General features: G+C 57.1%; 114 protein-coding genes, 2 tRNA genes, 1 other RNA gene and 1 pseudogene (1 of these 118 cut by a window edge). 47 read left to right on the top strand and 71 right to left on the bottom strand.

Features of this window, described 5'->3' with window-relative positions; translation table 11 throughout:
• A protein-coding gene (locus AC2FFE_RS00590; RefSeq protein ID WP_496845582.1) for a histidine phosphotransferase family protein crosses the window boundary here: on the top strand, nucleotides 1-552 show its 3' portion. Its footprint begins 45 nt before the window's first position; only the last 552 of its 597 coding nucleotides appear in the window; its start codon lies off the left edge, out of view; the stop codon is at nucleotides 550-552.
• Here AC2FFE_RS00590 and AC2FFE_RS00585 read toward each other — a convergent pair.
• From AC2FFE_RS00585 to AC2FFE_RS00545, 9 genes are all read right to left on the bottom strand, one after another.
• Nucleotides 549-1811, bottom strand: a complete 1263-nt coding sequence (locus AC2FFE_RS00585) for a glutamate-5-semialdehyde dehydrogenase (RefSeq protein WP_480549233.1) — start codon at nucleotides 1809-1811, stop codon at nucleotides 549-551. The two genes, AC2FFE_RS00590 and AC2FFE_RS00585, sit on opposite strands and share 4 nt — an antisense overlap.
• A 21-nt stretch (nucleotides 1812-1832) precedes the next feature.
• Complete coding sequence (gene proB, locus AC2FFE_RS00580) at nucleotides 1833-2939, bottom strand: glutamate 5-kinase (protein WP_496818411.1); 1107 nt, start codon at nucleotides 2937-2939, stop codon at nucleotides 1833-1835.
• On the bottom strand, nucleotides 2927-3961 hold the full coding sequence (obgE, locus tag AC2FFE_RS00575; protein WP_496845581.1) for a GTPase ObgE: 1035 nt from the start codon (nucleotides 3959-3961) through the stop codon (nucleotides 2927-2929). The genes proB and obgE overlap by 13 nt, the downstream gene beginning before the upstream one ends.
• Before the next feature lie 37 nt (nucleotides 3962-3998).
• Nucleotides 3999-4535: a GNAT family N-acetyltransferase gene (locus AC2FFE_RS00570; RefSeq protein ID WP_496818409.1), complete on the bottom strand. Its 537-nt coding sequence runs from the start codon at nucleotides 4533-4535 to the stop codon at nucleotides 3999-4001.
• Nucleotides 4532-5140, bottom strand: a complete 609-nt coding sequence (locus AC2FFE_RS00565; RefSeq protein ID WP_496818408.1) for a LysE family translocator — start codon at nucleotides 5138-5140, stop codon at nucleotides 4532-4534. The genes AC2FFE_RS00570 and AC2FFE_RS00565 overlap by 4 nt, the downstream gene beginning before the upstream one ends.
• Nucleotides 5141-5233: 93 nt before the next feature.
• Nucleotides 5234-5503: a 50S ribosomal protein L27 gene (rpmA, locus tag AC2FFE_RS00560; protein ID WP_039535512.1), complete on the bottom strand. Its 270-nt coding sequence runs from the start codon at nucleotides 5501-5503 to the stop codon at nucleotides 5234-5236.
• 11 nt (nucleotides 5504-5514) lie between these two features.
• Nucleotides 5515-6159, bottom strand: a complete 645-nt coding sequence (locus AC2FFE_RS00555) for a 50S ribosomal protein L21 (RefSeq protein ID WP_496818407.1) — start codon at nucleotides 6157-6159, stop codon at nucleotides 5515-5517.
• A gap of 206 nt (nucleotides 6160-6365) precedes the next feature.
• The gene (locus AC2FFE_RS00550) at nucleotides 6366-7166 is read right to left on the bottom strand and encodes a DUF2059 domain-containing protein (protein WP_496845580.1); all 801 of its coding nucleotides are present in this window, start codon (nucleotides 7164-7166) and stop codon (nucleotides 6366-6368) included.
• Nucleotides 7166-8008: a DUF2059 domain-containing protein gene (locus tag AC2FFE_RS00545; protein WP_496845579.1), complete on the bottom strand. Its 843-nt coding sequence runs from the start codon at nucleotides 8006-8008 to the stop codon at nucleotides 7166-7168. Before AC2FFE_RS00545 ends, AC2FFE_RS00550 begins: the two co-directional genes overlap by 1 nt.
• Before the next feature lie 123 nt (nucleotides 8009-8131).
• Between AC2FFE_RS00545 and AC2FFE_RS00540 the strand changes: the two genes are divergently transcribed.
• The 9 genes from AC2FFE_RS00540 (at nucleotide 8132) to AC2FFE_RS00500 (ending at nucleotide 16835) form a co-directional block, all read left to right on the top strand.
• Nucleotides 8132-8221 (top strand) — tRNA-Ser (locus AC2FFE_RS00540).
• Nucleotides 8222-8438: 217 nt separating this feature from the next.
• A complete protein-coding gene (locus AC2FFE_RS00535; protein WP_496818404.1) occupies nucleotides 8439-8984 on the top strand; it encodes a hypothetical protein in 546 nt (181 codons plus the stop codon).
• A gap of 197 nt (nucleotides 8985-9181) precedes the next feature.
• Entirely contained in the window at nucleotides 9182-10210 is a 1029-nt protein-coding gene (locus tag AC2FFE_RS00530) for an alcohol dehydrogenase catalytic domain-containing protein (protein ID WP_496845578.1), read from the top strand.
• Between the two features lie 38 nt (nucleotides 10211-10248).
• A complete protein-coding gene (locus tag AC2FFE_RS00525) occupies nucleotides 10249-11124 on the top strand; it encodes a branched-chain amino acid ABC transporter permease (RefSeq protein ID WP_480549248.1) in 876 nt (291 codons plus the stop codon).
• Between the two features lie 3 nt (nucleotides 11125-11127).
• Nucleotides 11128-12225, top strand: coding sequence for a branched-chain amino acid ABC transporter permease (locus tag AC2FFE_RS00520; RefSeq protein ID WP_496818401.1), 1098 nt, complete (start codon nucleotides 11128-11130; stop codon nucleotides 12223-12225).
• Entirely contained in the window at nucleotides 12222-12986 is a 765-nt protein-coding gene (locus tag AC2FFE_RS00515) for an ABC transporter ATP-binding protein (RefSeq protein ID WP_496845577.1), read from the top strand. Before AC2FFE_RS00520 ends, AC2FFE_RS00515 begins: the two co-directional genes overlap by 4 nt.
• The gene (locus tag AC2FFE_RS00510; RefSeq protein ID WP_496818399.1) at nucleotides 12983-13756 is read left to right on the top strand and encodes an ABC transporter ATP-binding protein; all 774 of its coding nucleotides are present in this window, start codon (nucleotides 12983-12985) and stop codon (nucleotides 13754-13756) included. Before AC2FFE_RS00515 ends, AC2FFE_RS00510 begins: the two co-directional genes overlap by 4 nt.
• 5 nt (nucleotides 13757-13761) lie before the next feature.
• Complete coding sequence (locus AC2FFE_RS00505; protein ID WP_496818398.1) at nucleotides 13762-15648, top strand: AMP-dependent synthetase/ligase; 1887 nt, start codon at nucleotides 13762-13764, stop codon at nucleotides 15646-15648.
• Nucleotides 15649-15674: 26 nt separating this feature from the next.
• Complete coding sequence (locus AC2FFE_RS00500) at nucleotides 15675-16835, top strand: ABC transporter substrate-binding protein (RefSeq protein ID WP_496845576.1); 1161 nt, start codon at nucleotides 15675-15677, stop codon at nucleotides 16833-16835.
• 69 nt (nucleotides 16836-16904) lie between these two features.
• On the opposite strand, the gene rpsI is transcribed toward AC2FFE_RS00500, so the two are convergent.
• The 3 genes from rpsI to AC2FFE_RS00485 all read right to left on the bottom strand — a co-directional run bounded on the left by rpsI (nucleotide 16905) and on the right by AC2FFE_RS00485 (nucleotide 19421).
• Nucleotides 16905-17390 carry a 30S ribosomal protein S9 gene (gene rpsI / locus AC2FFE_RS00495; protein ID WP_496845575.1) on the bottom strand — a complete coding sequence of 162 codons (486 nt, stop codon included), beginning with the start codon at nucleotides 17388-17390 and terminating at the stop codon, nucleotides 16905-16907.
• Nucleotides 17391-17396: 6 nt separating this feature from the next.
• Nucleotides 17397-17855: a 50S ribosomal protein L13 gene (gene rplM, locus AC2FFE_RS00490; RefSeq protein WP_039536983.1), complete on the bottom strand. Its 459-nt coding sequence runs from the start codon at nucleotides 17853-17855 to the stop codon at nucleotides 17397-17399.
• Between the two features lie 162 nt (nucleotides 17856-18017).
• Entirely contained in the window at nucleotides 18018-19421 is a 1404-nt protein-coding gene (locus AC2FFE_RS00485; RefSeq protein WP_496845574.1) for an aminotransferase-like domain-containing protein, read from the bottom strand.
• Nucleotides 19422-19520: 99 nt separating this feature from the next.
• Between AC2FFE_RS00485 and AC2FFE_RS00480 the strand changes: the two genes are divergently transcribed.
• Nucleotides 19521-19748: a DUF1127 domain-containing protein gene (locus AC2FFE_RS00480; RefSeq protein ID WP_496845573.1), complete on the top strand. Its 228-nt coding sequence runs from the start codon at nucleotides 19521-19523 to the stop codon at nucleotides 19746-19748.
• Between the two features lie 62 nt (nucleotides 19749-19810).
• Here AC2FFE_RS00480 and AC2FFE_RS00475 read toward each other — a convergent pair whose 3' ends face one another.
• On the bottom strand, nucleotides 19811-20254 hold the full coding sequence (locus AC2FFE_RS00475; RefSeq protein WP_496818394.1) for a PaaI family thioesterase: 444 nt from the start codon (nucleotides 20252-20254) through the stop codon (nucleotides 19811-19813).
• A gap of 49 nt (nucleotides 20255-20303) precedes the next feature.
• Between AC2FFE_RS00475 and AC2FFE_RS00470 the strand changes: the two are divergent.
• From AC2FFE_RS00470 to gluQRS, 4 genes and pseudogenes are all read left to right on the top strand, one after another.
• Nucleotides 20304-21098: pseudogene (locus AC2FFE_RS00470) on the top strand (enoyl-CoA hydratase); the annotation flags it as partial.
• A 258-nt stretch (nucleotides 21099-21356) separates the two neighbouring features.
• On the top strand, nucleotides 21357-22697 hold the full coding sequence (gene trmFO, locus AC2FFE_RS00465) for a methylenetetrahydrofolate--tRNA-(uracil(54)-C(5))-methyltransferase (FADH(2)-oxidizing) TrmFO (RefSeq protein WP_496845572.1): 1341 nt from the start codon (nucleotides 21357-21359) through the stop codon (nucleotides 22695-22697).
• Between the two features lie 37 nt (nucleotides 22698-22734).
• Nucleotides 22735-23349, top strand: a complete 615-nt coding sequence (locus tag AC2FFE_RS00460) for a class I SAM-dependent DNA methyltransferase (RefSeq protein ID WP_496845571.1) — start codon at nucleotides 22735-22737, stop codon at nucleotides 23347-23349.
• Complete coding sequence (gene gluQRS, locus AC2FFE_RS00455; protein WP_496845570.1) at nucleotides 23346-24227, top strand: tRNA glutamyl-Q(34) synthetase GluQRS; 882 nt, start codon at nucleotides 23346-23348, stop codon at nucleotides 24225-24227. The genes AC2FFE_RS00460 and gluQRS overlap by 4 nt, the downstream gene beginning before the upstream one ends.
• Nucleotides 24228-24282: 55 nt before the next feature.
• Here the strand turns inward: gluQRS and hisI are convergent, their stop codons facing one another.
• Nucleotides 24283-24672, bottom strand: coding sequence for a phosphoribosyl-AMP cyclohydrolase (gene hisI, locus AC2FFE_RS00450; RefSeq protein WP_496845569.1), 390 nt, complete (start codon nucleotides 24670-24672; stop codon nucleotides 24283-24285).
• A gap of 48 nt (nucleotides 24673-24720) precedes the next feature.
• Between hisI and AC2FFE_RS00445 the strand changes: the two genes are divergently transcribed.
• Nucleotides 24721-25173 carry an iron-sulfur cluster assembly scaffold protein gene (locus AC2FFE_RS00445; RefSeq protein ID WP_496818389.1) on the top strand — a complete coding sequence of 151 codons (453 nt, stop codon included), beginning with the start codon at nucleotides 24721-24723 and terminating at the stop codon, nucleotides 25171-25173.
• Nucleotides 25174-25232: 59 nt separating this feature from the next.
• Nucleotides 25233-25871, top strand: coding sequence for a MarC family protein (locus tag AC2FFE_RS00440; RefSeq protein WP_496845568.1), 639 nt, complete (start codon nucleotides 25233-25235; stop codon nucleotides 25869-25871).
• A 186-nt stretch (nucleotides 25872-26057) separates the two neighbouring features.
• Here the strand turns inward: AC2FFE_RS00440 and AC2FFE_RS00435 are convergent, their stop codons facing one another.
• The 5 genes from AC2FFE_RS00435 to sciP form a co-directional block, all read right to left on the bottom strand.
• A complete protein-coding gene (locus AC2FFE_RS00435) occupies nucleotides 26058-26180 on the bottom strand; it encodes a hypothetical protein (RefSeq protein ID WP_353007504.1) in 123 nt (40 codons plus the stop codon).
• A 112-nt stretch (nucleotides 26181-26292) separates the two neighbouring features.
• A complete protein-coding gene (recG, locus tag AC2FFE_RS00430; RefSeq protein WP_496845567.1) occupies nucleotides 26293-28383 on the bottom strand; it encodes an ATP-dependent DNA helicase RecG in 2091 nt (696 codons plus the stop codon).
• Entirely contained in the window at nucleotides 28380-30506 is a 2127-nt protein-coding gene (gene ligA, locus AC2FFE_RS00425) for an NAD-dependent DNA ligase LigA (RefSeq protein ID WP_496845566.1), read from the bottom strand. Before ligA ends, recG begins: the two co-directional genes overlap by 4 nt.
• 123 nt (nucleotides 30507-30629) lie before the next feature.
• Complete coding sequence (ctrA, locus tag AC2FFE_RS00420; protein WP_496818383.1) at nucleotides 30630-31346, bottom strand: response regulator transcription factor CtrA; 717 nt, start codon at nucleotides 31344-31346, stop codon at nucleotides 30630-30632.
• Between the two features lie 85 nt (nucleotides 31347-31431).
• Nucleotides 31432-31725, bottom strand: a complete 294-nt coding sequence (gene sciP / locus AC2FFE_RS00415; RefSeq protein WP_170536838.1) for a CtrA inhibitor SciP — start codon at nucleotides 31723-31725, stop codon at nucleotides 31432-31434.
• 129 nt (nucleotides 31726-31854) lie between these two features.
• Here sciP and mnmA point away from each other — a divergent pair, with 129 nt between their 5' ends.
• Nucleotides 31855-33000: a tRNA 2-thiouridine(34) synthase MnmA gene (mnmA, locus tag AC2FFE_RS00410; RefSeq protein WP_496845565.1), complete on the top strand. Its 1146-nt coding sequence runs from the start codon at nucleotides 31855-31857 to the stop codon at nucleotides 32998-33000.
• Here the strand turns inward: mnmA and AC2FFE_RS00405 are convergent.
• The 18 genes from AC2FFE_RS00405 to AC2FFE_RS00320 form a co-directional block, all read right to left on the bottom strand.
• Nucleotides 32997-33578, bottom strand: a complete 582-nt coding sequence (locus tag AC2FFE_RS00405; RefSeq protein WP_496845564.1) for a cadmium resistance transporter — start codon at nucleotides 33576-33578, stop codon at nucleotides 32997-32999. The two genes, mnmA and AC2FFE_RS00405, sit on opposite strands and share 4 nt — an antisense overlap.
• On the bottom strand, nucleotides 33578-34735 hold the full coding sequence (gene lpxB / locus AC2FFE_RS00400; protein WP_496845563.1) for a lipid-A-disaccharide synthase: 1158 nt from the start codon (nucleotides 34733-34735) through the stop codon (nucleotides 33578-33580). Before lpxB ends, AC2FFE_RS00405 begins: the two co-directional genes overlap by 1 nt.
• A complete protein-coding gene (locus tag AC2FFE_RS00395) occupies nucleotides 34735-35529 on the bottom strand; it encodes an LpxI family protein (protein WP_496818379.1) in 795 nt (264 codons plus the stop codon). The genes lpxB and AC2FFE_RS00395 overlap by 1 nt, the downstream gene beginning before the upstream one ends.
• A gap of 4 nt (nucleotides 35530-35533) precedes the next feature.
• A complete protein-coding gene (gene lpxA / locus AC2FFE_RS00390; protein WP_496818378.1) occupies nucleotides 35534-36319 on the bottom strand; it encodes an acyl-ACP--UDP-N-acetylglucosamine O-acyltransferase in 786 nt (261 codons plus the stop codon).
• Nucleotides 36316-36789, bottom strand: a complete 474-nt coding sequence (gene fabZ / locus AC2FFE_RS00385; RefSeq protein ID WP_496818377.1) for a 3-hydroxyacyl-ACP dehydratase FabZ — start codon at nucleotides 36787-36789, stop codon at nucleotides 36316-36318. Before fabZ ends, lpxA begins: the two co-directional genes overlap by 4 nt.
• Before the next feature lie 77 nt (nucleotides 36790-36866).
• Nucleotides 36867-37451: an OmpH/Skp family outer membrane protein gene (locus tag AC2FFE_RS00380; protein WP_496834382.1), complete on the bottom strand. Its 585-nt coding sequence runs from the start codon at nucleotides 37449-37451 to the stop codon at nucleotides 36867-36869.
• A gap of 6 nt (nucleotides 37452-37457) precedes the next feature.
• On the bottom strand, nucleotides 37458-39818 hold the full coding sequence (bamA, locus tag AC2FFE_RS00375) for an outer membrane protein assembly factor BamA (protein ID WP_496818375.1): 2361 nt from the start codon (nucleotides 39816-39818) through the stop codon (nucleotides 37458-37460).
• A gap of 127 nt (nucleotides 39819-39945) precedes the next feature.
• Nucleotides 39946-40074, bottom strand: a complete 129-nt coding sequence (locus AC2FFE_RS00370) for a hypothetical protein (protein WP_496845562.1) — start codon at nucleotides 40072-40074, stop codon at nucleotides 39946-39948.
• Between the two features lie 79 nt (nucleotides 40075-40153).
• Nucleotides 40154-41506: an RIP metalloprotease RseP gene (gene rseP / locus AC2FFE_RS00365; protein ID WP_496818373.1), complete on the bottom strand. Its 1353-nt coding sequence runs from the start codon at nucleotides 41504-41506 to the stop codon at nucleotides 40154-40156.
• A gap of 4 nt (nucleotides 41507-41510) precedes the next feature.
• Nucleotides 41511-42683 (bottom strand): 1-deoxy-D-xylulose-5-phosphate reductoisomerase, encoded by a 1173-nt coding sequence (gene dxr, locus AC2FFE_RS00360; RefSeq protein WP_496845561.1) that lies wholly within the window; start codon nucleotides 42681-42683, stop codon nucleotides 41511-41513.
• A complete protein-coding gene (locus AC2FFE_RS00355; protein ID WP_496845560.1) occupies nucleotides 42683-43480 on the bottom strand; it encodes a phosphatidate cytidylyltransferase in 798 nt (265 codons plus the stop codon). The genes dxr and AC2FFE_RS00355 overlap by 1 nt, the downstream gene beginning before the upstream one ends.
• Entirely contained in the window at nucleotides 43477-44208 is a 732-nt protein-coding gene (gene uppS, locus AC2FFE_RS00350; RefSeq protein WP_496818368.1) for an undecaprenyl pyrophosphate synthase, read from the bottom strand. Before uppS ends, AC2FFE_RS00355 begins: the two co-directional genes overlap by 4 nt.
• Nucleotides 44209-44217: 9 nt before the next feature.
• Nucleotides 44218-44781 (bottom strand): ribosome recycling factor, encoded by a 564-nt coding sequence (gene frr, locus AC2FFE_RS00345; RefSeq protein WP_496818366.1) that lies wholly within the window; start codon nucleotides 44779-44781, stop codon nucleotides 44218-44220.
• A gap of 179 nt (nucleotides 44782-44960) precedes the next feature.
• Nucleotides 44961-45956 carry an acryloyl-CoA reductase gene (acuI, locus tag AC2FFE_RS00340; RefSeq protein ID WP_496845559.1) on the bottom strand — a complete coding sequence of 332 codons (996 nt, stop codon included), beginning with the start codon at nucleotides 45954-45956 and terminating at the stop codon, nucleotides 44961-44963.
• Between the two features lie 105 nt (nucleotides 45957-46061).
• Nucleotides 46062-47165 carry a dimethylsulfoniopropionate demethylase gene (locus tag AC2FFE_RS00335; RefSeq protein ID WP_496818364.1) on the bottom strand — a complete coding sequence of 368 codons (1104 nt, stop codon included), beginning with the start codon at nucleotides 47163-47165 and terminating at the stop codon, nucleotides 46062-46064.
• The gene (locus tag AC2FFE_RS00330) at nucleotides 47166-47693 is read right to left on the bottom strand and encodes a DinB family protein (RefSeq protein ID WP_496845558.1); all 528 of its coding nucleotides are present in this window, start codon (nucleotides 47691-47693) and stop codon (nucleotides 47166-47168) included.
• Entirely contained in the window at nucleotides 47693-48397 is a 705-nt protein-coding gene (locus tag AC2FFE_RS00325; RefSeq protein ID WP_496818362.1) for a DUF1326 domain-containing protein, read from the bottom strand. The genes AC2FFE_RS00330 and AC2FFE_RS00325 overlap by 1 nt, the downstream gene beginning before the upstream one ends.
• Before the next feature lie 4 nt (nucleotides 48398-48401).
• Nucleotides 48402-49193, bottom strand: a complete 792-nt coding sequence (locus tag AC2FFE_RS00320) for a DUF2182 domain-containing protein (protein WP_496818361.1) — start codon at nucleotides 49191-49193, stop codon at nucleotides 48402-48404.
• Between the two features lie 86 nt (nucleotides 49194-49279).
• Between AC2FFE_RS00320 and AC2FFE_RS00315 the strand changes: the two genes are divergently transcribed.
• From AC2FFE_RS00315 to AC2FFE_RS00285, 7 genes are all read left to right on the top strand, one after another.
• Nucleotides 49280-50011 (top strand): FadR/GntR family transcriptional regulator, encoded by a 732-nt coding sequence (locus tag AC2FFE_RS00315; RefSeq protein WP_496818359.1) that lies wholly within the window; start codon nucleotides 49280-49282, stop codon nucleotides 50009-50011.
• A gap of 80 nt (nucleotides 50012-50091) precedes the next feature.
• On the top strand, nucleotides 50092-50454 hold the full coding sequence (locus AC2FFE_RS00310; protein ID WP_496818358.1) for a DUF4345 family protein: 363 nt from the start codon (nucleotides 50092-50094) through the stop codon (nucleotides 50452-50454).
• A gap of 36 nt (nucleotides 50455-50490) precedes the next feature.
• Nucleotides 50491-50838, top strand: a transfer-messenger RNA (tmRNA) gene (ssrA, locus tag AC2FFE_RS00305).
• A gap of 102 nt (nucleotides 50839-50940) precedes the next feature.
• The gene (locus AC2FFE_RS00300) at nucleotides 50941-51372 is read left to right on the top strand and encodes an ester cyclase (RefSeq protein WP_496845557.1); all 432 of its coding nucleotides are present in this window, start codon (nucleotides 50941-50943) and stop codon (nucleotides 51370-51372) included.
• Nucleotides 51373-51501: 129 nt separating this feature from the next.
• Complete coding sequence (locus AC2FFE_RS00295; RefSeq protein ID WP_496818356.1) at nucleotides 51502-52317, top strand: chromate resistance protein ChrB domain-containing protein; 816 nt, start codon at nucleotides 51502-51504, stop codon at nucleotides 52315-52317.
• The gene (gene chrA / locus AC2FFE_RS00290) at nucleotides 52314-53567 is read left to right on the top strand and encodes a chromate efflux transporter (RefSeq protein ID WP_496845556.1); all 1254 of its coding nucleotides are present in this window, start codon (nucleotides 52314-52316) and stop codon (nucleotides 53565-53567) included. The genes AC2FFE_RS00295 and chrA overlap by 4 nt, the downstream gene beginning before the upstream one ends.
• 76 nt (nucleotides 53568-53643) lie before the next feature.
• Nucleotides 53644-54102 carry an SspB family protein gene (locus AC2FFE_RS00285; protein WP_496845555.1) on the top strand — a complete coding sequence of 153 codons (459 nt, stop codon included), beginning with the start codon at nucleotides 53644-53646 and terminating at the stop codon, nucleotides 54100-54102.
• Between the two features lie 28 nt (nucleotides 54103-54130).
• On the opposite strand, the gene AC2FFE_RS00280 is transcribed toward AC2FFE_RS00285, so the two are convergent.
• Entirely contained in the window at nucleotides 54131-54694 is a 564-nt protein-coding gene (locus tag AC2FFE_RS00280; RefSeq protein WP_496818352.1) for a hypothetical protein, read from the bottom strand.
• Nucleotides 54695-54899: 205 nt separating this feature from the next.
• On the opposite strand from AC2FFE_RS00280, the gene fumC reads away from it, so the two are divergent.
• Genes fumC through AC2FFE_RS00260 form a run of 4 tightly spaced genes read left to right on the top strand, consistent with a single transcriptional unit; the run spans nucleotide 54900 to nucleotide 57350 of the window.
• Complete coding sequence (fumC, locus tag AC2FFE_RS00275) at nucleotides 54900-56294, top strand: class II fumarate hydratase (RefSeq protein ID WP_496818351.1); 1395 nt, start codon at nucleotides 54900-54902, stop codon at nucleotides 56292-56294.
• A complete protein-coding gene (locus AC2FFE_RS00270; RefSeq protein ID WP_496818350.1) occupies nucleotides 56294-56470 on the top strand; it encodes a DUF4169 family protein in 177 nt (58 codons plus the stop codon). The genes fumC and AC2FFE_RS00270 overlap by 1 nt, the downstream gene beginning before the upstream one ends.
• Nucleotides 56467-56688, top strand: coding sequence for a ribbon-helix-helix domain-containing protein (locus AC2FFE_RS00265; protein WP_496818348.1), 222 nt, complete (start codon nucleotides 56467-56469; stop codon nucleotides 56686-56688). The genes AC2FFE_RS00270 and AC2FFE_RS00265 overlap by 4 nt, the downstream gene beginning before the upstream one ends.
• 59 nt (nucleotides 56689-56747) lie before the next feature.
• On the top strand, nucleotides 56748-57350 hold the full coding sequence (locus tag AC2FFE_RS00260; protein WP_496818347.1) for a DNA-3-methyladenine glycosylase I: 603 nt from the start codon (nucleotides 56748-56750) through the stop codon (nucleotides 57348-57350).
• A gap of 3 nt (nucleotides 57351-57353) precedes the next feature.
• On the opposite strand, the gene AC2FFE_RS00255 is transcribed toward AC2FFE_RS00260, so the two are convergent.
• The 4 genes from AC2FFE_RS00255 to AC2FFE_RS00240 all read right to left on the bottom strand — a co-directional run bounded on the left by AC2FFE_RS00255 (nucleotide 57354) and on the right by AC2FFE_RS00240 (nucleotide 61674).
• The gene (locus AC2FFE_RS00255) at nucleotides 57354-58235 is read right to left on the bottom strand and encodes a fructose bisphosphate aldolase (protein WP_496818346.1); all 882 of its coding nucleotides are present in this window, start codon (nucleotides 58233-58235) and stop codon (nucleotides 57354-57356) included.
• 70 nt (nucleotides 58236-58305) lie between these two features.
• Complete coding sequence (locus AC2FFE_RS00250) at nucleotides 58306-59655, bottom strand: cytochrome P450 (RefSeq protein ID WP_496845554.1); 1350 nt, start codon at nucleotides 59653-59655, stop codon at nucleotides 58306-58308.
• Nucleotides 59652-60866, bottom strand: a complete 1215-nt coding sequence (locus tag AC2FFE_RS00245; protein WP_496845553.1) for a hypothetical protein — start codon at nucleotides 60864-60866, stop codon at nucleotides 59652-59654. The genes AC2FFE_RS00250 and AC2FFE_RS00245 overlap by 4 nt, the downstream gene beginning before the upstream one ends.
• Before the next feature lie 55 nt (nucleotides 60867-60921).
• Nucleotides 60922-61674, bottom strand: coding sequence for a cytochrome c biogenesis CcdA family protein (locus AC2FFE_RS00240; protein WP_496818343.1), 753 nt, complete (start codon nucleotides 61672-61674; stop codon nucleotides 60922-60924).
• A gap of 105 nt (nucleotides 61675-61779) precedes the next feature.
• Here AC2FFE_RS00240 and AC2FFE_RS00235 point away from each other — a divergent pair, with 105 nt between their 5' ends.
• A complete protein-coding gene (locus AC2FFE_RS00235) occupies nucleotides 61780-62013 on the top strand; it encodes a sulfurtransferase TusA family protein (RefSeq protein ID WP_496818770.1) in 234 nt (77 codons plus the stop codon).
• A 59-nt stretch (nucleotides 62014-62072) separates the two neighbouring features.
• Here AC2FFE_RS00235 and AC2FFE_RS00230 read toward each other — a convergent pair whose 3' ends face one another.
• The 7 genes from AC2FFE_RS00230 to purC all read right to left on the bottom strand — a co-directional run bounded on the left by AC2FFE_RS00230 (nucleotide 62073) and on the right by purC (nucleotide 71077).
• A complete protein-coding gene (locus AC2FFE_RS00230; RefSeq protein WP_496818769.1) occupies nucleotides 62073-64802 on the bottom strand; it encodes an Rne/Rng family ribonuclease in 2730 nt (909 codons plus the stop codon).
• 512 nt (nucleotides 64803-65314) lie between these two features.
• Nucleotides 65315-66649 (bottom strand): sigma-54-dependent transcriptional regulator, encoded by a 1335-nt coding sequence (locus AC2FFE_RS00225; RefSeq protein WP_496818342.1) that lies wholly within the window; start codon nucleotides 66647-66649, stop codon nucleotides 65315-65317.
• A gap of 11 nt (nucleotides 66650-66660) precedes the next feature.
• Entirely contained in the window at nucleotides 66661-68439 is a 1779-nt protein-coding gene (locus AC2FFE_RS00220) for a sensor histidine kinase (RefSeq protein WP_496818341.1), read from the bottom strand.
• A gap of 36 nt (nucleotides 68440-68475) precedes the next feature.
• On the bottom strand, nucleotides 68476-69144 hold the full coding sequence (gene purQ / locus AC2FFE_RS00215) for a phosphoribosylformylglycinamidine synthase subunit PurQ (protein WP_353007408.1): 669 nt from the start codon (nucleotides 69142-69144) through the stop codon (nucleotides 68476-68478).
• A 25-nt stretch (nucleotides 69145-69169) separates the two neighbouring features.
• Nucleotides 69170-69400: a phosphoribosylformylglycinamidine synthase subunit PurS gene (gene purS / locus AC2FFE_RS00210; RefSeq protein ID WP_170374301.1), complete on the bottom strand. Its 231-nt coding sequence runs from the start codon at nucleotides 69398-69400 to the stop codon at nucleotides 69170-69172.
• A 114-nt stretch (nucleotides 69401-69514) separates the two neighbouring features.
• Nucleotides 69515-70180 (bottom strand): MarC family protein, encoded by a 666-nt coding sequence (locus AC2FFE_RS00205; RefSeq protein WP_496818340.1) that lies wholly within the window; start codon nucleotides 70178-70180, stop codon nucleotides 69515-69517.
• Between the two features lie 141 nt (nucleotides 70181-70321).
• A complete protein-coding gene (purC, locus tag AC2FFE_RS00200; protein WP_480498424.1) occupies nucleotides 70322-71077 on the bottom strand; it encodes a phosphoribosylaminoimidazolesuccinocarboxamide synthase in 756 nt (251 codons plus the stop codon).
• Between the two features lie 186 nt (nucleotides 71078-71263).
• On the opposite strand from purC, the gene AC2FFE_RS00195 reads away from it, so the two are divergent.
• On the top strand, nucleotides 71264-71584 hold the full coding sequence (locus AC2FFE_RS00195; RefSeq protein ID WP_480549341.1) for a DUF1476 domain-containing protein: 321 nt from the start codon (nucleotides 71264-71266) through the stop codon (nucleotides 71582-71584).
• Nucleotides 71585-71708: 124 nt separating this feature from the next.
• Complete coding sequence (bmt, locus tag AC2FFE_RS00190; RefSeq protein WP_496845552.1) at nucleotides 71709-72722, top strand: betaine--homocysteine S-methyltransferase; 1014 nt, start codon at nucleotides 71709-71711, stop codon at nucleotides 72720-72722.
• 6 nt (nucleotides 72723-72728) lie between these two features.
• Here the strand turns inward: bmt and AC2FFE_RS00185 are convergent, their stop codons facing one another.
• The 10 genes from AC2FFE_RS00185 to AC2FFE_RS00140 all read right to left on the bottom strand — a co-directional run bounded on the left by AC2FFE_RS00185 (nucleotide 72729) and on the right by AC2FFE_RS00140 (nucleotide 84174).
• Nucleotides 72729-73505: an enoyl-CoA hydratase-related protein gene (locus AC2FFE_RS00185; protein ID WP_496845551.1), complete on the bottom strand. Its 777-nt coding sequence runs from the start codon at nucleotides 73503-73505 to the stop codon at nucleotides 72729-72731.
• 73 nt (nucleotides 73506-73578) lie between these two features.
• Nucleotides 73579-74034, bottom strand: a complete 456-nt coding sequence (locus AC2FFE_RS00180) for a cytochrome c-type biogenesis protein (protein WP_496818337.1) — start codon at nucleotides 74032-74034, stop codon at nucleotides 73579-73581.
• Complete coding sequence (locus tag AC2FFE_RS00175; protein WP_496818336.1) at nucleotides 74031-75995, bottom strand: heme lyase CcmF/NrfE family subunit; 1965 nt, start codon at nucleotides 75993-75995, stop codon at nucleotides 74031-74033. Before AC2FFE_RS00175 ends, AC2FFE_RS00180 begins: the two co-directional genes overlap by 4 nt.
• Before the next feature lie 75 nt (nucleotides 75996-76070).
• A complete protein-coding gene (locus AC2FFE_RS00170; RefSeq protein WP_496845550.1) occupies nucleotides 76071-76649 on the bottom strand; it encodes a holin family protein in 579 nt (192 codons plus the stop codon).
• Nucleotides 76640-77251, bottom strand: a complete 612-nt coding sequence (locus tag AC2FFE_RS00165; protein ID WP_496845549.1) for a holin-associated N-acetylmuramidase — start codon at nucleotides 77249-77251, stop codon at nucleotides 76640-76642. Before AC2FFE_RS00165 ends, AC2FFE_RS00170 begins: the two co-directional genes overlap by 10 nt.
• Before the next feature lie 151 nt (nucleotides 77252-77402).
• Complete coding sequence (gene ccmE / locus AC2FFE_RS00160) at nucleotides 77403-77849, bottom strand: cytochrome c maturation protein CcmE (RefSeq protein ID WP_496845548.1); 447 nt, start codon at nucleotides 77847-77849, stop codon at nucleotides 77403-77405.
• A 7-nt stretch (nucleotides 77850-77856) separates the two neighbouring features.
• The gene (gene argC / locus AC2FFE_RS00155) at nucleotides 77857-78885 is read right to left on the bottom strand and encodes an N-acetyl-gamma-glutamyl-phosphate reductase (protein ID WP_496845547.1); all 1029 of its coding nucleotides are present in this window, start codon (nucleotides 78883-78885) and stop codon (nucleotides 77857-77859) included.
• A gap of 94 nt (nucleotides 78886-78979) precedes the next feature.
• Nucleotides 78980-79789, bottom strand: a complete 810-nt coding sequence (locus AC2FFE_RS00150; RefSeq protein ID WP_496818331.1) for a glutamate racemase — start codon at nucleotides 79787-79789, stop codon at nucleotides 78980-78982.
• A gap of 8 nt (nucleotides 79790-79797) precedes the next feature.
• On the bottom strand, nucleotides 79798-80676 hold the full coding sequence (locus tag AC2FFE_RS00145) for a lysophospholipid acyltransferase family protein (RefSeq protein ID WP_496845546.1): 879 nt from the start codon (nucleotides 80674-80676) through the stop codon (nucleotides 79798-79800).
• 78 nt (nucleotides 80677-80754) lie between these two features.
• A complete protein-coding gene (locus tag AC2FFE_RS00140) occupies nucleotides 80755-84174 on the bottom strand; it encodes an indolepyruvate ferredoxin oxidoreductase family protein (RefSeq protein WP_496845545.1) in 3420 nt (1139 codons plus the stop codon).
• A gap of 169 nt (nucleotides 84175-84343) precedes the next feature.
• On the opposite strand from AC2FFE_RS00140, the gene AC2FFE_RS00135 reads away from it, so the two are divergent.
• The 5 genes from AC2FFE_RS00135 to grxD all read left to right on the top strand — a co-directional run bounded on the left by AC2FFE_RS00135 (nucleotide 84344) and on the right by grxD (nucleotide 90980).
• Complete coding sequence (locus AC2FFE_RS00135) at nucleotides 84344-85252, top strand: LysR family transcriptional regulator (protein WP_496818328.1); 909 nt, start codon at nucleotides 84344-84346, stop codon at nucleotides 85250-85252.
• A 278-nt stretch (nucleotides 85253-85530) separates the two neighbouring features.
• A complete protein-coding gene (locus tag AC2FFE_RS00130; protein ID WP_496818327.1) occupies nucleotides 85531-87786 on the top strand; it encodes a mechanosensitive ion channel family protein in 2256 nt (751 codons plus the stop codon).
• 179 nt (nucleotides 87787-87965) lie between these two features.
• On the top strand, nucleotides 87966-90125 hold the full coding sequence (purL, locus tag AC2FFE_RS00125; protein ID WP_496818326.1) for a phosphoribosylformylglycinamidine synthase subunit PurL: 2160 nt from the start codon (nucleotides 87966-87968) through the stop codon (nucleotides 90123-90125).
• A gap of 73 nt (nucleotides 90126-90198) precedes the next feature.
• Complete coding sequence (locus tag AC2FFE_RS00120; RefSeq protein ID WP_480827379.1) at nucleotides 90199-90435, top strand: BolA/IbaG family iron-sulfur metabolism protein; 237 nt, start codon at nucleotides 90199-90201, stop codon at nucleotides 90433-90435.
• A 182-nt stretch (nucleotides 90436-90617) separates the two neighbouring features.
• A complete protein-coding gene (gene grxD / locus AC2FFE_RS00115; protein WP_496818325.1) occupies nucleotides 90618-90980 on the top strand; it encodes a Grx4 family monothiol glutaredoxin in 363 nt (120 codons plus the stop codon).
• Between the two features lie 7 nt (nucleotides 90981-90987).
• Here grxD and AC2FFE_RS00110 read toward each other — a convergent pair whose 3' ends face one another.
• The 3 genes from AC2FFE_RS00110 to AC2FFE_RS00100 are packed head-to-tail and all read right to left on the bottom strand — an operon-like array spanning nucleotide 90988 to nucleotide 92587.
• The gene (locus AC2FFE_RS00110) at nucleotides 90988-91338 is read right to left on the bottom strand and encodes an MliC family protein (protein WP_496818324.1); all 351 of its coding nucleotides are present in this window, start codon (nucleotides 91336-91338) and stop codon (nucleotides 90988-90990) included.
• Complete coding sequence (locus tag AC2FFE_RS00105) at nucleotides 91335-91730, bottom strand: cell division protein ZapA (protein ID WP_496818323.1); 396 nt, start codon at nucleotides 91728-91730, stop codon at nucleotides 91335-91337. Before AC2FFE_RS00105 ends, AC2FFE_RS00110 begins: the two co-directional genes overlap by 4 nt.
• Nucleotides 91730-92587, bottom strand: coding sequence for a hypothetical protein (locus tag AC2FFE_RS00100; protein WP_496845544.1), 858 nt, complete (start codon nucleotides 92585-92587; stop codon nucleotides 91730-91732). Before AC2FFE_RS00100 ends, AC2FFE_RS00105 begins: the two co-directional genes overlap by 1 nt.
• 235 nt (nucleotides 92588-92822) lie before the next feature.
• On the opposite strand from AC2FFE_RS00100, the gene tkt reads away from it, so the two are divergent.
• Nucleotides 92823-94844: a transketolase gene (gene tkt / locus AC2FFE_RS00095; protein ID WP_496845543.1), complete on the top strand. Its 2022-nt coding sequence runs from the start codon at nucleotides 92823-92825 to the stop codon at nucleotides 94842-94844.
• Nucleotides 94845-94893: 49 nt separating this feature from the next.
• On the opposite strand, the gene AC2FFE_RS00090 is transcribed toward tkt, so the two are convergent.
• Together AC2FFE_RS00090 and AC2FFE_RS00085 are read right to left on the bottom strand one after the other, a co-directional pair.
• Nucleotides 94894-95694, bottom strand: a complete 801-nt coding sequence (locus AC2FFE_RS00090; RefSeq protein WP_496845542.1) for a thioesterase family protein — start codon at nucleotides 95692-95694, stop codon at nucleotides 94894-94896.
• A gap of 86 nt (nucleotides 95695-95780) precedes the next feature.
• Nucleotides 95781-96752, bottom strand: coding sequence for a DUF808 domain-containing protein (locus AC2FFE_RS00085; RefSeq protein WP_496818320.1), 972 nt, complete (start codon nucleotides 96750-96752; stop codon nucleotides 95781-95783).
• Between the two features lie 183 nt (nucleotides 96753-96935).
• On the opposite strand from AC2FFE_RS00085, the gene gap (AC2FFE_RS00080) reads away from it, so the two are divergent.
• From gap (AC2FFE_RS00080) to gap (AC2FFE_RS00070), 3 genes are all read left to right on the top strand, one after another.
• On the top strand, nucleotides 96936-97937 hold the full coding sequence (gene gap, locus AC2FFE_RS00080; protein WP_496818319.1) for a type I glyceraldehyde-3-phosphate dehydrogenase: 1002 nt from the start codon (nucleotides 96936-96938) through the stop codon (nucleotides 97935-97937).
• A 72-nt stretch (nucleotides 97938-98009) separates the two neighbouring features.
• Nucleotides 98010-98153, top strand: a complete 144-nt coding sequence (locus AC2FFE_RS00075) for a hypothetical protein (RefSeq protein WP_496818318.1) — start codon at nucleotides 98010-98012, stop codon at nucleotides 98151-98153.
• Nucleotides 98154-98242: 89 nt separating this feature from the next.
• On the top strand, nucleotides 98243-99247 hold the full coding sequence (gene gap / locus AC2FFE_RS00070) for a type I glyceraldehyde-3-phosphate dehydrogenase (RefSeq protein ID WP_496818317.1): 1005 nt from the start codon (nucleotides 98243-98245) through the stop codon (nucleotides 99245-99247).
• On the opposite strand, the gene coaD is transcribed toward gap (AC2FFE_RS00070), so the two are convergent.
• From coaD to AC2FFE_RS00055, 3 genes are all read right to left on the bottom strand, one after another.
• Nucleotides 99239-99730: a pantetheine-phosphate adenylyltransferase gene (gene coaD / locus AC2FFE_RS00065; protein ID WP_480549388.1), complete on the bottom strand. Its 492-nt coding sequence runs from the start codon at nucleotides 99728-99730 to the stop codon at nucleotides 99239-99241. The genes gap (AC2FFE_RS00070) and coaD overlap by 9 nt on opposite strands.
• Before the next feature lie 83 nt (nucleotides 99731-99813).
• Nucleotides 99814-100251, bottom strand: coding sequence for a CBS domain-containing protein (locus AC2FFE_RS00060; RefSeq protein ID WP_496845541.1), 438 nt, complete (start codon nucleotides 100249-100251; stop codon nucleotides 99814-99816).
• A 58-nt stretch (nucleotides 100252-100309) separates the two neighbouring features.
• Complete coding sequence (locus AC2FFE_RS00055; RefSeq protein ID WP_496845540.1) at nucleotides 100310-101212, bottom strand: LysR family transcriptional regulator; 903 nt, start codon at nucleotides 101210-101212, stop codon at nucleotides 100310-100312.
• Nucleotides 101213-101315: 103 nt separating this feature from the next.
• Here AC2FFE_RS00055 and AC2FFE_RS00050 point away from each other — a divergent pair, with 103 nt between their 5' ends.
• Nucleotides 101316-102815 carry a CoA-acylating methylmalonate-semialdehyde dehydrogenase gene (locus AC2FFE_RS00050; RefSeq protein ID WP_496818315.1) on the top strand — a complete coding sequence of 500 codons (1500 nt, stop codon included), beginning with the start codon at nucleotides 101316-101318 and terminating at the stop codon, nucleotides 102813-102815.
• 212 nt (nucleotides 102816-103027) lie between these two features.
• Complete coding sequence (locus AC2FFE_RS00045) at nucleotides 103028-103612, top strand: L,D-transpeptidase (RefSeq protein WP_480541763.1); 585 nt, start codon at nucleotides 103028-103030, stop codon at nucleotides 103610-103612.
• A gap of 68 nt (nucleotides 103613-103680) precedes the next feature.
• Here AC2FFE_RS00045 and AC2FFE_RS00040 read toward each other — a convergent pair whose 3' ends face one another.
• Both AC2FFE_RS00040 and AC2FFE_RS00035 read right to left on the bottom strand, forming a co-directional pair.
• The gene (locus AC2FFE_RS00040) at nucleotides 103681-104157 is read right to left on the bottom strand and encodes a fasciclin domain-containing protein (RefSeq protein ID WP_480549395.1); all 477 of its coding nucleotides are present in this window, start codon (nucleotides 104155-104157) and stop codon (nucleotides 103681-103683) included.
• A 71-nt stretch (nucleotides 104158-104228) separates the two neighbouring features.
• Entirely contained in the window at nucleotides 104229-105080 is an 852-nt protein-coding gene (locus tag AC2FFE_RS00035) for a class I SAM-dependent methyltransferase (RefSeq protein ID WP_496845539.1), read from the bottom strand.
• A gap of 140 nt (nucleotides 105081-105220) precedes the next feature.
• Between AC2FFE_RS00035 and AC2FFE_RS00030 the strand changes: the two genes are divergently transcribed.
• The 4 genes from AC2FFE_RS00030 (at nucleotide 105221) to mmsB (ending at nucleotide 109516) form a co-directional block, all read left to right on the top strand.
• Complete coding sequence (locus tag AC2FFE_RS00030) at nucleotides 105221-106336, top strand: carboxylate-amine ligase (RefSeq protein WP_496818312.1); 1116 nt, start codon at nucleotides 105221-105223, stop codon at nucleotides 106334-106336.
• A 113-nt stretch (nucleotides 106337-106449) separates the two neighbouring features.
• The gene (locus AC2FFE_RS00025) at nucleotides 106450-107586 is read left to right on the top strand and encodes an acyl-CoA dehydrogenase family protein (RefSeq protein ID WP_496818311.1); all 1137 of its coding nucleotides are present in this window, start codon (nucleotides 106450-106452) and stop codon (nucleotides 107584-107586) included.
• Nucleotides 107587-107599: 13 nt separating this feature from the next.
• The gene (locus AC2FFE_RS00020) at nucleotides 107600-108640 is read left to right on the top strand and encodes an enoyl-CoA hydratase/isomerase family protein (RefSeq protein ID WP_496818310.1); all 1041 of its coding nucleotides are present in this window, start codon (nucleotides 107600-107602) and stop codon (nucleotides 108638-108640) included.
• Nucleotides 108641-108643: 3 nt separating this feature from the next.
• A complete protein-coding gene (mmsB, locus tag AC2FFE_RS00015; protein ID WP_496845538.1) occupies nucleotides 108644-109516 on the top strand; it encodes a 3-hydroxyisobutyrate dehydrogenase in 873 nt (290 codons plus the stop codon).
• A gap of 87 nt (nucleotides 109517-109603) precedes the next feature.
• Here mmsB and uvrA read toward each other — a convergent pair whose 3' ends face one another.
• Both uvrA and AC2FFE_RS00005 read right to left on the bottom strand, forming a co-directional pair.
• On the bottom strand, nucleotides 109604-112462 hold the full coding sequence (uvrA, locus tag AC2FFE_RS00010) for an excinuclease ABC subunit UvrA (RefSeq protein WP_496845537.1): 2859 nt from the start codon (nucleotides 112460-112462) through the stop codon (nucleotides 109604-109606).
• A gap of 176 nt (nucleotides 112463-112638) precedes the next feature.
• A tRNA-Asp gene (locus AC2FFE_RS00005) sits at nucleotides 112639-112715 on the bottom strand.
• Nucleotides 112716-112843 lie beyond the last annotated feature (128 nt).

The following is a 112843-nucleotide window of genomic DNA, read 5'->3' as shown; positions in this document are numbered from 1 at the left end:
ATCTGTCACGATCTGATCAGCCCGATCGGGGCAATCACCAACGGGTTGGAATTGCTTGAGATGGTGGGCGCGGTTCAAGGCCCCGAGATGGAGTTGATCTCAGGCAGTGTCGGCAGCGCTGGCGCACGCATCCGGTTCTTTCGCGTGGCCTTTGGTGCCTCCAGCGATCAGCCCCTGGGCAAGACCGAAATAGCAGAGCTGCTGAATGATATCGAGCGCGCCGGGCGCGTTCGGGTGAACTGGAACCTGACACAGCCGGTGCCGCGCAATCAGGTCAAGCTGGCCTTTCTGGCCCTGATGTGTTGCGAAAGCGCGATGCCCTTGGGGGGTGAGGTTGAAATCTCGACCAATGGCTCGGGCTGTCAGGTTGTTGGAATCGCTGATAAAATGAGTGTTGACAGCGACTTATGGAAAAGTGTTGCCACTGGGCGCCCCTCGGGCAAGATCACACCTGCACAGGTGCAGTTTGCACTGTTGCCTGAAGCGGCCGCCGCGATGGGACGGCGGATCTCGGTCGAAACCAGTTCGACCCGCGTAGCGTTGAAATTCTAGGCCCGGATCGTACCGTTGCCACGCACCAGATATTGAAAACTGGTCAGCTGCGCCGCACCCACCGGTCCGCGTGCATGCATCTTGCCGGTTGCGATCCCAATCTCTGCGCCCATCCCAAACTCACCGCCATCGGCAAACTGGGTTGAGGCGTTGTGCATCAGGATCGCGCTGTCGAGCCGTTCAAAGAAACGCGATGCCGCCTGATCATCTTCGGTCATGATGCAATCGGTGTGGTTCGATCCATACTGCTGGATATGCGCGATGGCGGCGTCAATATCGGCCACGGGTTTGGCCGCAATGATGCTGTCCAGAAACTCTTTGCCCCAATCATCGGCTGTTGCTCGAAGCGTGCCATCAACGGCCAAAGCGCCCTCGGCATGGACTTCGACGCCTGCGGCGGTCAGAGCAGCGATCAGATCACGCCCCAGCGTTTCGGCAATATCCTGATGGATCAAAAGGCATTCTGCCGCACCGCAGATACCTGTGCGTCGGGTTTTGGCGTTCAGCACCACCTCAAGCGTCTTCTGCGGATCAGCGGCTTTGTCGACATAGATGTGAACAATGCCTTCGAGATGCGCAAAGACAGGCACGCGCGCCTCACGTTGCACCAACCCGACCAGCCCTTTGCCTCCGCGAGGTACGATAACGTCCACGTAATCAGTCATGGTCAGCAACTCCTGAACCGCGGCACGGTCACGGGTCGGTACCAGTTGAATGGAATCTTCGGGCAGGTTTGCCGCTTTCAGACCTTCGACCAGACAGGCATGGATGGCTGTGGACGAATGAAAGCCTTCGGACCCGCCCCGCAAGATCACCGCGTTGCCGGATTTCAGGCAAAGCGCGCCCGCGTCGGCGGTGACATTGGGACGGCTTTCATAGATCACACCGATCACACCCAGGGGCGTCCGCACCCGCTGAATATGCAGGCCCGAGGGCATATCCCATTCGGTGATCACCTCACCCACAGGGTCAGTCTGTTCGGCAACAGTGCGTAGCCCATCGACCATGCCCTGAATTCGGGTCTCGTCCAGCATCAGGCGGTCCATCATTGCAGGGCTCAGGCCCTTGTTGCGACCGAATTCCAGGTCCTTTTTGTTGGCTTCTATGATCCCGGCGCGGTTCCTCCAAACCGCATCGGCGGCGGCAATCAGGGCTGCATGCTTGCGTTCGGCGCTGGCAAAGGCGAGCTCGCGCGCCGCATCTTTAGCGCGCTTTCCAAGATCGGTCATCAAGGCCGGAATATTGTCGAGATCTTTCATCTTGTGCCCCTTTCTGCGCCGTTAAAGCGCCAAATCATCCCTGTGGATCAGCGCCGCGCGGCCGGGATAACCCAGCGTGGCCTCAATCTCCGACGATTTCCGCCCTTTGATCGCATCCGCTTCTTGCGCCGTGTAGCGACTGATGCCCTGAGCCAACCGCCGCGCTTGCGGATCAAGCACCGCGACCGGGTCGCCGCGCCCGAAATCCCCGGTGACTTCGACAATCCCAGCCGGCAAAAGGCTGTTGCCGTTTGCAAGCGCCTTGGCCGCACCCTCATCCACGGTGATCTCACCCCTTGGTTTCATCGCCGAAATCCAACGCTTGCGCGCCGCGTGGGGATCCAGCTTGGCCGTAAACCATGTGCAGTTGGCGCCATTCTCAAGCGATTGCAGAGGGTTAAGAGGTGACCCTTCAGTAATCGCCATATCGCATCCAGCGGCCGTTGCCATCTTGGCCGCCAACAATTTGGTCTTCATCCCGCCTTTTGACAGGCCAGACCCGGCATCGCCGGCCATCGCCTCAATTTTGGGGGTGATGGTGTCGATGGTGTCATAGCGCGTGGCCGAGGCATCTTCGTTCGGATTGCCCGAGTAGAACCCATCTACGTCTGAAAGCAGGATCAATTGATCCGCGCCAACCGTGACCGCGATCTGAGCGGCCAGACGGTCATTGTCGCCATAGCGGATTTCATCAGTTGCCACGGTGTCGTTTTCATTGACGATCGGAACAACGCCAAGCCCCAACAGGGTTTCCAGGGTCGCGCGCGAATTCAAATAGCGGCGCCTGTCTTCACTGTCTTCCAAAGTGACCAGAACCTGCGCCGTAGTGATCTCATGCGGGGTCAGCGCTTCTTCATAGGCGCGGGCCAGTCGGATTTGACCCACCGCTGCGGCGGCCTGAGATTGCTCCAATGGCAGTGTCGCGGTGGGCAGGCCCAAAACACCGCGGCCCAACGCAATCGAGCCTGACGACACCAGAATGACATCCGCGCCCTGCCCCTTCAGCCAGGCCACATCCTGTGCCAGCGATTTCAACCAGTCCGAACGCAACACGCCTGAGTGCCGGTCCACCAATAAGGCCGACCCGATTTTGACCACCAAACGACGGGCTGCAGTCAGGGTTGCCACGATTGGGCCTCCTCCACGGGTTTCTGGCGTAGCCGGTTTTCATCAATCTGAGCGCGTAGGGCCCGCAGCACGTCGGTCACGCCCAGATGGGCGACGCCGGACATGGTCATGACAGGGCCGCCAACGGCGTTCTCCAGTTCAGCCTTGGCGAGCTCGCGTTCTTCTTCATCCAGCGCGTCGACCTTGTTCAGCACGGTGATCCGCGGCTTGTCGGCCAGTTCACCGCCATAGGCTTCAAGCTCATGAATGATGGTGCGATAGTCTTCGGCCACAGTTTCCGAGGTGCCATCAACCAGATGCAGCAGCACGGCGCAGCGCTCCACGTGACCCAGAAAGCGGTCTCCGATCCCGCGCCCTTCATGCGCGCCTTCGATCAGGCCAGGGATGTCGGCCACAACGAATTCGACATTGTCGACGCCGACCACGCCCAAGTTCGGATGCAGGGTCGTAAACGGATAATCGGCAATCTTGGGGCGCGCATTCGACGTGGCGGCCAAGAAGGTTGATTTGCCTGCATTTGGCATACCCAGCAGTCCTACATCGGCAATCAGCTTCAGCCGCAACCAGATCGTGCGGTCGATCCCGGCCTGCCCCGGATTGGCGCGGCGCGGAGCTTGGTTGGTGGCCGATTTAAAGTGTAGGTTGCCAAACCCGCCATTGCCGCCCTTGGCCAGCAGGAACCGCTGTCCGACCTCAGTCAGGTCGCAGATCACGGTTTCTTCGTCTTCATCGAGGATCTCTGTCCCGACCGGCACGCGCAGGATAATGTCGTCACCATCCTTACCTGTGCGCTGCTGCCCACGGCCGGGCTGCCCGTTCTTGGCAAAGAAATGCTGCTGATAGCGAAAGTCGATCAGGGTGTTCAGCCCATCGACGACCTCAGCCCAGACTGTACCCCCTTTGCCGCCGTCCCCGCCATCGGGACCGCCATATTCGATGTATTTTTCGCGCCGAAAGCTGACGCAGCCGCTACCGCCGGCCCCGGACCGGATGTAGACCTTTGCAAGATCGAGAAATTTCATGACTGTCCCCTACTGCAAAGGCCCCATCGGCCACAAGTCAGAGTTTTTTGCTATATGTCCAGGTGGGCACGTTTGCGTCGCGTGCGACCGAATATGTCTCGGCGTCGCCAAGATATTCGAAACCACAATGGATCAGCACCCGCGCCGAGGCTGGATTGTCCTGAAATACGCTGGCGAACATGCTGGAATGCTGCAATGGGTTGGCCAGAACCAGCGCCTCAACGGCCAATGAGGCAATGCCGGTATTCCAGTAAACCGGTGCGACCCAATAGCCGACCTCGGCCTGGTTGCGATCCAGCCTTTGCAGTGAGATGAGGCCGATCAGTTCCGGTCCGCCATCCTTGGTGGCATCCAGCGCCCATACATCCTCATCCCGTTCATCTGCCATGGAACGGGTTACAAAAGCCTCGGTCGAACCGGGTGGCAGAGGATGTGGAATTGTCGTGGTCATACGCGCCACGCGCTCATCGCCTGCATAATATTCAATGAGACCCATATCCGACCGGCGCAGGGGGCGCAGGTCGAACCGCTCGGTTTCGATGACCGGCTGGTTGATTATCATCTCAAGTTTCATGTCTGTGCTCCTCCTCCGAACAACACGAAAAGTACGGACGCAACTGTGACACTCGCCAACGTCCACATCAGATATTTTTCCATAGGCCGTCCTTCAACCGCATGAGCGATCCGATCGCCTGCAAAAGTCCAGATTGGGTGAAGAACTGCCTGACAAAACAATAAACAAAGCGCGATTGTTAAAGTCGCCTGAAACGTCGATGTTCCAGCCGCAACAAAGCCGGTGAAGCCTGCTATGATCATGGCCCAGGCTTTCGGGTTCAGCGGATGCACGATCAGCCCCGCCCAGAAACCCGGCACTGCAACATCGCTTTGTCCACGCGACAAGCGCAGGTTCGCGATTTTCCAGGCCAGCCAGATGATATAAGCCGCCGAGGCGTATTTGAGCACCTCAAAGACCAAGGGCATCCGATCCGCCAATTGCATCAGGCCATATCCTACAGGCCAGATGATCAACTGCTTGCCCAGGATAACCCCTGCAACAAATGGCAAGGCAGCCCGAAAGCCATAGCGCGCACCTGTCCCCAGCAGGACCATATTGGCTGGTCCCGGTGTGCCGACCTGACTGGCGGCAAACAGAAGGAAACTGGTGGTTGCGACTGTCATCTTGTTTTGATCACGACTGCGTTAAAACGAAAAAGGGACCGGCACGTTGTGCCGGTCCCCCATGAATTTTTCTTAAACCTTCTGGGTCTCGGCTTACTCTGCGGCCTCCGCCACTGGCAGGACCGAAATAAAGGTGCGGTTTTTAAGTCCCTTGTGGAACTTCACGGCGCCATCGGTGGTTGCAAAAATGGTATGATCTTTACCCATGCCAACGCCTTCGCCCGGCCAGAACTTGGTGCCGCGCTGACGTACGATGATGTTGCCTGCGATGGCGGCCTGGCCGCCGTAGAGTTTCACGCCAAGGCGACGACCCGCTGAGTCGCGACCGTTACGGGAGGAACCGCCAGCTTTTTTATGTGCCATTCTCTCTCTCCTTAGCCTTTAGCCAGTTCTTTAGCCTGTTCGATCCAGCCTTCACGCTCGATCCGGCCTTTGAACGACAGTTTCTCGTCCATAGCAGCAACGTCTGCTTCCGTCCATGCCGCAATCTGGGCAAAGGTGGTGACGCCCGCTTCGAGAAGCTTTTTCTCAAGCGCCGGGCCAACACCGGACAGTTTTTTCAGATCGTCTGCGCCTGCGTCAGCAGCGGGTGCTTCGGCTTTCGGTGCAGCAGCTTTCTTGGCCGGTGCTTTCTTCGGCGCAGCCGCTTCGACAGCCGCGGCAGAAACCGAACCGGTTGCAGCTTTGATACCCGACTTGTCAGCACCCGACGACAGGATGTCGGTGATCTTGACCAGGGTCAGCTTCTGACGGTGGCCAACGGTACGCTTCGAGCTGTGCTTACGACGACGTTTGACGAACTTGATGACCTTGTCACCTTTGATCTGGTCGATCACTTCGGCCTGAACGCCTGCACCTTCAACGAAAGGTGAGCCAACAACCGGAGCGTCGCCGCCCAGCATCAGAACATCGTTGAATTGAACTTTTTCACCTGCGTCGGCAGCCAGCTTTTCAACGCGGAGCACATCGCCCGCCTGAACCTTGTACTGCTTGCCGCCAGTCTTGAGGACCGCAAACATGCGTCTTTCCTTTTCCAAACCGCGTTCTGTGGTCCCCGCATGGGTGTTTTCGGCTTACGCCACCTCGAACAGCGCGCCCTTTTCGGGCTGTGATGAATGACCTTCGGGAGAACCAAGGGTCAAATAATAACGTTACCCGGCGCGGTATTCCGGCCGGGTTGCGCGCTTATCCATGGATTGGGGGGCAAAGTCAACACCCAAGCGGGCTAAAGATCGGACCCGTTCAAAACCTGCGCCACAGCCTCGCCCAACTGGAACGAAATGGTGTCAAACATCCGGTCAAACCCATCGAACAACGCGGTGTTCAGCGCCTGCCCGGTCTTGGTTCTGGAAAAGGCGATATACTCGCGCATCTCAGCCTCGTCCAGCGGTGCATAAGCCATCAGCAGAAAGGAATAGAGCCACTCGGTCGTGTCATCTGTTTTGGCGTCCTGTTCGGCCAAAAGCTGCGCCAACAACTCGGCATCGTCGCCGGGCTGGCCCAGTGTCATCCCTTTGAAGAAACTGTATTGGGCGCTCAGCGCGCCCTGCACATTCTGTTCGATCAGATCATTAACCCGAATGAACTCTGCCACAAGTTCGTACAAAACCGAGTCAGTCTGAGTGTTCTTGAACCTCTCCTGCGCCATCTCTTCGATTTCGGGGGTCAGAAAGGCGCGCCGGGCCGAGTTTTCAAGCGAAACGACCATCTGACCCAGATCGCTTTGGTAAAAGACGATGGCTTGATCCATCTGTGCGTCGGACATCTGGGCGGCAAACGCGTCACGCATCTGGTTGCGCATCCAGGTCGGATCATAGATGTCCTGAACTTGGGCCTGAAAGAAATCTCCGCCCGCATTGTCCAGCAGCGTTTCATCCACTTCGCGCCTATATATGTCACCTTCTTCCGCAAGAATTTGCGCCACTTGGTCAAGCCGCATAGCCTCAGCCAGTTCTTCGGCTTTCTCACTCGCGAACGCAGGCCAAGCCCCGGCAAGCAGCACTGACAACAGGTACAAAAGGCGCATCAAATATCCTGAGCGGGGTGCAGTTCAGCCATGCGAGCGGCCAGCACTTCGAAGCGCATGGCCATGATTTCATACTGTATGGCATTCAACAGCTCATACACCTCCTGCATAAGCGGATGTTCCAAAGCGTCCACATAGTCGTCAACTTCGGAATCCGAGAACGCCTGATACGTATAGGCCGCCCCCGCCAAACCCGAAAGTTGCAAGGATTGTCGCATGCCGGCTTCATTGCTTTTCAACATTTGCCTCAGCTCATCAGCGCTCAACTGCAATTCGATCACGCCAGAAGCGCTTGCAGCCAGCAAAAACCGCACCTGAATCTCCTGCAGCGCTCGCAAGGCGGTTCCCGAGGAGTCGATGGCACTATTCATCCGTTTGTAGCTTTCAACCCGCGGCGATCCAGCCTGGACCAGCGCGGCAAAAATCTCCTGCCCTTGCAGTTGTTTGCCGTCTTCATCTTTCTCCATGTGCGAGGCGTTTTCAGCTTCTACCAGGCGCTGACCCAGATCCGAGGCATAAAACTCGACCGCATGTTTCAGCGCATCATCGCTTAGGGTTTCCTCAAGGATCGACACAGCGGTTTCATGCATGCCTTCGGTGTCAAAAACCTCTTCCGTCAAGCGTGTCCAATCAGACCCGAACCCTTCTGGATCAATTCCCAGCATTTGCGGTGCCGAACCGGATGCCAAAGCGATGCTTTCCAGTGCGACGTCAAATCCGGTAGTTGTAAGAAAAGCCTCAATCCGATCCCGATTGGCGGCCATAACAAGTGATGGCAAAAGGATCAGCGCGACAAACGGGGCGAAAAAGGCAGGGGCGAAGCGGCGTGGTTGATGTGTCATAGGGATGAGCCTAGGTGTTTTACCCCTATAGGCAATGGAAAAACGCGGCTTTGCCGAATTCCGGAATTTTCTGCTTGCACCCCTGCGCGTTCCTAACTAAATCCCCCCCTCACAGACCCCCGCGGAGAGGTGCCGGAGTGGTCGAACGGGGCGGTCTCGAAAACCGTTGTGGGTGCAAGCCCACCCAGGGTTCGAATCCCTGTCTCTCCGCCAGCTTGTTTTGCTCGGTACAGCGCAGCTTTCTTTATAAGACACTACCACAACAAACTGCAGTTCTTTCTCGTGTTGGGCGTGTTCTTGCCGCGCAGATGACACGGGATCAGCGTAGCTTGGCCCATATCTCGCAGTTGCAGAAAAGCACAAAGAATTCCCCTTTAAGAACAGATAGTTTTATCCCATCTCGGCGACACATATTTCAAAGGAGACACACATGTCGCGTACACTTATTCTGGCCATTGTCATCGCTGCAATCGGCGCTGGCGGTTATTTCTATTTCAACCAGGCAGAGCAAACTCCGGGTGAGACATTGCAGGACGCTGTGCAGGATACGGCCGATGCTGTAAATGACGCTGCTGATGCTGCTGGCGACGCAGCAAATGACGCGGTCACGGACGCGCAGGAGGCTGTCAGTGATGCTGTAGACACCGCTCAGGATGCTGCATCTGACGCATTGGACACCGCCGCAGATCAGGCCAACGAAGCCGCGTCATCGGTTTCGGATGCCGCGGATCAGGCGGGAGAGGAAGTCGCTGCGCTGGCCAATCAGGGGCAGGAACTGTTCAATTCCTGGCTGCAGGACGGGCTGCTGACCGCCGGAGAGTTCGACTATGATGCGATGGTGACATCTGTTCAGGACAGCGACCTGACGCAAGAGTTGAAAACGCAGGCGATCCAGATTTTTGACGAAATCAAAGCGTCGCCAGAAACTCTGCTGCAGAAGATCCAGGACCTGCGCAACCTGCTGACGCAACAGTAAAAGAAAATGGGGTCAGCCCTGAGGGCTGGCCCTGCTTCTGTGTAACACGTTGCCAATTCCGTTACGTCAGCACAACACGCGATTGACGCCGCACCGCCCATTTGTTTGGCTTGCCCTCAAACCAACCGCGTTGCTTTTGCCCGTCTTCATTTGATTTCAGAATTCACGGGAAAGCGCGCTGAACTGAGGGCGCATCTGTGACTGAAATTCCCAAAACGATGTTCGCGACTATTCTCAAACATGATGGATATTCCGGCACTATGACCGGTCCGGCGATCGAGAATGCTGGTGACTGGCTGGCCGAGGCGGAACTGCCCGTTCCCCAGCCTGGTTCCGGGCAGGTCCTGATCCGTTTGCGCACTGCATCGGTAAACCCGTCTGATCTGCATTTCATCAAGGGCGAATATGGCCAGCCTCGGATCAAAGGCGCTGTAGCCGGGTTTGAAGGCTGTGGGGACGTCGTGGCCTCCGGCACAGGGGCCGAGGCCCTGCAAGGGCAGCGCGTGGCATTTGTTGCGGCAGGTTCTGGTGCTTGGGCCGAATATGTCGTGACCCAGATGCAGATGTGCATCCCGCTGCGCCCGGATATCTCGGACGATGACGGCGCGGCACAGATCGTCAATCCGCTGACCGCGATGGCGATGGTCGACATGGCGAAAGAGGCAGGCGATGCCTTTATAATTTCTGCTGCGACCAGCCAGTTGGGCAAGCTGATGTGTAGCCTGGGGCGCGATCTGGGTCTGAAGCCCATTGCTCTGGTCAGACGGGCCGAAACGGTTGATATGCTCAAAGACCTTGGCGCGGTTGAGGTGCTGGTTACCACCGATGCGGATGTTGCGCAGAAATTCTCTGAACTGAGCGCGTCACTCAAACCCCGCATGTTCCTGGATGCGGTGATGGATCAACTCTCGGAACAGATCTTCTGCTCCATGCCGAACAAGGCACGTTGGGTCTGCTATGGTAAACTTGGCAGCGAGAACCCAACCCTGACACAAACCGGTCAGTTGATCTTTATGGGCAAACAGATCGAAGGGTTCTGGCTGACCCAATGGATGATGTCCACACCCCCCGCTGATCAGATGCGCGTGGTGGCTGAAGTGCAAGCGCGCTTTGCCGACGGGCGGTGGAAAACCGATGTATCGGAACGGCTTACACTCCGCAATCTGATCCCAAATCTCGCCGATGCGCTGAAAAAGAGTGACGGGAAGGTGATTATCACGCCATAGTAGTACGAACGCCGGATCACAGGCATGGGGAGGAAAGCTTGGATAACGCGCAGCTGCTGATCAGCGGGCTGGCGAACGGGTGTGTGTACGGCCTGATCGCGCTTGGTTTTGTTCTGATCTACAAGGCGACCGAAGCCGTAAATTTCGCCCAGGGCGATTTCATGATGTTGGGGGCCTTTGTCACCATTGGCCTGACGAATACCGAATATATGGGATTACCCTTCTGGATGGCGTTGCCAATCTCACTCGGGATCATGGGCGCGCTAGGGTATCTGCTGGATCGGCTGATCATCCGCCGCATGTTCGGGGAAAGCCAGACCGCCGTTGTGATCCTAACCATCGCCTTGGGCTTTGTGATCCGCTTTGTCGCGGGGCTGATCTGGGGGCATGAGCCTCATACCCTGCAAAATCCGCTGGCGGGGAAAGAGGTCCGCTTTGGCGGGCTTGTTCTGGGGATGGAGGATGTGGCCGTCATCGTCGTCACCATCCTGCTGACCTGGGGGCTTTACGTGTTTTTCAGCAAAACCAAGCTTGGGCTGGCGATGCAAGGTGCCTCGCAGAACCAGTTGGCGGCCTATTATATGGGCGTTCCGGTCAAGCGCGTGCAGGGTTTCATCTGGGCGCTTGCCGGGGTTGTCGCGGGGATCGCGGGCATTCTCTTTGCTGCCAAAGGATCGGTGGACCCGACCACCGGCCTGTTGGGGATCAAAGCCTTCGCCGCTGCCGTGATCGGCGGGTTCGGCAGCCTGCCCGGCGCTCTTGCGGGCGGGTTGATCGTAGGCGTGATAGAGCCCTTTGCCAGCCGCTATATCGCCGCCGGATACAGCCAGGTCGCCCCCTATGCGCTGCTGCTGGCCGTGCTGATTTTCCGACCCAATGGCCTGTTTAGCCAGGTTCGGGTCAAGAAAGTCTGAGCCATGCGTATCGTTTTCAAAACCGATTACATGCAGGATATCCGCCCTTGGAAAGACAGCTATCAGCTGAGCCTCTATCTGATCTTGCTTGTTGTCGTCGCAGCGGCCCCGTGGTGGCTAGACGACTTCTATCTTGGTGAGTTGACCAATGTTCTGATCTGGGCCATCGCTGGTTTGGGCCTGATGATCCTGACGGGGCATACCGGGCAGGTTAGCCTCGGCCACGCTGCGTTTCTGGCGTTTGGCTGCTATGCCAACGTGATACTGATCGAAGCGGGGGTGCCCTTTTTGATCGCGTTCCCGCTTGCCGGTGTGTTGACCGGAGTAGCCGGAGTCACCGTCGCCATCCCTGCCCTACGCTTGCATGGCATCTATCTGGCGATCTTCACCATGGCGCTGTCGATCCTGATGGATGACGTGATTGTTCTGAGCGAACCCTTAACCGGTGGTGTCGCGGGCAAATTCATCGGAGGCGTCGATATCTTTGGCTTGAGCGTCGATCGTTGGGGCACCCCCGCCCCGTTCTTCTGGCTGGTGCTTTGCGTCGCAGTTCTGGTCACGCTCGGCTACATCAACCTGCTGCGCGCGCCATTGGGGCGCAGCTTTATCGCGGTACGGGATTCAGAGGTTTCCGCGCAAGCCATGGGCGTTGATATCGCGCGCACCAAGATGATCTCATTTGCCTTATCTTGTGCTGTCACTGGTTGGGCCGGTGCGCTGATGGGTATGTTTTCCGGGGCGTTCAATAACGAAACCTTCTCGGTCCTGATTTCGATTCAGTTGTTGATGATGATCGTGATCGGCGGGTTGGGCTCGATCCATGGCGCGTTTCTGGGGGCCATCGTGATTGGCTTCCTGCCGCAATTCCTGTCGATTTCCAAGGAATATGTCGGCGCGATCTTTGGCGGTAGCACAGTCGCCATTCCGGGGCTGGAATTCGGCATCTTCGGCATGATCCTGATCGCCTTCATCCTGTTCGAACCCTTGGGCATGTATGGCCGCTGGCTGAAAATCCGTACATGGTTCGAGTTGTTCCCCTTCTACCGCAAGGACATGTTCAAACGGCAGAAATCCTATCTCAAGACGGAGCGTCTGAGATGAGCCTGCTTGAGTTTGAAAACGTCACCCTGAAATTCGGCGGTGTCACGGCGGTCGATAATCTTTCCTTCGAGGTTGAAGAAGGCGAAGTTTTTGCCATCGTCGGCCCCAATGGCGCGGGCAAGTCGACGGTATTCAACCTGATCTCACGCTTCTACGACCCTGTCGCAGGCTCGATCCGGTTTGACGATCATGATCTGTTGCGGGTCAAACCGTCGGGCGTGGCTGCATTTGGCGTGGCACGGACGTTCCAGAATATCGAACTGTTCGAACATGCAACGGTGCTTCACAACCTGCTGGTCGGTCGGCACCGGCATCGCAAAACCAACCTTCTGTCCGAGGTTTTGTTTCTGCCCTCTGCCAGCAGGCAAGAGCTGGAAAACCGCGAGAAAGCCGAACAGATCATCGATTTCCTCGATCTGCAAGCCTATCGCGACAAGATGATCTCGGGCCTGCCTTATGGGGTTCGCAAAGTGGTCGAGGTGGCCCGCGCGCTGGCCACCGATCCCAAGTTGTTACTGCTGGACGAACCCGCTTCGGGGCTGTCGGTTGAGGAAACCATCGACATGCGCTGGTGGATCGATGACATTCGGCGTCAGATGGGGATCACCGTTTTGATGGTCGAGCATGATATGGGGTTGGTTTCGGGCGTATCTGATCGCGTGTTGGCTATGGCCGACGGTGCCAAACTGGCCCTCGGCACTCCGGCTGAGGTACAATCCCACCCTGCCGTGGTCGAGGCTTATCTGGGAAAAGCCTCATGAGAGAGCCGATCCTGAAAATCCGCAATATCGAAAGCTTCTATGGCCCGATCATGGCCATTCGAGGCGTTTCGCTGGATGTGCATCCGGGTCAGATCGTGTCGATCCTGGGGGCCAATGGCGCGGGCAAGACCACGCTGATGAAAACGGTTTCGGGTGTCATGGACCCCGAAAAAGGCAAGATCACCTTTGACGGGCAGGATATTCAGGGATCCGAGCCGCATAAGGTCGTGCAACAGGGTATCGTGCATGTCCCCGAAGGACGCGAGGTGTTTCCCCTGCTGACGGTCAATGAAAACCTCAGCCTCGGGGCCTACACGGCCAAGGACAAGTCCCAGATCGAACGGGACCGAGAGATGGTGTTCAGCTACTTCCCGGTTCTCAAAGAGCGTCGCGGGCAAGAGGCCGGGACGCTGTCAGGTGGGCAGCAGCAAATGCTGGCGATCGGCCGGGGGCTGATGGCGAGCCCCAAGATCATGCTGCTCGACGAACCCTCGCTAGGTCTGTCACCGCTGCTGGTGCAGGAAATCTTTGGCATTCTGAAACGTCTGAACGAAGAACAGAACATGACAATGATGCTGGTCGAACAGAACGCTCACGCGGCGTTGGAACTGGCCCATCATGGTTATGTGATGGAGGTCGGGCGGATCGTGATGGACGGTGCGGCCGATAAGCTTTTGCAATCCGAGGACATCCAGAACTTCTATCTGGGCGTGCAGGAAGAAGGCGCACGTGAAAACCGCCGTTGGAAACGCAAAAAGACGTGGAGGTGACGCGGATGGACAGCACCCCCCTGCCCCCGCAGATCGACATCAATGGCGTTCAGTTTAACGCAACCGCTGGGCAGCGCCCCGTGCGGGTCGACGGTGCGGTCACGATTTCGGAGCTGTTCCAGAACCGCTGTGCAGATCTTGAAGAACGCACGGCGCATCGGGAAAAAGATCTTGGGATCTGGAGATCCTACTCCTGGGCCGACTATTGGCAGCACGCCAAGTGGATCGGGCTTGGCTTGCGTAAGTTAGGGCTTGAGCGCGGTCAGGTCGTCTCGATCCTCTCCGAGGACCGCAAGGAATGGGCCTGGTTCGACATGGGCATTCAATGCGTCGGCGGGATTTCATCCGGTATTTATACGACCGATGCAGCCAGTCAGGTGCAATATCTGATCACCGACAGTACCAGCCGCTTTCTGATTGTCGAAAACGAAGAGCAACTGGACAAGTTTCTTGAGATCAAAGACGCGGTTCCCGAGTTGCAAAAGGTCATTATCCTCGAAGATGAGGGCCTGCATGACCTCGACCACCCGCGCTGTATGATGATCGATCAGCTTTATGCCCTTGGCCAGCAGGCCGAGGCAGAGGAACCGGGCCGGTTCGAAGCAGAAATCGCCCAAGCCCGACCATCCGACACCGCCTTGCTGGTCTACACATCGGGGACCACCGGCCAGCCCAAGGGCGCGATGCTGAGCCATGAGAATATTCTGGCCGCCATGGAAAGCGGCGCGCGGGCGCTGCCTGCCAAGGCCAGCGATGAACAGCTGTGTTTCCTGCCGTTATGCCATATTCTGGAGCGTGATGTTTCAGTTTACTTCCCGCTAGCCTCCAAATGCACGGTAAACTTCGCGGAAAGCCCGGAAACGGTTTTTGCGAACCTGCAAGAGGTCTCACCCACCACGTTCACTGCTGTGCCGCGCGTGTGGGAGAAGATTTATGCTCAGGTTCAAATCATGTCACAGGACGCAACACCCTTAGGGCGGATTGCGTTTGGTCTGGCGGTTAAGGCCGGTCTGGCGCGGGCTGAGTACCTGAGCAAAGGGCAGCCTGTCCCGGCGGGTATCGCCGCCCAGTTTTGGGTTTGGGATCGTCTGGTTTTGCGCAACCTGCGGCGGATGCTGGGCATGGACAAAATGCGCCGAGGCGGATCTGGTGCGGCCCCAATCTCGCCTGAATTGTTGAAATGGTACTGGGCCATTGGTGTACCGCTGGTCGAAGGGTTCGGCATGACTGAAACCGCAGGTCTGGCATCACTGAACACCACCGATCAGAACCGTATAGGAACCATCGGACGCGCCGCCGAAGGTTGCGATATCCGGGTCTCGGACGAAGGCGAATTGCAGATCAAAGGTCTGAACATCTTTCAGGGCTATTGGCGCAACAACGCCAAGACGGCTGAAAGCTTCACCGATGATGGATGGCTGCGCACAGGCGATGTTGGAACGATTGACACGGATGGCTATGTCTCGATCACCGGTCGAATGAAGGACATCATCATCACGGCTGGTGGCAAGAACATCACCCCAGCCGAGATCGAAAGCCGGCTGAAGTTCAGCCACTACATCTCGGACGCCGTGATCGTTGGCGATCAGCGCAAGTTCCTGACTGCGCTCATCATGATCGATCAGGAGAATGTCGAGAAATTCGCGCAGGACCGGAAAATTCCCTTCTCGAACTTCGCTTCACTTTGTGCCGCACCCGAGATCAAAGAGCTGATCGGAGCCGAGGTCGCTTCGGTAAACGCGGATTTCGCCCGCGTCGAACAGGTCAAGGATTTCAGGCTGATCGACGTGTTGTTGACGGCCGAAGATGAAGAACTGACCGCGACGATGAAACTGAAACGCGGCGCAGTGGAAAAGAAACACGCACATCTGATTGAAGACATGTACACTTAACCAAAGCACGAAACGGGAGGAGAATTATGAGCAAGCTGATAAACCGGCTAACAGTTGTTGCGGCTTTGACAGCGTCGGCCACAATGGGCTGGGCACAAACGCAGGGTGTGACCGATGATGAGATCGTGATCGGCGCGGTCAATGACCTCAGCGGTATTTTCGCCGCCGTGGGTGTTCCGGCCACCAAAGGCGCGAATGTCGTCTTTGATCGGGTCAATGCAGCGGGCGGCGTGCATGGTCGCACGATCCGCTATGTGGTCGAGGACAACGGCTATCAGATGCCGCGCGCGATGCAGGGCTATAATAAGCTGCTGAACCGCGACAAGGTATTCGCAATGCTGCAATCGCTGGGCACGCCCATGAACCTGGCCGGATTCAAATTGCTGGATCCGAAAGGCATTCCCAACGTTGCCCCCCTAACCGCTGCACGGCAAATGCTGCAAGAGCCGGTCAGGAACAAGTTCACTTCGTTTTCAACCTATTACGACCAGGCGCGCGTTGGCGTGAAATACCTCGCGGGCGAGTTCGGATCGCAGGCTGTTTGCACCATGTATCTGCCTACCGATTTTGGTGAGGAAATCCTGGACGGTAGCAAATCGGGCGCGGAAGAGGCAGGTATCTCATTTGCTTCGGAAACCACGCACAAACCGGATGAAACGGATTTTGTTGGCTCGCTGAGCAAGCTTAAGGAAGATGGCTGTGATATCGTCACCATCGCGCTTGGGGTGCGTCAGGCGATTACCGTTGTGGGAACGGCCAAGAAGATGGGCCTGACGGATATGAAATTCCTAGGCACATCGGCCAGCTTCCTGACCGTTGTGGCGCAGGTTCCAGGTGGTGTAACCGATGGGTTCTACGCCGCTGCATCCTGGCAGGACCTATGGGCGCGCGCGGATGAGCCCGTCCCTGCCGCGTTTATCGAGGAATATAAGGCCGCCACAGGCGAAGACCCGGTCGGCTTTGCAATGCTGGGCTATTCTGCCGCTGAGATGATGGTCAAAGCGTTGGAAGCCGCCGGCCCCGACCTGACCCATGACAGCTTTATCGCCGCGATGGAAACGCTGGACTATACGGATGAGTTGGTCGGCAATCATATCTCGTACAGCGCGGACGATCATCAGGGCGCTGATACAGTCTTTGTGAACATGGTTGAGAACGGGGCCTGGAACCTCGTTTATGAGGAGTAGACCACTCAACCTCACAAAGCAAAAGGGCTCGCAGATGCGAGCCCTTTCCTTTTGGAATATTCGCAGCGATTAACGCTTCGAGAACTGGAACGAGCGACGCGCTTTGCGCTTACCGTATTTCTTACGTTCCACAACGCGGCTGTCGCGGGTCAGGAAGCCAGCGGCTTTCAGTGCGCCACGCAAGCTGGGATCGTACAACTGCAGCGCTTTGGAAATGCCGTGCTTGACCGCACCGGCCTGACCGGTCAGGCCACCACCTTTGACGGTTGCGACAACGTCGAATTCGCCTTCCACACCAGCAATCTGGAACGGCTGGCGCAGGATCAGCTGCAGGACCGGACGCGCGAAATACTTGTCCTGGTCTTTGCCGTTCACGGTGACCTTGCCGGAACCCGGCTTGATCCAAACGCGGGCTACAGCGTCTTTACGCTTGCCGGTGGCGTAGGAACGGCCCAGTTCGTCACGTACGGGTTCACGCACGATGACTTCTTCAGTCACGGTTTCAACGCCTGCGACGGCGCTCAGCTCTTCGAGAGTATTGATCTGATCAGCCATCGGTCATTAGCTCCGGGTGTTTTTCTTGTTCATGGACTTCACGTCCAGAACTTCGGGCGCTTGCGCCTCATGAGGATGCTCGGCACCGGCGTAAACGCGCAGATTGGTCATTTGCTGACGCGCCAGACGGTTGCCCGGCAGCATGCGCTTGACCGCCTGGGTCACGACGCGCTCGGGGTGTGCGCCTTCGAGGATCTGCTGCTTGGTGCGCGACTTGATGCCGCCCGGGTGGCCAGTGTGCCAGTAGAAGTTCTCTTCGCGCTTCTTGCCGGTCATCTGGATCTTGTCAGCGTTGATCACGATGACATTGTCGCCCATGTCCATGTTCGGAGTGAACGACGCTTTGTGCTTGCCACGCAGGCGCATGGCGACGATCGAGGCAAGACGGCCCAGAACAACACCCTCGGCGTCGATCAGGATCCATTTCTTGTCGATGTCTGCAGGTGTTGCAGAAAAGGTTTTCATGGCAGGATAGTCCTGTTTGATGTGAAAGACCGCCCTGGAACAGAGCGGCCCGAATTCGATGGATGGGGTTTAGACCTACACAACAACCGGGTCAATACGCACAAACAAGTTATTATCGTTCTATTTCAATATCTTATAAATTAGGTATCATTTTACCCCAACTTAAACGCTGATTTGTTCCGGCGGATTGTCCAGCAACGCACGCAGGCGCATCATCGCGTCTTCAAATCGCTGCAGCGAGACATGCCCGTTCATGGCAATGCGCACCGCGTTTGGTGCGCGACCGTCCCGAAGGGCGAATTCATCCGCAGAACGCAACTGTATCCCTTCCCTTTCAGCCGCACGGCTAAAGGCGGCAGCGCGCCAGCCCGATGGTAGGTTCAGCCAGACGAACGGAACATCGGGTGCCCAGTTCAGATCGAACCCGCCCAGAGCGTTTACCGTTATGTGAACATATTCAGTCATTTTGCTACGCACATTCTGCGCAATCTGGCGTGTTCGTGGATCAGACAGAAGCAAACGGGTCAACTCAGCCAGTGGCTGAGCCAATCCGAAATACCCGTATTCGGCAGACCGGCGCAGACCCACGCTGCGTTCTCTGGGCGCGATGGCAAAGCCGACCCGTAATGCAGGCGTTAGAATTTTTGAGATTGAAGACACATGCCAACCACGTTCGGGTGCGAGGGCGCGGAAGCTGGGTTCTTTGGCATCACCCATTCGATAGCAATCATCCTCAACGATCTGCACATCGAATTTCCGCGCTATCTCGACGATTTCTTTGCGCCTTTCCAAGGGGGTGTGCGTCGCGGTTGGGTTTTGAACCTCAGGTGATACGCACACCGCCTGCGCCGGGGTCTGGCGCAGAACATGCTCCATGGCTCCGGGATCAATGCCCCATTTATCCATCCGAATACCGACCACTTCGGCGCGCATCAATTCTCCTGCACGACGGAAACCGGCGTACGATAGGTCCTCGACCAGAACGACCGGTTTAGGGCCTTGCAGGATGGTCTGAAACACCAGACACAGCCCGTTCTGCCCCCCATGGGTCAGAACGATGTCATCATCGTTCAGCGGGCCCAGCGGAAGATCCGACAGCCAATCAACCACCGCCCGGCGCATGGGCTGATACGCATCGCGCGTGGGATAGTTCATGAACAACGCGGGATCGGACTGAGAGACTTTCTGCAAACATTCGCGGATCAACGACACCTGCCCCATATCCACCAGCCTGGGACTAAACAGGCTGACGTGGTTGGTGTTCTGCGCCTCGGCCAGATGTAATTGCCTGGACCAGACATCATCCAGAATCGGTGATTTCGGCGGGGCTACGAATGTACCACGTCCGACCTCGGCTTGTAGCAAACCCTCATCGGTGAGAATCGTATAGGCGCGCGCGACAGTGCCGGGTGTAATCTTCAATCGATACGCCAGTTCCCGCACCGGTGGTAGTTTGGCGCCGATATCTAAGGTTTTGCTATCAATAGCCTTTCGTATTGTATCAGCAACCAGAGTATACTTTGGCCCCTTGGATTTTGGCAGCGTGTTCGGCCAAATTGTATCCATTACAATTCTTCCTTTGCGTTTGACACAATCTCGAATGTATCAAATACATATATCGAACATCAATACTTTGTGTCAATACAATTGGAAAGGAATACTGAGATGACACGCACAATGCACAACCCCGCCCTCTTGCTGCTGAACGACAGCCCCCGGTTGCCGCTGATCGCCGCGCTGGCCGTGCGGTTTGCGGCGGCGGTCACTCAATGGGAACGCCGTCGTCGCAGTCGCATTAACCTGAGCTATCTGGATGACCGGCTTCTTGAGGATGTTGGTCTGACCCCAATGCAGGCCAAACGTGAAATAAGCCGCCATTTCTGGCAGCTCTGATTGATCCCCAGTCCCATTTTTTGGGACCTCTTCCTGGGCCGGGGTTTATCCCCGGCCGTTTTTTATCCAAACTTGGCCGCAGCCGACCCCGCCGGTGGTAGCGAATAGGTCATACTTGCGCGAGCAACGGGCTGATCTGACCCTTCTGAGTAGATCAGCACATCCCCAACAGCCAGGCTGCGCCCGAGTTTCAGCAACCGACATGTAGCAATCAGATCTTTGCCGCCTTCCGGTTTTCGCAGAAAATCCAGCGAACTGTTGGTTGTTACGGCAAGCGACTGGCGACCTTTGCGCGCCAGAACCATGGCGTAAACGCAGACATCTGCCAGCCCGAACATCGAAGGACCAGACACTGTGCCACCGGGGCGCAAGTGACGATCTGCCACAACAAGGCGCATGGTGATGCTATCCTCGTCCAGTGCCTCGACCACGAAGTCCTTATGGACCTGTGGGAACACCTCGGCAAGGTATTGTGACAGTTCGTCCTTGTTCAGCGCCAATCCCATGCTTCCCCTCCTGTATCTTGCACCCTAGAGTTGGCCCAACAGCCAGCAGGAGGGCAAGATGGCAATTTTGGAACGTAACGACACGGGCGCGGTCGCGCAGCTTCGATTGAATGCGCCGGATCGGTTGAACGCCCTGAGTGATGAGATGCTGGCGGCCCTGCAAGCCGAGTTCGACAAACTGCGCGAGGACAGATCGATCCGCGCCATTACCCTGTCGGGTGCGGGCAAAGCCTTCTGCGCCGGGCATGACCTGAAACAGATGACAGCAGGCCGGCAATCCGAGGATGGCGGCAAAGCTTATTTTCAGGATCTGTTCAATCGCTGTGCCAAGATGATGATGTCAATCCAGTCCCTGCCACAGCCCGTCGTTGCGCAAGTGCACGGCATTGCGACAGCGGCGGGATGTCAGTTGGTGGCGACCTGTGATCTGGCAGTTGCAGCCGAAGGCACCCGGTTTGGCGTGAATGGCGTGAATATCGGCCTGTTCTGTTCGACGCCTATGGTTGCACTCAGCCGCAATATTCCTAGAAAACTGGCCTTTGAGATGCTGACAACCGGTGATTTCATCACAGCAGAACGCGCAGCAGAACTAGGGTTGGTCAATCGCGTGGTCCCTGAAATGCTGCTGGAACATGAGACGATCTCGCTTGCAGAGCAGCTGGCCAGTAAGTTGGGAAGCGCTGTGAAAATCGGGAAAGAAGCGTTTTATCAACAGGTTCAGATGCCGCTGGATCAGGCTTATGCCTATACCGGAGAGATAATGGCGCAGAATATGCTGCATCGGGATACAGAAGAAGGCATTTCCGCCTTTATCGAGAAACGCCCCCCGAATTGGACCCAATAACGCAATTGTCAGGCACTTTTTTTGCCACTGTTTTCATTTTAGCACTTTTCAAAAGGGCAGCACTGTGGCAAAGCTGAGACGAGGCCGAGGCCTCATACATACTTTTGGGTCGCCGTGGGCGGAAGGTCCCTCCGAGCTGGTTTCTCTCACCAGCGTTGACATTCCCGCAGCGGCGACCCCAAGACCCCTCCTGAAAATCAGCGCTAAATACAGATGCGTGAGTTGCGTCTGCCTACCCCCTGCCCTATGTGGCAGCGCATGACACAAGTTTTGCATATCGTAGGCGGCGGCATGGCCGGGTCCGAGGCCGCATGGCAAGCCGCAGAGATGGGCGTGGATGTAGTCATCCATGAAATGCGCCCCACTATCGGCACGTTCGCACACCAGACTGGCAATCTGGCAGAGATGGTGTGTTCGAATTCATTCCGGTCCGACGATGATGAGCAGAATGCCGTTGGGTTGCTACATTGGGAAATGCGCGCGGCAAACGGTTTGATCATGACCACAGCCGATGCGCACCGCTTGCCCGCCGGTGGCGCGCTGGCCGTCGACCGCGATCCGTTTGCCGAGGATGTCACCGCCAAGCTGCGCGCCCACCCCCGTATAACCGTGACGGATGAAGAGGTAACATCCCTTCCCGATGACGGGCATTGGATCTTCGCCACCGGCCCCCTGACCTCTCCGGCTCTGGGTGAGGCGATCCGGGCCGAAACCAGCGCGGAATCGCTGGCCTTTTTTGATGCCATCGCACCCATCGTCTATGCAGACAGCATCGACATGAGTCAGGCCTGGATGCAGTCACGCTATGACAAGGGCGAAACGGAAGAGGAGCGGACGGCTTATCTGAACTGCCCTATGGACCGGGATCAGTATGAGGCGTTCATTGATGCCCTGCTGGCCGCCGACAAAACCGAATTCCACGAAGGCGAGACAGCCGGTTACTTCGACGGCTGCCTGCCGATCGAGGTCATGTCTGAACGCGGTCGCGAAACCCTGCGCCACGGTCCCATGAAGCCCGTTGGCCTGACCAATCCGCACCAACCGGACGTGAAACCTCATGCCGTGGTGCAATTGCGTCGCGACAATGCCTTGGGCACGCTGTTTAATATTGTGGGCTTCCAGACCAAGATGAAATACGGCGCACAAACCGAGGTGTTTCGCATGATCCCCGGCCTGGAAAACGCGAGCTTCGCGCGCTTGGGCGGTATCCATCGCAACACCTTTATCAACTCGCCCACTTTGCTGGACGCGCAGATGCGGTTGAAATCCAAACCGAATATCCGCTTTGCCGGTCAGATCACCGGGGTCGAGGGATATGTCGAAAGCGCCGCGATGGGTCTTTTGGCAGGGCGACTTGCGGCTGCCGAGATTCTGGGGCATGCGCTGCCCGAAGTGCCACAAGACAGCGCGATGGGCGCTTTGATCCACCACATCACTGGCGGAGCCGAGGCAAAGACCTTTCAACCGATGAATGTGAATTTCGGCCTGTTCCGCCCCGTCGATGGCCTGAAAGGTGGTCGTCGCGGGCGCAAGGACCGTTACAAAGCCTACACAGATCGTGCCAAAACGGAATGGAACAACTGGTTGGCTGCTTGCTGACTGGACGAAGCGTAAAGGTTCAGCCTACCATCGGTGTATGAGCGACGAATTCTTCAAAAGCACCTACGATCTGGAAACCCCCGAACAGACTGAGGCGCACTACCAAAAATGGGCTGCGACTTATGAGGCCGAAGTGGCCGAGCAAGGCTATGCCACACCAGATCGCGTGGCTCAGGCGCTCTGGTCGCAAAAGCCCGAAGCGCAGACGCCGGTTCTGGACTATGGTTGCGGCACCGGTCTGTCCGGGGTCGCGTTGCGAAATGCCGGGTTCGAAGTCATCGACGGCATGGACCCAACCGCGAACATGCTGGCAGTCGCAGAAACCAAAGGGGTTTACAGAACCCTGTCCAGCTTTGAAATCTCCGATCCAGCACCGCTTACCAGCAGTGCCTATACCGCGATCACGGCAATTGGCGTTATCGGCGCAGGTGCAGCCCCGCCTGAAACGCTGGATATGCTGATGCACGCACTGCCCAAAGGTGGAATGTTGTCATTTTCCTTCAACGATCACACACTCGCGGATCACACCTATACAGCGCGGCTGAACGACTGGTTGGATATGGGTGCGGCACGACTTTTGTTCCGCGAACACGGTCCTCATTTGCCGGGTCTGAACATGAAGTCTGACGTGTATGTATTAGAAAAGACGTGACATTCACCACGCGCTTTGCGCCATCTCCGACGGGTCCTTTGCATCTGGGGCACGCTTATTCGGCGTTGCTGGCCCATGATATGGCGGCGTCTGAAGGTGGTGAATTTCTGCTGCGGATTGAAGATATCGATCAATCCAGATCGCGCCCGCACTGGGAGGCGCAGATCTATGACGACCTCACATGGCTCGGCCTGCGCTGGCCCAAACCCGTCATGCGCCAATCCGAGCGTCAGGCAATCTACGATGCAGCGCTGGATGAACTCTGGCGGCGCGGCTTTCTGTACCCGTGTAGCTGCAACCGCAAAGATATCGCCGCAGCGGTCAGCGCCCCTCAGGAAGGCGCACCGTTATTGGGCCCTGATGGTGTGATCTATCCGGGCACATGTCGGCACCGCATACCTAATTCAGAAGATACACCCCGCCCACAAAACGAAGCGCTGCGCCTGGATATGGCCAAAGCGGCGCAACACGTTTTTGACAGTAATGCCTTAGCCGGACAGTTCACCGAACATGGCACAGGCCCCAAAGGCGAAACCGGAACAGTCCGTTTCTCGCCGGAAGAGTTGATCACAGCGATCGGAGATGTCGTTCTGGCCCGCCGCGGTATGGGCACCTCGTATCATCTGTCCGTCGTTTTGGATGATGCCACGCAAGGGATCATGCGGGTTGTGCGCGGTCAGGACCTGTTCGATGCCACGCGCATCCACGTCCTGTTACAGGCCCTTTTGGAGCTGCCAGTACCCGAATACTTCCACCACGATTTGATCCGTGACGACGCAGGCAAACGTCTGGCGAAACGAGACGACGCGCGCGCGATCTCTAAATACCGAGCCAACGGGGCAAGCCCAGAAGATATTCGGGCCATGGTCGGTCTTTGACCATATCCTTATCTTATCTGGAATATCTTCGCCGAACGCGTGGTGTTTGCGTTACCTATTCCATCGGTTTCATCAGCTCGGTTTCATCCCCGTCCCGGATGGCGGTATAGAAACAGCTGCGCCGGTTCGTGTGACAGGCAGGACCTTTCTGGTCAACCAGAACCAACAGACAATCCCGGTCACAATCAACGCGGAAATCGATCAACTCCTGCGTATGACCCGAAGACTCGCCCTTGATCCAGAAGGACTGCCGTGACCTTGACCAATAGGTAACCCGACCTGTTTCCAGGGTGCGTTCAATCGCTTGTGCATTCATCCAGGCCATCATCAGAACCTCGCCCGATGCATGATCTTGCGCGATGGCTGGAACCAACCCTGCCTCATTGTATTTCAAGGTTGCGGTGTCAAACACAATTGGATCAGTCATCAGAAAAACCTTTTGCATCCCAAGGGCTGGCCACTATGTATGGGGAACACGCAACGAGGGAAAGCCATGAGTGGCGAAAACGATCTGATAAAGCTGTACTCGGCAAGAATTCTTGCGCTGGCCGCAGATATCCCCCATCTCGAACGATTGGACCATCCCGATGCAACGGTTAAGAAACGCTCGCCCCTGTGCGGGTCAACTGTGACCGTGGATGTGAAACTGCAGGATGGGCGTGTCAGTGCCTTTGGGCAGGATGTCAAAGCCTGCGCGCTGGGTCAGGCCTCGGCCTCGGTTGTTGGGGACGCGGTGATCGGCGCGACACGGGCGCAGATCGAAACGGCGCGAGATCAGCTTGCAGCGATGTTGAAAAAGGACGGCTCGGTTCCTGATGCGCCATTTGATGGGCTAGAGGTTCTGATGCCGGCGCGAGAATATAAAAACCGCCATGCCTCGATCCTGCTGTGTCTGGACGCCACGGCCGAAGCCATTGCACTTGCCGAACAGGCCAACTGCGCCTGAGCGTAGCTTTTTCACACGTTCCCGTCTAACCTCTCCACAACTGGTTAGAGGGGTTTGGTTTGAATAATTTACTTGAGCATTTTGTAACCCTATGGGTCGTGATTGACCCCATCGGTACAATCCCGGTTTTCATCGCAGTGACCGCAGGTCTTGCGGCATCGGCCCGCAGGCGGGTCGCCGTTCTGGCCGCCCTGATCAGTGCCGGTGTGCTGCTGTTCTTCCTGGTCTTTGGTCAGCTTTTGATCGAAGCGCTGGATATCGGATTGAACTCGTTTCAGGTTGCCGGTGGCATCATCCTGTTCCTGTTCGCGTTGACCATGATTTTTGGGGAAAGCAAGCAGGACATTGAACAGCGCGCAGCCGAGGATGACAAAGAGGATACGACCCATAAGCACAATCCGGCGATTTTTCCGCTGGCAGTACCCTCCCTCGCCTCACCCGGAGCGATGCTGGCGATCGTCATTCTGACCGACAACAACCGCTACAGCGCGGCAGATCAGGGCATCACCGCCTTGGTCATGTTATCTGTGCTGGTGATCGCCTTTGTTCTGATGTTGCTGGCAGAGCCGATCATTCGCCTGATCGGTCATTCCGGGGCAGCCATCATCAGCCGCGTGATGGGCATGATCCTGGCCTCGGTCGCCGTCAATTCGGTTTTGTCGGCCATGCTGGAAATCATGAAAACTGGTCAGCTATAAAAAAACCGCCGCTCCTTCCGGGCGGGAAGGGCGGCGGCAGTCTATGCGTGTCTCGCGTGGGGTCCGGAACACCGCGCGGGGCCGAGGCATGGCCCCTTCAAGGGGTTTGGGACAGGCAGGTCACCCTTGATCGTAATGGGGATGACAGGCGCGGGTTGATCGGCACGAGATCGCAGGCAGAAAGGTTTAGAATCCAACCGGAAGGTGAAGGGCAACCATCAGCATGACAACCAAGGACGCCACCCCCGCGACATCCTGCAGGATTGTCGTGTGCGAACGGCTAAACGCGGTCTTGATCTGGGTCAGCATTGGGTCACCTCCGGTCGAAGATTTAATCCTTTGTTGACCTTTTGTTCTCATATTTCCCTGAGTCGGTAAAGAACTTTTTGAGAACATTTGTGAACTTTAAGGGATTATCAACCTAACCCACTGAAATCAAACGGATCGCTTGATCCTGTTTCATCAGCCACAGCAGAACGCGCGCGGCATTACCCCGGTCCGAGGTCAGTTTTGGGTCTTTACCCAGCAGCGCGCGGGCATCCGATTGCGCCACCGCCATCAACCCGGCCTGCCGTTCGAGATCGGCAATACGAAACTTTGGCAATCCCGACTGTGCAGTTCCGATCAGGTCACCCGCGCCGCGCATCTGCAGATCGGTTTCCGAAATACGAAAGCCGTCCTCGGTTTCTCGCAGCACTTCCAATCGTTTGCGCCCACCTTCGCTGAGCGGCGGTTGATACATCAACAAACAGGTCGAATCCGCGTCGCCCCGGCCCACACGCCCGCGCAATTGGTGCAGCTGCGCCAGACCGAAGATTTCGGCCCGTTCGATCACCATGATTGTGGCGTTGGGCACGTTTACGCCAACTTCGATGACAGTCGTGGCCACCAAAACCTTGGTGTCGCCGGTTTGAAAGGCCGCCATGGCCGCGTCTTTCTCGGCTGGCGGCATCTGGCCATGTACAAGACCGACAATACCTTCACCCAGAATAGCACGCAGGCGTTTGAACCGTTCTTCGGCAGCGGTCAGGTCCGATACCTCGGATTCGTCCACTAAAGGACAGACCCAATAGCACTGCCGCCCCTCATCAATCGCGCGACGTAGATGCGCGACAACCTCATCCATACGGCCGGTGCTGACAATGGCGGTCTTGATCGGCTTCCGACCAGGCGGCTTTTCATCCAGAACCGAGACATCCATGTCGCCATATTGCGCCAGTGCCAAGCTGCGCGGGATTGGCGTGGCCGTCATCACCAGTACATCCGCGCCCTGCCCCTTTTCTGACAATTCCATCCGCTGGCGCACACCAAACCGATGCTGTTCGTCAACGATGGCAAGCCGCAAAGAGCAGAACTCCACGTCATTCTGAAAAACGGCATGTGTGCCGACAAGAATCTGAATATCCCCAGCTTTCAGGGCAGCCAGTTTCGCCCGCCTCTCTGTCCCTTTGTCGCGTCCGGTCAGGATTTCCAGCACCACGCCAGCCTCTTCAGCCAGAGGGCGCAATCCCTCCAGATGCTGCCGCGCCAATATCTCGGTCGGGGCCATCATTACGCCCTGCCCGCCAGCTTCGACCGCGATCAGAAGCGCCATAAAAGCGACCAGCGTTTTCCCCGCGCCGACATCGCCCTGCAACAGACGGTTCATCCGCGCATCCGACGCCATATCGGTAGAAATCTCTTCGATGGCGCGGGTCTGAGCCCCGGTTGGACGATAAGGCAGGCTACCCAAGACCTTCGATTGCAACGCGCCGGTTCCAGCACTGACGATGCCCCGCGCTTTACGCTCAATCTGGCGCGCCAAAGCCAGCGTTAACTGATGGGCCAGAAGCTCATCATAGGCCAGGCGCTCTCTTGCGGGTGAAAACGCCGCCACATCATCGGCGCCCTGCGGATTATGCGCTGCCTCGACAGCGCTCTTCCAACCTGGCCACTTCTGTTGCGCCACCTGGGCCGGATCGGCCCATTCGGCCAGGTCTGGCGCGCGGGCCAAAGCGCTGCGGACGGCTTTAAATGCGGTCTTTTGGGTAACGCCTTGGGTCAGGTGATACACCGGTTCGAATTCAGGGATATCCTGTGCCTGCTCAACCGGCAGCATATGATCGGGATGGACCATTTGCGCCATACCATCAAACAGCTCCAGCTTGCCCGAGATCACGCGGCGCGATCCCTGCGGTAGCAGTTTTTTCAGATAATCGCCCCGCGCGTGGAAGAACACGAGTTGGAAATCGGCCTGACTGTCTTCGACATGAATCCGATAAGCACCACCTTTGTTACGTGGTGGTCTGTGCACGCCAACGGTTACCTCAACTGTCAAAGTCGATGGTAAATCAACGCCTTGAATGGTTTCGCGCCGACGCCGGTCAACCACCGCATAAGGCAGACCAAACAGCACATCACGCGGGCTTTCGATCCCGCTTTGCGCCATGGCCTGCGCCGTTTTGGGGCCGACACCCTCTAACGTTTCCAACCCGGCAAACAAAGGGAATAGCTGTTCGGGCCGTCCACTCATGCGCCGTTAATCAGCTGTAGCCAGCCATCCTCATCCAGTGTTTCTATGCCTAGCTCTGCGGCTTTCTTGGCTTTGGACCCGGCACCCGGCCCCGCGACAAGCAGATCCGTTTTCTTGCTGACCGAGCCAGAGACCTTAGCACCCAACGCCTCAGCCCGGGCCTTGGCTTCGGCGCGGGTCATCTTTTCAAGCGTTCCGGTGAAGACGACGGTTTTACCCGCAACCGGGCTGTCAGTGGTGTCGGGGCGCTTTGCCTCTTCTACCTGCAACTGGGCGACTAGATCATCGATGCTGGCCCGTTCCGCTTGTTGCGCAAAGGCTGAAACCAACGCGCGGGCCATGACCTCACCGACTCCGTCGATGCCCAGCAGCTCTTCCCATTCGGGCCCTTCGAAGGTGGCCGCTGCGGTCACGGCAGTCTCAAACTCGGCCCAACTGCCATAGTGAGTGGCGATTAGGTTCGACGCGGCCTCACCCATGTGGCGAATGCCCAAAGCAAACAGCAAACGCCCGAACCCGATATTGCGCTTTTCATCAATTGCGGCCCAAAGATTGCCCGCGCTTTGCGCGCCCCAGCCCTTGCGGTTGGCCAATTTGGTCAGATTGCCCGCATCGCGTTGTTGCAGCGTGAAGATGTCGACTGGCGTTTTGATCGGCAACTCAGGATCTTCATAAAACATCTCAATCTGCTTTGCGCCCAGGCCTTCAATGTCAAAGGCTTTGCGCGAGACGAAATGCTTCAGCTTTTCAACAGCTTGCGCGGGGCAAATCAGGCCACCCGTGCAGCGCCGTACCGCATCGCCTTCTTCGCGGATTGCCTCGCTGCCGCATTCGGGGCATCGCGTTGGAAAATCGTAAGGCACTGCGTCATCTGGGCGTTTGGAAATTTCGACATCTGCGATCTTGGGGATCACATCGCCGGCACGGTAGACCTGTACCCAATCACCGACCCGAATGTCCTTTCCGTCCCGGATGGTGCCGCCCTTGGCGTCACGGCCTGCGATGTAATCTTCGTTATGCAATGTGGCGTTTGAGACAACGACGCCGCCCACCGTCACCGGATGCAACCGCGCAACGGGGCTGAGCGCACCGGTTCGCCCAACCTGAATGTCAATTGCTTCAAGCCGGGTCCAGGCCAGTTCTGCGGGAAATTTATGGGCAATCGCCCAGCGAGGCGTGGTTGACCTGAACCCCAATCGTGCCTGCAGCGCCAGATCGTTGACCTTGTAGACGACACCGTCGATGTCATAGCCCAGCGTGGCGCGCTGTGCTTCGATTTGCCGGTAGTGGGCCAGGATCTCATCCGTGGTTTTGCATTCGCGGGTCAGATTATTCGTTGAGAAACCAAAGCCTTTCAAGCGGTCAATCGCGCCCTTCTGAGTGTCAGAAAGCGGTTCTGATAATTCACCCCAGGCATAAGCAAAGAACCGCAGCGGACGGGCTCGCGTGATTTCCGAATCCAGCTGTCTCAATGATCCGGCGGCGGCATTTCGGGGATTGGCAAAGGTTTTCCCGCCGATTTCGGTTTGACGCAGGTTGAGCGCATCAAAATCTGCGTGCGACATGTAGACCTCACCCCGAACTTCAAGAATCGCAGGCGCGCCTTCGATGGTTTGGGGAACATCAGTCAGCGTTCGGGCGTTGGCCGTAACGTTTTCACCTACCTCACCATCACCGCGTGTGGCCGCCTGAACCAGCTTACCGTTTTCGTAGCGTAACGAAAGGGACAGACCGTCGATCTTCGGTTCCGCCGTATACGCAAGCTGCGCATCGTCATCCAACCCGAGGTATTTTCGGATCGACCGGTCAAAGTCGGCCACATCCTCATCGTCGAACGCATTGCCAAGCGACATCATGCGCACCGCATGGGTGACCTTAGAAAACCCGTCTGCCGCGCGGGCGCCGACCTGATCACTGGGGCTGTCGGTACGCTTGAGATGCGGGAACCGCGACTCGATTTCGGCATTCCGCCGTTTCAGCGCATCGTAGTCCGCGTCTGATATCTCGGGTGCATCTGCGCCGTGATACAATTGATTGGCCCGTACGAGCACCTCGGCCAGCCGTGCAAGCTCGCCACGGGCCTGATCTTCGGTCAGGTCTTCTGTTGGAATGGAGTAGCTCATGGCCTCGCCCTGTCACGTCTTCTTGGACATCAGTGATAGGGCGAGGCCATGGCTAGGTCCAGACGTGCTGAGCCGTGAGTGTGGGTGCCGCCCTGGACCAACGGCGGCACAAGTGTTCGGATGTCAGGCGCCGACCGCGATGCGGGTCTCGTCCATGCTGTCGGATTGAGGATCGCGCAGCACATAACCGCGCCCCCAGACTGTTTCGATATAATTGTCGCCACCGGTGGCATTGCTGAGTTTCTTGCGCAGTTTGCAGATGAACACATCGATGATCTTCAACTCTGGCTCATCCATGCCACCGTAGAGGTGGTTCAGGAACATCTCTTTCGTCAGCGTCGTGCCCTTGCGCAGGCTCAAAAGCTCCAACATCTGGTATTCCTTGCCGGTCAGGTGCACGGTCTGGCCATCTACCTCAACCGTTTTGGCATCCAGATTTACGGCAACCCGACCGGTATGGATCACTGATTGCGAATGCCCTTTCGAACGCCGGATAATCGCATGGATACGGGCAACCAGTTCCTCGCGATGGAACGGTTTGGTCAGATAATCATCCGCGCCAAATCCAAAGCCCTTGATCTTGCTTTCTGTGTCATCAGCCCCGGACAGGATCAGGATCGGGGTTTCCACCCGTGCGATCCGCAATTGGCGCAATACTTCATGCCCGTTCATGTCCGGCAGATTCAAGTCCAGCAAAATGAGATCGTAATCATAGAGTTTTGCCAGATCGATCCCTTCTTCCCCCAAATCCGTCGCATATACATTCAGGTTTGCATGCGTCAGCATCAATTCGATGCTTTTGGATGTGGTTGGATCATCCTCGACAAGAAGTATTCTCATTTCACTGCTCCAATTCAGGTCAAAAATCTTCAATTCAATTCAAACCTGATCAAAAATGGTTAATCTGGCGTTACCGTTGAATCATTTATTCACTTTCATCTTTAGGTTGTCGATATTTTTTTAGCGCGGTTACTTTCAATGCATCGATTCCATGTTCGGCAACGGCAGAAACCCACGTATTGAACTCTTCATCGCTGATGCCATAGCGTTTTTTGGCATCAGACAAGGTGATCAGGCCGTATAGAACCCCGCGCACAACGATGATTTTGCGCGACGCGACCCAACGCCGTGTATCGGCGGGCGGAAGATCGGCGCGCGACAGAACCGTGCCATCCGGCAGGGTGACAGATCGCGGCCCTTCAACTTTGTGCAAATACATCTTTCTACCCTTTTCCTGCTGCGACAAAGCTGCCATCAGCCTACTTAATGTGGCGTGAAACCGCCCCTTGAGAGTGTGTAGAATTTTCCTATATTCTGTCGGTCTTTCTTAACCCGGACTGGAATCGCCATGGCCGTCGCCGCCGAGACCCAACTCAATTCGCTTGGCTTTGCCAAACCACCTTCGGAAACGCGAGTGGTGGTTGCCATGTCTGGCGGTGTCGACAGCTCGGTTGTTGCCGCCTATCTGGCGGATCAGGGCTATGACGTGGTCGGCGTCACCCTGCAGCTTTATGATCATGGCGCTGCATTGGCTAAGAAAGGTGCGTGCTGTGCTGGAATCGACATTCATGATGCGCGCCGTGTAGCCGAAGAACGCGGCTTTCCGCACTACGTTCTGGACTATGAAAACATCTTCAAAGACGCGGTGATTGACGAATTCGCCGATAGCTATCTGGCCGGCGCGACACCTGTTCCATGTATCCGCTGCAATGAGAGGGTGAAATTCAAGGACCTGCTGGAAACCGCCAAAGATCTTGAAGCCGATTGCATGGCCACGGGCCACTACATCCAGCGAAAGATGGGTTTGAATGGGCCGGAGTTGCACAGCGCCGAGGATGCGAACCGCGATCAGTCATATTTCCTATTTTCGACTACGCCCGAGCAGTTGGACTTTCTGCGCTTCCCTCTGGGGCACCTGCCCTCAAAGCACGCAACGCGCGAAATGGCAGCGCAATATGGGCTGGCTGTGGCGGATAAACCCGACAGTCAGGACATCTGTTTTGTGCCCAACGGCGACTATGCCAGCGTGATCGAAAAACTGCGCCCCGGCGCGGCGGAACCGGGTGAGATCGTACATGCCGACGGTCGCGTATTGGCGCAGCATAATGGTGTCATTCACTATACGATCGGTCAGCGCCGCGGCCTGGGCATCGGCGGCCTCAGCGACCCGCTTTATGTGGTCAAGCTGGACGTGGACAAGAAACAGGTTGTCGTCGGACCCAAAGAAATGCTGGCGACCAGAACCATTCCGGTGCGCGAGATCAACTGGCTGGGGGATGAGCCCTTCACCGCGCGCAGCGAATGGCATTTGTCGGTCAAAGTCCGCTCGACCCGCCCCCCGCGTGAGGCGATTATCCGCCCGCTATCCGACACGACCGCCGAGGTGGAGCTGCTGACGCCCGAGGAAGGGATCTCGCCGGGTCAGGCCTGTGTGTTCTACGCCAATGAAGGCAGCCGCATCTTTGGCGGTGGTTGGATCTGGCGCGGGTACTAGATCGCGTCAGTCCATGAGTTGCTGAGGATGTAGATCCCGGCGCAGATCATCACGTAAGGCACAAGCGTCTCAAGCCGTTGCGCCAAACCTCCGGCCATGATTGGCGCGCGTGCGCCCAAAAGTGCAAGCGCGCACAGGGTAAGCGCCGCCGCTACAGCCCCAGCGACCCCGGCAAAGCGATAGCTCGGGGTGGAATCCGCCAAGAGCGGCGCGAGAACAGCAAACGTGTCCATGGACAGGCTGACAAACAGCAGCATGGTCACCAAGGTCGACGCACCCGCAGATATGTGTGCGCCCTGCGGCGTCTCTTCTCCCTGGAATTGGCGAAGAACTCCGATGAAGCCAAGACCCAAAGGGATCACTCCCAAATAGCCTGCCCAGTGCGGCACCACATCATCGACCCCCAATGCCAGCAGGAAAGCGATGGTGATCACGATCATCTGCGCAAACAGGAACCCTGCAATGGCGCGGCGCGGACCAGATACCATCATTAGCGCAACCAAGACGGCAAGATTGTCGAGATTGGTCAAGATCTGCGCCACAAAGGCTGAAGCAGCAAAGATCGCATGATCCAACATCACGTGTTCATTCTGTTCAAAACGGCCCTTGCTGCGCGCAGACCCGCCGCCTCGCCGCCTCGCCCAAGCCGCTCCATAGTCGTTGCCATGGCTTGATCCTGTGTATCTGGCGCTGTGGATACCTGCTCCAACGCAGCTGCGATCTTTTCGGGGATGCAGTCTTCAAGCAAGCATTCAGGCACTGCGTGGCTGTCCGAGACCAGATTGACCAGAGTGACCGTATCCAGCTTGACCATGCGTTTGGCGATCAGCGTGGTTAGCCAGTTCAGATTGTAGGCGATCACCATAGGCGTCGCCTGAGCTGCCAATTCCAACGAGACCGTACCAGAGGCCGCCAATGCCAGATCGGCGGCGGCAAAGGCTGCTCTTTTCTGCACCTGCGCCTCGTTTGATGGCAAATTGCGCGGATCAACAACAACCGGCCGACCGGGCCAATACTTGATGTGGTCCGTAACCGCATCGACCATATGTGCAACCGCCGGAACCACGACGCGGGTGTCGGTACGATCTTTCAGGAACTGGTCCAGTGCCGCACCGAAGATCGGGGCCAGCCGCTCGACTTCACCTCGCCGAGAGCCAGGCAAAGCCAGCACGATGGGCGCGTCGCCAAGATCATGATCCGCGCGAAATCCTTGGATGTCTTTTTCGGACGCAACCGGTTCGTTCACCACCGGATGGCCCACGAAATCACACTCCATCCCCGCGCGCTCCATATAGGGCGGCTCAAAGGGCAGCAACGCCAGAACGTGGTCGATCACCTTGGCCATCTTGTCCGCGCGCCCCGGACGCCAGGCCCAGACGCTTGGGGCCACGTAATGCACGGTGCGAATGTTGCTGGAAGCCTTGACGATCTTGGCCACGCGCAGCGAGAAATCTGGGCTGTCGATGGTGATCAACACATCTGGCCGCGTGTCCAGCACGTCTTGTGCGGTTTCAGCGATCCGGCGTTTCAGATGAAAGAACTTGGGCAGGACCTCGACCAGGCCCATAACGCTAAGCTCGGACATCGGGACCCGACTGTTCAAGCCCTCTGCCTGCATCAGTGGCCCGCCGACCCCGTCAAACTCCACATCTGGAAGCAGGGTCTTCAACCCTTCCATCAGCGCACCTCCCAACCGGTCGCCCGAAGGTTCACCGGCGACCAGAAAGACGCGCATCAAACCGCCCTTTCGCGCACGAACAAGAACAGACCCAGACGATTACATTCGGCAATCACTTGGTCGCGCTGCAACACCATCACACCGCCCTTTTCAATGACAATACCGGTCAATCCGGCTGCCACGGCGCTGGTCACCGTCTCGGGGCCTATTGCGGGCAAATCTACCCGCCGATCCTGCGCAGGCTTTGGGGCTTTGAACAGAATACCGCCGCCTGCATCCGGACGTTGGGTCAAGGATTGCAACATCCACGCGGTGCCAAAAATGCTTTCAACGGCCAAAGCCTGCCCTTTGGACACGGCGCACGCCTGCCCGATATCGGCGTTGCCCATGGCACGTAGAACACCGGCTGCCCGGTCCGCATCGGCCAGATCTGCCTCAGATGGTTGCGCCTCGGTCTGGCAGCCAACTGACAGAAGCAGCTCCGGTGCGATCTCATGAGCGGCATTGACCGTCAGGCCCGCATCTTCAAAGATACCGATGACCGCGCGCAACGCGCCATCGTCGCCAGAGGTCATCGCCTTCTGCAAGATCGGAACCAATGGCAAAGTCGCCGCATCAATCCGCGCAGGATCGACGCCCGGTCGCTGAATTGCACCAGCCATGCAAAGCGCAGTTACACCGCGCGCGTTCAACTCGGCGACAAAGCTGCCCAGCTGTTCCAGCGGAAACACGATGTCTGGTCTGAGCGTATCGGGCTCAAACCCCTCCATCGCGCAGATCAACGGGCGCTCCGCCAAAGCGGCCACAACCTCATCCGGCAAGACACCTGTGCCTGCGATCAAAGCCAGCATGCGCTTACTTCCTTGGTGTCAGGAAAGAACGATCCGTGTCACCGGTCACAAATTCAACAATGCGCCGGACATATTCACTGTCAGTGCCTTCACCCGCGCGATGGGCGCGCTCCTGAAACGTCCCATCACCTACAGTCAGTTCCTTGAAGGCCGCCCGCAGCGCCGAGATATCTTCGCGCGAAACGCCGCGCCGTTTCAGGCCAACCAGGTTGAGCCCGTCCAGTTCCCCGCGTGGGGCCTGGACCAGACCGTAGGGAATCACGTCATTGGGCACCATGGTCAGCGCGCCGATGATGGCACCGCGACCAACCCGCACCCATTGATGCAGGCCCGAAATACCCCCGATGATCACATCATCCTCGATGATACAATGGCCGGCTGCACCCGCATGGTTCACCATGATCACCCGATTGCCCATCTGAACATCGTGGGCCACATGCACGCCCGCCATCAGCAGGCAATCGTCACCAATACGCGTCACACCACCGCCACCATCGGTGCCGGTATTGATGGTCACATGCTCGCGTATCCGGTTGCGCTGGCCGATTTCCAGCCGCGTATTCTCGCCGCCAAACTTCAGGTCCTGAGGGATTTCGCCAATAACCGAGAAGTTGAAGATAACCGTATCGTCACCGACAGAGGTGTCGCCAGTCACGACAACATGTGATTTCAGTTCCACCCGATCGCCCAACCGCACCTGAGGCCCGATATGGCAGAACGGGCCAATCGAGCAGCCCTGCCCGATCTGAGCGCCCTCTTCTATGACTGCGCTGGGATGAATGCCGCTCATGCCGTTTTTTCCATGTCCCAATCAACATAGGCCGAAAACTCGGCTTCGGCGGCAACTTCACCATCGACAGTGGCCCGGCCGTTGAACTTGAACAGCTTGCCGCCTTTCTTGCCGCGCAGGGTTTCCACATGCATCTCCAGAACATCGCCAGGCACAACCTTGCGGCGGAATTTGCACTTATCAATGCTCATGAAATAGATCAGCAGTTCGGTATCAATCACGTCCATGCCAACGCCCAGCATGACACCGGCAGTTTGCGCCATCGCTTCGACGATGGTGACGCCTGGCATGATCGGAGTACCGGGGAAATGACCCTGGAAATGCGGCTCGTTCATGGTGACATTCTTGATACCAACGGCTGATTGATAGCCGTCAATATCAACCACCTTGTCGACCAAAAGAAACGGATAGCGATGCGGCAATATGCGCTGGATCAGCTGAATGTCGGCGCTTTTGGTTTCCGAGGTCATAAGTCACAAATCCCGTCTTGGAAGTCTCAGTTCTCGCGTGGTTAGCAATACAGGCGCATAAGGGCAAGCGGACCCGTCTATTCGCCCTGGCCGTCCTGCAGGCCGGTTCCGTCTCCGATTGCATCATCGATCCGGTCTATCGCAACATCGGTGATGTCCGACGCGTCCGAGCTGAGCAGCACATTCGAGCGTTCCAGAATGATCGAGCCGCCGCTTTCCTGCAAAAGATCGATCAGTACCGGACGCGCCAACTCATAGAACCTTTGACGACTGTCTTCGCTAAGACGGGCCAGCGCGTCCAGTTTGGCACGCTGCCCCGCGCGATGAGACTGAACCTTTGTGTCAAAGGCTTCCGCCAGCGGACGAAATTCTTCCGGTGTCAGTTCACCACGTCTTTCGGTAAGCATTTGTTCTTCAGCGCTCAGTTCAGCAATGATGCGTTCATTTTCCTCGCCCAGCAACGCACCTTCCTGCTCAATCTCGCGCAAGACGCGCTGACCAAACTGGGATTCCGTAAACAGGCGATCACTGGAGATCGTCACTACGACGTTTTGAGACACACCCAATTGCTGCGCCGAGCTTGGGAGAGCCCAAACACAGGCCAGAAAAACACACAGGGCCCGAAGGGGGCCCTGCAGAAGGTTGAGACCGTGGTCAGCCATGAAAGATCAGAACCTTGCCTGAACGGTTAGGTCGAAGCTCCGTTCTTTGTCGAATTCTTCTTTTTTTAGAGCTTTCGAGAAGTTGAACCGCAGCGGACCGAAGGGTGTTTCCCAGAGGACAGAAAGACCAATGACATGGCGAATTGAACCATCTGCGCCAACGATGTTCGCGCCAGCTGTGTTCACATTGTCAATATTGTAGAGGTTCCCAACATCATAGAACACGCCTCCACGGAGACCCAGTTCCTCTGGCAGGCCCAATGGGAAATCGGATTCAAAGCGAGCGACCCAGTAATAATTGCCGCCAATAGCGTCATCTTGACCGTTGGACAGATCGCGTGGGCCAAGACCGGCAGGTTCGAACCCTCGGAACACACTCGGCCCTAGCAGAAATCGGTCGACTGTACGGCTGAAATCATCTCCGGACCAATGCAAAGCGCCAAGTTCAAGCGTCGCACGCAAGGTCACCTCTTCACTCAACACGCGCGTCTGCGCAATCCCGCGGGCCGTCGTTTTGAAGAACTGATTATCTCCGCCAAGACCCGCGGCATCCACGCCGACCTCGAACAAAACGCCGGCATTGGGGTTCAATCCACCGATACGGCTGTCATATACATAGGATACACCGAGAGAGCTTGTCGTACGCTTACCTTGCTCGATTTCAGATGAAATAACGGCACCGTTGATTTCATCATCCTGCTGAGTCATTTCACTGCGCTCCCAACCATATCGGAGGCGCAATGCGGACAGCTCACCGATTGAGTAGGTCAGCTGAGGATTAAAGAACAGGCGTTGGGTATCGTAGCTTGCAAACCCAGAGTTGGTCCCCGAGAGACCAAGCCCAAGATCAAAGCGCAATCTGCGACCCAACAGGTAAGGTTCTGCAAAGTTGATGGTGTATTGTTCGGATTCCTGCGCAGTCGAGATGGAAAAACCAAGATTCTGACCACGCCCAAGGAAATTGGATTCGTTCAACGCAACAGCAAGCCCGATACCGTCCGATACCGAGTAGCTACCGCCCAGCGAAAGTGAACCCGTGGGCTGTTCTTCAACATCCACGTCCAGAATGACCTGGCTTGGGCTTGACCCTTCGCGCGGCTCAACACTTGCTGTGGCGAAGAAACCCAAAGCGTTGATGCGCTCTGATGCCTGACGGATCGCACGCGGATTGAACGGATCTCCTTCGACCGTGTCGAACTGGCGACGGATCACCTGATCCAGCGTTGTGGTGTTCCCTTCGATATCAATCCTTTCAACAAAGACGCGGGGGCCCTTGCTTAGGACGAATTCGATATCCAGCGTCAGGTCGCGATCATTCCGGGTGACACGCGGCTCGACCCGCAGAAAATCGACGCCTTGTTTCACGCCCAACCGTTCCTGCCGAGCGATCGAGTTTTCGATCAGCGTGGGTGAATACGTAACACCCGGCTTGATTTTCAGCGCAGCCTGATAGGCTGCGGCGTCCACGCCTGGAATCTCGCTGACAGTGGTGATCTTACCGAATGAGAATTGCTGTCCCTCGGTTACATTCATCACCAGGAAAAACGCATCGCGTTCGCGGGTGAACTCAACATTGGCACTGTTTACACGGAAGTCGATATAGCCACGCGACAGGTAGAAATCACGAATGACCTGCTTGTCGAACTCGATCCGGTCACCGATGAATGTATCGCTGCGGAAAAAGGTACGTAGAATGGTGGCCTGTTTCGTCTCAAGCACGCGGCGCAAGCGACGGTCGGAATAGGCGCGGTTGCCGACAAAGCTGACACGCTCCACCTCAATCGTGGTGCCCTCAGAGACTTCGAATACCAGATCCACCCGGTTTTCGCTGCGGCGGATGATACGGGGGATCGCGGTCGCAGCCACACGACCTTGTGCCGAATAGACTTCAGCGATCAGATCGGCATCCGCTTCGGCGGCCTGAGGCGTGAACACACGACGGGGCTGCGACGAAATCACTTCGAGCAAGACGTCGTCTTTGACACGCCGATTCCCCTCGATGCTGATCTGGTTGATCGTCGGGTATTCCTGAACCTCGATCACCAGGGTTGTGCCGCGCGGTGTCAATTCGACTGTTTCAAAAACACCACTGTCAAGCAAACGCTGATAGGCATCGTTCAGCTGACCGCTTGTCACCGTCTGGCCCGGTTCGATCCCGGTTCTTGCGATGATCGTGCCGGTCTCAATACGCCGGTTTCCATCTACGTCAAACGAATTGATCGTAAAGCTTTGCGCGGTCGCAACGTTTGGCACTGCCAGTAAACTTGCCGCAACAAAAAGGAAAAGAAACGTGAGCGTTTGCCACAAAATCTTGTTTGAAGACTTACGCCCCCCGCAGGATGTGCCCGCGCCTCGCCCGTCGGTCATTTTTATCTCAACCCAGAATTCTAAGACTTTAATGCTGAGTAACGGGTCTGGATGTGCTTGTCAAAAGGCCAAAACGCCCATCTGGCATTTGATCGCCCTCATACTGTGCCGATACGCAGAGCCAGAATCAGAAACCGGCCAGATAAGCACCTAAACCAAGGGCCAAAGCGGTGACCGCAAAACTCAGCAATGCATCCCAGTTCAACATGAACAGGAAGCTGAAGCTTTGATAGGATTTGCGCAGTGCTTGTGTCATGGTCGGCCCTCAATTTGGCAAAAACACTAACGCCAGATTGAGGCAAGAATGCGGCTTTGTTGTGCGCGCGGCGTCACAATCAGCAGAACAGATCGTTTGTTACCGAAAACAACATCAGGCTGAGAATCAGGGTGATTCCCACCGTCATCAAAATCCGGAGCGCCCGGTCGCTGGGCGGCTTTCCGGCAACGGCTTCATAAGCATAAAAGACCAGGTGCCCGCCATCCAAAGCCGGAATTGGGAACAGGTTCAGCAGTCCAACAGCGGTCGACAAAACCGCAATAAAGAAGATGAAGTTCTGCGCACCCTGACTGGCCATCGCACCCGAGGTTTCGGCAATGCCAATCGGGCCGGAGATATTGCAGGTACTGATCGCGCCGGTGATCATGTGCCACATCCCCGACAGCGATCCGTCGATAATGCGGATGGTCTGCCTGACACCGCCCGTCAGCGAATCCCAAATGCCAGCGGGCTGAGTCGCAGGTTCCAGCATCATGCCGCCCACGATCCCGATACGCCAATGAGTGATAAAGCCGCCTTCGGACTGGGGCTCATCCGTGCGCCGTGGGGCCAGAGCAAATTCCAGATCAGCCCCGTCGCGCCAAACGTTCAGCAATAATACGCGACCATCCGAGCTTTCGACAAATTCCTTAAGCTGGTCGAAGGCAAAGATTGGCTGCCCGTTGACGGCGGTGATCACATCCCCCGCTTCAAGCTGGATGTCCATCGCGGCACTGCGCGGTGCAACCTGACGGATCAGCGGTGGGAACAACCAAGGCGCTTCGACATCCAGCGTTTCACCATCGCGGATTACGGTATAGTCCAGAACAGGTTCAACAGGCAGCGACCCGGTGAATTCGCTCCAGTTGCTCTCCTCATCAAAATCCGGTGTCGTGATACCGGCAATGGCGACGATCTCATCCCCCACCTGAAGGCCCTGAACGGTTCCCGGCAACGGTTGCAATTCACCCACTGTCAGAGGTTCGCGTGACACACCTTGCGACCAAAAGATCATCCCGAAAACGATGATCGACATGGCAAAATTGAATATTGGGCCAGCCGCAACGGTTGCGGCACGGGCCCAAAGCGGCGCGCCATGCATGGTACTGCGCAGCTCTTCAGGGCTTTGTTCGGCGATCTCTTCCATCGCCTCTTCGTCCTTACCCGAGGCCGCGTTGGAATCACCCTTGAATTTGACATAGCCCCCAAACGGCAGCAGCGCGATCTGCCATTTTGTGCCACGCTTGTCGAACCGGCTCCACAACACCGGGCCGAACCCAATGGAAAACACATCGGCATGAATGCCAGACCAGCGACCAACGATGTAATGCCCGTATTCATGCACAGCCACGATGGCGGACAAAGCGATCACAAAGGCCACAATCGTCCAAAGCAAATTTCCGAATTGCGGGATCAGGGAAAGTACGTCCAATATTCTATCCTGCTCGTTTGTGCACGGCGTCATCTGCCCATTGCCGTGCCAGATGGTCCGTTTGCTGTACGTTATCAAGTGTCAAAGGGGCATCAATAAGACATTGTTCCGCATCAAATCTGTCCAGAACCATGGCAACACAATCTGCCATGTCCAGAAATCCGATCCGACGCGCGATAAAGTGATCCAGCGCCCGCTCTTTGGCGGCATTGAAAACAGCGCCCGATAGTCCTCCGCGTTCCATGACATCCCACGCCAGTTTGAGCGCGGGGTAACGAGTCAGATCGGGCTTTTGAAAATTCAGCTGCCCAATCGCCGCCAGGTCGAGCCGTTCGACCGGTAGCCGCTGTCTGTGCGGCCAATGCAGCGCGTAGCCAATGGCGTGGCGCATATCGGGCGCGCCCATATGGGCCATCACCGCACCATCCCGAAACCCAACCAGCGCATGCACGATAGATTCAGGATGTACGAGAACTTCGATCCGCTGCGGGTCTACCCCAAAGAATTCTCTGGTCTCGATCACCTCAAGCGCCTTGTTGAACATCGAGGCGCTGTCGATGGTGATCCGCTGCCCCATATCCCAGTTCGGGTGGCTTGAGGCCTGTTCAACCGTTGCCTTGGCCAAGTCTGAGACGGGCCAATCCCGAAAGGCCCCGCCACTGGCTGTGATGATGATCCGCTCAACCGCGCCCATATCCTCGCCCACAAGTGCCTGAAAAACAGCTGAATGCTCACTGTCCACCGGCAGCAGGCGCGCGCCATGCGTTTTGGCTGTGTCCAGCACCAAGGCCCCGGCACAAACGAGCGTTTCTTTGTTGGCCAGTGCCAGCGTCGCGCCTTGCTTCAACGCCTCGATCCCCGGGGCCAGCCCGGCCGCCCCCACGATAGCTGACATGACCCAATCTGCAGGCCGCGCCGCCGCTTCGGACAGCGCCTGCGCACCAGCGGCCGCTTCGACGCCTGAACATTCCAGCGCATCGCGCAGGTCGGGCAACCGGTCCTCATAAGCCGTCACAGCGATATCGGCGCGTAACTTACGGGCATCTGCGGCCAGCTGAGCGATATTGGTGCCCCCGGTCAGGGCGACAACGTCATAGTGATCGGGCGCACGCGCGATCAAATCAATTGTGTTCTGGCCAATCGAACCGGTCGCACCGAAAATCGAAACCTTGCGCATCACATCGCCCCGGGTGAATAGATCAAACCCGCCAAAAGCACGAACAGCGCCGCACCCATCATTCCATCAAACCGGTCCAGAAACCCGCCATGGCCGGGGATCAGATTCGAGCTGTCCTTGATCCCAAACCTGCGTTTGACCGCGCTTTCAGCAATGTCACCAGCCTGACTGGCCATCGAAGCCAGTACTGAAATCACCACGAACATCACGCCAAACCCGCCCTGGACGGCGAACAGGATGCCAACCATTGCAGCTGCTGCCCAGCCCCCTGCTGTACCAGACCATGTTTTCTTGGGGCTGACCTTGGGCCAGAACTTCGGTCCACCCACGGCCTTGCCCACGAAATATCCCGCCACATCAGTTGCCACGACCAAGGCAATCAGCCAGATCATCGCTGTAAAGCCCATCGTCTCTCGGATCGAGATAAAGCCCAGCCCTGCCCCGGCAATCCACAGCATAAACACCGCGCACAACCCGCGCGATTGCTTGACCTGCCCGGCAGAAACCAAAGCAAGCGCGGCTATGATCGGTAGCGTGTAAACCTGCGAAAATTCAAAACGCCAAAGCTCTGCGACACCAAAAACCACCGCGCAGGTCAGAACTCCCAATTGCACGGCGATGCCTGCGCGCTCGGGCTCAATCATCCGAACCAGCTCCCAAGCCATCAACCCGCAGGCCACCGCGATGAAGGTTTCAAACCAGATTCCGCCCAGCCAGACCTCAATCGCACCGATGGCGACAAGCACGATGGCAGACAGAACGCGCGTCGTCAGATCAGACCATCGGCCATCGCTCATGCGATAACTGCTCCGAAACGCCGCTCGCGCGATCCAAAGTTGTTGCACAGGCATTCCAGCTCGGCCGCGGTGAAGTCGGGCCACAGCGTGTCGATGAACTCGTATTCAGAATAGGCGGATTGCCACAGCAAAAAGTTCGAAATACGCGCCTCGCCACTGGTACGGATCACCAGATCAGGATCCGGCAGAACCCGCGTATCCAGGTATTTGGGCAGCGTTTCTTCGTCCACATCATCGGGATGCAATCGCCCTTCGGCCACATCGCGCGCCAGCCGTTTGGTCGCGCGGGCAACCTCATCCCGACCGCCATAGTTCAGGGCGACGGTCAAATGCACCAGATCGTTGTTCTTGGTTTCTTCTTCCAGAGAATCCATCAGCTCGATGAGCTTTGAATCCAGCCGAACGCGATCCCCGATAAACCGCACGCGGATGCCATTTTCGGCCAGCGTCTTGGTTTCCTTGATGATATAGCGGCGAAACAAGCTCATAAGCCCCGCCACTTCGACCTGAGTTCGTTTCCAGTTCTCGGTCGAAAAGGCAAAGACGGTCAGGTACTTGATCCCCAGCCCCGGACAGGCTTCGACCACCTCGCGCACGCGACGCGCGCCAGCGTGATGACCGAACAATCGGGGTCGCCCACGTGCCTGCGCCCAGCGGCCATTACCATCCATAATGATCGCCACATGGCGCGGACCAGGTCCTGGCTCAGTTTGGGGATCCTTGGGCATAAGATAAGCTCAGACCTGCATGATTTCGGACTGCTTGGTCTCAAGCGCTGCATCAACAGCCTTAATCATCGCATCCGTCAGGTCCTGAACTTCGCTTTCCCAGAACTTCTGGTCATCCTCGGACATGCCGTCCGATTTGGCCTTTTTGATCTGGTCCATCCCGTCACGGCGCACATTGCGGATCGAAACCCGCGCGCTTTCGGCGTACTGCCCCGCAACCTTCCCCAGCTCGCGGCGGCGTTCTTCGTTCAGTTCCGGGATCGGCAACATGATGATCGTGCCATTCAACTGAGGATTGATCCCCAAACCACTTTCGCGGATCGCTTTTTCGACTTTGCCTACAAGGCCTTTGTCCCAGACATTGACCGTTACCATCCGCGGTTCCGGCACATTGACCGTGCCAACCTGGTTGATCGGTGTCATCGACCCATAGGCGTCCACCATCACCGGTTCCAGCATCGAAGCCGAGGCCCGACCCGTCCGCAATGATGCAAATTCTGTTTTGAGGTTGGACATGGCGCCATCCATGCGGCGTTTCAGATCATCGGTGTCCAGTTCGAAGTCGTCAGACATGCTGCTCACTCCCCGTCTTCAAGTGCTGTTTGGATGGGTCTTACGCCATCACATTTGGGATGTATAGCAATCATGGGCAGGAATTGCGGCAATGACCAGCAGAGTTTCGGTCGTTTTCGCCAGCTTTTAATCAGCAAGGGCAGGCCCATAACATGACCTGCCCTTACCGTGGTATCAAATCAGGCGTTGACGTCGACCACAACGCGCCCTTTAACCTGACCTTTCAGGATATCTGCGCCAAGTGTTGGCAGATCAGACAAGGTTGCGGGATGCACCATCGCCTCAAGCTTCTCCATTGGCAGATCGCTTGCGATCCGCTGCCAGGCCCGAACGCGGTTGTCATAGGGCTGCATCACACTGTCGATGCCCAACAGGTTCACGCCGCGCAGCAGGAAGGGAATCACCGTGGTTGGCAGGGCCGCGCCGCCTGCAAGACCCACAGCCGCGACCGAACAGCCATACTTCATCTGACCCAAGACGCGCGCAAGCATGTCACCGCCAACGGCATCAATACACCCGGCCCAGGTTTCGCTTTCCAACGGGCGTTTGGTGGTTTCATTGAGCTCTTCGCGCGGTACAATCGTCGTTGCCCCCAGCGATTTCAAATAATCCCCAGTCTCGGGTCGCCCGGTTACAGCCGCAACCTCATAGCCAAGCTGCCCCAGGATCGCGGTCGCCACTGACCCAACACCACCCGCGGCCCCTGTTACCAGCACAGGCCCGTGATCCGGTGTCAGCCCATGATCTTCCAGCGCCATGACGGCCAGCATCGCGGTAAAGCCCGCCGTACCAACCGCCATCGCCTGCCGTGCATCCAGACCGTCCGGCAAGGGAACCAGCCAATCGGCCCGCGCATTGGCTTTCTGTGAATACCCACCCCAATGAGCCTCTCCCACACGCCAACCAGTCAGAACAACCTTGTCGCCCGGCTTGTAGCGGTCGTCCGATGAGGCCTCGACCGTTCCGGCATAATCGATCCCTGGCACATGTGGGTAGTTCCGGACCAAACCACCCCCTTTCGGCGACAGGCACAGCCCGTCCTTGTAGTTCACCGTCGAATACTCAACGGCAACGGTCACCTCGCCATGCGGCAGATCTTCGGTCGAAAGTTGCTTGACCGAAGCGTTCGCCAGGCCGCTTTCTTCATCCTTATCCATCACCAATGCATTGAACATATTCATAGTCCTTTCGTTCTCTCTGGCCCGGCCCATCATTTCACCTGGCCCAAAATATCCCGGGGGAGTCGCGCAGCGACGGGGGCAGAGCCCCCTTCCCCCGTGTCAGATCCAAAAATGCCCCTGTACCGTTGCGTTCCGCATCCCATCAGGCGTTTCCACCTCAAGCTTGGTTCCTGTGTCCCAATGGCTCAATCGCATCATCCCAATGGAAACATTGGTCGCGAAATCAGGTGACCAGGCAGACGATGTCACCTGACCGACCTGTTTTCCGTCTGCATAAACGGGCCAAGGCTCCACGCAGGGCGGTACCGCGTCGCCCTCAATCGCAATCGGGCGAATTTGCTGCACCGGGCCTTCCTTGGCAACGCGCAACAAAGCGTCCCTGCCGACACAGCCAATCGCCGTATGCGTATTGCAGAACTTGCCCAATCCGCATTCATGCGGCGTGTTGTCGTCTGTCATGTCATTGCCATAAGACAACAACCCGCCCTCGATCCGTTCGATCAGGTTCGGGCACCCTGCGCGCACCTGCAAATCTTGGCCCGCATCAAAAATCGCATTCCACAGCGGCATCCCGATATCACCACCCTCGACATAAATCTCGAACCCGCCCTGCTTGGAATAACCCGAGCGGGCAACGGCCAGATCGCGCCCCTCGAATTCAAACATATCGAATTTGAAGAACCGAATATCGCGCACCCGGTCCCCGAACACCCGCGCCAACAACTCTTCGGCCTTGGGCCCCTGAATGGCCAGAGGTGATACGTCCGGCTCATCCACCAACACGTCCAGCCGGTAGCCATTGGCCAAGCCTTTGACCCACAACAGCAAATCGCTGTCAGCGATGGATATCCACCAGCGATCTTCAGACAGTTTCACCGCCACCGGATCGTTTAGCATACCGCCGGTCTCATCCACGATAGGCACATAGTAGCACTGCCCCGGCAGCATGCCCCGCAGATCGCGCGGCGTCAGCATCTGCATTAGTCGCGCAGCGTCCGGCCCGCGCAGTTCCACTTGTCGCTCGCAGGAGACATCCCAAACCTGCACATGGGACTTAAGATGACGGTAGTCTGCCTCGACGCTTTCGAACACCGTCGGCAACAGCATGCGGTTATAGACCGTATAGCCTTTGACCCCTGCGGCCTCGACACCTTCCGAGAATGGTGTGCGCCGCAGACGGCGAGACAACGATATTTGCGGCATTCAGCCCTCCGTTGGCATGAAACACAGATCGCTGACCGGCGCGCCAGAGCCGGTCTCGGTCAGCATTTTGTGTAACTGACCGCGGTGATGCGTCTGATGGTTGAAAAAGTGCATGATGCATTGCGCGTAAGGCAATGTAACGTCGGCTTCTTTTGACGCCGAATACCAGGTACATAGCCCTGATATGGGATCATTTCCCAGCGTCTCTGCCCAGTCTGAGATACGGGTATCCATAGGGTTTCGCAGGCTCAGCAAGCTGTCCAGATCAGGGCACAGATACACGCTTTCATGGATTCCGCCGCCGGGACGATGGATATTGGCCTCGGGTCCATCGCCCTTGTCGAAACGTGACATCCAGATCCAGTCGCCCCAGAGAAGATGGTTCGCGGTGCCCAAGATCGAGCCGAAAAACGCACCGCGTTCGCGGGTCAACTCTTCTTCAGTCAGCGCCTCAAGGAACTCTGACAACTGGTTGTTTTGCCAATGATTATACCGCGCCATTTCACGGGCATAGGCTCCGGTAATCATCACTTTGGTCCGTGCCAGTCGATCGGGCAAATCTCGGCGGATTTGCCTCCGAAATCCCAAACGCGACCATAGTCCCGAACCTTGGATTTCAATCCACGCGCAACGATGATATCCGGCCCCATCCAGTATTTCGAATTCGAGACCATCACCGGATGTTCGGGGTCTTTCCCGGCCAGCATTTCAATCTCGCCCTGAATTTTACGGCCGATCACAATCCGGCGCTTGGTCCCATCGCGTTCGATCTGGACCGGAGCACGCTCGGCCCCGATAATCTCGCTCACCAGCATGGTAAACAAGCCCGTAGTGCCGCCCGCTTGACCGCTGAATATCTGCAGCAACCCGTTATAGGCCTTGCCGCTGGCGCGTTCGTCAACATAGGCGGCAACCTTCCATTGCCCCTCGCCCATGCGACCGGGAATATCGACCAGCAGACCCACGTTCAGACCGCTGAGGTCTTCGCCCTCGTAATGCCCCTCGTCGATGATCACGCCCATCCACGCATGGCAATGGCCCTCGGTCGGGGGATGTGCGCCCAGTGAGACAACACAAGGACAAAACACATCGCAGGAACAGTTCAGGATCAGCTCGCCTTTGATGCCCCACTCCGTCGGGCTCATCTCGCGCCGCTTGGGATTGGGCATCCGACTGTCGATCCGCTGGCTGATTGGCAGCCTATCGGCATCAATCTTTCTGTTCTTAGCCATTCGCTTATCCTCCGTAGTTCAAGGGGAACGCCAGCAACAGCACACCACCTGCAATTAATAGAAACCCCATGGGCCGCGTCACGCGATGCCCGATTTGGGGAAGTTTCTCCAACACCATGAACACCGTCGCCAGACCCATCCAAAGCAAGCTCATGACGCCACCGACGAAGCCAAGCACCATGAAGCCCCAGCAACATCCGACACAGAACGCACCCAAGCCCAAGCCCATACGCACACCGCCGGTGAAGCCTGTTTTCCAATGTCCCAGAAAGTAAGTCATTGGTGCGTGGCACACCCCATGACACACCTCTTTTACGCGTGAGAACTGGAATGCACCGACAACAATCATCAACCCACCGGCGACCCAGCCGGATTTGGCAATCCCCAGCATATCGACCACCCCGCCGAACAGCAAAATAAGCTGAATCCCTGTAATCAGAGCCGCAAACCCGACCCAGACAACCGCGTACCCGGCCAGAACACCCAGCCACCCGGCACGCGTTCCGTTGGCGCTGTGGATCAGATCATCATAGCTGCGCAGTGTTGGAACCAAGGTTGGCAGCATCATCGCGGCCATCATGATGGCCCACATCCAGAACAGCGGAGCGAACTCTGCCATGGGCATGTACATGTCCATCCGCGGGTCCATCGCCGCCATGGCCTGCCCCATTGGGCCGGGCCGACCGATCCAATCCAGATCCATCTCGCGGCTCATCGAGAACATTATCCACCACGCCCATAGAATGGCTGCGTAAAAGCCCAGCCATGTTCCAGTGCGTAGAACCGCGCGACTCATGCGCCCCTCCCGACTCAGTCCTTGCAATTCAAATGTCAGACTTTTAAATGTCAGACAAATAAAATCTGACCCTCAGGCGTGCAGACATGAAGATCGACCCTCAGAAACCAGCTGATTTGTCGGCCCAAATCGCGCAGGCCATCAGGGACGCGATCGTATCCGGCCAATTGATTGTCGATGAGCGTCTGCCGTCGGAATCAGAGCTTGCAGAACAATTTCAGGTGTCGCGCCCGACCGTGCGTGAGGCACTGAAACGACTGGCGGCACAGTCTCTGATCAGGACCCAGCGCGGCGCGACCGGCGGTGCCTTTGTCAATCGACTCAGCTTTGAGGATGCCTATTCTCAGCAAATCACCACCTCGACATTGCTTTTGTCGATGAATGCAGTGCGGTTCGATACGGCGTGTGAGGCGCGGTATGCGCTGGAACGCGCCTGCGCACCCTTGTCGGCGAAGCGTCGCACGGCGGACCAACTGGCCACGATGCGGGCCGAGATTTTTCGACAAGCCCAGCCCGGTCTGACAGACGAAGCGTTCTGCGCATCAGATGTGGCTTTTCACCGGGCGCTTGTCGATGGTGCTGGTAATCCGGTTCTGTCCTATCAGCTGGCTGGCGCGGTCGAGGCCATGCAGCCCTTGATGAACATGATCACCTTTACTGCCCGATCCCGCGAAGCGATCATAGAATATCATTTGAAAATTGCAGATGCGCTGGAAGCCATGAACGCTGAAACCGTCGATTCCGCATTGGTCGAACTGGAAACCTATACACGGCAACTGGCCCAGGATGTGGCCGAACGCAAACGCAAACCCGCCTGATCAAACAATACCTTTCCTTTACCTTTCCTTTGCAAACCAACAGATTATCTGTAGCAGACTGTATTATTTCTGAGGCCGACATGATCACCACCCTGAACGTAATTGCCGCGTTGCTTACTATTGGCTTTGGCCTTTTCGGGTTTCTGGCCCCGGCCTATACGGCCAACGCGTTAGATCTTGCGCCCACGAACAGCAACATGGGGTTAAGCGAGCTACGCGCTTCGGTCGGTGGGCTGTTTGTCGTCACCGGGATCGCGGTGATCTGGCTGAACGCACCGATGGCCTATGCCATGCTGGGCGTGGTCTATGCCGGGGCCGCATTGGGGCGGTTCGTGTCTCTAGTGCTGGACAACCCACCGTTTGTTAAAGCCGCGACGTTTGGTGGAATCGAACTTGTGTTGGCGATCTGGCTGATTGCAGCGAACTTCAACAAAGCTGCGTAACATACTGTAAAATAATGGACAGCCTTCATTCATTCAGGATTTGCAACCCGAAGAAACCTCACCTATATAGGGTATGTCCTTCGGGACTATGGACATAAACGCGCTCGTAATAAGCGGATCGGACCCGGGGGCGGTACCCGGCGGCTCCACCAACCATCCTTCGTTTGAGGATTTTGGGGCCGAAATAGGATCGACGAACGTCTAAAGGGGTTAGCTTTGTCTCGGCTGTCTGCCACCGTTACCGGCGAAACTAGTACAATTGCAAACGACAATCGTGCTCCGGTTGCAGTTGCTGCGTAAGCAGTAGCAAGACCGAAACTTAAGCCCTTGCGCCTAGCCGCGTAAGGCGGGGTTCGCAGGTACCTGGCAACAGAAACCTGCATTTCCAATTCATCTTATGTCTGAGTTTAATTCTTTTTCTGCGCAGATTTAGAGTTTCTTCATTCCTTTTGCTCACTGTCGTCTCAAACAGATAGGAGAGCCGGGATGACTCATACAGATACACTCAAAGCCTGGTATGCCGAGGTTTGGGAACAAGGAAACACCGATGCGATTGATCAGTATTTCGCGCCCGACACAATGGCAGAAGGGTTGATCCCTGAAATGCAAGTCGGTGCGGATGACTTCCGTGATCTCGTCATGGCCTTTCGGCATATTCTGGGCGAGATTTCAGTTGAGATGCCCAAGATCGTCGAAAACGGTGATTGGGTATCGGCAATCCTTCATGTCAAAACCTTCCGCGCCGACAATGGCGCCCCGCTGGAGGTGACAGGTCAGGTGATGGCACGCTTCAAAGGTGACAAGATGGTTGAGGCTTATAACCAGTTCGATTTTGTCTCTCTTTTCGAACAGCTTGGTCAGTTCCCAGAGGATACGCTGCCGGTTTGCATGACGGGGCAGCGATTGGATTGGGTTTAAATCAAACCCGCACAATCTTGACCCTTTGGCCGCTTGCACGTTAGCAAGGGCCATGGGGTAAGATTGCGAACGCCCCGTGAGGCGCAAGCCCAAGTTTCGCATGTATCCGAGATTGCAAGGAAACATGCTATGGCATCGCCAAACTCCATTACCCCAAAGCAACTGTTGCGCTTGATTGGAACACCCCAAGCTCCGATGCTTGTGGATATCTGCCTGGACGCAGATTTTGAGGCCGACCCCTATCTGATCGCCGGGTCAGCCCGTCATCCAGCCACTGATATTGCCGGCCTCATTCAACGTGTGTCGAATAGCCCCAGCGTGATTATCTGCCAAAAAGGAAAGAAACTCAGCCAAGGGGTCGTTTCATGGCTGCGCAGTGAAGGCTGTGCCGCAGAATATCTTGAAGGTGGCATGTATGGCTGGCGCGACCTTCCCGAAAGCCTGCGCATCCCTACTACGTCCTTGCCGTCCGTCCTCAACGGTCACACAGTCTGGGTCACACGCCATCGGCCCAAAATAGACCGCATCGCCTGCCCCTGGTTAATCCGGCGTTTTGTCGATCCGAAGGCCAGGTTTTTATTCGTCGCACCCTCCGAAGTGGAAAGCGTTGCAGAGAAATTCAACGCAACACCGTTTGATATCGAAAACACATTCTGGAGCCACCGAGGCAACAGCTGTACATTCGACACACTACTGGACGAGCTGCGCCTGCGGTCGGATGCTTTGGACCGGCTTGCGACAGTTGTGCGGGCCGCGGATACCAATCGCCACGACCTCGCCCCCGAGGCTGCCGGCTTGCTGGCCGTTTCGGTTGGCCTGTCCCGGCAGTACCGCGACGATCACGAAAACCTGACGGCGGGAATGCATCTGTATGATGCGCTCTATCGCTGGGCCCGCGACGGGTTTGACGAAACCCACGATTGGCCGACGGACCGGAAGTCATGACACCAACGCTCCGCGAACTGATTGGCGTGTTCGGCAGGATCGGGTTGCTGTCCTTCGGGGGGCCAGCGGCTCAGATCTCGCTGATGCATCAGGAACTGGTCGAGCGCAGACCCTGGCTGGACGAGCAAACCTACCTGAGAGCCTTGTCGCTGTGCATGTTGTTGCCGGGGCCCGAAGCCATGCAGCTTGCCACTTATGCAGGTTGGAGGCTGCGCGGCGTCACAGGCGGTTTGATCGCCGGAACCCTGTTTGTGTTGCCCGGTGCTGCGGTCATTGCTGTTCTGGTTATGCTTTATGCGGCGTTCGGTAATCTACCTTTGGTTCAGGCTGGTTTTCTTGGGATCAAGGCCACGGTGATCGTCATTGTTCTGCAAGCCCTTCGGAACCTGTCGCGCAAGGCTTTGTCGGATAGGCAGCACCGCGTCCTCGCCGGGTTGGGGTTCCTGGGGATATTCCTGTTCAACATACCGTTTCCGCTGATTATTCTGGCAGCGGCCTGTTGGGGTTGTGCCTCATTCAAAGGCGCAGCACTGCAGGAGGTGACAGCCCCTGCTCCGACCCTTGCCAATCCCTTTCGCACTGCCGCGATCTGGCTAACGCTGTGGCTGAGCCCACTGTTCGCGCTGTCGCTGTCCGGGCACCAATTGCTTAGCGATTTGGGCTGGTTCTTTGCCCGTCTTGCCGTTGTGACCTTTGGCGGGGCCTATGCTGTGCTGGCCTACATGACCCAGACAGTCGTCGACCAATACAACTGGATCAGCACAGGTCAGATGATTGACGCGCTGGGCCTTGCAGAAACCACCCCAGGCCCGTTGATCCTGGTTACGCAGTTTGTGGCTATGCTGACGGGTCAAATCAGCGGTGGGCTCTCTCTGGCACTTGCTGCGGGTGCGGTGGCGCTTTGGGCGACTTTTGTGCCTTGCTTTCTTTGGATTTTCCTGGCTGCCCCCTATCTGGATCGGCTCGCGGAGAGGCCTAGACTGGCCGCAGCGTTGCAGGGAATCACGGCTTCGGTCGTGGGTGTGATTCTGAACTTGTCACTGTGGTTTGCCCTGAATGTTCTGTTCCGGGACGTGTCCCAGATTCAATGGGGGCTGCTTTCGCTTCCGGTTCCCGCCCTTGGGTCATTGGACATCACAGCGCTGTTGCTGGCCAGTGCCGCTGCGGTCTTGGTTTTTAGGGTAAAATTGGGAATGGCAGCGGTGTTATCGATCATGATGGGCGCTGGAATTTGCCTGCATCTTCTTTGATCAATCCATCAATTCCGGCTCTTTCGTTTCCCATCAAAACGCCTATGCTAGGGACGACCACTTTCGAGGATACCCCATGTCGCAAGACATTGACTATGGAAACCTAATGCACACCGCCATGCGCGGTCTTATCAAAACTGTTCTGACCGATGTGTCCGAAACCGGGCTGCCCGGTGCCCATCATTTTTTCATCACCTTCGACACTCGCGAACCGGGTGTTCAAATCGCGGACTGGCTGCATGATCGCTATCCCGAAGAGATGACAATTGTCATGCAGCATTGGTTCGAAAACCTTGAGGTCGGGGATACTGGTTTTGCCATCACGCTGAATTTCGGCGACGCGCCCGAACCGCTGTATATCCCTTATGCGGCGATCAAAACCTTTGTTGACCCTTCGGTTGAATTTGGCCTGCGCTTTGAAAGCCCCGAGGATGAGCTGGATGAGGATGATCTGGTCGAAGAATCGATCGAGGTTGAAGACCTCGAAGAACATCACGACGCTGATGTGGTCTCGCTGGACAGCTTCCGTAAATAGTCTTCTAAACCCCGCCGCGACGCGGGGTTTACTGCTTTTTCAGGAAGGTTTCAACCGAGCGAGATTTCTGACCATCGATAAAGCGCGAGAATGACAGGTTCAGACCGCCTTCAGCAAGTGTCCGGTCATATTGTTGAAGTTCGTACCCGCCGGATTCATTGATAAACAGTGAAAACACAGTCAGAGTATCGCCTTCGATCCGACCCCAGACAAAGGGCTCGCCCTGCATCGGATCCAATGGCACCTCATGCCCGAACACATTGCGTTTCATCGCAGCTGAGAACACATCCGGCCGATCCGAGGCACGGAAATCGATCGAGAATTTTTGCTCCTTCACGCGCCCGTCAAGCTTATAGGTCGTGGTTTTCCAACTGACATTAAAACCGTTTCTGGTCTCATGGATGGAAACGCTCATATCGCGCGGGGTTGATGTGCCATCTGTATCGACCACATTTGCGGATCCGATGTAGTCACCGATGAAGGGCTCGATTTCAGCGGACTGAGCGACACTGCTGAATAGCGCGAACCACAGTGTTGCGACCAAAGCCGCCGCGATGGATTTCAAGGGCATAAACCGTATGGAACCGGGCATCTCGTCCTCCTCGACCGAAGCCTGTTTATTCTAGCTAAGCAGGCCCAGGGCACAATGGCACAAAACCACGGGGCATAAACAAAATGACGCAGTCCGGCGCTATACCTTTGGCAGCCATAGGGCTAAGGTGCGCGCAACTGGCCGATTGCGCGATACGCTTATGGCAGCTAAACGGCATACGACTGCATACCAGACGGAGTACCCGATGTCTCAGACCCGCACCGAAACCGATAGCTTTGGCCCGCTTGAGGTTCCTGCCGACAAATATTGGGGCGCACAGACGCAGCGCTCGATCATGAACTTCCCCATCGGGTGGGAAAAACAGCCCGTGGCCATCGTGCGGGCGCTGGGCGTGATCAAGAAAGCCTGCGCAACCGAGAATAAGGCAACCGGCAAGCTGGATGCCAAGATCGCCGATGCGATCATCCAGGCCGCAGGTGAGGTGATTGAAGGCAAGTTTGACGACAACTTCCCTTTGGTCGTGTGGCAGACTGGATCGGGCACGCAATCGAACATGAACTCAAATGAGGTCATCGCCAACCGCGCCATCGAGATTCTGGGCGGCATTATCGGCTCGAAAGACCCTGTGCACCCGAACGATCACTGCAACATGGGCCAGTCGTCGAACGATACATTCCCCACCGCCATGCATATCGCCACGGCCATGAGCGTGCGTGATGTTCTGCTGCCCGGCCTTGAGAAGCTGGCATCGGGCTTGGAACAAAAGGCCGAAGAATTCAAAGACATCATCAAGATCGGCCGGACTCATACACAGGATGCGACGCCCCTTACATTGGGTCAGGAATTTGGCGGGTACGCCCATCAGATCCGTCAGGGTATTGCCCGCGTTCATGCCGCGATGCCCGGGATTTATGAGCTGGCGCAGGGCGGAACGGCGGTTGGCACCGGCCTGAACACGCAGAACGGCTGGGGTGAGGCAGTGGCCGGGCATATGGCCGAGATCACCGGCCTGCCCTTTGTAACCGCTCCGAACAAGTTCGAGGCGCTGGCCGCCCATGACGCCATGGTCTTCTTGTCCGGTGCTTTGGCGACGATTGCCGGTAGCTGCTACAAGATCGCCAATGACATCCGTTTTCTGGGCTCTGGCCCCCGGTCCGGTCTGGGTGAGCTGATCCTGCCCGAGAACGAGCCCGGCTCGTCGATCATGCCTGGCAAAGTAAACCCGACACAAGCCGAGGCACTGACACAGGTCGCGGCCCATGTGATGGGCAACAACGCCGCGATGACCTTTGCCGGATCGCAGGGGCATTTCGAACTGAACGTCTACAACCCGATGATGTCTTACAATCTTCTGCAGTCGATCCAATTGCTGGGCGATGCCGCCGACAGCTTTACAGAGCGTATGCTGCTGGGCATCAAGGCCAACGAGCCGCGGATCGACAAGCTGATGAAGGAATCGTTGATGCTGGTGACGGCATTGGCCCCGACGATCGGCTATGACAACGCCACCAAGGTTGCGAAAACCGCGCATAAGAACGGCACGACGCTTAAGGAAGAGGCCATCGCGCTGGGCTTTGTCGATGAAGAAACCTTTGACGCCGTCGTGCGGCCCGAACAGATGATTGGCCCGAAAGACTGATGGGTAAGCCGGTCAATCTGAACCGGTATCGGAAAGAGAAAGCACGGGCCGAGAAAAAGGCCCGTGCAGATCAAGACGCAGTCGCCTTTGGGCGCACCAAAGCTGAAAAAGAGGTCGTGAAACTGCAGCAGGATAAGCAGAAACGCGATCATAACAATCATGAGTTGGATGAATGAGCGGTCGCCCCGTCAAACGCTCTTTGACTCTCAAAGGGCACCGCACATCGGTGTCTTTAGAAGATGAATTCTGGCGTGCCTTTCGGGACATTGCGCTTGAAAAAAATCAACCAATCAACGCCTTGGCGGCCGATATTGATGTCGAGCGTGACCCGGAAACGGGTCTCGCTTCGGCCATTCGCGTATTTATCCTCAACTGGTATCGCAACAAGCTTTGATCCTTGCCAGCCCTGCGCTAATCGGTATAGCGTCAGATAGGAACAAAAAGTGTACATGCATGAGCGACACATTTATCGGCCCGGATGGTAATCCCAGATGTGCCTGGGCCAAGGCCGCGCCGGAGTTTTTGGAGTATCACGACAATGAATGGGGATACCCCGTGGCCGATGACCAACGGTTGTTCGAAAAAATCTGCCTCGAAAGCTTTCAATCTGGCCTCAGCTGGCTGACGATCCTGCGCAAGCGCGAGAATTTTCGCGCGGCTTTTTGTGGCTTTGATTTCAACAAGATGGCGGCGTTTTCTGATGCAGATGTCGAGCGTCTGATACAAGACACTGGCATCATCCGCCATCGTGGCAAAATCGAAGCCGTGATCAACAACGCCCGCCGCGCGCAGGAACTGGTGGCCTCCGAAGGCTCCTTTGCGGCCTATGTCTGGCGGTTCGAGCCTCAGACCCCTCCGCCACCGCAAACCGCCTCAACATCAGCGGAATCCATCGCTATGTCGAAGGATTTGAAGAAACGCGGATGGAAATTCGTGGGGCCCACGACAGTTTTTGCGTTTATGCAGGCGATGGGATTGATCAATGATCACGCCGAAGGCTGCGCCTTGCGCAAAAAAGCGGCGCAGATGCGCCGCGATTTTGTCAAACATATCTAGTACTTAGCAGGAAGCGTTAAAAATCTTGTCGATGTTCCCGCTCAGGGCTGCGTTGAACTCCGCATCAGACTGTTGCTTTGACAGCCCTTCGGTCAGCGCGCGCGAGAAGGACGCGATCATCTTACCGTTCTGCCCCAGCAGATCACAGGCCTGTTCGGTCGAGTAGCCGCCAGACAGGGCAACAACACGTACAACACGCGGGTGATCCGCGACCGTATCATACAAACCCGCAACGCTGGGGATCGTCAGCTTCAGCATCACATCCTGACCTACATCCAGCTGGTCGAGGTTCTTGAAGATTTCAGCCTTCAGAAGGTCTTCGGCCTCGGCCTTGGTCTCGGAATGGATGTTCACCTCGGGCTCGATGATCGGAACCATTCCAGCGGCCAGAACTTCGCGTGCAACGTCGAATTGCTGCGCGACCACGGCTGCGATACCCTCGGCGTTTGCCTCATGAATAACCGATCGTTCCTTGGTGCCGAACACACCGTCTGCCTTGCCCAGAGTTTCAGCGAGACCCGGAATCGGTTTCATCAACTGAACACCGTTTGCCTGATCTTCCAGGCCTTTGTCGATTTTCAAAAACGGTACGATGCCTTTGACCGACCACAGGTAATCAGCCACTTTCCGGCCTTCGATCTGCTCACCCAGCGTGCGTTCAAACAGGATCGCGCCAATCACTTTGTCCTTGGTGAAATCATTCGCCAGAATGATCCGCGCACGCATCTTCTGGATTTCCCCGAACATCTCTTCGTCCGAACCATAGTGCGAAGCATCCACGCCATAAAGCGCCAGCGCTTTTGGTGTTGATCCACCGCTTTGATCCAGTGCTGCGATAAACCCTGCGCCTGTGGACATCTGCGCGCGCTGTTCTGCCTTGGACATAATGCTTTCCCGTTCAAACCTGATTCCGTTGTCCTTCGAATACAGTACGGCGTGGGGGGATGGTAGTTTGTTAGCGCTCAACCAAGCGCAACCAGATACCATCCTTTGATCTGACGGTCAGATGTGCGACGGGAACAGGCGTTTTGCCGGGGATTGTTTCGAATTTGTAGGTGCGCAGCAGCATAGACAGGATCAACGGCCCCTCGACCATCGCAAACCCGGCACCTGTGCAAACACGGGGGCCTGCCGAGAAAGGAATGTAAGCCTCTCGCTGACAGGTCTTACCATTCTCGGTGTTCCAGCGGGCGGGGTCGAACGCATCCGGATTGTCCCATAACCTTTCCTGTCGATGCAGATGCCAGGGGCTGATGACGATTTGTGAGCCCTTGCGAACCTCGCGGTTGCGGAACTGTTCGGGGCACGTGTTCTGTCGCACCATCATCGGGACAGGCGGATAAAGACGCAGCGCTTCGCGAAAGACATCCCTGCTGATCTTGAGGCGAGACATGGCGCTGAATGTCTGATCATTCAGTACTTGGGCCTCGGTTGCGACCTTTTCCTGCCATTCCGGATAAAGTGCCATCAGGAATAGCGTCCAGGCCAATGCTGAGGCACTGGTTTCATGCCCCGCTAGAAAGAAGATCGCAACCTGATCGACCATTTCATCGGTGCTGAACCGCTCACCCGTGACGGGATCAGATGTGGTCATGATCTTCGTGGCCAGATCATCCGGGGCCTGCCCCTGTTTGATCGCGTTGGCCCGTTCTGATGTCAGCCGACCAATCAGAGCGCGGATATCCCTTGCATTACGGCGCGTGTTCCCAGAGTGAAACCGTGGCAGCCAACGCGGCAAAGGCACAAAGGCGGCCAGGTTCAACAAAGGCTGTGCACGTTGATAGGCGCGGAACTTCTGAAAGACCTCTGTGGCGATTTCATTCTCGATCGGCACGGAAAACAGCGTGCGAAAAATCACATCGGCTGCGGCGTGGCTGGTGATTTCCTCACATTCGATCTGCTGACCTGTGTGGTTGCACAGCCGATCCACGCAAGCCTCAGCCGCGGCTCGCATCGCCGGAAAGGTATCTTTCAGACGGCCACCTTCAAAGGCCGGATCAATAATGCGCCGCTGGCGTTTCCACGTCTCGCCATTGGTCAGGAATACTGAGTTCCCCAATAAGGGCTTTAACCCTTCGCTGATCCGGCTGGATTTCGGAAAATCATCCGGTCGCTTTTTGAGAACCGTATCAACCAGATCAGGCTGGTTGATCATGTAGGATCGGAAGAACGGCGTGCGAAACTCAGCCATCCAGGCTCGATAGAGGCGTTGAGGTTGCGCCGAGAGCAAATCCTGCCGAAACAGTTTTAGGTAACGCCATAGCGAGACGCGATCCGGGCGGGATTTTGGCTTGGGCGGCGTCATGGAGTGACGTTTCTGTATTTGGAAACAGGGGTTTCGATGCGGGTTTTCGATGGTTGTCGGTCTGCGAACCGCGCACCCAGCGTCTGTGGCCCGGCGGTAAGGCGGAAGTAGTCATAGGTGCCGGGCTGGTCGAACGCGCAGAGATACTGAAAATGCAGTCGGAAAAACCTCCAGCGCAGCGCGTGCCAGCGCGCGGGTGAAAGCGTTTGTGTGAAGGCCGCTGATAGGACCAAAGGCCAGATCTTATCCGGCCCGGCAACGCCGCTGACCGCGACCGGATCACAAAGCGCAAAGGAACACCCATCTCCGGGGGCCGAGACATCCACCCAGGTCACCGTGTCTTGCGTTGAAAGAAACCGCAGATCGCCCCGCAGTTTCGTGGCATCAGGTAGGAAAGAAACCATAGGGACCACCTGCCCCAGGCTCAGGAATGACAGAGTTGGACCGCGCCGCGCGCCCTGGTTGGTACGGATGACATCGGCCAGGACTGACACGCCCAAATGCGCTCCGGAGCTGTGGCCGACGATCAGAACCTCATCCACATCGTCCTGCAAGGAAGCACTGATCAACGCGGCGAATTCATCCAGACGCTGTTGCAACTCGGCCGGTGTTTCCCCGTTCAACCGCGCGGAATAAGCGTAGTCATGCATCAGGTAGTAGGCAAACAGGCGATTGTCGATCTTTCGGAACCAGTGCAGCAGTGTGTAAGCCAAAGCCAGTGCGGGCAACAGCGACCACGCACCGATCCAGATCTGCAGCAATGCGGTTAAACCGATCACAACGCCCAATGCGGCAAGCAGTTGCAAAAGCAGCATCCCGACAGGATAAAGCGCTGCAATCACCGGCCCTTTTCGAAGCTTGCGCAGACGCCGCAATGTACCAGTCGAAATGTAAATCCAGGCCGTGCTGGCAAGCTGTAGATAGGTCTCCAAGATCGACCCGGACATGCTGTCACGAACGATATCGGACCAGACCAGAACCTCAAACTCTGTCTTTACTTCAACCCCGTCTTGAGTTGAGGTGACTTGCCAACCAAAAGGCCCATCGCCCGATTTCGGCGCAATTGCGATGTCATATCCCGAAATCTCAGCCTGCTGCTGGGATTCGGTCCGATACAGCTCTCGATAGCGTCGGGCAGGAATCGGGTCGTAGCCAGGGATGTAGAACACCCGCCGCCTGCGCACCTGTGGCTGTTTTGTCTGACTGCTCATGGCCTTACCTTCTGCTGCGCAGGTTAACGCAGCATTGCGGCCAAGGTAAGATGGATCAGCCCAGTACCGCCAGCGCCGGGAAGGTTTCCAGCAGCCACCAGCTGAATTCGGTGAACAGACCGGTGATCAGCATGATTCCGACGAACAGCAATAGCCCACCCATCACTTTCTCAATCGTACCCATATAGGGTTTGATCCGGTTCATCACGCTCATCGAGCGGTTCAGGAACATCGCGGCCAACAAGAACGGAATACCCAGGCCCGCCGCATATACGCCCAGCAGAAGCGTGCCGCGTGCCACCGAAGCCTCGGACGCGGCCAGCGACAGGATCGCGCCAAGCTGCGGGCCGATGCAGGGTGTCCAGCCAAAGGCAAAGGCAAGACCCAATATGTAGGCCCCAAACACGGATCCTCCGGAATCACCTGTTTCGACCCGCGCCTCACGATCCAGAAGCGGGATACGGAACACGTTCAGGAAATGCAGGCCAAAGATGATCACCACCGCGCCCGAAGCTTTGGCAAAAAGCTCCTGATTCTTCAGAACAAATGCCCCAAAGGCCGAAGCGGTGAACCCCAGCAACAAAAAGACGGTCGACAAACCCAACACAAAGAACAGCGCAGATAGCGTGGCTTTGCGCCGGGCACGCGCCTCATCCTGCATCTCGTTGATGGTCACACCGCTCATATAGGCCAGATAGGGTGGCACAATCGGCAATACGCAGGGCGACAAAAAGCTGATCAACCCGCCGATCATGGCGATGAACATGGCGGGTAGAAGTCCCGCGTCGATGATATCTATTCCGAACATAGACCAGCACATATGTTATGCAGGCGGCTTCGTCACGGGGCCATTCGGTCACAACCTCGTGGTTGCATGCTGGACACCATGACAAAGTCGAAATATCTGACCCATATGTCACATCCAACCGAGACCCTTGATGCCTTGGGGCTGCTTTGCCCGTTGCCCGTGCTGAAGGCACGCAAGCGGCTGAAATTCATGGCAGATGGCGCGGTGCTGCGCGTGTTGGCCGATGATCCGGCCGCAGTCATCGACATTCCTCATTTCTGTGCCGAGAGCGGCCATAAGCTGATCTCACAAGGTGAAGAGGACGGGCAGCAGGTCTATCTGATTCGGAAACAAGGCTGATTATAGCCCGGCCCCGGCAATGAAAAAGGCGGGCACATGGCCCGCCTTTTCTGTTTGGTTTAGCCGCCCAGCGACCACCAGCCGCGCCGTTTGGGCTTGGCAGGGTCGCTCGGTTGCTCTGGCTCTTCCGCAACGGTTTCCAAAACGGGCTCGGCCTGGACTTCTTCGGCCGCGGGTTCTGTGACCTCTTCGGCAGAAACGGGGTCTTCAGCTTCCATTTCAGCTTCAGCCTGTTCCGGCTCAGGCGCTGCCGGAGCAGGCGCGTCTTCGACCACTACTTCGGCTACTTCTAGCTCTGTCGCAGGTTCTGATGGCTCAACCGATGTATCCTCTGTCGATTGCACTTCAGGATCTTGCTGAACCCCAGCATCCGCTACCTCGACCTCCGCCGCAACAGGTTCGACGTCTTTTTTCTTGCGGCGTGGCGACCGGCGGCGCTTCGGCTTGGCCGGTTTTTCCTCTTCACCTGTGGTCTCCGAGTCTTCCTGAGCGCTTTCCTCGGTGCTGTCTTCCAAAGGCGCGTCATCGGCGGCTGCATCGGACGCGTCATTATCCCCATCCTGCTGCTCGGATGTGCTGCCGCCCTTCTTACGGCGACGGCGGCGACGTTTGCGCTTGGGCTTGACCTCTTCTTCGGCCTGAACGGTTTCTTCCTCGACCTCGTCCTCATCGGTCTCATCGACCAAATCCATCAGCGACGCATCGACGGATACAACCGGGGCTGTCGCCTCGGGCACGATCCGACTGGCCGTCTTGAATTTCTCCATCGAGAAATCCGGGCTGACCAGATGCAGATCCCCTTCGATACGCACCGAAAGGCCATAACGGGCCTCGATCTGAGCGATATGCTCGCGCTTTTGGTTCATCAGGAAGTTGGCAATGCCAACCGGGCAGCGCACCAGAACCTCGCGTGAGCGGCGGCGGGTGCCTTCCTCTTCGATCTGACGCAGGATCGACAGCGCCATATTGTCGTCCGACCGGATCAGACCGGTGCCATGACAATGCGGGCACGGCTGCGTGGTCGCCTCCAGCATGCCGGGGCGCAGACGCTGGCGCGACATCTCCAACAGTCCAAAACCAGAAATGCGGCCCACCTGAATGCGTGCACGGTCGGTTTTCAGTTTGTCTTTCAGGCGCTTCTCGACAGCCGAGTTATTCTTGCGCTCGTCCATATCGATGAAGTCGATCACGATCAGACCCGCCAGGTCGCGCAGGCGCAACTGGCGTGCCACCTCTTCCGCAGCCTCAAGATTGGTCTTCAGCGCCGTTTCCTCGATCGAGCCTTCCTTGGTCGCCCTCCCTGAGTTCACATCGACCGCCACCAGCGCTTCGGTTACGCCGATCACGATATAGCCACCCGATTTCAGCTGCACGGTCGGGTTGAACATCCCCGCCAGATAGCTTTCCACCTGATAGCGCGCGAACAGCGGCAGCGCATCCTCATACCGTTTCACGTTCTTGGCGTGAGACGGCATGATCATCTTCATGAAGTCCTTAGCGATGCGGTAACCGCCTTCGCCTTCGACCAGAACCTCATCAATATCGCGGTTATACAGATCCCGGATCGACCGTTTGATCAGGTCGCCTTCTTCATAGATCTTCGCAGGCGCGATGGATTTCAGCGTCAGCTCGCGGATCTGCTCCCACAGACGCTGCAAATACTCATAGTCGCGTTTGATCTCGGACTTCGTGCGCTTGGCCCCCGCGGTCCGGATGATCAATCCAGCACCTGTTGGCACGTCGATCTCAGCGGCGATTTCTTTCAGTTTTTTCCGATCAGGTGCATTGGTGATCTTACGGCTAATGCCGCCGCCACGGGCCGTGTTGGGCATTAGAACACAGTAACGACCGGCCAGCGACAGGTAGGTGGTCAGCGCCGCACCCTTGTTGCCGCGCTCTTCCTTGACAACCTGAACCAGCAGAACCTGACGGACCTTGATGACTTCCTGAATTTTGTACCGGCGCGGGCGGGGTTTGCGTGGCGGTCGAATATCTTCGCTGTCATCCTCGTCAGCCACAGATTCGATGGATGCGTCTTTTTCAGTCGCATCCGATCGCGCCTCACCCTCTTCACCTTCATCGGTATCCGAGTCAGTTTTTTCCTCTTCGGTTTCGCTGGAAGGCTCCGCCTGTTCGGGTTCCGCGGGCTCCTCGACATCCGTTACCGCCTCACCCTCGGACACCTCCTCCGGCGCAGCGTCTTCCACCACCTCTTGCGCAGCCTCTTCGACAGCCATGTCATCAGAGGTCTCAACGTCATCAACCGGTTCTTCAACGGGTGTTTCGGTAACACGATCCGCCGGCGAAGTTCCTTCCTCAACCGACAGATCCGCTTCTTCACCGTCTTCCAGATCGATGGTTTCCATGCCGGTCGGTTCGTTCGACACTTCAATCGACTCGACCGCATCGTCGGATTTCACATCCGCCGCCTTGGTCCGCGAGCGACGGCGCCTTTTCGGCTTGACCTCCTCCGCCTCATCCCGGGCCTTCATGGCCTCGGCATAAGCGCGCTCTTCCTCCATCAGCGCCTCACGGTCGGCGACGGGGATTTGGTAGTAATCGGGATGAATCTCGGAAAACGCCAGGAAACCATGCCGGTTCCCACCATAATCCACAAAGGCCGCCTGCAGCGAAGGCTCGACCCGTGTTACTTTTGCAAGATAGATGTTGCCAGCAAGCTGGCGTTTGTTCTCGGATTCAAAGTCGAACTCCTCGACCTTGTTTCCGTCGACCACCACGACGCGGGTTTCCTCCGCGTGGGTGGCATCGATAAGCATTTTCTTAGCCATGTGTCCTTGGTGCACCGCGCCAAACGCGTTGTCCTGACCTGTCCAGGCGGACAGGCGCATTTGGGAAGGTGTCTTGTCAGAGCGATATCAGACGGCGCGCGGCAGGGTCTGGCGCTTTGGCCCCCTGCCCGGTCTTTCAAACGTTGCGCGCGCGTCATCGCGGTTCTTCTCCGACAGGCGCGGCTCACCGCTGCCTGCCCATTTATTCCTTTCGCCCGACGCATCGGGCTCAGGCACTCCACTGCCCCATGTAACGGGGCACAATCGGTCTGCTTTGCGATGAAAACCAACGTTCACCTTTGGCAAAACAGCGAAACTCAAAAAATCGGGGCTTAAAGACACGAAAAAGGTCCGGCCCGTCCGGACACAATAAAAGCAGTCCTGTGGAAAACACAATGGGCAAACTGCATCCCGCCCGCCAACACAGCGCAGGATCCCCTTCATCTGGCCAAAAATATCTCGGGGGTGAATTGAGCCGGAGGCTCAAGAGGGGGCTGGCCCCCTCTCTTCCTTTACAAATAATCCGATCGTTGAAGACCGTATTTCGCCATCTTCTCGTTCAACGTCCGGCGCGGAAGGCATAGCTCATCCATGACCGACGCGATCGATCCCTTGTGGCGGCGCATCGTGTTGTCGATCAGCATCCGCTCAAACGCTTCGACATATTCCTTCAAAGGCTTGCCTTCGGTGGTCATCACCGGCTGCATTTCCTCGTGATCCGACATCAACAATGACGCAATCGTCCCCGACCCCCGCCGCGATTGCAGCACCGCACGCTCAGCAATGTTGATCAATTGACGCACATTCCCTGGCCAAGGGGCCTGCAACAGTTGCGCGGCTTCCTGTGCACTGACCTGCGGTGAATCACAGCCATATTCCTCGGCAAACTGCTCGCTGAGACGGGTAAACAGAGTCAGGATATCCTCACCCCGCTGGCGCAAAGGCGGCATGGTGATCCGCAGCGCTGCCAGCCGGTAAAACAAATCAGGGCGCAGCACGTCTTCACTGGTCTTTCCAGCCTCTTGCAGGTTCGAAATCGCTACGATGCGCGTTTCTGCCGGAGTGCCCTGTTCGTTCATCACGCTCAGCAAGCGCGCCTGCAGCGTATCGCTCAACGCTTCGACGTCTTCCAGAACCAGTGTTCCACCGCGCGCCTCTTCAATCGCGGGCAATTGGGCGTCCTCGGGCATCATCGGGCCAAACAGGCGTTTGGACAAAGCCTCTTCTTCCAGTGCCGCGCAGGAAACCAGAACAAATTTCTTGCCCGCCCGGCTACCCACCGCATGCAGAGCGTGCGCAACAAGGGTCTTACCTGTCCCCGTCTCACCATCGATCAGCACGTGACCATCGGCTTGACCAAGATCCAGAATATCCTCACGCAAACGTTCCATCACGGGGCTGGCACCGATCAGTTTGTTCATGATCTGCGTGCCGCCTGATAGCTCTCGACGCAGGGCCCGGTTGTCCAAGGTCAGACGGCGGGCATTGCTGGCTCGCTTCGCCAATTCCGACATACGGTCCGGGTTAAAGGGCTTCTCAAGGAAATCGAACGCGCCAACGCGCATCGCTTCAACCGCCATGGGCACGTCACCGTGCCCGGTGATCATGATGACCGGCAGAGTGCTGTCTGCCCCCATCAACTTCTTCAGCAATTGTATGCCGTCCATGCCGGGCATTTTGATGTCCGAGATCACGATCCCCGGATATTCGGGGCCTAGAACCTTCAGCGCATCCTCAGCGCTGGCAAAGGTTTCGGTGTCATACCCCGACAATGCCAGCCATTGGCTGATCGACTGGCGCATGTCCTGTTCATCATCCACAATGGCGATCTTCATGGCTTGGGCCATAGTCTTCCCTTTTATTCTGCGGCCTCAAGGCCGTCACTGCCCAAAATGGGCAATTGCATTTCAAACACCGCGCCGCCGTGCTGGCCGTTGCGCGCAGTTAGCCGTCCGCCATGGTCGTTCACGATCCCGGACGAGATGGCAAGCCCCAGCCCGACGCCATCGCCGGGCTGCTTGGTAGTATAGAACGGCTCGAACAGGTTCTCGATATCATCGATCCCATAGCCATTGTCGCGCACGGTCAGCACCGCCGTATCGCCTGCAGCCAGGATAATCTCCACATCCGGCTCAGCCACCGATTTGGTAGCGTCGAGCGCATTGCGCAACAGGTTAACCATGACCTGTTCGATGCGCATCCGATCACCATTCACAAGCACCGGTTCCTCGGGCAGGATCTGAGTGATCTTCACATGCCTTTGGCGCAACTGAGGTTCCATCATCGACAGTGACGAAGCTAGTGCTTCTCCAAGATTTACGGGTGAAAACGCATCCGCCCCTTTGCGCGCATAGGATTTCAGTTGCCGGGTAATCGCGCCCATCCGCTCGATCAGACCGTCGATGCGGCCAAAGCTGGCCAATGCCTCTTCGGGCCGATTTCGGCGCAACAGCAGCCGTGCACCGGCCAGATAAGTTTTCATTGCAGCCAGAGGTTGATTCAACTCGTGACTCACCGCTGCCGACATCTCTCCCAACGCGGCCAGTTTCGAGCTTTGGGCAAGCGTCTGTTCGGCCAAATCCAGCGTCTTTTCAACCCGTTCCCGTTCAGCAATTTCCCGCTGTAGCCTTGCGTTCAATGCGCGAAGCTCTGCCGACTCGCGCTGGAACAACGTCATCCGCAAGGTGGCCCGACGGCTGAGCGCATAGAAGGCCAGCGCCAATAGAATCGCAAATCCCATGATCTCGAGCGCCAAAACACTGTTCACCCGCTCGCGCACCGACTCGAATGTGGTGAAAGATGTCATTTGCCAGCCCCGAAACGGAATGCGTTTTTCCATCCGCATCACCGCCTCACCCTGAAGATAGGCATCCGGCGGCAGCGCGGTCCAATCCGTGGTCACGCGGATCGCGCGTTGAATGGCGCTGAGCGGCGGTTGACGCAGCATCGCCGCCTCTTCATTCAATCCGCGCCATTGTGGTTCGGTCGACAGGATGATGTTGCCCGTGCTGTCGGTGACCAGCACTGCATGCGCAATCCGCGCCCAGGCAGTTTCGAATTTCTGCAGATCGACCTCGACCACGATCACGCCGAGTATGTCCGAGTTGCCCTGGATACGGCGTGAATAGACAAAACTATAGCCACCGGCCTCACGCGGGATGACCGAGAAAATCGTCGAATTTGACCGTATCGCATCCACAAAATAAGGCGCGTTACGATGCGCCTCGCCCAGACGGTTACGATCAGTGGCGGCAACAGACCGCCCATCGCTATCCAGCAGCATCAGCGACGCAGCGCCAATCTCTTCGACAAATGAAATCAAGCGCTGGGTCGACAGCGTATAGTCGCTGGAGCGCAGGGCAGAAATCAGCGTCGGATCCCGCGCCAGCAATTGCGGCACGATGGCATTGCGGCGCAGCTCACTGACCAGGTTGCCTGAGTCGAGCGTCAGCCTGAGCTCGGCCCTGTTTCGCGTATCTTCGGTAAAGCGATCCGTCAGCAAACGGTTCGTTGTCCAGACCGTCACAACAGTGGCGGCCAAGAGCACGAAAACGGCCAGTCGCAATCTCCAGCCCAGCGGCGCGCCGCGAAAGGGTCTTAAAAGTTTGGACCAGCCAGTGCGAACCTCTGTACTCATCCCCAGAAGGTACGCGCGCTATGATCTGACCTCAAGTCACGCTGGCGACAGAACGCCCGACAATGCGCGGAACAATGCCGTACCGTCGGTGCCACCATGCCCCTGATCCGCGGCCCGTTCCGGATGCGGCATCATCCCGAGAACGCGACGATTTTCCGACAGGATGCCAGCGATATCCCCGACCGAACCATTCGGATTCTCGGTATAGGTGAACGCAACGCGGTCCTGGTCCCGCAGCGTGGACAATGTATCGTCATCGGCGAAATAGTTGCCGTCATGATGGGCAATCGGGATTCCGATCACGTCACCTGCGTTGTAGCCTTCGGTAAACGGGCTGCTGCTGGTTTCAACCTTCAGGCCCACCGTCTTGCAGATGTACTTCAGGCCCGCATTCCGCAGCAATGCTCCTGGCAGAATGCCGGTTTCGGTGAGAATCTGGAATCCATTGCAGACCCCCATTGCATACCCGCCGCGTTTGGTATGATCGACCACCGCCTGACAGATCGGCGACTGGGCCGCGATGGCTCCGCAGCGCAGATAGTCGCCATAGGAAAATCCGCCCGGAACACCGACGATATCAACGCCGTCCGGCAGCGTCGCATCTTTGTGCCAGACCATATCGACCTGAAAACCGGCTTGCTTGAAAGCCACGGCAAGATCCCGGTCGCAATTCGATCCGGGGAAGACGATAACGGCAGCGCGCATGGCGAACCCTCCTGCTGGGTCTGGATCAGACCAGTTCGATCTCGTAACGCTCGATGACCGTATTGGCCAACAGCTTTTCACACATCTCGGTCACATCCGCTTCGGTCGCGCCCTCTGCAAGCTCCAGATCGATCACCTTGCCTTGCCGAACACCTTCGACCTGATCAAAGCCCATGGCGCCTAGTGCGTGCCGTACCGCCTCACCCTGAGGGTCAAGCACCCCATTCTTGAGCATCACATGCACCCGTGCTTTCATTTTCGCAACTCCACCTGGGGGCCGCTGGCCGGCCCTATTCCGTTGCGCGGGGGATAGCGTGGTTGGGTGCGTTGAACAACCCTGTATGATCCGCAGTTTGCCGCAGGTGGTTTCCTAGCCGTCGCCCTTGGATAAAGCAGGATAATGCGCATCAATCGCATGGAATGTGCCGGTCAAAACCATTTCGACTGCAACGGCCACCAACAATATCGCCATGATACGGGTCACAACGTTGATCATCGTCTCGCCTACAAGGCGCGAGATTTGATCCGCGAACAACAATCCCAACCCGACAATTGCACAGGCAATCAATATCGCAGCACCCAGCGTCAGGATTTCCGCGCCGTCAGACAACTGATGAGAAAACACAATGGTTATCGCAATCGTGCCGGGACCAATGGTCAAAGGGATCGCCAGTGGAACAACCGCGAAATTCAGCTTTCTTTGATGTCCGTCCGCTACGGCGGCCTGATCCCCTGGCGCGCGATCCTCGGATTTCAGCATCGACATACCTATTCCGAAAATGATGATACCGCCCGCGATCCGAAAAGACGGCACATCTATGCCAAAAACCCCAAGAATTTCTTCGCCTATCAGCACAGCGGCTAACGCAATTATCGTGACAGAAATCATCACAACAATCGCAACATGACGCCGTTCCGATGCAGAACAGGTCTTGGTCATGCTCAGAAAGATCGGGATATTGTAGAGAGGGTTGAAAATCGCCAGCACAGCGGCCAAAAACTTCAGGAAAACTGCCTGATCAAACAATTCCGTCATTCGTTAGATCACCCCGACCGCAAGCAATTTGGCTGCTTAGATCCAAACATGATCAGGAACGCATAAGCTGTCAAACTCTCTGGAAAGAAAAAGCGCCGCTCAGGATCAGCGGCGCTCTCACGGAATTCAGACCAGTATCGCCTAGTTGATCAGCGTCGGCTTGGTCACATTGCTTTTGGGAAGAACGCCCAAACGACGCGCGACCTCGGAATAGGCGTCTGTCAGATTGCCCAGATCGCGCCGGAAGACGTCCTTGTCCAGTTTCTGGCCGGTTTCGATGTCCCATAGGCGGCAACTGTCGGGGCTGATCTCATCGGCGACGATCAGGCGCTGATAGTCGCCATCAAAGACGCGGCCGATCTCGATCTTGAAGTCAATCAGGCGAATTCCAACGGCCATCATGACACCGCTCATGAAATCGTTCACGCGCAGGGCAAGGCTAAGGATATCGTCCATATCCTGCTGGCTGGCCCAGCCAAAGGCGGCGATATGTTCCTCGGTGACCAAAGGATCGCCCAGAGCATCATCTTTGTAGCAATATTCGACAATCGGGCGCGGCAACTGCGTGCCTTCGGCAATGCCCAGACGTTTGGACATCGTCCCGGCCGCATAGTTGCGCACGATGATTTCCAGCGGCACGATTTCGCAATTGCGCACCAGCTGTTCCCGCATGTTCAGGCGACGGATGAAATGGGTCGGCACGCCGATTTGGTTCAGGCCGTTCATGAAGAATTCAGACAGGCGGTTGTTCAGAACGCCCTTGCCGTCAATCACGTCTTTCTTTTCCGCATTGAACGCGGTGGCGTCATCTTTGAAATACTGCACGATTGTGCCCGGTTCGGGACCTTCATACAGAATCTTGGCTTTGCCTTCGTAGATTTTCTTGCGACGCGCCATAAGCGACCTTTCCAGTCTGAGCAGTGGGAATGAGTCCCGCCGGTTGGCGCCCTCATAGTCCATGCCCCCCTTCCCCGCAAGTTTGCAAGGCAGCGAGACTTTGACACAGCGCAAATCCCTTGCACCCGTGCTGCCGTATGGTCATATCATCATCAGAGTAATCGCAACCCAAGAGGTCCCTGTCTCATGACCACCTTTGACGAACGTGAAAATGCGTTTGAAACGAAATTTGCGCATGACGAAAAAATGCAATTCATCGCCCGTATGCGCCGCAACCGGTTCATGGCTGTCTGGGCCTCGACCCTGAAGGGCGAAACCGTAGAACAGGCGCGCAAATACGGTCAGGAACTGGTCCAAACCGACCTGAAGCACGTCAACGAAGATGACGTCGTCAATGCAGTCAAAAGCTACTTGGGCGATCTTGCCGATGAAGCCAAAATTCGTGCGAAGATGGCGGAACTTCTGGTCGAAGCCAAAGAACAGGTGATGGCCGAGGCCGACATCTAAGTCTCTTTGCAGCGCCACTCATGATCTTCATGAGTATTATGAATTTGATTTGACGCCCCGGTCATGTGACACGGGGCGTCTGTTATTCACAATGGCGCTTTGCGCCAGTTTTCGGGCTTTTTTCATGACAAATGCGCTGACTGACCTGCTGAACACCGCTGATGTAATTCTGGCCGACGGTGCGACGGGGACCAACCTGTTCAACATGGGGCTGCAATCGGGTGATGCGCCTGAACTGTGGAATGTGGATTCGCCTGACAAGATCCGGGCTTTGTATCAGGGCTGGGTCGATGCTGGCAGCGATCTGTTCCTGACCAACACATTCGGCGGAACAGCAGCGCGTTTGAAACTGCATGATGCGCAGAACCGCGTGACCGAGCTGAACCGGATCGGGGCCGAGCTTGGCCGCGAAGTGGCCGATGCGTCCGGGCGCACCGTTATTGTGGCCGGTTCTGTCGGGCCCACGGGCGAGATCATGGAGCCGGTCGGCAGCCTGTCGCACAGCGACGCGGTCGAGATGTTCCACGAACAGGCCGCCGCATTGAAAGAAGGCGGCGCAGACGTCCTGTGGGTCGAGACCATCAGCGCCCCCGAAGAGTTCCGCGCCGCGGCCGAGGCGTTTGCTCTGGCCGACATGCCATGGTGCGGCACCATGAGCTTTGATACCGCCGGTCGCACGATGATGGGCGTAACCTCGGCCGATCTGGCACAACTGGTCGAAACTTTTGAGAACCCGCCACTGGCCTTTGGTGCCAATTGCGGCACCGGCTCATCGGATATCATGCGTACCGTTCTGGGCTTTGTCGCACAGGGCACACAACGCCCGCTGGTGTCGAAAGGCAATGCAGGCATCCCGAAATATGTCGATGGCAGCATCAAGTATGACGGAACGCCCGATCTGATGGCCCAATACGCCGTCATGGCGCGGGATGCAGGTGCGAAGATCATCGGTGGTTGCTGTGGCACAATGCCTGCCCATGTCGAGAAAATGCGCGAGGCGTTGGACACAACCGCACGGGCCGAGCGCCCAACGCTGGATCAGATCGCTGATGCGTTGGGGCCATTTTCGTCGGCCTCCGACGGCACCGGAGAAGACACAGCCCCGGAACGGCGCACGCGTCGGCGCCGCCGGGCCTGATCGCGCTCAGCGCCCCTCGAACTTGGCGGGGCGCTTTTCCAGAAAGGCTACGACACCTTCGGCAAAGTCACGCGAGCGCCCGCAGTCTCCCTGAAGGCTCGCCTCGGTCTTCAACTGCTGCGTCAGCGTGTTTTCATAGGTGCCGCGCAGCGCCGTTTTTATGGCTGCAAATCCAGCCGTTGGGCCATTTGCCAGATACTCGGCGCGCTTGCGCCAATGCGCGGCGAAATCGTCATCGGCGACCGCTTCCCAGATCAGGCCCCAATCATCGGCCTGACGGGCACTGATCTTTTCAGCAAAAAGCGCTGCGCCCATCGCCTTGGACAAACCCATCTGGCGCGGCATGAACCAAGTGCCACCGGCATCCGGCAACAGCCCGATCCGGGCAAAGGCCTGCAGGAAATAGGCGCTTTCGGTTGCGATCACCACATCGGCGCATAAGGCCAGGTTCGCCCCTGCCCCCGCAGCCGCGCCGTTCACTGCCGCAATGGTCGGCACCGGGCAATCGTGGATCGAGTCGAGCATCGGCTCATATTCGTCGCGCAAGGACCGTTCCAAGTCGATCTTTCCGGTTGATGAGGCGTCGCCCAGATCCTGTCCCGAGCAAAAAGCCAGTCCAGCCCCGGTCAGCACCACGCAGCGCGCATTGCGAGCGGCCTCTTTCATCGCATGTGTAATCTCGGCCCGCATCTGCGTGGTCAGTGCGTTCATTTTGTCCGGGCGGTTGAATGTCAGAACAGCCAGACCGTCCGTGATATCCAACAGGATCGTTTCGTAGTTCATATAAAGTCTCTCCTCACGCCAGATTTTGCGAAACCTGAACTATTCACATCGCAAGGGAAAGTAGAACCGAACGTCAGTCGCTGAGAATCTTGTTAAGCCGCTCTTTTTCCTCATCGCTGAGGGTATCGCTGACCTCGGAGGCATGGGCTTTCGAGCGGTTGCGCACAAAGTTCCAACCCATGCCTGCCGCGATCAGCAGCATGATCGGGCCGGCAAGCCACAACATCAGGTTCGAACCCGAAAGCCGTGGGCGAAGAAGCACATATTCGCCATAGCGGTCGACGATGAAGGCCATCGCTTCTTCGTCGCTATCCCCGGCAACCAGCCGTTCGCGCACCAAAAGGCGTAGATCGCGGGCAAGGTCTGCATTGCTTTCATCAATGCTTTCGTTCCGGCACACCAGACACCGCAATTCGGCGCTCAGATCACGCGCCCGCTGCTCAAGTACCGGATCGTCCAGGACTTCGTCAGGCTGCACAGCATATGCCGGGGCGGCCAACAGCATCATGATCAGGATCAGGCGTTTCATTCCGCCGGCACCCCGGCCGCTGGCGTTTTACGCGCGCCGGCAGCGACACGGAAACGGCGATCGCACAGGCTGAGAACACCTCCCAGCGCCATCATGATACATCCTGCCCAAATCCAATTGGCGAACGGTTTGATATAGGTCCGCACGACCCAGCCCCCATCGGCCTGTTGATCCCCGATCACCACATAGAGGTCCCGAAGAATGCGATAGTCAATCGCGGCTTCGGTCGTGGGCATACGTGCGACGGGATAGTCCCGCTTTTCAGGATGCAGCATCCCCAATGACCGCCCGTTTGTCTCGACTGAAACATCAGCGGTGGTCGAGAAATAGTTCGGCCCTTGTACACGCCGCACATCTTCCAACGTCAAAGTAAACTGTCCAACCTCAAAGGGTGCTCCGGGCTGAGCAACACGGATGTCTTCAACCTCCCACGCGGTCAGACCGGCAATCGCAAAGATCGTGACACCCAAGCCGGTATGGGCAACGGCCTTGCCCCAATCCGCACCGGGCAGACGGAACAGCCGTCTGAAGCTGCCTTTGCGGCCAGTTCGGCTCCAAAGATCAAGGATCGCGCCGCAGGTAATCCAGACCCCAAGAAATAGCCCGACCGGCCCCAGCGCACTGCGCCCCGTCTGCATGGCCCAAACCAAAAGCGCCACGGCCAGCGCCAGCAGAAACGCATAGCGCAACGACCAGGCGGTTTTCCCAAGCTTGCCGCGCTTCCAAGGCAGCAGTGACCCGATCGGCAGAACCAGACCCAGCAGAACCATGAATGGCGTGAAGGCAAAGTTGAAGAAGGGCGGCCCGACCGAAAGTGTCCGGTCAAACATCATCTCGGCCACCATCGGCCACATCGTTCCCACGAAGACGACAAAACAGCTGACTGCCAGCAGGACATTGTTCACCACCAGTGCGCTTTCGCGACTGACAACGCCAAACACACCCTTGGCTTCCATCGTCTGAGCGCGGGCCGCAAACAAGGTCAGTGCGCCGCCAATAAAGAAGACAAGGATCATCAGGATGAACACGCCCCGCTCTGGGTCAGTGGCAAAGGCGTGTACCGAGGTCAAAAGACCCGAACGTACAATGAATGTCCCGATCAGCGAAAAGCCGAAGGCGATGATCGCCAAAAGGATGGTCCAGCTTTTCAACGCCTCACGCTTTTCAACAACGATGGCCGAATGCAGCAATGCGGCTGCAAGCAACCACGGCATGAACGAAGCGTTTTCGACCGGGTCCCAGAACCAGAACCCGCCCCAGCCAAGCTCGTAATAGGCCCACCAGGACCCAAGTGCGATGCCGATGGTCAGAAACACCCAGGCTGCCAGTGTCCAGGGCCGCACCCACCGGCCCCAGGCTGCATCGACACGGCCTTCGATCAACGCTGCAACGGCAAAGCTGAACGCCATGCTCAGGCCCACATATCCCAGATACAGGAACGGCGGGTGAAACGCCAAGCCGGGATCCTGCAGCAGCGGATTTAGATCGCGCCCATCGAACGGCGCCACGGCCAACCTGTCAAACGGGTTCGACGTGAAGAGAATAAAGGCAAAAAACGCCACGGCGACAGCCGATTGCACCGCCAGAACCCGCGCTTTCAAGGTTGGTGGAAGCCCTCCGCCAAACAGCGCGGCCATGGCGCCGAATAAGGTCACGATCAGAACCCATAACAGCATCGAGCCTTCGTGATTGCCCCAGGTCCCGCTGATCTTGTAGATCATCGGTTTCGCCGAATGGCTGTTTTCCACCACGATCCGAAGCGAGAAGTCCGACGTCGTAAACGCCCAGACCAGCGCACCGAAAGACAACGCCGTCAGCAAAAACTGCGAAATCGCCGCAGGTTCGGCGAAGACCATCCAACCGGTCCAGCGTTTTGCTGCCCCGATCAGGGGCACCACGCTTTGCACGATCGCGATCATAAAAGCGAGGATGAGGGCGAAGTGACCGAGCTCTGTAATCATGCTTCGGGATATATCCCTCAAGCAGGCGGTTCGCCAATCACTTTCGCCTATTTCTTCTGCACATAGTGTCGCGGCTCAGGCGCGCTGCAGTCGCTGCCATTCGGTCAATGCCGGATTGTCATCCGCTTGTGTGACCTCGATCTGCAAACCCGCATCCGGGCCCGGATCGGCGATACCTGGGCTGTCACTACGCATCTGCGCCAGACTACGCAAATTGGCCAGCACCTTGGGCGCTCGTATCATCGTATCAGAAATCTCGCGCTGTAACTCCTGCGCCTTGGCCTGATGACGCGCGCCGAAGTAAAATGAAACGATCACACCCAATAGCCACCATAGCGGTTCCGGCACCAGCGCAATGCCCTGCATTCGGGCCGCAAACCATAAGGGATCGATCATCGCAGCCACGAACAAGCCCAACGTCCCCAAAGCCAGCGCCGGGCGGGGCAAACGGTTCAAACCATCCATGAACCGGTCAAACGCGCCCTTGCGCGGCACCTGAAACTCGGCCCCGAATTGCGCCATCGCCTGGCTTTGAACCGTCAATGCCCGCTGCGCACCCTCTTCGGCGTTTTCCCGAAAAACCTCGGCCGTTTCACGCACAACATTTCGCCCGCCACCAAACAGAAAACCCAGGATGCCCGATATCAGCCCCATGCCGCGACCCTCTTTTGAAACTGCGCCGCGCTCAGGTGGTATTTTGGCGACAAAAATTCCTCGGCCCGTTTGATCCAGCCCCCTTTGCCACCCGCACGGCTGCGCGCATATTTGCGCGAGGCGGGTCTGCGATCTGCCAAACGAAAGTAATAGTTCCGCCGCGCCACCCCATAGGCATCGCGCAAGGCAACCTCACCCGGTATCGCTGCCTGCGCACAGGCGCGCATCGTCTGCGGCCCGATGACACCGTCCACTGCAACGTCAAACCTCATCTCGCGCAACAAACGCTGCAGGATCTTCACGGCCTGGCTGCCCGCATTGACATACATGTCAAAAACCGATGCGTGCAGTACGGCAGGTAATGCTGAAATCCGAGGTTTTTCAAAGTAATGCCGTACAAAGATGTCAATCGCTTGCTGCTTGCTGAGCGCGCGCACATCACCTGTGTCAATCTGACCGTCACCTGTCAGATCAAGCCCCAGTCGTCGCATGGTGTGAATGGTCACACCAAAATTCGTCGCGCCACCGAGATCATCCGGATCATCCACAAATCCGCCTTCCCGCGCCACAATCTCTGTCGCTATCTCCAGAACCGTCTGCATGTCGTCCCCTGAATGCTCTGTCAGGTGAAACGGTCCGGCAGTAAACTTAATATCCCCAAACGACACAGGGCGCTACCCGCCCGCTACGCGCAACACCCTTTGTTCTTCTGTTCAAAAATACCTCCGCCGGAGGCACGCAGCAGCGCTGCGTTCAGCTGTCACTGGGATCTTGATAAACGCCTTGTTCTTTCAGCGCGTCCATCACCTCTTTCGGCATATAGGTCTCGTCATGTTTGGCAAGGATTTCAGTCGCTTCGAACACACCGTTCACATAGCGACCCGTACCAACCATCCCCTGGTTTTCCGAGAACAGATCGGGCAAAACCCCTGTGAACGCCACCGGCACGCTTTCGCCACCATCGGTGACGATAAACCGTACAGTCTCGCCCTGCCCCCGCAGGATCGAGCCTTCCTCGACCAGACCACCAATCCGGAAAACTTCCGTAGGTTCCGGCGGCTCGGCGATCACATCGCTGGGGGAACGGAAAAAATTGATTCCGTCCTGCAAGGCCCATCCAATCAACGCCGTTGAGGCGAACAAGGCCACCACCGCGACCAGAATGACCTGTATCCGACGACGTTTCTTGAGCGATTTCATACCGTCCTCACGGGAAAAGCGGGGCCATCATCAGGCCTTTGGTTTCGTCCTCACCTAACATCAGATTGGCGTTCTGCAAGGCCTGGCCACTGCTACCTTTTGTCAGGTTATCCAGTGCCGCAACAACAATCGCGCGCCGCTCGATCCGATCCGCAACCACACCTATGTGGCAGAAATTCGAGCCGCGCACATGGTGGGTCGATGGCGCCTCGCCCATTGACAGCACTTCGACAAAGGGTTCATCGGCGTAGGCCTTGACCAATGTCTCATAGACGCTCTGCGGATCGCCCTTCACATAGGTGGTCGCCAGAATCCCCCGGTTGGCCGGGATCAGATGGGGCGTAAACTGTATGTGCACCGTCCGGCCAGCAAGCTTCGAAAACTCCTGATCGAACTCGCCCAGATGCCGATGCGTTCCCCCGACAGCATAGGCATTTGTGCCCTCGCTCAGCTCAGCATGCAAAAGGTTTTCTTTCAGCGCCCGCCCTGCCCCGGACACTGCGCATTTCAAGTCCAGAATGATATCATCCAGATCGATCACTTCGGCGGCGATCAGCGGCCGCAGCACATATTGGCCGGTTGCCGCATTGCAACCGGTGCCAGCGACCAGTCGCGCGGCGCGGATATCGTCTCTGTAGAACTCGGTCAGGCCATAGACAGCCTCTTCCTGCTGTTCCAACGCACTGTGAGGGTTGCTGTACCATTTCTCGTACTCATTCGGGTCCTGCAGCCGAAAATCTGCAGACAGATCGATAATCTTTAAGTCCTTCGGCAGATCCCGGATTACCTCCTGGCTGGTTTTATGCGGCAACGCACAAAAACACAGATCGATCTGAGAAAAATCGATCTCCGAGATTTTACAAAGATCCGGCAAGTCCATATGGCGCAGATGCGGGAACACTTGCGCCATAGACAATCCTGCCTTGCGCTCGGCTGCCAGGGCAACGATGTCCATATTCGGGTGCTCGGAGATCAGCCGCACCAGTTCAGCGCCCGTGTAACCGGAAGCGCCCAGAATTGCGATTTTGTGGGTCATATCAGACCTCTTCTTTACATGTGTCACAGGATGTGACCGCCGATGTGACGGTCTTTATTCTCAGAATATCGTAAAGGATACGCCTTGACCTAAGTCAGGCTGCCTCGAACTTGATTTGTCGTCGGAGGAACTGTGTCGCGCGGTCACTAACAAACCCTGGCTTGCCCGTGGTCAGAAACCCGCTGCCGCCCTTGCCCAGCATATTGGGGTGGCGCTGCAGATAGTCCGCCAGACTTTCGGCAACCAGGTCGCCCTGGCTGAACACCTGTACGTCCGGGCCCAATGCGGCCTGAAAAGCCTCGGCCATTAGGGGATAATGTGTACACCCCAGAATGGCGGCCTGAGGCTCTGGCATCTTGCGTTTGAGCGCATCCACATGGCTGCGCACCAGTGCTTCGGCCAGGATCATATCGCCATCTTCGATGGCATCGACCACACCGCCGCAGGCCTGTGCTTCGACATCGACACCAATCGCCCGGAACGCCAGTTCCCGCTGAAACGCACGGCTGGACACGGTCGCAGGCGTGGCAAATAGCGCCACATGCTTAACCGCCACTTCACGCGGGGGTGAATTGTCGCCCCATTGCCGTTCGGTCAGGGCTTCGATCAAGGGCACAAAGACGCCCAGAACGCGCTTGCCCTCGGGCACACCGGCCTCCTGCATCCGCCGCAGCGCCGCCGCACTTGCGGTGTTGCAGGCCAGAATCACAAGATTGCAGCCGCGATCCCACAGGTCGTGCACGGCCTTACGGGTCAGCTGATAGATATCGTCGGGATCGCGCACGCCATAAGGCGCATGCGCACTGTCCGCATAATACAGGAAATCAACGTCCGGCAGGTGTTTCTGCGCGGCGTTCAGGACGGTCAGACCACCCAAACCGGAATCAAAGATGCCTACTGCCATTTGCCCCTTCAGGCGCGATGCCGTTCCTCGAATTCATAGCCGTAGTCATAAGACTTCAACGGCTTCGGAGACAGCTCATACGTGGCTTTGCGCAGGAAATCCATCATCTTGCGCGTATCCTTGCCCAACGGGTCCAGAACGTCACGCCCGATGGGCTCGCCAATCACCACTTTGACAGGAGTATCCACACGTTTTTTGAACTCTTTGATCAGCAGACCCATGCGCAAAGTGTTGTGCAAATGGCTGGCGATCTGGAACATGCGCGAAGTGTGGCCGTCAAAGAATACCGGCACCACGGTGGCATTTGATTTGGCCACCATCCGCGCGGTGAACCCACGCCAGCCCGGATCCATCGGATAGGCAAACGGGTTGACCGCCGTGCTCACCGTACCCCCCGGAAAAATGCCAATCGCCCCGCCATCGCTGAGATAGTTCAGCGCGGTTTTACGGGTTTCAAGGTTTAGCTTCATCGCCTCTTTCGTCTCGTCGAACGAGATCGGCAGGATGATGCGATTCAGCTCTTCCGCCTTACGGAAAACCCGATGCGCTAGGATGCGAAAATCTCCACGCATCTCGGACAGCATGTGCCCCATCATCAACCCGTCCAGGATGCCATAGGGATGGTTGGCAATCAGGATCAGCGGACCGTCTTTAGGGATGTTCGACAACGCTCCACCAACGACATCCAAGGTCAGACCGTAGCGTTCAACCATGACGGCCCAAAAGTCACGCCCGCTGGCCACGTCTTTTTCGTACCCATCCGCACGTTTGATCAGACGGATCCGACCAGTTGTGTTTTCCATAAGCTTGATGACCATTCGGCCACCCTTGGTTTCGGCAGAATGGGCATAGGAAATGTCACGAACGACATGGCGGCGCGAGGGCATTTACGGACTCCGTTGTTTCGCCTGCATTATAAATTAAGCGACACTTTTGCCTAGCTCTTGTGACAGATTTGTGACGCCTCATTCCGCCGCAGCGCGCAATTCTGGACCTCCGCTGCGGATGATTGCCAGCAATTCTTCGCGCCTTTTTGCGGCTTTGGCCTCATTTTCCAGCAAAACGGGGCCGAAACCACGGATGTCCAGCGGTAAACGCGCCAAGGCTGCGATGGCGTCGTGCGTGTCCAGCGATAAAAGAGGCAGAACCTGTTTCATGTCACTTTCATATTGCTTGATCAGCGCACGCTCCATCCGGCGTTCAGAGGTATAGCCAAAGATATCCAGCGGCGTGCCGCGCAGCGTTTTCATTCGGGCCAACAATTTCAATGGCCCCATCATCCATTCGCCAAAGGCACGTTTGCGGGGTCTGCCATTGCCATCCGTCCCGCCCAGGATTGGAGGAGCCAGGTGGAAGGTCATTTTGAAATCGCCATCAAACTCTGCCGTGGCCTTGTCACGACTGCTCAGCAGCAACCGCGCGACCTCATATTCATCCTTATAGGACAACAGCTTATGATAGCCTTTTGCCACGGATTCACGCACCGTTTCATCCTGAATGTCGTCGACCAGCTTGCGGTAGCGTTTGGCCAGATGCGCTGATTGATAGTCAGTCAGGTGCTGGGTTCTGAAATCGATCATTTGATCCAGCGTCTTTGGCATCTCAGCAACAGAGGGTGACAGGATGGATTGAACATCGACTGGGAACAGAACCGCCCAACGGCCGATATCAAAGGCGCGTTTGTTCCGTTCGACCGCTGTGCCATTCAGCTCGATCGCAGCCATAATGGCCGAATGGCTAACCGGCAAGATGCCCCGCTGCCAAGCGGCCCCGAATACCATCATGTTTGAGTAGATCGAATCCCCCATAACGGTTTTTGCCAGATCGGTCGCGTCAAACAGGCTCACCCCATCCTTTAGACGTGCCTGCAACGCCAGTTCCAGCTGATCGCTGGGGATGCGGAATTCGGTATCTCGGGTGAAATCACCGGTTACAGTTTCGTGGTTGTTCACTACAGCGCCGGTTTGACCCGTCCGTGTCAAGCCCAGCGTCTTGGCCCCGGCAGAGACAACCAGATCGCCGCCAATCAGCGCGTGCGCCTCACCTGTGGCCACGCGTATTGCGCTAATATCCTCAGGTGTGTTCGCCAGACGGCAATGGATGTGGACCGCGCCGCCTTTCTGGGCAAGACCGGCCATCTCCATCATACCAGCCCCTTTGCCGTCGATCTGTGCGGCCTGAGCAAGGATAGCCCCCAGCGTGACAACCCCGGTGCCTCCGACGCCAGTGATAACAACGTTATGGGTCCCGTTGATTTCGGGCAGCTTCGGCATTGGCAGATCGGGTAGATCAAGCTGCTTCGTGGCTTCTTTTCGGATTTTCGCACCTTCCAGCGTCACGAATGACGGGCAGAACCCGTTCAGGCACGAGAAGTCCTTATTACAGCTGGATTGGTCAATCGCACGTTTGCGGCCAAGTTCGGTCTCTTTCGGCACGATTGAGACGCAGTTGGATTGCACCCCGCAATCGCCGCAGCCCTCGCAGATATCGGTGTTGATAAACACACGTTTGTCCGGATCCGGAAACTCGCCCCGCTTCCGCCGGCGACGTTTCTCGGCAGCACAGGTCTGCACATAGACGATGACCGAGACACCCTCGATCTCGCGGAACCGGTCCTGAACCTTCATCAACTCTGCGCGTTCAAAGCTTTCCACGCCCGCAGGCAGAGCGCCCAAATTCACGTCTTCCTTTTCGTCATAGACCAGCGCGACATGCTGAACGCCCATGGCCTTGACCTCGGCCACGATCCGTTCGGCGGTCAGATCGCCTTCGTTCCCCTGCCCGCCGGTCATGGCGACTGCATCATTGTAGAGGATTTTGAACGTCATATTCGTACCCGCCGACAGAGCCGCGCGGATCGCCTGGACGCCCGAATGGTTATACGTCCCATCGCCCAGGTTCTGGAACACGTGTTTGGTGGTTGAAAACGGGGCTTCGCCGATCCAGTTCGCGCCCTCACCCCCCATCTGGGTGAAACCGGTCGTCTGACGGTCCATCCACTGCACCATGTAGTGACAACCAATGCCTGCATAAGCGCGGCTGCCCTCAGGTACTTTGGTCGAGCTGTTATGCGGACAGCCCGAACAGAAATACGGCAGGCGCGTTGCGATTTCCTGCGCATTATCAGCCCGGCGCGCCTCGGACAGTTTTGAAAGGCCTGCGCGTACACCGTCTGTGTCGCGGCCTTCTTCGATCAAGATTTCGCCCAACTTCTCTGCAATCATGATCGGATCAAGCGCATCCCGGGTCGGGAACAACTCTTCCCGATGCAACGCCCCTGCGCCGCCTTTGTACCAGCCATAGACCCGCCGACCGCGACGATCGTCAAAGATGGCCTCTTTGACCTGAACCTCGATCAGTTTTCGTTTTTCTTCAACGATCACAATCAAGTCCAGCCCCTCTGCCCAGTCATGGAAACTGGTCATGTCCAGCGGGAAGGTTTGACCGATCTTGTAGGTCGTAATGCCCAGACGTACTGCTTCGGCTTCATCGATATTCAACAGCGAAAGCGCATGGGTCAGGTCCAGCCAGTTTTTGCCTGCCGCGACAAAGCCGATCTTGGCACCGGGCTTGCCCCAAACCCGTTTGTCCAGCTTGTTGGCCCTGCAGAACATCTCTGCCGCGAAGCGTTTATAGTCGATGACACGTGCCTCTTGCAGATGGGGTGTATCGCCCAGCCGGATGTTCAACCCACCCTCGGGCATGTCAAATTCCGGGCGAACCAACCTCATCCTGTCTGGGTTGCCATCCACAACCGAGGTGACCTCAATCGTGTCTTTCATGGTCTTCAACCCGACCCAGACACCCGCAAAACGGCTAAGCGCAAAGCCATAGATGCCGTAATCCAGAATTTCCTGAACGCCCGCCGGGCTGACCACCGGCATATACATATCGACCAAAGACCATTCCGATTGGTGCAACACGGTCGAGCTTTCGCCCGTGTGGTCATCGCCCATGGCCATCAACACGCCGCCATGCTGCGCTGTACCCGCCATATTCGCGTGACGCATTACATCGCCGGACCGATCAACGCCCGGGCCCTTACCATACCAAAGGCCAAAAACCCCATCGAATTTGCCATCGCCACGCAGACCCGCCTGCTGACTGCCCCATAGCGCGGTCGCGGCCAGATCCTCGTTCAATCCGAATTGAAAGGTCACATCGCTTTTGTTCAGATACTTTTGCGCGCGCATCATCTGCTGATCGACCGCGCCTAGCGGCGAACCACGATAGCCGGTCACCAGACCCGCTGTATTTAAGCCCGCATGCCGATCGCGCGCCTTCTGCATCAACATCAGCCGCACAAGCGCCTGCGTCCCGTTCAAAAGAACAGGTGATTTCTCAAGATCAAACCGGTCATTCAGCGAAATCTGTGGCTGACTCATCAGACGTCTCCCTTCGTCAGATCAGTGTGCTTTATCTTCGCGCATATTAGGTCATAATTACTGACCTGTATAGAGTTTATCCACTGAAACCTAAGCATTTCATGGTTTGTTTGTGGAACTTGTTACCTATTTCATATAGGTCTTCCCGAGGATAACGAAAGTTGCGGCGATGGATTGGGACAAGCTTAGAATATTTCACGCAGTTGCAGACGCAGGCAGTCTGACCCATGCGGGCGACAAACTCAATTTGTCTCAATCCGCCGTAAGCCGCCAAATCCGCGCTTTGGAAGAATCACTCGACGCAACCCTGTTTCACCGCCATGCCCGCGGCCTGATCTTGACCGAACAGGGCGAGTTGCTGTTTGACGCCACCTCGGCCATGTCCAAACGTCTTGATACAGCAGCTGCCCGTATCCGCGACAGCGAAGAAGAAGTTTTTGGCGTTTTACGCGTCACCACGACCTTTGGCTTTGGCACATTGTGGCTCGCCCCGCGTCTTCCCAAGCTTTACGAGGAATATCCCGACCTGAACATCGACCTGATGTTGGAAGAACGTGTACTGGACTTGCCCATGCGCGAGGCTGACGTAGCCATTCGCATGAAAGAGCCCAGCCAGGCCGATCTGGTACGCAAGCGCCTGATGACTGTTCAGATGATGCTGTATGCAACGCAGGAATACATTGAAACACATGGCGGCATGCTGAGTTCGCTGGAGGACATCAAGGATCACCGCCTGATCTGCCAGACCCCAGCCGCCCCGCAGGTAGGCGCAAGCGCTGCAATGGTGCGTCATTTGATGACCTGCAATCCACATTCACTGCTGACTGTGAACAACTATTTCGGCGTGCTTCAGGGTGTTTTGCACAATCTCGGGATCGGCGTGCTGCCGGATTATGTCACGCAAGACTTCCCGCACTTGCTTCCTGTTCTGGCGGATATCGAAACCGCGGATGTCCCTGTCTATCTCGCCTACCCCGAGGAGTTGCGGCATTCCAAACGCGTCGCGGCCTTCCGCGACTTTGTACAGGACGAGATCATCGAACAGCGTAAACAGCTGAAAAAGATGGGTAAACTCTAGATATGCGCTGATGGCATATCGGACATGCTGAATGCACAGGGTGTTATTCCTTGAACGTTTGCAAACTGCCACCTAAATGATCTCTCGAAGGCGGTGATGCTGAAACGCTCATCATCTTCATACCTCCCTGTTGGACTACGGCCGAGCTTAGTGCTCGGCCTTTTTTTTGGTTTGACGGCATTTGCATCCCTCAAGGCGCGAATAAATCTGGGAAAACAGGCAGGTGCACCCTATGATCACAAAAAAATGATCGCATATCTAAGATCGAGGGAAAATTCATGCTTCACCCACTCCGCCTGATTTTGGCGCTGGCCTCAATCGTGTTCCTCACCCTCCCGCTTCATGCGCAGGTTCCTGGGACCCCATCAACGGATACGCCGACCAGCGTGACAATCCCAGACGACCTGACACCGGAACAGGTAGATGATATGGTTGCGCGCATGTCGGATGATCAGGTCAGGTCAATCCTGCTGGAACGTCTGGACGCGGTTGCTGAGAAAAACGCAGCCAACGCTGAAGAGCACGAAGACCCGATCACCGAGATTAACGAGATCTGGGCCGAGATGGTCGCATCTTGGACTCATGTTATTGCCACAATACCGAATTTGTTCAGCGCACAGGCGCATGCAGTCGAGAATTTTATCGAGAAGTTTGGTGGCAATGGTGCGTTACTGCTGATCGGTCTCATTGCCAGCGTTCTGGTCGTTGGATTTGTGGCTGAAAAATTGTTTGGTTTGCTCACGCGAAAATGGCAACCCAAAGCAGAGGTCGCGGATGAAAACGATCTTTGGGGCGCGGTCAGCTATCTTTTCGTCCGATTCTGCAAGGAAATCGCCGGCCTTGTCGTCTTCTATGTTGTTATTCGAGCCGCCGGCCGTGGGCTTTTGACACCCGAGCAAATAACCTACGCTGCTCCGTTCGTGTTCTATTTGATCTGGGTCCCACGTCTTGGCGCCGCGGCATCACGGTTCGTTCTTGCACCAAACAAAGCGGAATTCCGGCTGGTCAATATTGACGACCATTGGGCGAAATTCCTGCATCGCAATTTGATCGGACTATTGATCCTCGTAGGCTTCACTTTGTTCCTGCTGCATTTCAACGGCCTGAACGGCGTGACAAGCGGCGAAACACGTATCGGTTTCTGGTTGAATGCTGGCACCCACATCTACATCGGTGTGATCGCATGGAAAGCGCGCGAAGGCTTATCTCAGATGATGCTGGGTACTGACCCGGATCACACCAAGTTCGACGAGGAAGTCGCCCACTACTATCCTTACTTCGCAATCGGTGTATCGGCGGTGATTTGGCTCCTGGTGGAATTCCTTGCCGCTCAGCGCGATCCGGCGATCCGACTTATCTTGCTGCAAGGTGCTCATTTCACGACCATGTTCTGGTTGTTGATCGCTCCGGCGCTAGACACATTGATCAGGGGTTTGGTCCGCCACCTTCAGCCACCAATGCTGGGCGATGGGCCTGTAGCGGAACGAGCGTATAAATCCACCAAGCGCAGCTACATTCGGATTGGCCGTGTTGTGGCGGGAATTTTCGTGATCCTGATGATCGCGCGTGCCTGGAACCTGAACCTAAGTGAAATCGCTGGTGGCGGCGGGGAAGAAGGCAGTCGTGTCATCCAGTTCTTTATCATCATCGCTGTGGGTTACATCCTGAACGAAGGTGTCTCGCTTTGGATCAACCGCCGCCTGGCGAAAGAGATGACCGCATCCGAGCAGAGCCCGGATGAAGAGGCCGGCGAAGGCGGTGGCGCGGGTGGCTCTCGTCTGGCGACCGTTCTGCCGCTTCTGCGTGTGACAGCGCAGGTGGCGATCGCGGTCATCTTCGCGCTTCTGGCACTCGGGGCCCTGGGGCTGGATATCACGCCGCTTCTGGCCGGTGCTGGTATCCTGGGTCTCGCCATCGGTTTCGGCGCCCAGAAACTGGTTTCCGACATCGTCGGCGGCATCTTCTTTCTGGTCGATGATGCCTTCAGGGTCGGCGAATATGTGGACGTGGGCGGAACAACCGGCACGGTCGAGAAAATCTCGATCCGGTCGATGCAGCTGCGCCACCACCGCGGGCCGGTGCACACCATTCCCTATGGTGAGATTCAGAAACTGACCAATTACAGCCGCGACTGGGTCATTATGAAACTGAAATTCACCGTGCCTTTCGATACCGACCCCAACAAGGTCAAGAAGATCTTCAAAAAGATCGGTGCAGAGATGATGGAGGACGAGACCCACAAGGATGGCTTCCTGCAGCCGTTCAAGTCTCAGGGCGTTTTTGACTTTGATGATGTGGGCATGATCATCCGCGGCAAGTTCATGGCCAAGCCGGGCAAGCAGTTCACATTGCGCAAGGAAATCTTCAACCGGGTCAAGGCATCGTTCAAGGAAAACGGTATCGACTTTGCTCGCCGCGAGGTGCGCGTTGCGATCCCAGGACTGGAAGAGGTTGAAAATCTGACCGAGGAGCAAAAAGCAGCCGTTGGGGCCGCTGCGGCAGATGCGGCCAACACCGCACAGAAGCAGCCCTAAGCCGATCAAACAGCCATTGCTTTCGACCTCTGGGACCAGGGGATCTGGACGGAACCGGTTGCGATACCGGTTCCGTTTTTCTTTGGACATATTCGGGTGCGCCCACTTGGCCCTTTCCACAGGCGGCCCCTTGCCCTAAAAGGCGCCCAATCTCAGCCCATTTGGACACAGGACAGACGATGCAAGAGCCCGCCATCACACCCGATCTGATTGCTGCACACGGGCTCAAGCCCGAGGAGTATGAGATGATCCTCGACATCATCGGACGGGAACCCACCTTTACCGAGCTGGGCATCTTTTCTGCCATGTGGAATGAACACTGTTCCTACAAGTCATCCAAAAAATGGCTGCGCACCCTTCCGACCGAGGGGCCCCAAGTCATCTGTGGACCGGGCGAAAATGCTGGTGTGGTCGATATTGGTGACGGTCAGGCGGTGGTTTTCAAAATGGAAAGCCATAACCACCCGTCATACATCGAACCCTATCAAGGTGCAGCCACGGGCGTCGGCGGCATCCTGCGCGACGTCTTCACAATGGGCGCGCGCCCGATTGCCTCGATGAACGCTCTGTCCTTTGGCGAGCCCGGCCATCACAAGACCCGCCAGCTGGTCAATGGTGTGGTCGAGGGCATCGGTGGTTATGGCAACTGCTTCGGCGTCCCGTGCGTGGGCGGCGAGGTTCGGTTCCATCCAGCCTATAACGGCAACTGTCTGGTTAACGCTTTTGCAGCCGGATTGGCCGATAGCGACAAGATTTTCTACTCCGCCGCCTCGGGCGTCGGTATGCCGGTCGTCTATTTGGGCGCGAAAACCGGGCGCGATGGCGTTGGCGGCGCGACCATGGCCTCGGCCGAATTCGACGACACAATCGAAGAAAAACGCCCCACCGTTCAGGTCGGCGATCCCTTCACCGAAAAGCGCCTGATGGAAGCCACGCTGGAGCTGATGCAAACCGGTGCCGTGATCTCGATTCAGGATATGGGGGCTGCGGGCCTGACCTGTTCCGCTGTTGAGATGGGTGACAAGGGTGGTCTGGGCGTGCGTCTGGATCTGGAGAACGTCCCCCAGCGTGAAGAGAACATGACGGCGTATGAGATGATGCTGTCGGAATCGCAGGAGCGCATGCTGATGGTCCTCAAGCCCGAACTTGAGGCCGAGGCCCGCGCCGTGTTCGAAAAATGGGATCTGGATTTCGCCATCGTCGGAGAAACCATCGCCGAAGACCGCTTCCTGATTATGCATAATGGCGAGGTCAAAGCCGATCTGGTCCTGTCGAAACTCTCCTCAACCGCGCCGGAATACGACCGCCCATGGGAACCAACGCCCGAAGCAGAGGAGTTGGCAGATGTGCCCCAGATCGATCCCATCGATGGTCTGCGCGCCCTGCTCGCCTCACCGAATTATGCCGGCAAGCAATGGGTCTATGAACAATATGACACCATGGTCATGGCCGACAGCGCCCGCACGCCCGGTCTGGGGGCCGGGATGGTCCGCGTGCACGGTACCGACAAGGTTCTGGCCTTCACCAGCGACGTGACCCCACGCTATGTGCGCGCCAACCCGGTTGAGGGCGGCAAGCAAGCGGTGGCCGAAGCCTATCGCAACCTGACTGCTGTCGGGGCCAAACCGCTGGCGACCACCGACAACCTGAATTTCGGCAACCCCGAAAAACCCGAGATCATGGGCCAGCTCGTCGGTGCCATTCAAGGCATCGGTGCCGCCGTTGGCGCACTGGACGTGCCCATCGTATCAGGCAACGTCTCTCTGTATAACGAGACAGACGGTCAGGCGATCCTGCCCACGCCGACCATCGGTGCGGTTGGCCTGCTCAGCCACAGTGATGAAATCATCGGCAACGAGGTTCGTGAGGGCCATGTGGCTCTGATGATTGGTGAAACCCAGGGCCATCTGGGCCAATCCGCCCTGCTGGCCGAGGTGTTCAACCGCGAAGACGGCGACGCGCCGCATGTCGATCTGGATGCCGAAAAGCGCAATGGTGATTTCATCCGCGCCAATCGCGAGATGATCAAGGCCTGCACCGATCTCGGCGATGGAGGTCTTGCACTCGCCGCGTTCGAACTGGCCGAAGCCGTCGGTGTCGGCGTACATCTCGACGAGGCCCCGACCGAGTTCCTGTTTGGCGAAGATCAGGCGCGCTATCTGGTCGCCTGCAACTTTGATCAGGCCGAGGCGCTGATGATTGCCGCCGGTCAGGCCGGTGTGGCGCTGGTGTCGGTCGGGCGCTTTACCGGCGATACCGTGAAAATTGGCGGCTCTGAAGCGCCGTTGGCGGAGTTGACCGAAACGTTCCGTACCAGTTTCGCGGCTGCTGTCGCCTGATCCTGCGCAGCACGTCTTGCGCGGGCTCACATGCCGCTCTACATCTTGGGAAAGACCTTCAGGAGAAACCTACATGCCGATGAGCGCCCACGAAATTGAAACCCTGCTGCGCGAGAGCTTTCCGAATGCGGAAATACAGGTTGGCGGCAGCGATGGCGTTCACATGTCCGCCATGATCGTGGATGAGAGCTTTCGCGGAAAAAACCGCGTGCAGCAGCAACGCGCTGTCTACGCTGCCTTGAAAGGCAAGATGGACGGTCCAGATGGAGATCTGCACGCGCTGGCGCTGACCACAAAAGTGCCGGAGTGATCAAGTTTCTTTGGAAGGTTCTGAAATCAATGGATGGCTGGAATCCGCCCGATCCCGATGAGAAACCACCATTGGGAATGGAAGCGACTGACCTAGACCTAGTAAAGAAAACAAACGACGAAAACGCGTGGCGACAAGGATTAAACGACAGCCATAGACGCGATCTTTGAAGGAAACGCAAAATGACCGATGTTAAAACCCAGATCGACGAAACCGTCAAAGCCAATGATGTTGTGCTGTATATGAAAGGCACCAAAGAGATGCCGCAATGTGGGTTTTCGTCCCGCGTGGCCGGTGTGCTGAATTATATGGGCGTCGATTATGCGGATGTGAACGTTCTGGCCGATGAAGCGGTGCGCCAAGGCATCAAGGACTATTCCGATTGGCCGACCGTTCCTCAGCTTTATGTCAAAGGCGAATTCGTCGGTGGCTGCGATATCATCACCGAAATGACCCTGTCAGGTGAGCTGGACACACTGTTTGACGAAAACGGCGTTGACTACAACAAAGACGCCGCAGACAAAATCCGCGACGCAAACGCCTGATCCATCCTTAACGGCTGGTACAGTTCTGATAGATAATCTGCTCGTCGGCGGCACCTTCTGTCGCCGCATAGCTTATGCTTGCATCCCATCCTTTTGAGCGCAGGATATACGTCCCGTTGGTATTGACGGATTCATAGCGAATGCCCGACCCGCTTTCGACCTGACGCATCGAGACAAGGGTGTTGTCCAAGACCGTCGCCGCAGCGCCAGACCCATCTGCGGCGTTAAAGTAGGTCACAGGCAGCGGCACGCCATTCTCACAGGTGAAGCTCACGGTCAGAATGTCGATTTCTGCGGATGCACCTGATGCAGACAGGGTCAGAACGGCGGTACAGGCCAAAGATCGCATAATGGTCATTGGGATTTCTTCTCCTCGATCACGGAAGCCAAGGCTTCGGCCCGTGCGGCCAGTTCGGCCAATGTGTCAGTTACCGACGGGGGCACCACGGCTACTTCAACCCGTTCCGGCTCTGGCGCAGGTGCGGCGCGTAACGTGTTCAGCTCGGCCTGAACCTCGGCCAGTTTGCTTTCCAATGCCTTGACCTTGTCATCCGTCGCTGCGGTTTTGTCGGCCAGCATCAGCCCTGCCATCAACAGCATCCGTGCCTCGGGCATCCGGCCAATCTGATCTGATAGAACCTGCGCTTCGTCATCCAGCATCTTGGCGGCGCTGTGCAGAAACGCCTCTTCCCCGTCCTGACAGGACACTTCAAAGCCGCGTCCGCCGATATGAATGGTCACTTCGGGCATCACTCTACCTCACCTTCTGCCAGTTCCGCTTTGCTGAGCAAGGGCTCAAGCCGGGCGAGAATGGCATGTGCCTGGGACGCATCCGAGGCCTGTTCCGCGCGGGTCGCCTCCAGTTCAGCAGCCGTGGCCTGATCCAGCAATTCAACGACCGAAAGCCCCTGCTCTGCTGCCCCGCGCAATTCATCAAGCGAGCTTTGCAGCATCGCGTTCGCCTTGCGCATCCGTTGCAGATCGCTGTCCAGACGCGACATTGCCGCCCCATGGCTGGCCCGTTCGGCACGCAGCATATCAAGTTCGGCGTTCAGATCATCCACCCGTTCGGTATCGGCAAGTTCTGACCGCAGCCGGCTATTTTCCGCCTCAATCTGTTTGGATTGTTCCACCAGCACCCGCAACTGATCCAACTCGGCCTGGATGGGCGCAGTATCGGCCAGCATGTCCATTTCTGATCGAAGCTGCGCATTCTCGGATTTTAAAGCGTCAAGCTCTTCTGAATTTTCCAGCGCCTCTTTGGCCTCGGCCAGTTCCAACCGGGCGGCTTCAACGCTTGCAAGTTTGGTCGATGCTTCCGCCAGCTGTTCGCGCAGCCCCTCGACCTCGGCGTTGTCACCAGACGATGCCTGCGCCTGATCCAGTTCAGCGCGCAGGCTGTCCATTTCCTGATCATGCCGTTCTTTCAGGGACTTCAACCGCTCCTGCAATTGGGCATTGGCGACCCGCTCCTCCTCAAGCGCGATCTTCAGGCTGTCATCCACCGGTTCGCCGCCGGGGGCCGCGTGCTGCATGGCATCGACACCTGCGCCGATACGCTCCATCGCGGCGATGATGCGATGCTGTAGTTCCTCGATTTGGCTCATGCCCCTGTCACCTCTTTATCAAGGTTCGTTCTGTTGCAGGGCGATCCGAATCAACATCACGCCCGGCCTGCGCCTAGTCTAGCGGAATGCGATGGAAAATACCCACTGTTTGGTTTCAACAACTTGGACTGCGCTGTTGAAGCACAAACCCTATGCAAAACCCGGTTCTACTTGCACTTTGAGGGCTGGATGGTATTGAGCCGCAATCTGCATGTAATCCAAAGGAACAACGCCCGTGGACCTGACTGCGCTGCGCAATGCAAACCCCGAACACTGGGACAAAGCTGCGGCCATACGCACCCTGACCCTTGACGCCGTCGCCGCCGCAAATTCCGGCCATTCCGGCATGCCAATGGGCATGGCTGATGTCGCGACCGTGCTGTTCGAGAAGCACCTAAAATTCGACGCCGCAAACCCCGGCTGGCCCGACCGCGACCGGTTCATCCTGTCCGCCGGTCACGGCTCAATGCTGGTCTATTCACTGCTCTATCTCACCGGCCACGCGGATGTGACTTTGGATGAGATCAAGAACTTCCGCCAGTTAGGGGCCAAAACTGCGGGCCACCCGGAAAACTTTCTGATCAACGGTGTCGAAACCACCACCGGCCCGCTGGGTCAGGGCATTTCGAACGCTGTGGGCTTTGCCATGGCCGAGGAAATCCAGCGCGCCCATTACGGCAAGAAGGTGGTCGATCACTACACCTATGTGATCGCAGGCGACGGCTGCCTGATGGAAGGCGTCAGCCAGGAGGCGATCACTCTGGCCGGTCGCCACGAACTGGGCAAGCTGATCGTCTTCTGGGACAACAACAACATCACCATCGACGGCACCGTCGATATCGCAGACCGCACCGATCAGGTGAAACGCTTTGCCGCTTCGGGCTGGCAGGTGATCGAGATTGACGGGCACGATCCCGAGGCGATTGACGCGGCCATCGCCAAGGCCAAAACGTCGAAAAAGCCGACGATGATCGCGTGCGAAAGTCATATCGCGCTGGGTCACGCGGCGCAGGACACCTCAAAAGGTCACGGTGCGCTGACGGATCAGGATCAGCTCAAGGCGGCCAAGGCAGCCTATGACTGGCCGCATGATGCGTTCGAAATCCCGGCCAATGTGAAATCCGCATGGGAAGCCATCGGTGCCCGTGGTGCCTCCGAGCGCGCCGCCTGGGAAGAGCGTTTCGCGCAGCTTTCCGAACGCAAGCAGGCCGATTTCAACCGCGCCTATGCGTTTGAAGCACACAAAAAGCTGGCTGGAGCAATCCGTTCCTTCAAGAAACAGGTTTCAGAAGAGCAGCCGAAACTGGCCACCCGCGCCTCGTCCGAAAAGGTTCTGAACGTCGTGAACCCGATCATGAACGAGACAGTTGGTGGCTCGGCCGACCTGACCGGTTCGAACAACACCAAATCGGCTGACATGGGTGTATTCCTTCCCGAAAACCGCAAGGGTCGCTACATCCACTACGGTATCCGCGAACATGGCATGGCCGCTGCGATGAACGGTATGGCGCTGCACGGTGGCATCCGCCCCTACGGCGGTACCTTCATGGCCTTCACCGACTATGCTCGCCCGTCGATGCGTCTGGCCGCGCTGATGAAAATCCCGTCGGTCTTCGTGATGACCCACGATTCGATCGGTCTGGGTGAAGACGGCCCGACCCACCAGCCGGTCGAGCATCTGGCGATCAGCCGCGCGACGCCGAACACCTATGTGTTCCGCCCCGCCGACACCGTTGAGACCGCTGAAGCCTGGGAACTGGCGCTGACCTTCAAGGACAGCCCCTCGGTTCTGTCGCTAACCCGTCAGGGCGTGCCGACCGTGCGCAAGGATCACAAAGCCAAGAACCTGACCGCCCAAGGCGCTTACGTTCTGGCCGAGGCCGAAGGCAAACGTCAGGCGATCCTGATCGCCACCGGATCCGAGGTTTCGCTGGCGATGGAGGCCAAAGCGTTGCTTGAAGGCGAAGGTATCGGCACCCGCGTCGTCTCGATGCCCTGCATGGAGCTGTTCGCGCAGCAGGATGAAACCTATCGCAAGCGCGTTCTCCCTGCGGGCCCTGTGCGCGTCGGTATCGAGGCCGCCGTGCGTGCCGGTGGTTGGGACCGCTGGCTGCTGGGTGAACGTGGCCGCGAAGCCAAGGCGGGCTTCATTGGCATGTCCAGTTTTGGCGCCTCGGCCCCTGCGGGTGAGCTGTACAAGCATTTCGGCATTACGGCTGAGGCGACAGTTGCGAAGGTCAAAGATCTGCTGGGCTGATCCCCGCCTGAAAACGTCAAAAGCCCCGGTCCAGACCGGGGCTTTTTTGTTAGACGAAAATGATAACCGACTGCATCCCGTCAACGACCAGAGCACCGTCAGTATTCCAGACCCGCATGACCTGAGAACTATAGCCATCGCGCCCGGCGGTCAGTTGATGCTCCAGCATGAACCAGCCGTCACGTGTTTGAATATCTTCGGCCAACACATTGAAAATCCAATTCATTGACGAGTTTGGACCGGGTTTCTTCAGCGTTGGATAGATGGCAGGTGGCGGCAGATCAGCCACCGAGATTAACCCTTCCATCCGGTCCCACATACGCGGGTCTTTATGTCGGGCCCAAAGGCGCAGGTATCCTTTCTCGGCACCCGAGAACGGCAACGCGCCCTCGATCAGCCGGACATCGAAATTCTGAAGGAACGGGATAGGAGGTCTGGGCAAATCTGGCGGGAAGTAAGTCCCTGTGCCCTCAGGGTCTTCCGCAGGTTTGGCCGGGTAGTCAAACGCGACATGGCTATCCTGAGGATGACCAAAGGAAAACGTCGCCATGGCTGCGACTTTCCCGTCGATCTGAGCGCGGGCATTGACGATGGTCACATTCCGCCCCTGTCGCAGCACCTCTGTTCCGATGATCGGTGAGGTTCCAATCGGTGCGGTGAAATTCACCAACGCCGAGCGCAAGGGTGGCAAATCCTTATGCTGCGCGCGAACCGCATCCAGCATAAGCGCGGAAGAGAACCCGCCAAAAGTGGTCCGGCCCTGCATCCAGTTGGATGGCACAGGATAGCTCAGACCATCGCCCGCCGGCGTTCGGCTCTCAAGAACCTCGGTTAGGGTATGTGACGACATTTGAATTCCAGTTCTTGTGTTTCAGGTCACAGCGTATCTGCTGTTCGGCTTGCGACCACAACGACCCGACGTCACAAACAGGGTTTTCAGTGCTGTTTGCTCGACCCTGAAACCATCCCCATCAACGGAGCAACGATCCTGGTTGCCACCGGGATCAGCGCCAGCCCATAGACCAATCCGAAAATGCCATCCATTGTTGCCTTGGAGATCCACTCCACTGCTCCGACCCATTGCTCGGACACCATATGACCAATCGCATGAGCCCAATCGTGGATATGGTGACCCAGCCAGCCATAGCCCAGCACTTCAAGCCCGTGAATCACAATCGACCCACCAACCCAAAGCATCGCGGCAGTGCCGATGATCGACAGCAGCTTCATCACCACAGGCATGGCCTTGACCAATCCGCGACCGATGCCGCGGCCAATCGGCGTTGGCGCATTCCTCGCAAGAAACAGCCCAACGTCGTCCATCTTCACGATCAGTGCGACCGAACCATAGACAGCCACGGTCACCCCGATCCCGACAACGGCCAAGGTCGCGGCCTGCATCCATAGGTTCGGCGCCTCAATCGCCGCCAGCGCGATGGTCATAATCTCGGCGGACAGAATGAAATCAGTCTTGATCGCGCCTTTGACCTTTTGTTCTTCTAAATGGCCAGGGTCGCGATTCTTCATATCCTCGTCGATAACGTGGCTGCCATGGGGAAACAGCACATGGAATATCTTCTCGGCCCCTTCGAAACATAAATATGAGCCTCCGATCATCAGCAACGGCGTAATCAGCCACGGCGCAAAATTGGCCAGCAACAATGCGACGGGCAGCAACAGAATCAGCTTGTTGAAAAAAGACCCGCGCGCAATGCGCCAGATGATTGGCAATTCGCGTGCGGGGGCAAAACCCTGAACGTATTTCGGTGTCACCGCCGCGTCATCAATAATCACACCCGCCGTCTTGGCCCCAGCCTTACCTGCGGCAGCTACAACATCGTCAACCGAAGCTGCCGCAACCTTGGCGATCCCCGCCACATCGTCCAAAAGGGCCAACAGACCGCTCATCGCGCTTCCTTTCCTGTCACCTGTCGCGTTTCGGACCCTACCCGATCCAACAGCTAGCGCAAGCGTTAGCGCAATCGGGACAGGTTTGCGCTAACACCTTCAAAATATGCTATTTTTGCCCTTTTGAGACTCGGGTTTCACCGCTATATGCCCAACAACGCAAGCGCATTCTGGAGACATGTTATGACCATCAAGGTCGGGATTAATGGTTTTGGCCGCATCGGCCGCTGTACCCTATCGCATATCGCCGCCTCGGGACGCAACGATATCGAAGTAATCAAAGTCAACGCCACCGGCCCGCTGGAAACCTCGGCGCATCTTCTGAAATATGACAGTATTCACGGTCGTTTCCCCCGCGACGTCTCGATCGAAGGCAACACCATGGATCTGGGTCGCGGCCCGATGCAGATGTTCTCGACCTACGACATGAACGAACTGGACTGGGAAGGCTGTGATGTCGTTCTGGAATGCACCGGCAAGTTCAACGATGGCACCAAAGCAAAAACGCATCTCGAACGTGGTGCACAAAAGGTCCTGTTGTCTGCGCCCGGCAAGAACGTCGACAAGACCATCGTGTTCGGTGTGAACCACAACACTTTGACCGCCAATGACAACATGGTCTCGAACGGCTCCTGCACCACCAACTGCCTTGCTCCGCTTGCCAAGGTCTTGGACGAAGGTGTTGGCATCGAACATGGTATCATGACCACGATCCACGCTTATACCGGTGACCAGCCGACGCTGGACCGCCGCCACAGCGACCTGTACCGCGCGCGTGCAGCCGCCATGTCGATGATCCCGACCTCGACCGGTGCCGCTGCAGCATTGGGTGAAGTTCTACCCAATCTGAAAGGCCGTCTGGACGGCTCGGCGATCCGCGTTCCAACCCCGAATGTTTCGGCCGTAGACCTGAGCTTCCGCGCCGCGCGCGATGTCACCGTCGAAGAGGTTAACGCCATCGTCGAAGAAGCCGCCAAGGGCCCGATGCAACGCGTTCTGGGCTTTGAGCCCGCCCCGCTGGTTTCAACCGATTTCAACCATACCGAAGAAAGCTCGATCTTCGCGCCGGATCAGACCCGCGTGGTCGACAACCGCATGGTGCGTGTGCTGGCCTGGTATGATAACGAATGGGGCTTTTCGGTGCGCATGGCCGATGTGGCCGTTGCAATGGGCCGTCTTAACTGACCCTTTGCACATCGCTTGTACCTTCGGGCCCGCTCAGGTTATCTGGGTGGGCCTTTTTCGTTCGGGGAAAGAATGACAAATCAACTCGCTATATGGCTTGGGCTTCTGCTCCTTGGCGCGGTGATTCTGGACTACGCACTGTTCGGCCCTGAACATTTGGTGTTTCTCAGCAAAAAGCTTTACGCGTTTCTGGACTGGATTGCCTTCTGGCGGTGACGGATGTTTTGCTTGACATTCGTGCCAATCTGCCATTGTTAGCGCTAACCAAGCCCCGTATCGGGGCCAGCTGACGAACGGAGCGTGACATGACACTCAAACTGGCAATCAACGGCTTTGGACGGATCGGGCGCGGTGTTCTGCGGGCCTTGATGGAAACAGGCCGCACAGATGTGCAGATCGTCGCAATCAACGATCTGGGAAAACCGGAAATGAACGCGCATATGTTCGAATTCGACAGCGTGCATGGCCGCTATCCAAACAAAGTCACGCTGACCGAAGCAGGCCTGGATGTTGGTGCAGGCCCCATCCGCCTGACCAGCGAGCGCGATCCCGAAGCGCTGAACTGGTCTGACGTCGACGTGGTTCTGGAATGCACCGGCGTCTTCCGTACCCGTGAGGCGGCAGAACGTCACCTGAAGAACGGATCGAAGAAAGTACTGATTTCGGCCCCCGCACGCGGTGATGGGGGTGTCAAAACCGTCGTCTTCGGCGTGAATGATCACGAGTTGACGGCAGCAGACACGATCGTCTCGAACGCATCCTGCACCACCAACTGCCTGTCTCCGGTCGCTGCGGCACTGGATGCTGGGCTGGGCATTGTGCATGGCAATATGACCACTGTACACGCCTACACGGCCAGTCAACCCGTTCATGATAACGCGGGTAAAGACCCTTACCTTTCACGCGCCGCTGCCCTATCGATGATCCCGACCACCACCGGTGCGGCTTCGGCTGTCGGTCTGGTGCTACCGCAGCTTGCAGGCAAACTGACCGGTCAGGCGATCCGGGTCCCCACGCCGAATGTCTCGGTCGTTGATTTGGTGGCCGAAGTGTCACGTCCAACCACCGAAGAAGAAGTGAATGCCCTGTTCGTCGAGGCAGCAGCAAAGATCCCCGGCGTCCTGGCTGCGGAATCTCGCCCGCTGGTCTCGATCGATTTCAACCACGATGCCCACAGCTCGACCGTGTCGCTGGATGAAACCAAAGTCACGGACGGCACTTTGGTGCGCGTGCTGGCCTGGTATGACAATGAATGGGGCTTTTCAAACCGTATGCTGGACACCGCCGCCGCAATGGGCGCGCTATCCTAAACGGTCTTTCAGAGCGTCATTCACGCGGGGCGTGACGAATTTCGACACGTCCCCGTTCAACCGCGCGATTTCCTTCACCAGTTTTGAGGCAATCGCTTGGTGCCGTGCTTCGGCCATCAGGAAGACGGTTTCAATCGTATCATCCAGCGCCCGGTTCATACCAACCATCTGGAATTCATATTCAAAATCCGCAACGGCCCGCAGCCCGCGCACGATGATCTGCGCATCGACATCGCGAGCACAATCGATCAGCAGATTCTCGAACGGATGCGCAACAATCTCGGTCCCGGTCTGCTGGGTCAACTGGGCGCATTCCGCCTCGATCATGGCCACACGTTCTTCCAAGGTGAACAACGGTCCTTTGTCACGGTTGATCGCGACACCGATCACCAATTTGTCCACCAGCGCAGCGGCCCGACGGATGATATCAATATGACCCAAGGTTATCGGATCAAAAGTTCCTGGATATAATCCAACCCGCATCAGGCTCTCCCGCGCAATAAAATTTCTGCGCTAGCAAACATAACTTTGCCGCAGGTGCAAGGGCTTGAAGCACCCCTATCCCGTTAGTGACCCATGATCATCCCTTGCAAGGCGTCTTTCTCCATGGCCAGTTCTGCAAGCTGTGCCTTGACCACATCGCCCAGCGTGACAATCCCGATCAGCTTGCCATCCTCAACCACCGGCATATGGCGAAAGCGACCTTCGGTCATACGGGACATGATGTCCTGCACGGTCGCCTGTCGCGTCGTCGTCACCAGTTCCTTGGTCATGTACGAACTGACGGGTTCGTTCAGACATCCGCTGCCGCTGACAGCCAGTTCGCGGACGATATCTCTTTCAGACAGGATACCCGCCGCCGTTTGACCACCATCTTCCGAGACAATAACAGTACCGATCCGTTTTTCTGCCAGAATTTTCGACGCGTCAGAAACCGTCGCCGAAGGTTTGACGGTAACAACGCCTTCCGTGGCTTTTGACTTCAGAATGGCCTGAACGAGCATATAGAACACCTCCGGAATAATAATCTGTTCCAAAGCGTTGCGCGATCAGGGCAACCTGTCAAGCTGCTGTGGCAGCTTCTAGCCGGGCGACCTCTTCCCGAATGCCCTGGGTCAGGGCCTCGGCGAACCGATTCAAACGCTCATTCCGCTGATCGCCCTGATGCCGAACCAGGTGGAAACTGCGCGTCAAACTCACCTGATCCTTTAGGATTTGCCGCAAGTTGAGGTGGAACGGCAACGTGAAATCATGCGCGACGCACACACCGGTTCCCAGTGACACCTGCCGCAACTGAACAGAGACCGAGTTCGACGCCAGCGCAACGCGGTCGATACCTATGTCGTTCAGATAGTCCAGCTCTCGGTCAAAGATCATGTCCGGTATGTACCCGATCAGGCGATGGCCCTGCAGGTCAGCAACCGAGCAGATCGGGTTGTGACGGTCCAAATAGTCCTGCGCGGCCACCATGTGCAGCTGGTAGTCACAGATTTTCTGAACCAGCAATTTCCCAGCTGTCGGCGCGCTGACCGTGACAGCCATATCCGCCTCGCGCCGGGACAGGTTGATAATCCTAGGCAATGCAAGGATTTGAATATCCAGGTCAGGATTCGCATCGCTGATTTGTGCACAGACCTGAGGCAACAGATAATTGGCTGATCCATCCGGTGCACCGATCCGAATTTGTCCGCTGAGCGATTTGGTGGAACCGACCACGGCCCCTGTGGCGGCGCGCATCGCCTCTTCGGCCTGTTGTGCATGATCGAGCAAGCGTTCCCCTGCGGTCGTTAACATGTAGCCTTGCTGAGATTTGGTAAACAATGGCGCGTCCAGATTGGCCTCAAGCCGTGCAATGCGGCGACCGACCGTTGCAGGATCGATCTTTAGGATGCGGCCCGCCGAGGACAGGCTTTCCTCGCGCGCGACAGCCAGAAAAATCCTCATATCATCCCAATTTGGGTTCATGATCTACCTTTTGCATTTTTGCAAAGCGCTTTTGAATTATTGCCTCTGTTCAGGTCATTTCTGCAAGCCTATTCTGCGCGCAACAGATTCAGAGGAGTTTTCGATGCAAGACCTGACCCATTTCCTGAATGGCGCGTATGTTGCCGGTACTTCGGGCCGGTTTGACGATGTCTTCAATCCTGCAACGGGCGAAGTTCAATACAAATGCCCGATGGCCAGTGCCGCCGAAACCACGGCAGCGATTGAGGCCGCCGCCGCAGCGCAACCAGCATGGGGCGCGACCAACCCGCAGAAACGCGCACGTGTCATGATGGCAATGGTCGGCCTGATGAACCGCGACATGGACAAGCTGGCCGAAGCGCTCAGCCGCGAGCACGGCAAGACCATTCCGGATGCAAAGGGCGATCTGCAGCGTGGTCTGGAAGTGATTGAATACTGCATTGGCGCGCCTCAGATGCTGAAGGGTGAGTTTACCGACAGCGCAGGCCCTGGCATTGACATGTATTCGATGCGTCAACCTTTGGGCGTTGTCGGCTCAATCATGCCGTTCAACTTCCCGGCAATGATGCCTCTGTGGCACGTGGGTCCCGCCCTGGCCTGTGGCAATGCCGTGGTTCTTAAACCGTCCGAGCGTGACCCTTCTGTCCCTCTGATGCTGGCCGAACTGTTCATCGAGGCTGGCTTGCCCGCAGGTGTATTCCAGGTGGTCAATGGCGACAAGGAAGCCGTCGATACCATCCTCGACAGCGAAATCATTCAAGGCGTCAGCTTTGTGGGCTCGACCCCGATCGCGCAGTACATCTACAGTCGCGCAACCGCCAACGGCAAACGTGCGCAGTGTTTTGGCGGTGCCAAGAACCATATGATCGTCATGCCAGACGCTGACCTGGATCAGGCGGCAGACGCGCTGGTCGGCGCTGGTTTTGGTGCGGCAGGCGAGCGCTGCATGGCAATTTCAGTCGCCGTCCCCGTTGGCGAAGAAACCGCGGATCGCCTGATCGAAAAGCTGATCCCGCGTGTCGAAAAGCTGAAAGTTGGCCCTTACACTGCGGGTGACGACGTCGATATGGGCCCGGTTGTAACCGGTGCGGCAAAAGAGCGTATCCTCGGCCTGATCAACTCGGGCGTTGAGCAAGGCGCGAAGCTGGTTGTCGACAATCGTGATTTCAGCCTGCAGGGCTATGAAGATGGCTTCTTTGTCGGCCCGCACCTGTTTGACCACGTGACGCCCGACATGGACATCTACAAACAAGAGATCTTTGGCCCGGTTTTGTCGACTGTCCGCGCCGGTTCCTACGAAGAGGCGATTGGCCTGGCAATGGATCACGAATACGGCAATGGGACCGCGATCTTCACCCGTGATGGTGACACCGCCCGTGATTTTGCCAGCCGGATCAATATCGGGATGGTTGGCATCAACGTGCCGATCCCTGTTCCACTGGCCTATCACACCTTCGGCGGCTGGAAGAAATCCATGTTTGGTGACCTGAACCAGCACGGCCCGGACAGCTTCAAGTTCTATACCCGCACCAAAACCGTGACCGCGCGCTGGCCGTCGGGAATCAAGGAAGGTGGCGAGTTTAACTTCAAGGCCATGGACTAAGCCTTTAAAGTTTATCCCGAAAAAAAGAAACCGGCCTCATCAGGGCCGGTTTTTTTTGTGCAAAGACTTGCCGAACTATTGGGATAGTCCTGTGCCCTCACGATAAATTCAAGCCACTTGGGCTGGAATTCAAAGCCCTGCGGAAATATCTTACACGCGATTTGTTGATCGAGCAGTTTGAATAATCGGAGGCCGAATTGTCCAATTCCCGCATGACCCGCCGCTCTGCCCTGTTGGGCGCAGCGTCCGTCCTGGCGACGCCCGCGTTGTTGCGCGCCCAAAGCCTGGATGCCTTTCCGCAGGCCGAAGACCCGATCAGCACGCAACCCCCGGTGCGCCGCAATGTATCCTCATTCTCACAGCAGAATTGGCAGGATCACTTTGACGAATTGGGCTCTGGATGCTTACTGGCGGATATCACCAGCCGCGCTGTGCATTACTGGGGGCCTGACGGGACCTATAAGCTGTACCCAAGCTCCGTTCCTATGAGCGAAGAACTGACAAAACGCGGCTATACCAAAGTGGTGCGCAAAGCCGAAAACCCCAGCTGGACCCCGACTGCATCAATGCGGGAACGAGATCCGTCGCTGCCTGTACGAATGGATGGCGGTGATCCCGGCAATCCACTGGGCACCCGCGCAATGTATCTGGGTTGGCCCGCCTATCTGGTGCACGGCACGCATGACACGCGTAAGATCGGACGTCAGAGCTCGTCCGGCTGCATTGGTCTTTACAACCAGCATGTTGAAGAACTGTATCCGCTGGTGCAGGTCGGCACGCAGGTGCGTCTGGTCTGAAACGCGATACCCAAGAATCAGCAAAGCCCCGGCCATCAGGACCGGGGCTTTTTCGTGAGTGGTGGCGATTACTCCGGCAGCATCACTTCGTCGATCACGTGGATCACACCGTTGCTGGCCTCAATATCTGCCTGGATCACCTCGGCGCCGTTGACCTTGACGCCGTTTCTGGCATTCACGCTCAGGCGGTCGCCCTGCACGGTCAGAACCTTCGCGCGCTTGCCTGCGATATCGCCCGACATGACTTTGGCCGGAACCACGTGATAGGTCAGAATCGCGACCAGTTGATCCTTGTTTTCGGGCAACAGAAGGCTTTCAACGGTGCCTTCGGGCAGCGCAGCAAATGCTTCATCGGTTGGTGCGAATACAGTGAACGGGCCATCCCCCTTCAGCGTATCGACCAGTCCGGCGGCCTGAACGGCTGCAACCAAAGTGCTGAACGATCCGGCCGAAACGGCGGTGTCGACAATGTCAGCAGCTTGGGCCTTTAGCGGCATGGCAAGTGCGATTGCGGCGGCAGCGCCCATAAACGTACGACGAAACATGGCTGTCTTCTCCTCTCCAGCTTGTTATGGAAAGGGGTACGGGCCTTGTTCCAAGCCGGATCACTTTGCGATCACCGTTCCTTGATCTGAACCCAAATGCTCTGCGCCCTACCATCGGCCAGAAACGGCAGTGCCTCGACCGCATCGGGACGATCCTGTTGCAGGTAATACCCCGGCCAAAGCATTGAAAACGCGCCCGATTGCAGCATTGCGTGTAGCATGTACTGCTCACCCCAGCCCGGACAGTCATAAAAGAACCGCTTGGGATATTCATAGGGCAAAAAAACATCGTGCACGTGGATCACGACACCTGGTTTCAGAGCAGGAATGACCCGACAGAACAGGTGCGCTACGTCGTTGGACATCCGCACGACATGGCTGGAATCGATAAACAGGACATCTCCTGCCTCAAGCTGGTCGAACAGCGCCGGGTCCACGTCCTCCAGCCGTTTTTGTTCGAACGCATCGACCACATGAGCGATATCGGCGCGGGGATAGGGGTCAATGGCCGTGATCTTTGTGTCCAGATCACCATCGATGATCGCCTGCCGCGTCACACGGGTTGAGTTCCCGCACCCGACCTCGATCATCCGATTTGGCTGGAACCGACGGATCATCAGATACAAAGCATCCGCATCCGGGCTGTCGTAATAGCCATTGCCGATGCGATAGCCGGTTGTGTTGCGCGCGGGGTCTTTCAGCGCGGCCAAAGCCTCCCGATGCTGCGCAAATTCCTGTTTCAGCGGCTCAATATCAAACATCTCCATTCCCGGCGATAAGGCATAGGCCGGGCGGGTCAGACCCCCTGCCCGTTCAAAGGTTTCGAGCCGTGCACGCTCCTCCCGCTCGGTGACCTTGTCGATCAGTTTGACGCCAAAACGGTCCAACGCGGCATTAATCCGGGGGAATTTTCTGGGTTTCACGCGGCGGGCTCCGGTCTGAGGGGTAGTTACCGCTCCTTACCTGTGCAGGGCCGACCTCTGCAAGCGGCAGAACCCCAAACCCTTGGCAAAAGGCCAATTTCCGTATTCACTGGATCAACACGATAAAGAGAGGTCCGCCCATGCAGCAGGATTTCACGCTGGGCATCGAAGAAGAATATCTGTTGGTCGACCGCGACAGCCTGCAACTGACCGAGGCACCCGCCGCCCTGATGGAGGCCTGCCAGACCGATTTCGAAGGTCAGGTCAGCCCCGAATTCCTGCAATGCCAGATCGAAGTTGGAACCCGACCACATACCACCATCAAAAGCGCGCGAGAGGACCTTAGACGCTTACGATCCTGCGTCTCGGAACATGCGGCGCACTACAATCTCAGCCCAATCGCCGTATCCTGTCATCCGTTCGCCAATTGGAAAGACCAGCATCACACGCGGAAAGAGCGCTATGATGCCCTTCAACACGCACTGGGCGGCGTGGCGCGGCGCATGCTGATCTGCGGAATGCATGTGCATGTCGGGGTCGAAGATCAAGCGTTGCGAGCCGATCTGATGCCTCAGTTGTGTTACTTCCTGCCACATCTTCTTGCGCTTTCAACCTCGTCGCCGTTCTGGAATGGCGAAGATACTGGCCTGTCCTCGTACAGGTTGACGGTCTTTGACAACCTGCCGCGAACTGGCCTGCCCCCGGATTTCAGCGGCTGGTCGGAATACGAGCGGACAACCGGTGTTCTGGTTGAACTGGGCGTTATCGAGGACACGTCGAAAATCTGGTGGGATCTGCGCCCTTCGCATCGGTTCCCTACGTTGGAAACACGGATCATGGATGTGCAGCCACGGCTGGAACACACCTTGTCTTTGGCCGCTTTGGTTCAGGCCCTGACCCGGATGCTATGCCGCCTGAAAGCACGGAATCTGCGCTGGCGGCAATATGATCGTTTCCTGATCGGCGAAAACCGCTGGCGGGCACAACGCTATGGGGTCGGCGAGGGCCTGATCGATTTTGGGGATCGGTCCATCAAACCCATGGCTGATCTGGTGGGAGATTTGATGGGGCTGCTGGCCGAAGACGCCGAGGCCCTAGGCACCATGACCGAACTTGCCCGTTTGCGTCAGGTCGCCGAAACCGGAACCTCAGCCACCCGCCAGCGCCGCGTCCATGCCGAGGCTGTCGCCAAGGGAGAGGACCCAGGCCAGGCGGTTGTGCGGCACCTGATCGAAGAATTCCACGCGGACCTGTGAAACCACGCTGCGCCGATGTGGCTTAACGCCTGAGCGATTGCCGATCTTGAAAAATTTCTGTAACGATTGAGAAATAAACAACCGTTCAATTCAATGCCGACGGGAGGGTAGCAATGGATTTCGGGCTGACCGAGGAACAGACCGCGATTTTCGATATGGCCTATGGGTTTGGGCAGGAAAACATCGCCCCATTCGCACGGCAATGGGAAAGCGACGGCACCATCCCAAAAGAGCTTTGGCCCCAGATCGGCGAACTTGGATTCGGCGCGCTCTATGTGTCCGAGGATAGCGGCGGCTCGGGCCTGACCCGGTTGGACGCCACGCTGGTGTTCGAGGCTTTGTCGATGGCCTGCCCCTCGGTTGCTGCGTTCCTCTCGATCCACAATATGTGCGCCAAGATGCTGGACAGTTTTGCCAGCGATGACCTGAAATCCCGCATCATGCCCGAGGTGCTAAGCCTCAACACAGTCCTCAGCTACTGCCTGACCGAGCCGGGTTCGGGTTCGGACGCCGCCGCCTTGAAAACCCGCGCAGAACGCACGAACGAAGGCTACACGCTGAACGGCACTAAGGCATTCATTTCAGGCGGAGGGTATTCAGATGCTTATGTCTGCATGGTCCGCACCGGTCAGGACGGCCCCAAGGGAATCTCTACCGTCTATGTCGAGGATGGCACACCGGGTCTTAGCTTTGGCGCGCTGGAGCAGAAGATGGGTTGGAAAAGTCAGCCCACTGCACAGGTTCAGTTCGACGATTGCAAAATCCCGTCGGGCAATCTGGTCGGGGTCGAAGGCGACGGGTTTAAATATGCCATGATGGGCTTGGACGGTGGTCGTCTGAACATCGCCTCATGTTCCCTGGGCGCGGCACAGGCCGGGTTGGACATGACCTTGCAATACATGTCAGAACGCAAGGCCTTTGGAAAATCCATCGATCAGTTTCAGGCCCTGCAATTCCGCCTTGCGGATATGGAGATTGAACTGCAGGCCGCACGCACCTTTCTGCGCCAAGCAGCCTGGAAACTGGATCAGGGCGCGCCTGACGCAACCAAGTTCTGCGCCATGGCCAAGAAATTCGTGACCGAGACCGGGTCGAAGGTCGTGGATCAATGTCTGCAACTTCATGGCGGCTACGGCTATCTGGCCGACTATGGCATCGAAAAGCTTGTGCGCGATCTGCGGGTGCACCAGATATTGGAAGGCACGAACGAGATCATGCGCGTGATCGTTGCGCGCCAGATGATTGCATAAGGCTAAAGGGTCTATGTCCGATATCGACATTCGCACAACCGGGCGCGCCGGGCGCATCACACTGACCCGCCCTAAGGCGCTGAACGCCATGACTTATGACATGTGCATGGCCATCGACACTGCCCTGCGCAACTGGCGTGAGGATGATGCGGTTGATCTGATCATTTTCGATGCCGAGGGTGACAAAGCATTTTGCTCGGGCGGGGACATTGCCGAACTTTATCAGACAGGAACGCAGGGCAATTTCACCTATGGACAGACCTTTTGGCGTGATGAATACCGGCTGAACGCACTTATCTTTGAATATCCCAAACCTGTCGTCAGCTTCCTGCAAGGGTTCACCATGGGCGGCGGCGTTGGCATTGGCTGCCATGGCAGCCACCGGATTGTTGGCGAAAGTTCCCAGATCGCTATGCCGGAATGTTCTATCGGGCTGGTTCCTGATGTTGGCGGCACCCTGATGCTGGCTCTCGCCCCTGGCCGGTTGGGAGAGTTCCTGGGCACCACAGGCCATCGCATGGGGCCTGCCGATGCGATCCTTGCAGGCTTCGCCGATCACTTCATCCCACAGGATCAGTGGGCAGACCTGATCGAAATGCTGGAAGCCTCCGGCAATACCGATTTGATCGCAGAACACGCGGTAACACCGCCCAACGGCGACCTTGCCGATCTGCAATCCGAAATCGATGACAGCTTTGGCGGTGAAACACTTGGCGATATCCTCACCAACCTGCGTGGAAACGGATCAGAGTTCGCGGCGAAAGCGCTTGCCAAGCTCGAGCGCAACGCGCCGCTGTCAACCGCCTGCACGGTCGAGATGCTGCACCGCCTGCGCGGGGCCGCGCTGACCATGCATCGGGCGCTGGAAATGGAATACCGTTTCACCTTCCGCGCCATGCAGCACGGTGACCTGTTGGAGGGCATTCGGGCGCAGATCATCGACAAGGATCGCAATCCCCGCTGGCAATACGCGGATATGATCGTGCCTGCGGTCGCGGTTTCAAAGATGTTGCAGCCCCTGGGCAAGGACGCCCTGACTTTCGAGGAGGAATAAGTCATGCAAATCGGGTTCATCGGGCTGGGCAACATGGGCGCACCCATGGCGGCCAATCTGGCAAAAGCCGGCCATCGGGTGCGCGGGTTCGATACCGCCGAGGTCAGTGTCGATGGCGTGGAAGTGGCTGAAACCGCCGCCGATGCCGTTCATGGAGCCGATGTTGTTATAACGATGCTGCCAAACGGCGCTATACTCCGAGTTGTCGCAAATCAGATCATCCCTCATATGCAATCTGGCTCTACACTGGTCGATTGCTCCACCGTCGATGTCGACAGCGCGCGCGCCGTGGCTGATCAAGCCAATGCCACGGGCTTGCTATCGGTCGACGCGCCCGTTTCAGGTGGGATCGGCGGCGCCTCCGCCGGTACGCTTACTTTCATGGCAGGTGGAACCAATGAAGCCTTTGCCAAAGCCGCCCCCCTATTCGACATTATGGGTCAAAAGGCGGTGCATTGCGGCGAGGCCGGGGCCGGACAAGCGGCCAAGATTTGCAACAACATGATCCTCGGGGTTACCATGATCGCCACCTGCGAAGCCTTTGCCTTGGCTGACAAATTGGGACTGGACCGTCAAAAGATGTTCGATGTAGTCAGCACCTCATCTGGCTACAGCTGGACGATGAATGCCTATTGCCCGGCACCCGGCGTTGGCCCGACCAGCCCTGCAGACAATGGCTATCAACCGGGTTTTGCCGCCGAGTTGATGTTGAAAGACCTGCGCCTCAGCCAACAAGCCGCCGACAGCGCCGATGCGGATACCCCAATGGGCCAAGCCGCCACACAGCTTTACGAACAATTTGTCGAAACAGAAAATGGCCTGGGTCGGGATTTCTCGGCCATGCTGCCCAGGTTCGAGAAACGCGGTCGCAGCTAACGCGCTGCGATCCATCCTTCATCTCGCCAAAAACACGTCGGAGCGCGAGGCAGAGCCTCGCTTCCTTACCGACTAATACAATACACCCTACTCAGCCGCGACACGCGTCCCAGACAGCATGGGTTTGAGATACCGGCCCGTATGGCTGCGTTCGACCTCGGCCACGTCTTCCGGCGTACCGGTCGCCACGATCTCACCACCTCCATCGCCGCCTTCAGGGCCGATATCAATGATGTGGTCTGCGGTTTTCACAACGTCCAGATTGTGTTCGATCACGACAACGGTGTTCCCTTGATCGACCAATTCATGAAGCACTTCCAAGAGTTTACGCACATCCTCGAAATGTAGACCTGTCGTCGGTTCATCCAGAATATACAGCGTCCGCCCGGTCGAGCGTTTGCTGAGCTCTTTTGACAGTTTCACCCGCTGTGCCTCGCCCCCCGACAAGGTCGTGGCCTGCTGACCAACCTTGATGTAACCCAGCCCCACGCGCGCCAGAGCATCCATCTTGTCGCGGATCGAGGGCACCGCCTTGAAGAACTCCTGCGCATCCTCCACGGTCATATCCAGCACGTCAGCGATGGATTTGCCTTTGAACTTTATCTCCAGCGTCTCGCGGTTGTACCGTGCGCCTTTGCAGGTTTCGCAGGTGACATAGACATCAGGCAGAAAGTGCATCTCGATCTTGATGACGCCGTCGCCCTGGCAGGCCTCACACCGCCCCCCTTTGACGTTGAAGCTGAACCGCCCTGGCTTGTACCCGCGTGCCTTCGCCTCAGGCAGTCCGGCGAACCAGTCACGGATCGGGGTGAACGCCCCGGTGTAGGTCGCTGGATTGGACCGCGGCGTACGCCCAATCGGTCGCTGGTCAATGTCGATAACCTTGTCCAGATGCTCTAACCCTTTGATCGTCTCGCAAGGGGCCGGAGTTTGCCGCGCGCCGTTCAACCGCATCGAGGCGGTTTTGAACAATGTCTCAATCGTCAGTGTCGACTTCCCCCCGCCGGACACGCCCGTGACACAGACAAACTTGCTCAGCGGAAAATCTGCGGTCACATTCTTGAGGTTATTGCCCGTCGCTTTCACAACGGTCAGCTTCTTGCCGTTGCCTTTGCGCCGCTCAGTCGGGACCGCAATCTCGCGTGTTCCGGCCAGATATTGCCCGGTGACCGAGGCCGCATCTGCCGCAATTTCGCCCGGAGTACCTTTGCTGACAACCTGCCCGCCGTGCACACCGGCACCGGGGCCGATGTCGAAGACGTAATCCGCCTCGCGGATTGCTTCTTCGTCATGCTCGACCACGATCACGGTATTGCCCTGATCCCGCAGGTTCTTGAGCGTCCCCAGCAACCGATCATTATCGCGCTGGTGCAACCCGATAGAGGGTTCATCCAGCACATACAAAACGCCGGTCAGGCCCGAGCCGATCTGGCTGGCCAACCGGATACGCTGGCTTTCACCACCGGACAAAGTGCCACTTGAACGTGACAGCGTAAGGTATTCCAAACCGACGTTATTCAAGAACCCCAGCCGTTCGCGGATTTCCTTCAAAATAGCCCGCGCGATCTCATTCTTCTGTACCGAAAGATGGTTTGGTGCATCCTCAACCCAGGCCAGCGCCTCTCGGATTGACATCTCAACAACCTGCCCGACATGCAGACCGGCGATCTTCACGGCCAGCGCTTCGGGGCGCAGGCGATACCCTTCGCAGGTCCCGCAGGGACGATTGTTCTGATACCGCTCGAACTCTTCGCGAATCCATGCACTGTCGGTCTCGCGATAGCGGCGCTTCATATTCGGGATCACGCCCTCAAAACTACGGGTGACCTGATAGACCCGACCACCCTCGTCGTAACGGAACTGGATTTCCTCATCCCCCGATCCTCGTAGGAACACCTGTTGCACCTTCTTGGGTAAATCTTTCCAGGGGGTGTTCTTGTCGAACTCATAATGCCGTGCGATGGCCTCGATAGTTTGCAGAAAGTACGGAGACTTACCCTTCCGCCACGGGGCCAAGGCCCCATCATACAGTTTCAATGTCTGGTCCGGCACAACCAGCCGTTCGTCAAAGAACAGCTCCACCCCCAAGCCGTCACAATCCGGGCAAGCGCCAAACGGCGCGTTGAAGGAAAACAACCGGGGTTCGATCTCAGGGATAGTGAAGCCACTAACCGGGCAGGCAAAATTCTCGCTGAACGTGATACGCTCTGGGTCACCTTCACGCGGGGCCGTTTCCAGAACGGCAATGCCATCCGCCAGGTCCAAAGCGGTGCGCAGACTGTCAGCCAGCCGGGTCTCCATCCCTTCGCGGACCACCAACCGGTCGACCACCACGTCGATATCGTGACGGAATTTTTTGTCCAATGTGGGTGGTTCGTCCAGCTCGTAAAAGTCACCGTCGACCTTTACACGCTGAAAGCCCTGCTTGCGCAGTTCCAGAAACTCTTTCTTATATTCGCCTTTCCGGTCCCTCACGATGGGGGCCAGTAGATATCCCCGCGTCCCCTCCTCCATCTTCATGATCCGATCGACCATATCCTGCACCTGTTGTGCTTCGATCGGTAGACCCGTTGCGGGGCTATAGGGCGTCCCTGCCCGAGCGAACAACAGGCGCAGATAGTCGTAAATCTCGGTTACGGTCCCCACGGTCGAACGTGGGTTTTTCGACGTGGTCTTCTGCTCAATCGAGATTGCCGGCGAAAGACCACTGATGTGGTCCACATCCGGCTTTTCCATCATATCCAGGAACTGACGCGCATAGGCGGACAGGCTTTCGACATACCGGCGCTGACCCTCGGCATAGATCGTATCAAAGGCCAGTGAGGACTTGCCCGAACCGGACAGGCCGGTGATCACCACCAGCTGATCCCGAGGGATATCGACGTCGATCCCCTTGAGGTTATGTTCGCGCGCACCGCGCACTTCGATGTTCTTCAGCTCAGCCATTCAGGCCCCCAACCACATAAGTGTCCTAGAAATAGGCGAGCGGCGCTGAGTCTCCAACAGAAAAGTTAGAACAAAGGTGGAACTTTCGGATTATTGCCGACACATTCTGACAGCATGCAACGCAAACGCGCAGGGCACGGCCTGCATTTTGATGACATGATATGATCGAAGGAAAATGGCGCGGTTGACGGGGCTCGAACCCGCGACCCCCGGCGTGACAGGCCGGTACTCTAACCAACTGAGCTACAACCGCGCATTTTGGGTCTATGTCCGATCCGTTTGCCCGGATCAAAGGCTGGCAGTGATGGCGCGGTTGACGGGGCTCGAACCCGCGACCCCCGGCGTGACAGGCCGGTACTCTAACCAACTGAGCTACAACCG

The organism is Ruegeria sp. YTSA168 (assembly GCF_059610045.1).
The sequence above is the reverse complement of the archived record's forward strand: the minus strand, read 5'-3'. Positions and strand labels throughout refer to the sequence as shown.

Coding starts and splice junctions, on each gene's coding strand:
- purC (WP_480498424.1), bottom strand. CDS start 71,077: ATGGCGCGTCGCAAGAAAATCTACGAAGGCAAAGCCAAGATTCTGTAT.
- AC2FFE_RS00250 (WP_496845554.1), bottom strand. CDS start 59,655: ATGACGCCGCCCAAGCCAAAATCCCGCCCGGATCGCGTCTCGCTATGG.
- AC2FFE_RS00480 (WP_496845573.1), top strand. CDS start 19,521: ATGACACGCACAATGCACAACCCCGCCCTCTTGCTGCTGAACGACAGC.
- AC2FFE_RS00475 (WP_496818394.1), bottom strand. CDS start 20,254: ATGGGATTGGCGCTGAACAAGGACGAACTGTCACAATACCTTGCCGAG.
- bamA (WP_496818375.1), bottom strand. CDS start 39,818: ATGACCGACGGGCGAGGCGCGGGCACATCCTGCGGGGGGCGTAAGTCT.
- AC2FFE_RS00100 (WP_496845544.1), bottom strand. CDS start 92,587: ATGAGCCAAATCGAGGAACTACAGCATCGCATCATCGCCGCGATGGAG.
- AC2FFE_RS00090 (WP_496845542.1), bottom strand. CDS start 95,694: ATGTCGTCACATACCCTAACCGAGGTTCTTGAGAGCCGAACGCCGGCG.
- mmsB (WP_496845538.1), top strand. CDS start 108,644: ATGCAAATCGGGTTCATCGGGCTGGGCAACATGGGCGCACCCATGGCG.
- fumC (WP_496818351.1), top strand. CDS start 54,900: ATGTCTCAGACCCGCACCGAAACCGATAGCTTTGGCCCGCTTGAGGTT.
- AC2FFE_RS00040 (WP_480549395.1), bottom strand. CDS start 104,157: ATGTTTCGTCGTACGTTTATGGGCGCTGCCGCCGCAATCGCACTTGCC.
- AC2FFE_RS00245 (WP_496845553.1), bottom strand. CDS start 60,866: ATGAGCAGTCAGACAAAACAGCCACAGGTGCGCAGGCGGCGGGTGTTC.
- AC2FFE_RS00285 (WP_496845555.1), top strand. CDS start 53,644: ATGTCGCAAGACATTGACTATGGAAACCTAATGCACACCGCCATGCGC.
- AC2FFE_RS00515 (WP_496845577.1), top strand. CDS start 12,222: ATGAGCCTGCTTGAGTTTGAAAACGTCACCCTGAAATTCGGCGGTGTC.
- AC2FFE_RS00050 (WP_496818315.1), top strand. CDS start 101,316: ATGCAAGACCTGACCCATTTCCTGAATGGCGCGTATGTTGCCGGTACT.
- rpmA (WP_039535512.1), bottom strand. CDS start 5,503: ATGGCACATAAAAAAGCTGGCGGTTCCTCCCGTAACGGTCGCGACTCA.
- AC2FFE_RS00140 (WP_496845545.1), bottom strand. CDS start 84,174: ATGAGTCAGCCACAGATTTCGCTGAATGACCGGTTTGATCTTGAGAAA.
- AC2FFE_RS00565 (WP_496818408.1), bottom strand. CDS start 5,140: ATGACAGTCGCAACCACCAGTTTCCTTCTGTTTGCCGCCAGTCAGGTC.
- AC2FFE_RS00260 (WP_496818347.1), top strand. CDS start 56,748: ATGAGCGACACATTTATCGGCCCGGATGGTAATCCCAGATGTGCCTGG.
- lpxA (WP_496818378.1), bottom strand. CDS start 36,319: ATGAGCGGCATTCATCCCAGCGCAGTCATAGAAGAGGGCGCTCAGATC.
- AC2FFE_RS00325 (WP_496818362.1), bottom strand. CDS start 48,397: ATGGCTAAGAACAGAAAGATTGATGCCGATAGGCTGCCAATCAGCCAG.
- mnmA (WP_496845565.1), top strand. CDS start 31,855: ATGGCCGTCGCCGCCGAGACCCAACTCAATTCGCTTGGCTTTGCCAAA.
- AC2FFE_RS00205 (WP_496818340.1), bottom strand. CDS start 70,180: ATGACGGAATTGTTTGATCAGGCAGTTTTCCTGAAGTTTTTGGCCGCT.
- AC2FFE_RS00025 (WP_496818311.1), top strand. CDS start 106,450: ATGGATTTCGGGCTGACCGAGGAACAGACCGCGATTTTCGATATGGCC.
- rpsI (WP_496845575.1), bottom strand. CDS start 17,390: ATGGCTGATCAGATCAATACTCTCGAAGAGCTGAGCGCCGTCGCAGGC.
- dxr (WP_496845561.1), bottom strand. CDS start 42,683: ATGCGCAAGGTTTCGATTTTCGGTGCGACCGGTTCGATTGGCCAGAAC.
- AC2FFE_RS00555 (WP_496818407.1), bottom strand. CDS start 6,159: ATGTTTGCGGTCCTCAAGACTGGCGGCAAGCAGTACAAGGTTCAGGCG.
- recG (WP_496845567.1), bottom strand. CDS start 28,383: ATGAGTGGACGGCCCGAACAGCTATTCCCTTTGTTTGCCGGGTTGGAA.
- AC2FFE_RS00180 (WP_496818337.1), bottom strand. CDS start 74,034: ATGAAACGCCTGATCCTGATCATGATGCTGTTGGCCGCCCCGGCATAT.
- AC2FFE_RS00105 (WP_496818323.1), bottom strand. CDS start 91,730: ATGCCCGAAGTGACCATTCATATCGGCGGACGCGGCTTTGAAGTGTCC.
- frr (WP_496818366.1), bottom strand. CDS start 44,781: ATGTCTGACGACTTCGAACTGGACACCGATGATCTGAAACGCCGCATG.
- AC2FFE_RS00230 (WP_496818769.1), bottom strand. CDS start 64,802: ATGGCTAAGAAAATGCTTATCGATGCCACCCACGCGGAGGAAACCCGC.
- AC2FFE_RS00240 (WP_496818343.1), bottom strand. CDS start 61,674: ATGTTCGGAATAGATATCATCGACGCGGGACTTCTACCCGCCATGTTC.
- AC2FFE_RS00225 (WP_496818342.1), bottom strand. CDS start 66,649: ATGGCCCAAGCCATGAAGATCGCCATTGTGGATGATGAACAGGACATG.
- sciP (WP_170536838.1), bottom strand. CDS start 31,725: ATGTATTTGCACAAAGTTGAAGGGCCGCGATCTGTCACCCTGCCGGAT.
- AC2FFE_RS00030 (WP_496818312.1), top strand. CDS start 105,221: ATGCAGCAGGATTTCACGCTGGGCATCGAAGAAGAATATCTGTTGGTC.
- AC2FFE_RS00585 (WP_480549233.1), bottom strand. CDS start 1,811: ATGAAAGATCTCGACAATATTCCGGCCTTGATGACCGATCTTGGAAAG.
- AC2FFE_RS00370 (WP_496845562.1), bottom strand. CDS start 40,074: ATGACACAAGCACTGCGCAAATCCTATCAAAGCTTCAGCTTCCTGTTC.
- AC2FFE_RS00270 (WP_496818350.1), top strand. CDS start 56,294: ATGGGTAAGCCGGTCAATCTGAACCGGTATCGGAAAGAGAAAGCACGG.
- AC2FFE_RS00145 (WP_496845546.1), bottom strand. CDS start 80,676: ATGCCCTCGCGCCGCCATGTCGTTCGTGACATTTCCTATGCCCATTCT.
- AC2FFE_RS00280 (WP_496818352.1), bottom strand. CDS start 54,694: ATGCCCGGTTCCATACGGTTTATGCCCTTGAAATCCATCGCGGCGGCT.
- AC2FFE_RS00435 (WP_353007504.1), bottom strand. CDS start 26,180: ATGCTGACCCAGATCAAGACCGCGTTTAGCCGTTCGCACACGACAATC.
- AC2FFE_RS00235 (WP_496818770.1), top strand. CDS start 61,780: ATGTCACATCCAACCGAGACCCTTGATGCCTTGGGGCTGCTTTGCCCG.
- uvrA (WP_496845537.1), bottom strand. CDS start 112,462: ATGGCTGAGCTGAAGAACATCGAAGTGCGCGGTGCGCGCGAACATAAC.
- AC2FFE_RS00075 (WP_496818318.1), top strand. CDS start 98,010: ATGACAAATCAACTCGCTATATGGCTTGGGCTTCTGCTCCTTGGCGCG.
- AC2FFE_RS00020 (WP_496818310.1), top strand. CDS start 107,600: ATGTCCGATATCGACATTCGCACAACCGGGCGCGCCGGGCGCATCACA.
- AC2FFE_RS00545 (WP_496845579.1), bottom strand. CDS start 8,008: ATGACACATCAACCACGCCGCTTCGCCCCTGCCTTTTTCGCCCCGTTT.
- argC (WP_496845547.1), bottom strand. CDS start 78,885: ATGACCCACAAAATCGCAATTCTGGGCGCTTCCGGTTACACGGGCGCT.
- purL (WP_496818326.1), top strand. CDS start 87,966: ATGCAAGAGCCCGCCATCACACCCGATCTGATTGCTGCACACGGGCTC.
- rplM (WP_039536983.1), bottom strand. CDS start 17,855: ATGAAAACCTTTTCTGCAACACCTGCAGACATCGACAAGAAATGGATC.
- bmt (WP_496845552.1), top strand. CDS start 71,709: ATGACAAATGCGCTGACTGACCTGCTGAACACCGCTGATGTAATTCTG.
- ccmE (WP_496845548.1), bottom strand. CDS start 77,849: ATGAAATCGCTCAAGAAACGTCGTCGGATACAGGTCATTCTGGTCGCG.
- AC2FFE_RS00535 (WP_496818404.1), top strand. CDS start 8,439: ATGTCGCGTACACTTATTCTGGCCATTGTCATCGCTGCAATCGGCGCT.
- AC2FFE_RS00135 (WP_496818328.1), top strand. CDS start 84,344: ATGGATTGGGACAAGCTTAGAATATTTCACGCAGTTGCAGACGCAGGC.
- AC2FFE_RS00520 (WP_496818401.1), top strand. CDS start 11,128: ATGCGTATCGTTTTCAAAACCGATTACATGCAGGATATCCGCCCTTGG.
- AC2FFE_RS00315 (WP_496818359.1), top strand. CDS start 49,280: ATGAAGATCGACCCTCAGAAACCAGCTGATTTGTCGGCCCAAATCGCG.
- AC2FFE_RS00185 (WP_496845551.1), bottom strand. CDS start 73,505: ATGAACTACGAAACGATCCTGTTGGATATCACGGACGGTCTGGCTGTT.
- AC2FFE_RS00175 (WP_496818336.1), bottom strand. CDS start 75,995: ATGATTACAGAGCTCGGTCACTTCGCCCTCATCCTCGCTTTTATGATC.
- ctrA (WP_496818383.1), bottom strand. CDS start 31,346: ATGAGAATACTTCTTGTCGAGGATGATCCAACCACATCCAAAAGCATC.
- AC2FFE_RS00085 (WP_496818320.1), bottom strand. CDS start 96,752: ATGAGCGGTCTGTTGGCCCTTTTGGACGATGTGGCGGGGATCGCCAAG.
- purS (WP_170374301.1), bottom strand. CDS start 69,400: ATGAAAGCACGGGTGCATGTGATGCTCAAGAATGGGGTGCTTGACCCT.
- AC2FFE_RS00445 (WP_496818389.1), top strand. CDS start 24,721: ATGAGTGGCGAAAACGATCTGATAAAGCTGTACTCGGCAAGAATTCTT.
- trmFO (WP_496845572.1), top strand. CDS start 21,357: ATGACACAAGTTTTGCATATCGTAGGCGGCGGCATGGCCGGGTCCGAG.
- AC2FFE_RS00170 (WP_496845550.1), bottom strand. CDS start 76,649: ATGGGGCTGATATCGGGCATCCTGGGTTTTCTGTTTGGTGGCGGGCGA.
- ligA (WP_496845566.1), bottom strand. CDS start 30,506: ATGAGCTACTCCATTCCAACAGAAGACCTGACCGAAGATCAGGCCCGT.
- AC2FFE_RS00550 (WP_496845580.1), bottom strand. CDS start 7,166: ATGCGCCTTTTGTACCTGTTGTCAGTGCTGCTTGCCGGGGCTTGGCCT.
- fabZ (WP_496818377.1), bottom strand. CDS start 36,789: ATGACCTCGGAAACCAAAAGCGCCGACATTCAGCTGATCCAGCGCATA.
- uppS (WP_496818368.1), bottom strand. CDS start 44,208: ATGCCCAAGGATCCCCAAACTGAGCCAGGACCTGGTCCGCGCCATGTG.
- AC2FFE_RS00570 (WP_496818409.1), bottom strand. CDS start 4,535: ATGAAACTTGAGATGATAATCAACCAGCCGGTCATCGAAACCGAGCGG.
- AC2FFE_RS00380 (WP_496834382.1), bottom strand. CDS start 37,451: ATGGCTGACCACGGTCTCAACCTTCTGCAGGGCCCCCTTCGGGCCCTG.
- purQ (WP_353007408.1), bottom strand. CDS start 69,144: ATGCGCGCTGCCGTTATCGTCTTCCCCGGATCGAATTGCGACCGGGAT.
- obgE (WP_496845581.1), bottom strand. CDS start 3,961: ATGAAATTTCTCGATCTTGCAAAGGTCTACATCCGGTCCGGGGCCGGC.
- grxD (WP_496818325.1), top strand. CDS start 90,618: ATGACCGATGTTAAAACCCAGATCGACGAAACCGTCAAAGCCAATGAT.
- AC2FFE_RS00505 (WP_496818398.1), top strand. CDS start 13,762: ATGGACAGCACCCCCCTGCCCCCGCAGATCGACATCAATGGCGTTCAG.
- AC2FFE_RS00120 (WP_480827379.1), top strand. CDS start 90,199: ATGCCGATGAGCGCCCACGAAATTGAAACCCTGCTGCGCGAGAGCTTT.
- AC2FFE_RS00060 (WP_496845541.1), bottom strand. CDS start 100,251: ATGCTCGTTCAGGCCATTCTGAAGTCAAAAGCCACGGAAGGCGTTGTT.
- AC2FFE_RS00220 (WP_496818341.1), bottom strand. CDS start 68,439: ATGAGTACAGAGGTTCGCACTGGCTGGTCCAAACTTTTAAGACCCTTT.
- lpxB (WP_496845563.1), bottom strand. CDS start 34,735: ATGCGCGTCTTTCTGGTCGCCGGTGAACCTTCGGGCGACCGGTTGGGA.
- AC2FFE_RS00330 (WP_496845558.1), bottom strand. CDS start 47,693: ATGATTACCGGAGCCTATGCCCGTGAAATGGCGCGGTATAATCATTGG.
- AC2FFE_RS00195 (WP_480549341.1), top strand. CDS start 71,264: ATGACCACCTTTGACGAACGTGAAAATGCGTTTGAAACGAAATTTGCG.
- AC2FFE_RS00255 (WP_496818346.1), bottom strand. CDS start 58,235: ATGTCCAAGGCAGAACAGCGCGCGCAGATGTCCACAGGCGCAGGGTTT.
- AC2FFE_RS00500 (WP_496845576.1), top strand. CDS start 15,675: ATGAGCAAGCTGATAAACCGGCTAACAGTTGTTGCGGCTTTGACAGCG.
- AC2FFE_RS00300 (WP_496845557.1), top strand. CDS start 50,941: ATGACTCATACAGATACACTCAAAGCCTGGTATGCCGAGGTTTGGGAA.
- AC2FFE_RS00510 (WP_496818399.1), top strand. CDS start 12,983: ATGAGAGAGCCGATCCTGAAAATCCGCAATATCGAAAGCTTCTATGGC.
- AC2FFE_RS00405 (WP_496845564.1), bottom strand. CDS start 33,578: ATGTTGGATCATGCGATCTTTGCTGCTTCAGCCTTTGTGGCGCAGATC.
- AC2FFE_RS00165 (WP_496845549.1), bottom strand. CDS start 77,251: ATGCAGACGGTTCTGGAGATAGCGACAGAGATTGTGGCGCGGGAAGGC.
- acuI (WP_496845559.1), bottom strand. CDS start 45,956: ATGTTCAATGCATTGGTGATGGATAAGGATGAAGAAAGCGGCCTGGCG.
- AC2FFE_RS00460 (WP_496845571.1), top strand. CDS start 22,735: ATGAGCGACGAATTCTTCAAAAGCACCTACGATCTGGAAACCCCCGAA.
- AC2FFE_RS00130 (WP_496818327.1), top strand. CDS start 85,531: ATGCTTCACCCACTCCGCCTGATTTTGGCGCTGGCCTCAATCGTGTTC.
- AC2FFE_RS00295 (WP_496818356.1), top strand. CDS start 51,502: ATGGCATCGCCAAACTCCATTACCCCAAAGCAACTGTTGCGCTTGATT.
- AC2FFE_RS00150 (WP_496818331.1), bottom strand. CDS start 79,789: ATGGCAGTAGGCATCTTTGATTCCGGTTTGGGTGGTCTGACCGTCCTG.
- AC2FFE_RS00395 (WP_496818379.1), bottom strand. CDS start 35,529: ATGCTGGCTTTGATCGCAGGCACAGGTGTCTTGCCGGATGAGGTTGTG.
- AC2FFE_RS00055 (WP_496845540.1), bottom strand. CDS start 101,212: ATGAACCCAAATTGGGATGATATGAGGATTTTTCTGGCTGTCGCGCGC.
- gap (WP_496818319.1), top strand. CDS start 96,936: ATGACCATCAAGGTCGGGATTAATGGTTTTGGCCGCATCGGCCGCTGT.
- coaD (WP_480549388.1), bottom strand. CDS start 99,730: ATGCGGGTTGGATTATATCCAGGAACTTTTGATCCGATAACCTTGGGT.
- AC2FFE_RS00355 (WP_496845560.1), bottom strand. CDS start 43,480: ATGAGCGATGGCCGATGGTCTGATCTGACGACGCGCGTTCTGTCTGCC.
- AC2FFE_RS00485 (WP_496845574.1), bottom strand. CDS start 19,421: ATGGATACAATTTGGCCGAACACGCTGCCAAAATCCAAGGGGCCAAAG.
- AC2FFE_RS00320 (WP_496818361.1), bottom strand. CDS start 49,193: ATGAGTCGCGCGGTTCTACGCACTGGAACATGGCTGGGCTTTTACGCA.
- gap (WP_496818317.1), top strand. CDS start 98,243: ATGACACTCAAACTGGCAATCAACGGCTTTGGACGGATCGGGCGCGGT.
- AC2FFE_RS00310 (WP_496818358.1), top strand. CDS start 50,092: ATGATCACCACCCTGAACGTAATTGCCGCGTTGCTTACTATTGGCTTT.
- AC2FFE_RS00045 (WP_480541763.1), top strand. CDS start 103,028: ATGACCCGCCGCTCTGCCCTGTTGGGCGCAGCGTCCGTCCTGGCGACG.
- hisI (WP_496845569.1), bottom strand. CDS start 24,672: ATGCAAAAGGTTTTTCTGATGACTGATCCAATTGTGTTTGACACCGCA.
- AC2FFE_RS00265 (WP_496818348.1), top strand. CDS start 56,467: ATGAGCGGTCGCCCCGTCAAACGCTCTTTGACTCTCAAAGGGCACCGC.
- AC2FFE_RS00335 (WP_496818364.1), bottom strand. CDS start 47,165: ATGCCGCAAATATCGTTGTCTCGCCGTCTGCGGCGCACACCATTCTCG.
- AC2FFE_RS00110 (WP_496818324.1), bottom strand. CDS start 91,338: ATGACCATTATGCGATCTTTGGCCTGTACCGCCGTTCTGACCCTGTCT.
- chrA (WP_496845556.1), top strand. CDS start 52,314: ATGACACCAACGCTCCGCGAACTGATTGGCGTGTTCGGCAGGATCGGG.